Annotated in this window: 99 protein-coding genes, 4 tRNA genes, 3 rRNA genes and 2 riboswitches (2 of these 108 cut by a window edge); of the genes, 40 read left to right on the forward strand and 66 right to left on the reverse strand. The window is 56.5% G+C overall.

What is annotated here, in order from left to right; genetic code table 11:
* Positions 1-504 carry the 3' end of an inorganic phosphate transporter PitA gene (gene pitA, locus PO881_RS18110; RefSeq protein ID WP_137386695.1) on the forward strand. The gene continues 996 nt to the left of window position 1, outside the view, so 504 of the gene's 1,500 nt are visible here — the last part of the coding sequence; its start codon lies beyond the left edge, outside the window; its stop codon occupies positions 502-504.
* 69 nt (positions 505-573) lie between these two features.
* On the opposite strand, the gene uspB is transcribed toward pitA, so the two are convergent.
* Entirely contained in the window at positions 574-909 is a 336-nt protein-coding gene (gene uspB / locus PO881_RS18115) for a universal stress protein UspB (RefSeq protein WP_008108136.1), read from the reverse strand.
* Between the two features lie 418 nt (positions 910-1,327).
* Here uspB and uspA point away from each other — a divergent pair, with 418 nt between their 5' ends.
* Entirely contained in the window at positions 1,328-1,765 is a 438-nt protein-coding gene (gene uspA / locus PO881_RS18120; RefSeq protein WP_007889892.1) for a universal stress protein UspA, read from the forward strand.
* 66 nt (positions 1,766-1,831) lie between these two features.
* Here the strand turns inward: uspA and rsmJ are convergent, their stop codons facing one another.
* From rsmJ to PO881_RS18135, 3 genes are all read right to left on the reverse strand, one after another.
* The gene (gene rsmJ / locus PO881_RS18125) at positions 1,832-2,581 is read right to left on the reverse strand and encodes a 16S rRNA (guanine(1516)-N(2))-methyltransferase RsmJ (protein ID WP_280172175.1); all 750 of its coding nucleotides are present in this window, start codon (positions 2,579-2,581) and stop codon (positions 1,832-1,834) included.
* Between the two features lie 8 nt (positions 2,582-2,589).
* Positions 2,590-4,632, reverse strand: a complete 2,043-nt coding sequence (gene prlC / locus PO881_RS18130; protein WP_271461174.1) for an oligopeptidase A — start codon at positions 4,630-4,632, stop codon at positions 2,590-2,592.
* Positions 4,633-4,950: 318 nt separating this feature from the next.
* A complete protein-coding gene (locus tag PO881_RS18135) occupies positions 4,951-5,400 on the reverse strand; it encodes a hypothetical protein (RefSeq protein ID WP_233501792.1) in 450 nt (149 codons plus the stop codon).
* 329 nt (positions 5,401-5,729) lie between these two features.
* On the opposite strand from PO881_RS18135, the gene PO881_RS18140 reads away from it, so the two are divergent.
* Positions 5,730-6,572, forward strand: coding sequence for a 23S rRNA (adenine(2030)-N(6))-methyltransferase RlmJ (locus PO881_RS18140; RefSeq protein ID WP_007889903.1), 843 nt, complete (start codon positions 5,730-5,732; stop codon positions 6,570-6,572).
* Between the two features lie 40 nt (positions 6,573-6,612).
* A complete protein-coding gene (locus PO881_RS18145; protein WP_277974200.1) occupies positions 6,613-7,425 on the forward strand; it encodes a CPBP family intramembrane glutamic endopeptidase in 813 nt (270 codons plus the stop codon).
* On the opposite strand, the gene rnz is transcribed toward PO881_RS18145, so the two are convergent.
* Entirely contained in the window at positions 7,422-8,333 is a 912-nt protein-coding gene (rnz, locus tag PO881_RS18150; RefSeq protein ID WP_110867666.1) for a ribonuclease Z, read from the reverse strand. The genes PO881_RS18145 and rnz overlap by 4 nt on opposite strands.
* Positions 8,334-8,459: 126 nt before the next feature.
* Here rnz and gorA point away from each other — a divergent pair, with 126 nt between their 5' ends.
* From gorA to PO881_RS18170, 4 genes are all read left to right on the forward strand, one after another.
* A complete protein-coding gene (gene gorA, locus PO881_RS18155; RefSeq protein WP_192414760.1) occupies positions 8,460-9,812 on the forward strand; it encodes a glutathione-disulfide reductase in 1,353 nt (450 codons plus the stop codon).
* Positions 9,813-10,033: 221 nt separating this feature from the next.
* Positions 10,034-10,966, forward strand: a complete 933-nt coding sequence (locus PO881_RS18160; RefSeq protein ID WP_101762731.1) for a nucleoside recognition domain-containing protein — start codon at positions 10,034-10,036, stop codon at positions 10,964-10,966.
* A gap of 163 nt (positions 10,967-11,129) precedes the next feature.
* Positions 11,130-11,405 (forward strand): hypothetical protein, encoded by a 276-nt coding sequence (locus tag PO881_RS18165; protein ID WP_101762732.1) that lies wholly within the window; start codon positions 11,130-11,132, stop codon positions 11,403-11,405.
* A gap of 87 nt (positions 11,406-11,492) precedes the next feature.
* Complete coding sequence (locus tag PO881_RS18170; protein WP_280172176.1) at positions 11,493-11,861, forward strand: helix-turn-helix transcriptional regulator; 369 nt, start codon at positions 11,493-11,495, stop codon at positions 11,859-11,861.
* A 75-nt stretch (positions 11,862-11,936) separates the two neighbouring features.
* Here PO881_RS18170 and PO881_RS18175 read toward each other — a convergent pair whose 3' ends face one another.
* Positions 11,937-12,758 (reverse strand): SDR family oxidoreductase, encoded by an 822-nt coding sequence (locus PO881_RS18175; RefSeq protein ID WP_277974204.1) that lies wholly within the window; start codon positions 12,756-12,758, stop codon positions 11,937-11,939.
* A 95-nt stretch (positions 12,759-12,853) separates the two neighbouring features.
* On the opposite strand from PO881_RS18175, the gene PO881_RS18180 reads away from it, so the two are divergent.
* Positions 12,854-13,756, forward strand: a complete 903-nt coding sequence (locus PO881_RS18180; RefSeq protein WP_280172177.1) for a LysR family transcriptional regulator — start codon at positions 12,854-12,856, stop codon at positions 13,754-13,756.
* A gap of 108 nt (positions 13,757-13,864) precedes the next feature.
* Entirely contained in the window at positions 13,865-14,782 is a 918-nt protein-coding gene (locus tag PO881_RS18185) for a bestrophin family ion channel (protein ID WP_192414752.1), read from the forward strand.
* Here the strand turns inward: PO881_RS18185 and PO881_RS18190 are convergent, their stop codons facing one another.
* The 4 genes from PO881_RS18190 to PO881_RS18205 all read right to left on the reverse strand — a co-directional run bounded on the left by PO881_RS18190 (position 14,783) and on the right by PO881_RS18205 (position 18,936).
* A complete protein-coding gene (locus tag PO881_RS18190) occupies positions 14,783-15,679 on the reverse strand; it encodes an alpha/beta hydrolase (RefSeq protein WP_192414750.1) in 897 nt (298 codons plus the stop codon).
* Between the two features lie 274 nt (positions 15,680-15,953).
* Positions 15,954-16,301, reverse strand: a complete 348-nt coding sequence (locus tag PO881_RS18195; RefSeq protein ID WP_280172178.1) for a hypothetical protein — start codon at positions 16,299-16,301, stop codon at positions 15,954-15,956.
* Between the two features lie 26 nt (positions 16,302-16,327).
* On the reverse strand, positions 16,328-17,677 hold the full coding sequence (locus tag PO881_RS18200; protein ID WP_192236938.1) for a sodium:proton antiporter: 1,350 nt from the start codon (positions 17,675-17,677) through the stop codon (positions 16,328-16,330).
* A gap of 53 nt (positions 17,678-17,730) precedes the next feature.
* Positions 17,731-18,936 (reverse strand): MFS transporter, encoded by a 1,206-nt coding sequence (locus tag PO881_RS18205; RefSeq protein ID WP_101762738.1) that lies wholly within the window; start codon positions 18,934-18,936, stop codon positions 17,731-17,733.
* A gap of 92 nt (positions 18,937-19,028) precedes the next feature.
* Here PO881_RS18205 and PO881_RS18210 point away from each other — a divergent pair, with 92 nt between their 5' ends.
* Complete coding sequence (locus tag PO881_RS18210) at positions 19,029-19,961, forward strand: LysR family transcriptional regulator (RefSeq protein ID WP_192414746.1); 933 nt, start codon at positions 19,029-19,031, stop codon at positions 19,959-19,961.
* 149 nt (positions 19,962-20,110) lie between these two features.
* Here PO881_RS18210 and PO881_RS18215 read toward each other — a convergent pair whose 3' ends face one another.
* The 10 genes from PO881_RS18215 to PO881_RS18260 form a co-directional block, all read right to left on the reverse strand.
* A complete protein-coding gene (locus tag PO881_RS18215) occupies positions 20,111-20,620 on the reverse strand; it encodes a TIGR00645 family protein (protein WP_101762740.1) in 510 nt (169 codons plus the stop codon).
* Between the two features lie 54 nt (positions 20,621-20,674).
* Positions 20,675-23,347 carry a two-component system sensor histidine kinase KdpD gene (gene kdpD, locus PO881_RS18220; protein WP_280172179.1) on the reverse strand — a complete coding sequence of 891 codons (2,673 nt, stop codon included), beginning with the start codon at positions 23,345-23,347 and terminating at the stop codon, positions 20,675-20,677.
* 89 nt (positions 23,348-23,436) lie between these two features.
* A complete protein-coding gene (kdpC, locus tag PO881_RS18225; RefSeq protein WP_137386707.1) occupies positions 23,437-24,009 on the reverse strand; it encodes a potassium-transporting ATPase subunit KdpC in 573 nt (190 codons plus the stop codon).
* An 11-nt stretch (positions 24,010-24,020) separates the two neighbouring features.
* The gene (gene kdpB / locus PO881_RS18230; protein ID WP_137386708.1) at positions 24,021-26,069 is read right to left on the reverse strand and encodes a potassium-transporting ATPase subunit KdpB; all 2,049 of its coding nucleotides are present in this window, start codon (positions 26,067-26,069) and stop codon (positions 24,021-24,023) included.
* Between the two features lie 7 nt (positions 26,070-26,076).
* Positions 26,077-27,756, reverse strand: a complete 1,680-nt coding sequence (gene kdpA, locus PO881_RS18235) for a potassium-transporting ATPase subunit KdpA (RefSeq protein WP_280172180.1) — start codon at positions 27,754-27,756, stop codon at positions 26,077-26,079.
* Positions 27,756-27,845, reverse strand: coding sequence for a K(+)-transporting ATPase subunit F (gene kdpF, locus PO881_RS18240; protein WP_081113208.1), 90 nt, complete (start codon positions 27,843-27,845; stop codon positions 27,756-27,758). The genes kdpA and kdpF overlap by 1 nt, the downstream gene beginning before the upstream one ends.
* Before the next feature lie 109 nt (positions 27,846-27,954).
* Positions 27,955-29,118: an HD-GYP domain-containing protein gene (locus PO881_RS18245; protein WP_280172181.1), complete on the reverse strand. Its 1,164-nt coding sequence runs from the start codon at positions 29,116-29,118 to the stop codon at positions 27,955-27,957.
* A gap of 156 nt (positions 29,119-29,274) precedes the next feature.
* Positions 29,275-29,607 carry a HigA family addiction module antitoxin gene (locus PO881_RS18250; protein ID WP_101762746.1) on the reverse strand — a complete coding sequence of 111 codons (333 nt, stop codon included), beginning with the start codon at positions 29,605-29,607 and terminating at the stop codon, positions 29,275-29,277.
* 43 nt (positions 29,608-29,650) lie between these two features.
* Positions 29,651-29,959 carry a type II toxin-antitoxin system RelE/ParE family toxin gene (locus tag PO881_RS18255; protein WP_101762747.1) on the reverse strand — a complete coding sequence of 103 codons (309 nt, stop codon included), beginning with the start codon at positions 29,957-29,959 and terminating at the stop codon, positions 29,651-29,653.
* A gap of 123 nt (positions 29,960-30,082) precedes the next feature.
* The gene (locus tag PO881_RS18260; protein ID WP_280172182.1) at positions 30,083-31,474 is read right to left on the reverse strand and encodes an MFS transporter; all 1,392 of its coding nucleotides are present in this window, start codon (positions 31,472-31,474) and stop codon (positions 30,083-30,085) included.
* 411 nt (positions 31,475-31,885) lie between these two features.
* Between PO881_RS18260 and PO881_RS18265 the strand changes: the two genes are divergently transcribed.
* Positions 31,886-32,800, forward strand: a complete 915-nt coding sequence (locus tag PO881_RS18265) for a sugar ABC transporter substrate-binding protein (protein ID WP_192415485.1) — start codon at positions 31,886-31,888, stop codon at positions 32,798-32,800.
* 82 nt (positions 32,801-32,882) lie between these two features.
* Here the strand turns inward: PO881_RS18265 and PO881_RS18270 are convergent, their stop codons facing one another.
* Positions 32,883-33,377, reverse strand: a complete 495-nt coding sequence (locus tag PO881_RS18270) for a GNAT family N-acetyltransferase (protein ID WP_280172183.1) — start codon at positions 33,375-33,377, stop codon at positions 32,883-32,885.
* Between the two features lie 64 nt (positions 33,378-33,441).
* On the opposite strand from PO881_RS18270, the gene PO881_RS18275 reads away from it, so the two are divergent.
* Positions 33,442-35,274 (forward strand): ABC transporter ATP-binding protein, encoded by a 1,833-nt coding sequence (locus tag PO881_RS18275; protein ID WP_280172184.1) that lies wholly within the window; start codon positions 33,442-33,444, stop codon positions 35,272-35,274.
* On the opposite strand, the gene PO881_RS18280 is transcribed toward PO881_RS18275, so the two are convergent.
* The gene (locus PO881_RS18280; RefSeq protein ID WP_280172185.1) at positions 35,271-36,395 is read right to left on the reverse strand and encodes a GNAT family N-acetyltransferase; all 1,125 of its coding nucleotides are present in this window, start codon (positions 36,393-36,395) and stop codon (positions 35,271-35,273) included. The two genes, PO881_RS18275 and PO881_RS18280, sit on opposite strands and share 4 nt — an antisense overlap.
* A gap of 195 nt (positions 36,396-36,590) precedes the next feature.
* Here PO881_RS18280 and PO881_RS18285 point away from each other — a divergent pair, with 195 nt between their 5' ends.
* From PO881_RS18285 to PO881_RS18295, 3 genes are all read left to right on the forward strand, one after another.
* Positions 36,591-37,490, forward strand: coding sequence for a LysR family transcriptional regulator (locus PO881_RS18285; RefSeq protein WP_110867690.1), 900 nt, complete (start codon positions 36,591-36,593; stop codon positions 37,488-37,490).
* Between the two features lie 99 nt (positions 37,491-37,589).
* Entirely contained in the window at positions 37,590-38,531 is a 942-nt protein-coding gene (locus PO881_RS18290; protein ID WP_192415473.1) for a glutathione S-transferase family protein, read from the forward strand.
* An 11-nt stretch (positions 38,532-38,542) separates the two neighbouring features.
* Positions 38,543-39,148, forward strand: a complete 606-nt coding sequence (locus PO881_RS18295) for a prolyl oligopeptidase family serine peptidase (RefSeq protein WP_110867691.1) — start codon at positions 38,543-38,545, stop codon at positions 39,146-39,148.
* Here the strand turns inward: PO881_RS18295 and PO881_RS18300 are convergent.
* The 3 genes from PO881_RS18300 to PO881_RS18310 form a co-directional block, all read right to left on the reverse strand.
* Complete coding sequence (locus tag PO881_RS18300) at positions 39,145-39,942, reverse strand: sugar phosphate isomerase/epimerase family protein (RefSeq protein ID WP_217549840.1); 798 nt, start codon at positions 39,940-39,942, stop codon at positions 39,145-39,147. The genes PO881_RS18295 and PO881_RS18300 overlap by 4 nt on opposite strands.
* Before the next feature lie 106 nt (positions 39,943-40,048).
* Positions 40,049-40,426: a fluoride efflux transporter CrcB gene (gene crcB, locus PO881_RS18305; protein ID WP_101762757.1), complete on the reverse strand. Its 378-nt coding sequence runs from the start codon at positions 40,424-40,426 to the stop codon at positions 40,049-40,051.
* A 90-nt stretch (positions 40,427-40,516) separates the two neighbouring features.
* A riboswitch (Fluoride riboswitch) is annotated at positions 40,517-40,592 on the reverse strand.
* A 145-nt stretch (positions 40,593-40,737) separates the two neighbouring features.
* Positions 40,738-41,766 carry a zinc-binding alcohol dehydrogenase family protein gene (locus tag PO881_RS18310; RefSeq protein WP_280172186.1) on the reverse strand — a complete coding sequence of 343 codons (1,029 nt, stop codon included), beginning with the start codon at positions 41,764-41,766 and terminating at the stop codon, positions 40,738-40,740.
* Between the two features lie 135 nt (positions 41,767-41,901).
* Here PO881_RS18310 and PO881_RS18315 point away from each other — a divergent pair, with 135 nt between their 5' ends.
* The gene (locus PO881_RS18315) at positions 41,902-42,804 is read left to right on the forward strand and encodes a GntR family transcriptional regulator (protein WP_192236923.1); all 903 of its coding nucleotides are present in this window, start codon (positions 41,902-41,904) and stop codon (positions 42,802-42,804) included.
* 174 nt (positions 42,805-42,978) lie between these two features.
* Complete coding sequence (locus PO881_RS18320) at positions 42,979-44,331, forward strand: MFS transporter (RefSeq protein WP_101762760.1); 1,353 nt, start codon at positions 42,979-42,981, stop codon at positions 44,329-44,331.
* Positions 44,332-44,740: 409 nt separating this feature from the next.
* Here PO881_RS18320 and PO881_RS18325 read toward each other — a convergent pair whose 3' ends face one another.
* Together PO881_RS18325 and PO881_RS18330 are read right to left on the reverse strand one after the other, a co-directional pair.
* Positions 44,741-45,655 (reverse strand): LysR family transcriptional regulator, encoded by a 915-nt coding sequence (locus PO881_RS18325; protein ID WP_110867695.1) that lies wholly within the window; start codon positions 45,653-45,655, stop codon positions 44,741-44,743.
* Between the two features lie 2 nt (positions 45,656-45,657).
* Positions 45,658-46,713: a dipeptidase gene (locus PO881_RS18330; protein ID WP_280172187.1), complete on the reverse strand. Its 1,056-nt coding sequence runs from the start codon at positions 46,711-46,713 to the stop codon at positions 45,658-45,660.
* Between the two features lie 198 nt (positions 46,714-46,911).
* On the opposite strand from PO881_RS18330, the gene PO881_RS18335 reads away from it, so the two are divergent.
* The 6 genes from PO881_RS18335 to PO881_RS18360 are packed head-to-tail and all read left to right on the forward strand — an operon-like array spanning position 46,912 to position 53,508.
* The gene (locus PO881_RS18335; RefSeq protein WP_280172188.1) at positions 46,912-48,507 is read left to right on the forward strand and encodes an ABC transporter substrate-binding protein; all 1,596 of its coding nucleotides are present in this window, start codon (positions 46,912-46,914) and stop codon (positions 48,505-48,507) included.
* Positions 48,507-49,517, forward strand: coding sequence for an ABC transporter permease (locus PO881_RS18340; protein WP_008106687.1), 1,011 nt, complete (start codon positions 48,507-48,509; stop codon positions 49,515-49,517). Before PO881_RS18335 ends, PO881_RS18340 begins: the two co-directional genes overlap by 1 nt.
* The gene (locus tag PO881_RS18345; RefSeq protein WP_061719814.1) at positions 49,514-50,413 is read left to right on the forward strand and encodes an ABC transporter permease; all 900 of its coding nucleotides are present in this window, start codon (positions 49,514-49,516) and stop codon (positions 50,411-50,413) included. The genes PO881_RS18340 and PO881_RS18345 overlap by 4 nt, the downstream gene beginning before the upstream one ends.
* The gene (locus tag PO881_RS18350) at positions 50,414-51,241 is read left to right on the forward strand and encodes an ABC transporter ATP-binding protein (protein ID WP_280172189.1); all 828 of its coding nucleotides are present in this window, start codon (positions 50,414-50,416) and stop codon (positions 51,239-51,241) included.
* A 3-nt stretch (positions 51,242-51,244) separates the two neighbouring features.
* Positions 51,245-51,985, forward strand: coding sequence for an ABC transporter ATP-binding protein (locus PO881_RS18355; RefSeq protein ID WP_061719816.1), 741 nt, complete (start codon positions 51,245-51,247; stop codon positions 51,983-51,985).
* Positions 51,982-53,508, forward strand: coding sequence for a serine hydrolase domain-containing protein (locus PO881_RS18360; RefSeq protein ID WP_280172190.1), 1,527 nt, complete (start codon positions 51,982-51,984; stop codon positions 53,506-53,508). The genes PO881_RS18355 and PO881_RS18360 overlap by 4 nt, the downstream gene beginning before the upstream one ends.
* A gap of 111 nt (positions 53,509-53,619) precedes the next feature.
* Here PO881_RS18360 and PO881_RS18365 read toward each other — a convergent pair whose 3' ends face one another.
* From PO881_RS18365 to mntP, 10 genes are all read right to left on the reverse strand, one after another.
* Positions 53,620-54,456 (reverse strand): fumarylacetoacetate hydrolase family protein, encoded by an 837-nt coding sequence (locus PO881_RS18365; RefSeq protein WP_280172191.1) that lies wholly within the window; start codon positions 54,454-54,456, stop codon positions 53,620-53,622.
* A 77-nt stretch (positions 54,457-54,533) separates the two neighbouring features.
* Entirely contained in the window at positions 54,534-55,355 is an 822-nt protein-coding gene (locus PO881_RS18370) for a M55 family metallopeptidase (RefSeq protein WP_280172192.1), read from the reverse strand.
* Complete coding sequence (locus PO881_RS18375; RefSeq protein ID WP_280172193.1) at positions 55,355-56,395, reverse strand: P1 family peptidase; 1,041 nt, start codon at positions 56,393-56,395, stop codon at positions 55,355-55,357. The genes PO881_RS18370 and PO881_RS18375 overlap by 1 nt, the downstream gene beginning before the upstream one ends.
* Positions 56,396-56,397: 2 nt before the next feature.
* Positions 56,398-57,282, reverse strand: coding sequence for an ABC transporter permease subunit (locus PO881_RS18380; protein WP_280172194.1), 885 nt, complete (start codon positions 57,280-57,282; stop codon positions 56,398-56,400).
* Positions 57,282-58,211, reverse strand: a complete 930-nt coding sequence (locus PO881_RS18385; protein ID WP_008106670.1) for an ABC transporter permease subunit — start codon at positions 58,209-58,211, stop codon at positions 57,282-57,284. Before PO881_RS18385 ends, PO881_RS18380 begins: the two co-directional genes overlap by 1 nt.
* 254 nt (positions 58,212-58,465) lie before the next feature.
* Entirely contained in the window at positions 58,466-60,007 is a 1,542-nt protein-coding gene (locus tag PO881_RS18390) for a glutathione ABC transporter substrate-binding protein (RefSeq protein ID WP_101762769.1), read from the reverse strand.
* Between the two features lie 21 nt (positions 60,008-60,028).
* Positions 60,029-61,891: an ABC transporter ATP-binding protein gene (locus tag PO881_RS18395; RefSeq protein ID WP_277974227.1), complete on the reverse strand. Its 1,863-nt coding sequence runs from the start codon at positions 61,889-61,891 to the stop codon at positions 60,029-60,031.
* Positions 61,892-61,909: 18 nt separating this feature from the next.
* Positions 61,910-62,875 carry an N-acetyl-D-Glu racemase DgcA gene (dgcA, locus tag PO881_RS18400; RefSeq protein WP_192236913.1) on the reverse strand — a complete coding sequence of 322 codons (966 nt, stop codon included), beginning with the start codon at positions 62,873-62,875 and terminating at the stop codon, positions 61,910-61,912.
* A gap of 1 nt (position 62,876) precedes the next feature.
* Positions 62,877-63,884: an N-acetyltransferase DgcN gene (gene dgcN, locus PO881_RS18405; protein WP_192236912.1), complete on the reverse strand. Its 1,008-nt coding sequence runs from the start codon at positions 63,882-63,884 to the stop codon at positions 62,877-62,879.
* Between the two features lie 479 nt (positions 63,885-64,363).
* Positions 64,364-64,936, reverse strand: a complete 573-nt coding sequence (mntP, locus tag PO881_RS18410) for a manganese efflux pump MntP (RefSeq protein ID WP_101762773.1) — start codon at positions 64,934-64,936, stop codon at positions 64,364-64,366.
* Between the two features lie 284 nt (positions 64,937-65,220).
* Here mntP and PO881_RS18415 point away from each other — a divergent pair, with 284 nt between their 5' ends.
* The 4 genes from PO881_RS18415 to PO881_RS18430 all read left to right on the forward strand — a co-directional run bounded on the left by PO881_RS18415 (position 65,221) and on the right by PO881_RS18430 (position 68,404).
* Positions 65,221-65,460, forward strand: a complete 240-nt coding sequence (locus tag PO881_RS18415; protein ID WP_007891898.1) for a DUF1158 domain-containing protein — start codon at positions 65,221-65,223, stop codon at positions 65,458-65,460.
* A 535-nt stretch (positions 65,461-65,995) separates the two neighbouring features.
* Positions 65,996-67,606, forward strand: coding sequence for a malate dehydrogenase (quinone) (gene mqo, locus PO881_RS18420; RefSeq protein WP_280172195.1), 1,611 nt, complete (start codon positions 65,996-65,998; stop codon positions 67,604-67,606).
* Between the two features lie 130 nt (positions 67,607-67,736).
* Positions 67,737-68,039 (forward strand): type II toxin-antitoxin system HigB family toxin, encoded by a 303-nt coding sequence (locus PO881_RS18425; protein ID WP_036621935.1) that lies wholly within the window; start codon positions 67,737-67,739, stop codon positions 68,037-68,039.
* Positions 68,039-68,404: a helix-turn-helix domain-containing protein gene (locus tag PO881_RS18430; protein WP_280172196.1), complete on the forward strand. Its 366-nt coding sequence runs from the start codon at positions 68,039-68,041 to the stop codon at positions 68,402-68,404. Before PO881_RS18425 ends, PO881_RS18430 begins: the two co-directional genes overlap by 1 nt.
* A gap of 67 nt (positions 68,405-68,471) precedes the next feature.
* On the opposite strand, the gene PO881_RS18435 is transcribed toward PO881_RS18430, so the two are convergent.
* A complete protein-coding gene (locus PO881_RS18435; protein ID WP_176972553.1) occupies positions 68,472-69,059 on the reverse strand; it encodes a LysE family translocator in 588 nt (195 codons plus the stop codon).
* A 136-nt stretch (positions 69,060-69,195) separates the two neighbouring features.
* On the opposite strand from PO881_RS18435, the gene PO881_RS18440 reads away from it, so the two are divergent.
* Positions 69,196-70,686: a PLP-dependent aminotransferase family protein gene (locus PO881_RS18440; protein ID WP_280172197.1), complete on the forward strand. Its 1,491-nt coding sequence runs from the start codon at positions 69,196-69,198 to the stop codon at positions 70,684-70,686.
* Here the strand turns inward: PO881_RS18440 and PO881_RS18445 are convergent.
* Positions 70,653-71,276 carry a glutathione S-transferase gene (locus tag PO881_RS18445; protein WP_101762777.1) on the reverse strand — a complete coding sequence of 208 codons (624 nt, stop codon included), beginning with the start codon at positions 71,274-71,276 and terminating at the stop codon, positions 70,653-70,655. The two genes, PO881_RS18440 and PO881_RS18445, sit on opposite strands and share 34 nt — an antisense overlap.
* Positions 71,277-71,389: 113 nt before the next feature.
* Here PO881_RS18445 and PO881_RS18450 point away from each other — a divergent pair, with 113 nt between their 5' ends.
* Positions 71,390-72,238, forward strand: a complete 849-nt coding sequence (locus PO881_RS18450) for a PhzF family phenazine biosynthesis protein (RefSeq protein WP_101762778.1) — start codon at positions 71,390-71,392, stop codon at positions 72,236-72,238.
* A gap of 82 nt (positions 72,239-72,320) precedes the next feature.
* Here the strand turns inward: PO881_RS18450 and PO881_RS18455 are convergent, their stop codons facing one another.
* Positions 72,321-73,079: an SDR family oxidoreductase gene (locus tag PO881_RS18455; RefSeq protein WP_280172198.1), complete on the reverse strand. Its 759-nt coding sequence runs from the start codon at positions 73,077-73,079 to the stop codon at positions 72,321-72,323.
* A 115-nt stretch (positions 73,080-73,194) separates the two neighbouring features.
* On the opposite strand from PO881_RS18455, the gene PO881_RS18460 reads away from it, so the two are divergent.
* The 3 genes from PO881_RS18460 to PO881_RS18470 all read left to right on the forward strand — a co-directional run bounded on the left by PO881_RS18460 (position 73,195) and on the right by PO881_RS18470 (position 76,771).
* Positions 73,195-74,094 carry a LysR family transcriptional regulator gene (locus PO881_RS18460; RefSeq protein ID WP_101762793.1) on the forward strand — a complete coding sequence of 300 codons (900 nt, stop codon included), beginning with the start codon at positions 73,195-73,197 and terminating at the stop codon, positions 74,092-74,094.
* 45 nt (positions 74,095-74,139) lie between these two features.
* Positions 74,140-75,147: an inner membrane protein YhjD gene (yhjD, locus tag PO881_RS18465; protein ID WP_110867713.1), complete on the forward strand. Its 1,008-nt coding sequence runs from the start codon at positions 74,140-74,142 to the stop codon at positions 75,145-75,147.
* Between the two features lie 289 nt (positions 75,148-75,436).
* On the forward strand, positions 75,437-76,771 hold the full coding sequence (locus tag PO881_RS18470; protein ID WP_101762781.1) for an MFS transporter: 1,335 nt from the start codon (positions 75,437-75,439) through the stop codon (positions 76,769-76,771).
* 252 nt (positions 76,772-77,023) lie between these two features.
* On the opposite strand, the gene ilvC is transcribed toward PO881_RS18470, so the two are convergent.
* Positions 77,024-78,499, reverse strand: coding sequence for a ketol-acid reductoisomerase (gene ilvC / locus PO881_RS18475; protein WP_192415448.1), 1,476 nt, complete (start codon positions 78,497-78,499; stop codon positions 77,024-77,026).
* A gap of 161 nt (positions 78,500-78,660) precedes the next feature.
* Here ilvC and ilvY point away from each other — a divergent pair, with 161 nt between their 5' ends.
* Positions 78,661-79,542, forward strand: coding sequence for an HTH-type transcriptional activator IlvY (ilvY, locus tag PO881_RS18480; RefSeq protein ID WP_008106630.1), 882 nt, complete (start codon positions 78,661-78,663; stop codon positions 79,540-79,542).
* Here the strand turns inward: ilvY and ilvA are convergent, their stop codons facing one another.
* From ilvA to ilvL, 6 genes are all read right to left on the reverse strand, one after another.
* Complete coding sequence (ilvA, locus tag PO881_RS18485) at positions 79,543-81,090, reverse strand: threonine ammonia-lyase, biosynthetic (RefSeq protein WP_192415445.1); 1,548 nt, start codon at positions 81,088-81,090, stop codon at positions 79,543-79,545. It lies immediately after the preceding gene.
* Between the two features lie 3 nt (positions 81,091-81,093).
* Positions 81,094-82,944, reverse strand: coding sequence for a dihydroxy-acid dehydratase (gene ilvD, locus PO881_RS18490; RefSeq protein WP_280172199.1), 1,851 nt, complete (start codon positions 82,942-82,944; stop codon positions 81,094-81,096).
* Positions 82,945-83,006: 62 nt separating this feature from the next.
* Complete coding sequence (locus PO881_RS18495; RefSeq protein WP_007888821.1) at positions 83,007-83,936, reverse strand: branched-chain amino acid transaminase; 930 nt, start codon at positions 83,934-83,936, stop codon at positions 83,007-83,009.
* A gap of 18 nt (positions 83,937-83,954) precedes the next feature.
* Positions 83,955-84,212, reverse strand: a complete 258-nt coding sequence (gene ilvM, locus PO881_RS18500) for an acetolactate synthase 2 small subunit (RefSeq protein ID WP_101762784.1) — start codon at positions 84,210-84,212, stop codon at positions 83,955-83,957.
* Positions 84,209-85,855 (reverse strand): acetolactate synthase 2 catalytic subunit, encoded by a 1,647-nt coding sequence (gene ilvG / locus PO881_RS18505; protein WP_271461144.1) that lies wholly within the window; start codon positions 85,853-85,855, stop codon positions 84,209-84,211. The genes ilvM and ilvG overlap by 4 nt, the downstream gene beginning before the upstream one ends.
* 149 nt (positions 85,856-86,004) lie before the next feature.
* Entirely contained in the window at positions 86,005-86,103 is a 99-nt protein-coding gene (gene ilvL / locus PO881_RS18510) for an ilv operon leader peptide (RefSeq protein WP_071531048.1), read from the reverse strand.
* Between the two features lie 328 nt (positions 86,104-86,431).
* Between ilvL and PO881_RS18515 the strand changes: the two genes are divergently transcribed.
* Positions 86,432-87,952, forward strand: coding sequence for a YifB family Mg chelatase-like AAA ATPase (locus PO881_RS18515; RefSeq protein ID WP_280172200.1), 1,521 nt, complete (start codon positions 86,432-86,434; stop codon positions 87,950-87,952).
* Between the two features lie 30 nt (positions 87,953-87,982).
* Here PO881_RS18515 and PO881_RS18520 read toward each other — a convergent pair whose 3' ends face one another.
* A complete protein-coding gene (locus PO881_RS18520; RefSeq protein WP_008106616.1) occupies positions 87,983-88,321 on the reverse strand; it encodes a DUF413 domain-containing protein in 339 nt (112 codons plus the stop codon).
* Between the two features lie 121 nt (positions 88,322-88,442).
* Here PO881_RS18520 and hdfR point away from each other — a divergent pair, with 121 nt between their 5' ends.
* Positions 88,443-89,264, forward strand: coding sequence for an HTH-type transcriptional regulator HdfR (hdfR, locus tag PO881_RS18525; RefSeq protein ID WP_280172201.1), 822 nt, complete (start codon positions 88,443-88,445; stop codon positions 89,262-89,264).
* 105 nt (positions 89,265-89,369) lie between these two features.
* Here the strand turns inward: hdfR and PO881_RS18530 are convergent.
* From PO881_RS18530 to btuB, 9 genes are all read right to left on the reverse strand, one after another.
* A tRNA-Trp gene (locus PO881_RS18530) sits at positions 89,370-89,445 on the reverse strand.
* A gap of 8 nt (positions 89,446-89,453) precedes the next feature.
* Positions 89,454-89,530: transfer RNA gene (locus PO881_RS18535), tRNA-Asp, on the reverse strand.
* A gap of 102 nt (positions 89,531-89,632) precedes the next feature.
* A 5S ribosomal RNA gene (gene rrf / locus PO881_RS18540) occupies positions 89,633-89,748 on the reverse strand.
* Between the two features lie 104 nt (positions 89,749-89,852).
* A 23S ribosomal RNA gene (locus tag PO881_RS18545) occupies positions 89,853-92,757 on the reverse strand.
* Positions 92,758-92,959: 202 nt separating this feature from the next.
* A tRNA-Ala gene (locus tag PO881_RS18550) sits at positions 92,960-93,035 on the reverse strand.
* A 143-nt stretch (positions 93,036-93,178) separates the two neighbouring features.
* A tRNA-Ile gene (locus PO881_RS18555) sits at positions 93,179-93,255 on the reverse strand.
* Between the two features lie 73 nt (positions 93,256-93,328).
* Positions 93,329-94,868 (reverse strand): 16S ribosomal RNA (locus PO881_RS18560).
* The 16S, 23S and 5S rRNA genes sit together here with 4 tRNA genes alongside, the layout of an rRNA operon.
* 396 nt (positions 94,869-95,264) lie before the next feature.
* Positions 95,265-96,116 (reverse strand): glutamate racemase, encoded by an 852-nt coding sequence (murI, locus tag PO881_RS18565; protein WP_008109644.1) that lies wholly within the window; start codon positions 96,114-96,116, stop codon positions 95,265-95,267.
* Entirely contained in the window at positions 96,061-97,947 is a 1,887-nt protein-coding gene (gene btuB, locus PO881_RS18570; protein ID WP_280172202.1) for a TonB-dependent vitamin B12 receptor BtuB, read from the reverse strand. The genes murI and btuB overlap by 56 nt, the downstream gene beginning before the upstream one ends.
* 68 nt (positions 97,948-98,015) lie before the next feature.
* Positions 98,016-98,197: riboswitch (cobalamin riboswitch) on the reverse strand.
* Between the two features lie 112 nt (positions 98,198-98,309).
* Between btuB and trmA the strand changes: the two genes are divergently transcribed.
* Positions 98,310-99,413: a tRNA (uridine(54)-C5)-methyltransferase TrmA gene (gene trmA / locus PO881_RS18575; protein ID WP_280172203.1), complete on the forward strand. Its 1,104-nt coding sequence runs from the start codon at positions 98,310-98,312 to the stop codon at positions 99,411-99,413.
* Between the two features lie 32 nt (positions 99,414-99,445).
* Here trmA and PO881_RS18580 read toward each other — a convergent pair whose 3' ends face one another.
* Positions 99,446-99,802, reverse strand: a complete 357-nt coding sequence (locus PO881_RS18580) for a YijD family membrane protein (RefSeq protein ID WP_061720276.1) — start codon at positions 99,800-99,802, stop codon at positions 99,446-99,448.
* Positions 99,803-99,820: 18 nt separating this feature from the next.
* Entirely contained in the window at positions 99,821-100,465 is a 645-nt protein-coding gene (fabR, locus tag PO881_RS18585; protein WP_008109648.1) for an HTH-type transcriptional repressor FabR, read from the reverse strand.
* A 194-nt stretch (positions 100,466-100,659) separates the two neighbouring features.
* Here fabR and sthA point away from each other — a divergent pair, with 194 nt between their 5' ends.
* Positions 100,660-102,060, forward strand: a complete 1,401-nt coding sequence (gene sthA / locus PO881_RS18590) for a Si-specific NAD(P)(+) transhydrogenase (protein ID WP_101760632.1) — start codon at positions 100,660-100,662, stop codon at positions 102,058-102,060.
* Here sthA and oxyR read toward each other — a convergent pair.
* From oxyR to argC, 5 genes are all read right to left on the reverse strand, one after another.
* Positions 102,043-102,960 (reverse strand): DNA-binding transcriptional regulator OxyR, encoded by a 918-nt coding sequence (oxyR, locus tag PO881_RS18595; RefSeq protein ID WP_008109652.1) that lies wholly within the window; start codon positions 102,958-102,960, stop codon positions 102,043-102,045. The two genes, sthA and oxyR, sit on opposite strands and share 18 nt — an antisense overlap.
* A gap of 341 nt (positions 102,961-103,301) precedes the next feature.
* Positions 103,302-104,675 carry an argininosuccinate lyase gene (argH, locus tag PO881_RS18600; protein WP_101760728.1) on the reverse strand — a complete coding sequence of 458 codons (1,374 nt, stop codon included), beginning with the start codon at positions 104,673-104,675 and terminating at the stop codon, positions 103,302-103,304.
* A 75-nt stretch (positions 104,676-104,750) separates the two neighbouring features.
* A complete protein-coding gene (locus PO881_RS18605; RefSeq protein WP_101760634.1) occupies positions 104,751-105,968 on the reverse strand; it encodes an argininosuccinate synthase in 1,218 nt (405 codons plus the stop codon).
* 14 nt (positions 105,969-105,982) lie between these two features.
* Positions 105,983-106,756, reverse strand: a complete 774-nt coding sequence (argB, locus tag PO881_RS18610; protein ID WP_192415338.1) for an acetylglutamate kinase — start codon at positions 106,754-106,756, stop codon at positions 105,983-105,985.
* Positions 106,757-106,771: 15 nt separating this feature from the next.
* The gene (argC, locus tag PO881_RS18615) at positions 106,772-107,776 is read right to left on the reverse strand and encodes an N-acetyl-gamma-glutamyl-phosphate reductase (RefSeq protein ID WP_280172204.1); all 1,005 of its coding nucleotides are present in this window, start codon (positions 107,774-107,776) and stop codon (positions 106,772-106,774) included.
* Between the two features lie 169 nt (positions 107,777-107,945).
* Between argC and argE the strand changes: the two genes are divergently transcribed.
* A complete protein-coding gene (argE, locus tag PO881_RS18620; protein ID WP_101760637.1) occupies positions 107,946-109,094 on the forward strand; it encodes an acetylornithine deacetylase in 1,149 nt (382 codons plus the stop codon).
* Positions 109,095-109,341: 247 nt separating this feature from the next.
* Entirely contained in the window at positions 109,342-111,993 is a 2,652-nt protein-coding gene (gene ppc, locus PO881_RS18625; protein ID WP_280172205.1) for a phosphoenolpyruvate carboxylase, read from the forward strand.
* Positions 111,994-112,118: 125 nt separating this feature from the next.
* On the opposite strand, the gene metF is transcribed toward ppc, so the two are convergent.
* Positions 112,119-113,015, reverse strand: coding sequence for a methylenetetrahydrofolate reductase (gene metF / locus PO881_RS18630; RefSeq protein WP_110868177.1), 897 nt, complete (start codon positions 113,013-113,015; stop codon positions 112,119-112,121).
* 218 nt (positions 113,016-113,233) lie between these two features.
* Positions 113,234-115,343, reverse strand: the 3' portion of a protein-coding gene (locus PO881_RS18635; protein WP_176972238.1) for a bifunctional aspartate kinase/homoserine dehydrogenase II. The gene runs 323 nt beyond the window's last position; only the last 2,110 of its 2,433 coding nucleotides appear in the window; its start codon lies beyond the right edge, outside the window; the stop codon is at positions 113,234-113,236.

Below are 115,343 nucleotides of genomic sequence, written 5' to 3' on the forward strand. Positions count from 1 at the left end.
ACGGTTGATCAACGCAGCCAGATGCGTCGCCTGCTGCTGTGCGTTTCCGATACCGTAGATAAAGTGGCCAAGCTGCCGGAAACCAGCGCGGACGATAAGCGCTTCCTCAACAAGCTGAAAAGCGATTTGCTGGGCACCGTTGAGTACGCACCGATCTGGATTATTGTGGCTGTGGCGCTGGCGCTCGGCATCGGCACCATGATTGGCTGGCGTCGTGTTGCCACCACCATTGGTGAGAAAATCGGTAAGAAAGGCATGACGTATGCGCAAGGGATGTCGGCGCAGGTGACGGCCGCGGTATCGATTGGCGTGGCCAGTTACACCGGTATGCCCGTTTCTACCACGCACATTCTGTCGTCGTCGGTGGCCGGTACTATGCTGGTCGATGGCGGAGGATTGCAGAGTCGCACCATCAAAAATATCGCTATGGCGTGGGTGTTCACCTTGCCGGTGTGTATTTTGCTGTCGGGTTCGCTCTACTGGATTGCACTGAAACTGATCTAAGCAAAGCGCAGAAATATTCGAGGGCGACGCGATGTCGCCCTTTTTTATTGCCCTTTTTTATTGCCCTTTTTATTGCCAGATAGCCATCGCAATCAAACTCACCACCACCAAAAAGCATAGCCCGCTGGTCAGCACAAACTGTCCGCGCACGCGCTCACAGCGGCGAATGAACTCGTCGTCATGATGATCGTGATAGCGCTTCTCCCAGATATAGCGCACCAGCCGCACCTGCTTACTCGGCTGCCCGTGCGACGTGAAGAAACCCGCGCCATCCACGTATTGATATAACAGCGGATCGCAACCGCGCAAAACGGCTAAAAGTGAGCGCAAAGAAGAGAAATAGCGCGCCATATTCACCAGACAAACCACACACAGAGCCCAAAAAAGCGCGATAGTGCTGATCATGTTCCCCTCCCGGCTGGAGCCGCAACGACGTCGAACGCAGCGGGGAATTGCTGTAGACGCCGCACGGGAAATAAACCAGCCATTGAATGATGTCGATTGCATTGTTGTTATGCGAACCTGAGTGCGCAACGCATACGGCAGTGGCACTTATTTTCAGTGTAGGAGATCTGTTGAATTTTTTTCCAGCGATGATTTTCGTTCAGGGCGAGTGAAAAAGCCGATAACGCTTGATCTTCCTCACAAGCGAACTTGCGCTTGCAGCATTTGTTAACAACTCTGGCTATACTCAGGACATAACAAAAACCGCCTGCAAGGCTGAAATAGTTGGTTGGTGGCGCTTCATCGCCGTCTCGCGCAAAGGAATCGCCGACCGTGAAAGCAGGAAGATTGCCCCGAATCTTGAGAAAGGAGTTTTATCATGGCTTATAAACACATCCTGATTGCAGTAGACCTTTCCCCGGAAAGCCAGTTGCTGGTTGATAAAGCCGTTTCGCTGGCCCGTCCTTATGATGCAAAAATCTCGCTGATCCACGTTGATGTGAACTATTCAGACCTCTACACCGGGCTGATTGATGTCAATCTGGGCGACATGCAGAAGCGTATTTCTGAAGAGACGCACACCGCGCTGAAAGAGCTGTCGATTAACGCCGGTTATCCGATCAGTGAAACCCTGAGCGGCAGCGGCGATCTTGGCCAGGTGCTGGTGGATGCTATTAAGAAATATGATGTGGATTTGGTGGTGTGTGGTCACCATCAGGACTTCTGGAGCAAGCTGATGTCATCGGCGCGCCAGTTGATTAACACCGTGCATATCGACATGTTGATTGTGCCGTTGCGCGACGAAGACGAAGAATAAAAATCAGGCCGGGTTACCGGCCTGATTTTTTGTAGCGGCGCAATTTATTGCGCATTGTTTGCGTTATTATCCCAGCGGCGGATAAATATCAAAACGATGGCTTTTGGTCACCACCGCATCCTGCGTCACCACGCCCGCTAACGGCGGCGCGTAATCCGGACGCTTCACCACAATGCGCTTCTTCGCCAGACGGCGCGCCGGTTCCAGCAACGCATCAGCATCATCATCCGCACCGACCAGCGACTGAAACACACGCATCTCTTTCTTCACCATCGCGCTTTTCTGGCGATGCGGATACATCGGATCGAGATAGACCACATCCGGCGCGAGCGTGATATCGCTCAGCGCTTGCTGGCTAGCAGCGTGCAGCAACGTCAGCCGATCGCGCAGCCAGCCGCCAATCTCCGCATCCTGATAACCGCGACGCAAACCATCGTCCAGCAAGGCCGCCACCACCGGATGGCGCTCCAGCATGCGCACGCGACAGCCCAGCGCCGCCAATACAAACGCATCGCGCCCCAAACCGGCCGTTGCATCAACCACGTCTGGCAGATAACCGCTTTTGATGCCGACCGCTTTTGCCACCGCTTCGCCACGACCGCCGCCAAACTTACGCCGATGCGCCATCGCGCCCGAGACGAAATCCACGAAGATGCCGCCGAGTTTCGGCTCATCCAGTTTACGCAGCTCAAGATGCTCAGCGGTTAACACCAGCGCCATCGTCGCCTGTTCGTCCTGCTGCAAACCCCAGCGCTCGGCTAAATGTAATAAGGCGCCGTCTCCGGCGCCCGTTTCATCGATTAAACCAATTTTCACAAGCCGGCTTATCCCTGGATTCCGTAGTGTTCCAGCATCGCATCGAGCTGCGGTTCACGACCACGGAAGCGTTTGAACAGCTCCATGGGCTCTTCGGAACCGCCACGCGTCAGGATGTTGTCGAGGAACGACTGACCAGTCTGACGGTTGAAAATGCCCTCTTCTTCGAAGCGCGAATAGGCATCGGCAGCCAACACGTCGGCCCACAGATAGCTGTAGTAACCAGCCGCATATCCGCCAGCAAAGACGTGGCTGAAGGCGTGCGGGAAACGGCCCCATTCCGGGCTTGGCACCACGGCAACCTGCTTCTTCACTTCACGCAGGGTTTCGAGGATGCGCGCACCTTGGGCGGGATCGAACTCGGTATGCAGACGGAAATCGAACAGGCCGAACTCCAGCTGACGCAGAATAAATAGCGCCGCCTGATAATTTTTCGCCGCCAGCATTTTATCCAGCAGTTCCTTCGGCAGCGGTTCACCGGTTTCGTAGTGGCCGGAGATAAACGCCAGCGCTTCCGGCTCCCAGCACCAGTTTTCCATAAACTGGCTCGGCAGCTCGACGGCATCCCACGGCACACCGCTGATGCCAGACACGCCCGGCGTTTCGATGCGCGTCAGCATATGATGCAGACCGTGACCGAATTCATGGAACAGCGTGATCACTTCATCGTGCGTGAACAGCGCCGGTTTGCCCTGCAGCGGACGGTTAAAGTTACAGGTGAGATAGGCCACCGGCTTCTGCAGGCTGCCGTCGGCTTTACGCATCTGGCCGACGCAATCGTCCATCCACGCACCGCCACGCTTGTTTTCACGTGCGTAGAGATCGAGGTAGAAGCTGCCGCGCAGTTCACCGCTTTCGTCGAACAGGTCGAAGAAGCGCACGTCTGGATGGTAAACATCGACGTCTTTACGCTCTTTAGCGGTGATGCCGTAAATGCGTTTAACCACTTCGAACAAACCACTCACCGCGCGCGCTTCCGGGAAGTACGGACGCAGCTGCTCGTCGCTGATGGTGTAGAGATGCTGTTTCTGTTTCTCGCCGTAATACGTCAGATCCCACGGATTCATCTCGTCGACGCCGTACTCTTTCTTCGCGAAGGCGCGCAGCTGAGCCAGCTCTTTTTCACCCTGCGGACGGGCGCGTTTCGCCAGATCGGTCAGGAAGTCGATGACCTGCGCCGGATTTTCCGCCATTTTGGTTGCCAGCGATTTGTCGGCGTAAGAGTCGAAGCCCAGCAGCTGAGCCAGTTCATGACGCAGCGCCAGCTCTTCCGCCATCACCGGACCGTTGTCCCATTTGCCGGCATTCGGGCCCTGTTCGGAAGCACGCGTTGAATACGCGCGGTACAGCTCTTCACGCAGCGCAGCGTTGTCGCAGTAAGTCATGACCGGCAGATAGCTTGGGATATCCAGCGTCAGCAGCCAGCCTTGTTGCTCTTTGGCTTCGGCCTGCGCTTTGGCGGCGGCCAGCGCGCTTTCCGGCATACCCGCCAGCTCCGCTTCATCGGTCACCAGCTTGCTCCAGCCCATGGTGGCGTCGAGCACGTTGTTGCTGTAGGTCGAACCCAGTTCAGAAAGACGTGCCGCGATTTCGCCGTAGCGCTTTTGCTTCTCTTTATCGAGGCCGATACCGGACAGCTCGAAATCACGCAGGCTGTTATCCACCGCTTTCTTCTGCGCGGTATCCAGCGCCGCATAGCTATCGCCCTCTTTCAGGTTGCGATAGGCCTGATACAAACCTTCATTCTGGCCGACCCAGGTGCTGTATTCGGACAGCAGCGGCAGCGTTTGCTCGTAAGCTTCGCGCAGTTCCGGGCTGTTTTTCACCGAGTTCAGATGGCTGACCGGCGAGAACAGGCGACCTAAGCGATCGTCAACTTCAGCCAGCGGCTGCACCAGATTTTCCCAGGTGTAAGGCGCGCCTTGCGCCACAACGCGCTCCACCGCTGCGCGGCAGTCGTTCAGCGCTTCGGTAACCGCAGGAACCACATGTTCAGGTTTGATAGCAGAAAACGGGGGCAGCGAAAAAGGCGTGAGTAACGGATTGGTCATAAGCGCAGTCCTTTCATGATGAAGTAGTGGCGCGAATGCTCGCGCGACGCATTTTACTAACATGCGGCTTGATGACAGGAAAATCAATGCCACTGAGCCCGGACCCACGAAGAAAAGGCTGCGCTAAGACTCAGGCGGAGAGTAAAAACACGGTAATAATCCAGCATCACGGCCGATGACGTTGTCTCATCACATTTTCCTGTCACGGCTTAAAAGGCAACAAAGGCTTCAGCGCTATTGGTTTAATAGTGCTGAAGCTCATGCAAAGCGGGAATTATCGTACGGCAGCTTAATGCTCAGGGGGTTAAATACAGATGTTTAACCGGCCTGACGAATAATCAGCTGTGACAGACGTGTCTTAATACGGAAGCACAATTCACGAATCTGGAATTGATAACGCGGCATCACTAAGTCGTTAATATCCGCGCCAATCGAATCTTTAATTTGCAGATATTTATTGGTCTGGGCACCGATTTTCTGGAATTCGGCCTGATAGCTGTCAAATGACGCCTGGCTATACAGACGCATCGCGTCGAGCTCTTTACGGCACTGCTGAATGTTGCTGGAACGGTCGTCACTGAGTGAAGCCGTCGCGGGTTGCGCCGGCGCTGAAGCCACAAATGGCGTACCTTGCTGCTCTGGCGCGGTTTGCGCGGCGGATTGTTCGTCCGCAGTCGGCGGCGTTACTAAACTATGAACGGGTTGTTGTTTCGCGCAGCCAGTCAGTACCAACAGGCTTGCCACCGCGACACCAGTCATTTTTTTCATTATTGTCACCAGGAGTTGTTTGAGATGCTTTAAGCAAAAAATTATACGGTCTTCACCGGAAAGTTTCCTGCCAGAACCACCTGGCATTTCGCTCATGACCGCTTCGTTATCGGAAACTAACTTACTTAATCCGCGATGAAATTTCGAGCATCACGTCATTTCGTAGCAAATTACCGACAAGAAGTCTGATCGCAACCGGCTATAGCGGCGCATTGGCGCAAAACTTAAGCGGCAGCCAAAACGTCAGCAATTTTTATGCAGCGCGGCTATAATCGCGCCACACACGATGTTTTCACTCCCTTTGATGCAACCGCGGACCCCCTTTTTTTATGCTGAGTTATCGCCACAGTTTTCATGCCGGCAACCATGCCGACGTGCTGAAACACACCGTTGAAAGCCTGATCCTCACCGCCCTGATGGAGAAGGAAAAACCTTTCCTCTATCTGGATACCCACGCCGGTGCCGGACGTTACCTGCTGAGCGGAGAGCACGCCGAGCGTACCGGTGAATATCTGGAAGGCATTGGCCGCATCTGGCAGCAGCCGGATGTGCCGGAGTTGCTCAAGCCGTATCTCTCGGCGGTGCGTAATCTCAATCCGCACGGCACCTTAAAGTACTATCCTGGTTCGCCGTTGATTGCCCGCTTCCTGCTGCGTGAAGAGGACAAAATGGAGCTGACCGAGCTGCACTCCAGCGATTACCCGCTGCTGCGCACCGAGTTCAGCAAAGATTCCCGTGCGCGCGTGGCGCGTGGTGATGGCTACCAGCAGCTGAAAGCCAAGCTGCCGCCGCTGAGCCGTCGCGGCCTGATTCTGATCGATCCGCCGTATGAGATGAAAAGCGATTATCAGGATGTGGTGAAAGGCATTCAGGAAGGTCACAAGCGTTTCGCCACCGGCGTGTTTGCGCTGTGGTATCCGGTGGTGATGCGTCAGCAGATCAAACACATGGTTAAAGATCTGCAGGCCACCAATATCCGCAACATTCTGCAGATTGAACTGGCGGTGCGTCCGGACAGCGATCAGCGCGGCATGACGGCTTCCGGCATGATCGTGATTAACCCGCCGTGGAAGCTGAAAGCACAGATGGAAGAGCTGCTGCCGTGGCTGCATCAGAAGCTGGTGCCAGCCGGAACCGGTCACTTCAGCGTCACGCAGATCGTGCCAGAGTAAGTTCGCCTTACCGCGTCGCCAGCCTATTAGGACTATTATCATGTGGATCATTCTGGCTGGCGCGCTTGCTATGCTGTCGCCCGCCAAACGTTTTTCGGTACTGCTGCTCACGCTCGCCACCATTCTTGGGCTGTTCGAGGATGTGCTGGATTGGCCAGCGATGCTGCTGCTCGGCGCCATTGCCGTCATCGCCTGGATTCGCGTGGAAAATAACGCGCGCTGGATTCAGTGGGTGAGTGAAGCCGCGCTGGTTGCCATTGCCATCGGCCTGTTTGTACACTTTTTCCCGGGCTTCAAAAATCCGCGCCAGGTGGAAGATGTGCAGGCCGGGCCGCTCAGCCTGCCCTTTAGTTTCTCGTACAACTTCGATAAAGCGCTGATTCCGTTTGTGCTGCTCATCTGCTTGCCGCAGCTGTTCCGCACCCAATCCGCGCCGCCGCGACTTAAAATTTTGTGGCTGGCGCTGCTGGCGGCGATTCCGCTGCTGTTGTATGTCGCGGTGCAGTTGGGTGGCCTGGCCGTTGAACCCCACTGGCCGGAATGGTTGGGCCGTTTTATGCTGGCGAACCTGTTCTTCGTGTCACTTGCAGAAGAAGCGTTCTTTCGTGGCTATCTGCAACAGCGTCTGCGCCAGCACATTGGTGCCGTGGCGGCATTGCTGTTGACGTCGCTGCTGTTTGGTCTGGCGCATTTCCCTGGCGGACCGCTGCTGATGATCTTCGCCACGCTCGCCGGATTGATTTACGGCCTGGCGTGGCAGTGGAGCGGACGCCTGTGGGTCGCCACCGGCATCCATTTCCTGTTCAACATGACGCATCTGCTGTTCTTCACCTATCCGGCGCTACAGCACTAAACCTCGAACACCGCGAAATCATGTGCCAGCTCGGTCGCCGCAAACACCGACTGGCACTCCGCCAACAGTTTTTCCCGATCCTTCGATAAATAGCGCGAGCTGAAATGCGTGGCGATCATGCGCTTCGCCCCCGACTGTTTCGCTACTTCCGCAGCCTGAATGGTGGTTGAGTGGCCGCGTCCATTGGCTTTCTCCTGCAGCGCCGCCTCCAGCGTGGTTTCATGCACCATCACATCGGCATTCGCCGCCAGCTGGAGCGCCACGTCGGTGGGCGCGGTATCACCAAATATCGCCAGCACTTTGCCTTTGGTTGCCGGGCCAAGATAATCCGCGCCGTTGATCTCGCGACCATCTTCCAGCTGGATGCGCTTACCCGCTTTCAAATCCTGATACCACGGCCCGCGCGGTACGCCTTCGGCTTTCAGGCGCGGCGCATCAAGGAAGCCCGGTTTATCGTGCTGCTCAATGCGATAGCCATAACACTCAATCACATGATTCATCGGCCAGGCCGTCACGCGCACTTCGCCGTCATCCAGCACCAAACCGGCTTCGATCTCGATAATCTCCAGCGGATAAGAAGTGTACGAGCCACTCAAACTGAGCGCCGTCTCGATAAACTGGCGAATACCTTTCGGCCCGTAAATGGTCATCGGTTCGGGGATGCCGGCCATGGAGCGGCTGGTGAGCAAGCCCGGCAGCCCAAAGATGTGGTCGCCGTGCAGATGGGTGATAAAGATTTTCTCCAGCTTGCCCGGCTTCAGCGCAGAGCGCATGTATTGATGCTGCGTCGCCTCGCCGCAGTCAAACAGCCAGGTGTCGCCACGTTTCGATAGCGTCAGCGCTATCGCCGTGACGTTACGTTGCAGGCTGGGCGCACCGCCGCCGGTGCCGAGGAATGTCAGTTGCATGCTATGCTTCCCTGTAATCGGACATAAAAATCAATGCTATTACAATCATAGGTGCAATCTTTGCGTCAATAATCGTCATAGCGTTAAACTCTATGCCAATTTTCTTCCAACAGACGGACATAACGGATGACCAGACATTTTGACTACCTCGCCATCGGCGGCGGCAGCGGCGGTATCGCCTCGATTAACCGTGCCGCGATGCACGGCCAGAAGTGCGCGCTGATTGAAGCCAAAGAGCTGGGCGGCACCTGTGTCAACGTCGGCTGCGTACCGAAAAAGGTTATGTGGCATGCGGCGCAAATCGCTGAAGCTATTCATCTTTATGGGCCAGATTATGGCTTTGATACCACGGTAAACCGGTTTGACTGGTCAATTCTGGTGAAAAACCGCAGCGCCTACATCGACCGCATTCACAGCTCGTACGACAACGTGCTGGGTAAAAACAAGGTTGAGGTGATCAAAGGTTTCGCGCGCTTTATTGATGCCAACACCGTGGAAGTGAATGGTGAAACACTCACTGCCGATCATATTCTGATCGCCACCGGCGGGCGTCCAAGCCATCCAAAGGTGCCGGGCGCGGAATACGGTATCGATTCTGACGGTTTCTTCGAACTCGATGCGCTGCCAAAACGCGTGGCGGTCGTGGGCGCGGGTTACATCGCGGTGGAGCTGGCGGGCGTGGTCAATGCGCTGGGTGCGGAAACCCATCTCTTCGTGCGTAAGCATGCGCCTCTGCGCAGCTTCGATCCGCTAATCGTCGATACGCTGGTAGAAGTGATGCAGGCCGAAGGCCCAACGCTGCACACCGAGTCGATTCCAAAAGCCGTGATTAAAAACGCCGACGGCAGCCTGACGCTGCAGCTGGAAAGCGGCCACGAGCAAACCGTGGATTGCCTGGTGTGGGCGATTGGCCGTGAGCCGGCGACCGACAACCTCAACCTGGCAGCAACCGGCGTGGCGCTGAACGACAAAGGTTACATCAAGGTCGATAAGTTCCAGAACACCAGCGTGAAAGGCATCTACGCGGTAGGCGACAACACCGGCGCGGTGGAGCTGACGCCGGTGGCCGTGGCGGCAGGTCGTCGTCTCTCCGAGCGCCTGTTCAACAACAAACCGGACGAGCATCTGGATTACAGCAACGTGCCGACCGTGGTGTTCAGCCATCCGCCGATTGGCACCGTGGGCCTGACCGAACCGCAGGCGCGCGAACAGTACGGCGACGATCAGGTGAAAGTGTATAAATCTTCTTTCACCGCGATGTATACCGCCGTTACCCAGCATCGCCAGCCGTGCCGTATGAAGCTGGTGTGCGTTGGCCCGGAAGAGAAGATTGTCGGCATTCACGGTATCGGCAACGGTATGGATGAGATGCTGCAAGGCTTCGCGGTGGCGCTGAAAATGGGCGCAACCAAGCAAGACTTCGATAATACCGTAGCCATTCACCCCACGGCGGCGGAAGAGTTTGTGACGATGCGTTAATATTTCCCGCCGGAATTGAAAAACCAGCCATTTATTCATGGCTGGTTTTTTTATGGCTGCAATTTATATACCTTTTTCTCCACTACTCAATAATCCACGCACAGGATAAGATTTATTTCTTTGCTGCAGGGTGCGCATTAATGCGCACCGCAAACTTCATGGCATTGCCAGCTTATTTATTTTTACGGGGAGAACGGTGTGAACAAAGGTCGGAATCGGGCATGAATATTATTGATATCATTATGTCCGCAGGCAAAGCCTCGGTAGACGTGGCGCTCTACACGTTGATTCCGATTATGGTGGTGATGTTATTCATCATGAAATATCTGGAGGTCAAAGGCGTACTGGATTTTGTTGTACGTCATGCCACACCGTTATTAAAACCCTTCGGTATTACCGGGCTGGCATTTTTTGCCATGATTCAACTTAATTTCGTCAGCTTCGCGGCCCCGCTGGCGGCGCTGGCCATCATGGAAAAGCGCGGTACGTCCGATCGTCATATGGCGGCCACGCTGGCGATGCTGTTTGCGATGGGCCAGGCCAGCACCTTTTATCCCCTGATTCCGGCGGGATTACACTGGAGCACAGCGCTAATTATTTCGATCTGCGGCGGTGTATTAGCGGCGGCGGCAACCTATCACCTGTTTGGCCGCAAACTTTCCGATGCGGCGCTATTAAATGAAGATGAGGCTGTTACCAACAGCGAAAATAAAATGGGGCTGATTGGCATCATTAATAGCGCCGGATCCGATGCGATTCGTCTGGCGCTGGGTTCGCTGCCGATGCTGATTATTTCATTATCGGTGGTTGGCATGTTGAAAGAAGCGGGCGGGATTGAAATGCTGACGCGTCTGGTGTCGCCACTGCTGGATAAGCTGAATATTTCCGAAGTCTATATTCTTCCGGCGCTGACCAAATGTCTGGCGGGCGGCACCGCCTATTACGGCGTGGTGGCGGGATTGGTGGAGAAAGGATTATACAGCGCGCACAACATCAACGCCTCGGCGGGACTACTGATTCAGACCTTTGACCTGCCCGGCATCGGGATTTACCTTGGCCTGTCGAGCCGATTCCCGCGCCTGTTCCGCTTTGCCGTGCCTGGCATTCTGCTCGGTATTGCGCTGCGTGCGACGGTGCACGCCATTCTATTCTGAAGATGGCTCAAAAGCGTTGATGATGGATAGCCGCCAAACCCTCTGCTTTGTGATTATATAGAACTAAAACACAGTAAAAATCTATATACATTGCAGATATAGAAAAGAATATCTATAATATCTAAATCCAGTGAGGAGTGTTTGTAACAAGTGAGGTAAGGGAATGCCAGAGCTACATTGGCGCAAAGCTGCTCTGAAGCAGATGCGAGCCATTGCAGACGCTAACGAAAGGAAGAAGCTGAATGAGCAAGTGAATGAGTTAAAAAAGTTTCCGCTTGTTCCGCCCAATCTGGATGTTAAGTCTTTGAAAAATGGTCAGGCTGACTATCGGCTTAGATGGGGAAATTATCGTGTTTTGTTCGACTACAACAAAGGCGAGGAACCGAAAATCATCGCTATTCAGCAGGTAATGAGACGTACCAGCGGAACATATAAATAATCAAGGTAGAGATTTGCTGCCTTAATTCACAGATTCTCAACTCGTTTTCAAAAAACTGATAACGCTGAATACTGGAACATACATCCTATGATCGAATTCATCACTGACAGTGCTGGCAACCGCAAAGCGGCAATTGTTCCCATCGAGCTGTTCGAAAAAATGACTCAACATGCTGATTTCGCTGAACTATGGCAATCAATCCCTTACGAATCCGGTATTAATGATGACGCCTTGATTCCAGGTGACGTCGTAGACATCGCCATTAATAAGGGTGTCACCCTTCATGCCGCATGGCGTATTTATCGTAAGCTGACTCAAAAGCAGGTTGCTGAAGCGCTTGGCATCACGCAAGCGTCTGTCTCCGCCATGGAAAAAAGCGAAAAACCGCGTGATTTTAATCTCGCCAAGCTCGCTGAGCTTTACGAGTGCATGCCAGAACAACTTACCGATGATTAAACAAAAAGCCGGTCTTCCCGGCTTTTTTGTGCCACGCGTTCTGCATGGCACTCGCGTGATTTTTAAATTATACGATTACACATCCGCGCCGAATGCCACATCGCGTTGCCCGCGCAGCTCCGCCAACCGCCCTTCCAGCGCCGCTTCGATGTTCTGATACGCCGTACTGCCAAGCGCTAAACGCAGCGGCATGCTGGCCTGATCCAGCGTGGCGATCATCGCCGTGACGCATTTCCCGGCATCGCCAGCAATGGTGAAATCGCCTGAAAGAATTGCCTGCCGCAGCTGGCCAGCAGCGTTTTCACGATAAACTTCTAGCGCATCTGCCACGTCCAGCCCGGCGCCAAAATGGGTTGCGGTGGGGCCCGGCTCGACCAGCAGGAAATCGATACCGAAACTGGCGACTTCCTGGCGCACCGCCTCGACAAATCCTTCAATCCCCCATTTCGTGGCGTGATACAGGCTGAAATTGGGATAAGCGACCTGGCCGCCTTCCGAGGAAACCTGTGCGATGCGCCCGCCGCCTTGCTGGCGCAGGAACGGGATCACCGCACGAATCAGCTGGATTGAGCCGGTAAGATTGGTGGCGATCTGCCGATCAATCTGCGCATCGCTCAACTCTTCAGCTGCGCCGAACAGGCCGTAAGCGGCATTGCTCACCACCACATCAATGCGATCGATGGCGGCAAAGGCGCGTTCAATGGTGGGCGCGATGCTGGCGGTGTGCGCCAGATCGAGCGTAATAACCTGCAGCCGTTCACCATAGGTTTGCTGCAGATCGGCCATCACCTGTTCACGCCGCACCGTCGCTACTACGCGATCGCCACGCGCCAGTAAACGTTCACTCATCAATCGGCCCAGCCCGCTGCTGGCGCCGGTAATCAACCAGGTTTTCATCTTGTGCTCCTCATATTGAAAACCTGATGGTAGATCGCTTTACTGGTGGAGATAATCCACCTAATCGCGCATGACCCGGTGAGGAAAAGCCACCAATGAGACGTCCTTCCTGGCACGAACTGCAGGCCATCAAAACGCTGGGCGAGCAGCGCAGCTTTCGTCGTGCCGCTGAAATGATCGGCCTCAAGCGCTCGTCACTCAGCCATCTGGTGAAAACGCTGGAGCACAATCTGGGCGTACAGCTGTTTCAACGCACCACACGTAGCGTGTCGCTCACCGATGCCGGGCAGCAACTGCTGGATCGACTCTCGCCGCTGCTGAACCAGATGGATGATGTGCTGCACGACATCTCCGCCAGCCGCCATCAGCATTACGGCACGCTGCGCATCAGCGCCAGCGATGCCGCGATCGCTTTGCTGCTGGAGCACATGGTGGCGGACTTTAGCGCGCGCTATCCCGATATCCAACTCGATTTCGCCGCACAAGGTGCGTTGGTGGATATCACCGCCGCCGGTTTTGATGCCGGCATTCGGCTGATTGAGGATGTGCCGCAGGATATGGTGGCCGTTCCGCTTGGCGGCCCGCTGACGTTTGTCACCGTCGCCGCGCCCGCTTATCTGGCCAGAAACGCGGCGGTTAATCATCCGCGCGATCTGCTACAGCAACAGTGCATTCGCCAGCGCTTACCGAGCGGAAAACGTTATCAGTGGGAATATGCGCAGGCGGAAGAAAAGCAGGAGATTGACGTGCCAGGCACGCTGAGTTTGGACAGCAACGCGCTGATGGCGCAGGCCGCTCTCGCCGGTTTAGGCATTGCTTATGTGCCGTCGCTGTATGTCGAGAAAGAGATGCGCAGCGGCCAGTTGGTGGAGCTGCTGGCCGATTGGCGGGTGCAATCGGCGGGGATTGCGCTGTGGTTCCCACCCAACCGGCATCAATCCATGGCGCTGCGGCTGTTTATCGATGCGCTGAAAATCAGCCTGCCGCGTCATGCGTGAGGCGAGCAGCACGGCTTTTGTCTTAAAACCTGTAGCAATGGCGTTGATCACCTCATGCCCGGCGGCGTAACCTGTCGCCACAAAACCTAAAAAATACACCATCGCAAAATGATCGTACGTCCTCACCAACACTGGTTTCTCCGGCTATTTGACTGGCATGGATCGGTGCTCAGCAACATCGTGTTCCGCCTGTCGCTTAACCTGCTGATGTCGCTGATCGCCATCTTTGGCTATCCGTGGTACTCCACTTTCGGCATTCACCTCACCACCGCGCCTTTTAGCCTGGTTGGGGTGTCGATCGCCATCTTCCTCGGCTTTCGCAATAACGCCAGCTATGCGCGCTTTCTTGAAGCCCGCACCTTGTGGGGCAGCCTGCATATCACCCAGCGCTCGCTGCTGCGGCAGATCAAAAGCATGCGTGGCGTGAGCGAAGAACAGGTGCGGGAATTTACCGGCTTGCTGCTGGCGTTCTGCTGGTGTCTGAAACATCGCCTGCGTAAAACCGATGTGCAGGCCGATTTAAAGCGTTTGCTGCCGGCTAACTGGCGCAGCGCGGTGTTGCATCATCCGATGCCGACGTCGCAGATTTTAGTGTGTTTGAGTGAATGGCTGGCGCTACGCCGCGATGAAGGGTTGGTGTCGGATATTGTCTGGCAAAGCATTGATGAGAATCTGAATCAGCTATCGGCGATTCTGGGCGGTTGCGATCGCATTGCCAGCACACCGATTCCGTTCGCCTACAGCCTAATTCTGCATCGCACCGTTTATCTGTTCTGCACGCTGCTGCCGTTTGCGCTGGTAGCGGATTTGCACCTGATGACGCCGCTGGTGTCGATGTTTATCTCCTACACCTTTTTATCGCTGGAAGCGCTGGCGGAGGAGCTGGAACATCCGTTTGGCACCGCACCGAATCATCTGCCGCTCGATGCGCTGTGCGTCACTATCGAACGCAATTTGAAAGCGATGAATGGCGATATGCCACTACCGGAACCGCTGCAGCCGGATGCGCATTTCAATTTGACGTAATTAACTCTGATTATCCAACCAACGCACATACGCCTGATCCCACAACGCGGCAGGCGTGCCCGCTTTGCCGAGACCAAAACCGTGACCGCCGCTGCTGAGCTCAATCAGCTCAACCGGCACGCGCATGCGGCGGCAGGTATCGCGCATCAGTTCAGTATTATGAGGATTGGAGGTGCGATCGTCCTCGGCCTGCGCGAGGAACGTGGGTGGATATTGGCGTGTGACGTAATTTTGCACTGACCAGTTGGCTTCCTGGGTTGGCGTGGCGTTTTTCCCCACCATCATCAGATGCGTGTTGGTGTGCTGATACGGCGCTTCAAGGGTGATCACCGGATAAATCAGGCCAACGCTATCCACCTTCGGCCTGATTTGGTCAAGCGGATCCTGCGCCGGATAGGATTCGAAATCCGGACGCGCCGCCGCCATACCAAGCAGATGGCCACCGGCAGAAAAGCCCAGCACATGCACTTTGCGCTCCATCGAACGCACCAGACGAATGGCGCGCTGCGCATCCTGCAGCGGTGCCAGATTGCCCGCCTGCCACTTCTCACCCGGCAAACGGTAGCTGAGCACATACACGGTATAACCGTTGGCATTAAGCCAGCGCGCTACCGGCCAGGCTTCGCGGCCCATGCCGATAAAACGATAGCCGCCGCCCGCCGCCACAATCACCGCTTCGCCGTTGGGATTTTCCGGGCGGAAACGCTGAATCGCGGGTGAAACGATATTGGTCCAGGAGCCGTGCGAATTCACTTTAAGCAAGCCGGAAGGACCGCCGCCGCCCGGCGGATCGTCGGGCCACAACGGAATGACGTCATCGCGGGCAAACAGCTTGCCCGCGGTCATCGAGAGAACGGTTGCTCCAGTAGCCAACAAAAAGTGACGACGTGTAATCATCTTGCCCAGTGCCAGTATGCAAAAAATGCCAGCTTCAACAGCTGAATCTCATTATGTGACGCGTGTCTGATTTCGACGTTGGCGATTATGTACGTAAATCGTACAAAAAAGCCATAAAAAACGCGCCTAAAAAGGCGCGAGCTTTTTCGAATACCCTAAATAATTCGAGCTGCAGGAAGGCGGCAAGGGTGTGAATCCCCAGGAGCTTACAAAAGTAAGTGACTGGGGTGAACACACGCAGCCAACGCACCTGCAGCTTGAAGTATGACGGGTATTAGTCCTGTTGCTGGAACTGGGTCATTACCGTTTGTTCGCACTGCTGCTGATCTTTACGCAGTTTGCCGCGCTCATCTTCGCCCAACTCCAGCCATGCGCTAATCACTTCCTGCGCGATTTCTTCATTGAATTCAGGCTGCTGCATGGCCGATGAAGACTGGCTGGCCGCGAGTTGCGACTTCAGCTTCTCAGTGTAGCCATCCAAATCGCTGGTCTTCTTTTCACTGCTCACCAGATGACACAGCTGGCTGGCATAAACATTCTCTTCCTGATTATTGTCACCGTCGGCAGCCAACGCGCCGGCCGACAGCGACAGCCCAAAGAGGGCGAGTAATAACGCTTTCATAATAGGCTCCAATAATTTCCAATAAATCATTTTTCGTTCTGTTCGGCGCGGGCGGCCTGACGGGCAGCACGCCAGTTTAACAATGGCGTGACCGTGATGCCGTGCAACACAATGCTGCACACCACTAACGTCAGCGCCATGTCCACCATCTGCTCCGCCTGCGGTCCACGCATGCCGTGCACCCATGCATAGGCAATATAATTGATACTGCCGATGCCGCGAATACCCAACCAGCCAATTAGCAAGCGTCGCATCAGCGGAATATCGCAGCGCCATGTGGTGATCCACACCGCCAGCGGGCGCACCACCACAAACAGCAGCAGCGCCAGGCCAATGCCGGTGAGATTCCAGTGCTGCGCCAGCGTAATACCGAGCACCACCATCATGCCCGCCGCCAGCAAACGCTCGATAGTATCACCGAAGGAGAGCGCATCGCCTATCACCAAACCCACCGATTTCACCATGCCGCTGCTGCCCTGCGCCATCCGCTGACCGGTATTCACGCGCGCTTCAGCCGGTAAGAAACGCTCCTCTTCAGACATCTCATCTTGCGGATAGTGCTTCACCACGCGCAATTCCGCACGACGTAAACCGACGCCAGCCGCAAAGGTGGCGAGGAAGCCCGACGCATCCACCGACTGCGCGGCGGCATAGCTGAGCGCAATCAGCGCCAGCGCGAACAGATCGTTGGGTGCCAGATCCTGATTGGCGGTACGTAAATGCGTCGCCAGCTGACCGATCAGCCAGCCCAGCGCAAAGCCGATTCCCAGCCCGCCGCCAATCGCCCACAGCGCATCTTTGGCGAACCATTCACCGAGCGCAGCGGTGCTGAGTTCGCCCGGCTGCAACAGCAAAATCGCCAGCATCAGCAGCGGCAGCGCCGAGCCGTCGTTCATGCCCGCTTCGCTGGAGAGCGCCACGCGCAGGGCATCGTCGTCACGCGCATCGTTCACTGAAATCAGGCTGGCGAGCACCGGATCGGTTGGCGCGACAATGGCACCAAACGCCAGCGACATCGCCCAGTCAAAGCCGGTGATCCAGTGCACCAGCACCGTCATGCCGCCGACGGTGAGCAGCATCGCCGGAAACGCCAGCCTGACGCCAAGCCGCCACGCATGCGCGTTGAGCGGCAAGCGCAGTTTCAGCCCGGTGATAAACAGCGAGGCTGCCATCGCGATTTCAGTAAGATGCGCGGCGAGATTGGCGTGACCGATGATGTCGACTTGCAGCAGATTGAGCATCCACGGGCCACACAGAATGCCCGCGAACAGGTAGAGACCAAATGAGGTCACTGGCCCGCGGTGTATCCAACCGGAAGCCAGTGACATAAGAAGTAAAAGACCGCCGGTGGCGGCGGTCCAGGCCAGGAAATTCATAACGCTCCGTTTTTAAATAACATTCTCCTTTAAGCCTGGCACATGTTAGGCGATCAGTTTTTCAGATGACGGCTTGCGAGGCGAATCATCAGGGCAAGCGCAGCGGCCAATGTTGCGAGTGCAACCACGCCGGTCCAGCCCCAATGTGCCAGCGCCAGGCTACCCAGCGCCGCGCCGGTCGCCATGCCGATGAAAACAACGGTAAACATCAAGGCGTTAAGGCGGCTGCGTGCTTCTGGCGCCAGGCTGTAAACCAGCGTCTGATGCGCCACCAGCGTGGCCTGCACCCCCAAATCAAAACCGATGGTGCTGATGATAATCAGACCAAGCTGAGCCGGCATCGGCAGCAGCGGCAGCAGGAACATCAGCGCGAACGACACCATTACCAGCGTGGCACCGTACTGCGTAACACGCGCCGGACCGATGCGATCCGCCACACTGCCCGCTAACGGCGCGGCTAAAGCGCCCGCGGCTCCGGCGAGGCCGAATGCGCCAGCGACCGCGCTATCCAGATGGAAGTTTTGACTTAGCATTAACGCCAGCGTTGACCAGAAGGCGCTAAAGCCCACCGACAACAAACCTTGTGCCAGCGCGGCGCGGCGCAGCGTTTGATGGTGCTGCCACAGATGCGCCAGCGACAGCAGCAAACGCGGATAGCTCACCGAAGTGCCCGGCGTAAAGCGCGGCAGCACGCGCCACAGCGCCACGCTAATCAGCAACACCGCCGCCGCCGCAATCATGTACATGGTGCGCCAGCCGAAATACTCCGCCACCACGCCGCTTACCACGCGTGATAGCAAAATCCCCACCAGCAATCCCGTCATTACCGTGCCGACGATTTTGCCGCGGCTGCGCTCCGGCGCTAACGCCGCTGAAGCGGGCACGATGTCCTGCGCCACGGTGGCGGTTAAACCGGTGACGAAGCTGGCAATCAGCAAGGCGTTCAATCCGCCCGAGAAGCCACACAGCAGCAGCGCGGCAACCAGCAGCAAACCTTTAATCAGAATAATGGTGCGACGATCGTGGCGGTCGCCAAGCGGAGCCAGCAGCAGAATCCCCAGCGCGTAACCGGCTTGCGTAAGCATTGGCACCATGCCGACGCTGCCAATCCCAACGTTGAATTGTTTGCTGATGATATCCAGCATCGGCTGGCTGTAGTAAATCGATGCGACGCTGAGTCCGGCACCGGCCGCGAGCGTGAAGACCAGCGGCGCGGGCAGTTTTTCAGCTGGCATGGCTGACGTTGATATAGCTGACATAGTGGATTCCCCCGTGAAAGTGCGCTTATTAAAGCGCGTTGCCGCCATACGCGGTAGACTGCTCAAACACAGAACTGTTATGCGCGGTGCGTATGAATAACCCATCCAGCCTTGATCGTATCGAACTGATGCAGACCTTTATCCGCATCGTCGAGAGCGGCTCGCTCTCCGCCGCCGCCGCCCAGCTCGGCACCACGCAGCCCACTATCAGCCGACGGCTGCAGGCGCTTGAGCAGCGGCTTGGTCTCAAACTGATTATGCGCACCACGCATGCGCTGAAACTCACCGACGATGGCGAGCGCTGTTATGCGCAGGCGCGTCAGCTGGTCGCGACCTGGCACGCGCTGGAGGATGACCTCACCGGTGCCAGCGACGACCCGATTGGCACCCTGCGCGTGCGGGCACCGCATGCGTTTGGTCAGGATCAGCTGATTGAACCGCTGATTGATTATCTGCATCGCTATCCGCGCTTAAACGTGGAGTGGACGCTGAATGACCGCACGCCAGACTTCATCAGCGAAAACATCGACTGCGCCATTCAGGTCGGTGCGCCCAGCGATGCGTCCATCGTGGCGGTGCTGCTGGCGGAAGTGCCGCGCTTTGTGGTGGCGGCACCGTCGCTGCTGGCCGCGCACCCGCCAGTTGAGGACGTCTCGCAGCTCACCAACCTGCCGTGGCTGGCGCTGACCAGTTTTTATCGCAACGAAATCGCCCTGCAGCGTATTAACGATGGTCAGCCTGTGAACCTGGCGATTGCCCCGCGCCTCGCCAGCGACAGTTTATACGCGGTGCGCAAAGCCGCCGTTGCCGGGATGGGCGCGGCGGTGGTGTCATCGTGGGTGGTGCAGGAGGATTTAGCGAAAGGGGATTTGATTCAGCTGTTGCCGGAGTGGCAAGCGCCGCCGCTGCCGGTGTGGCTAACTTATCCGTGGGCCAGCTACTATCCGGCGCGGTTACAGAAGTTTTTCGCCATGATTCGGGACGTGATGCCGAAGTTAGCCGGGACGCAGCCAGCGACGCGGTAGCGGTTGTCCCTCACCCTAACCCTCTCCCAACGGGAGAGGGAACCGATGGTAGCGCGGTCGGCCCCTCGCCCGCTTGTGCCGATGGTAGCACCCTCAGCCCCCTCGCCCGCTTGCGGGAGAGGGCTGGGGTGAGGGACAGCGCGCACAAACTACATCTTCACTGCTTTCTTATCCCCCTTCGACATATTGTCCAGCCAGCCCATCACAAAGGCCGACAGCACAAACGTCAGGTGGATAATCACGTACCACATCAGCTTATCGTTTTCGATGTTGCGCGCGTCCATAAAGATACGCAGCAGGTGAATCGACGAAATCGCCACAATCGAGGCCGCGACTTTGTTTTTCAACGAGCCGGAGTCCATTTTACCGAGCCAGCTCAGCTTCTCTCTGTGCTCATCAATATCCAGCTTGGAGACAAAGTTCTCGTAACCCGAGAGCATCACCATCACCAGCAAACCGCCGACCAGCGTCATATCCACCAGCGACAGCAGCAGCAGAATCAAATCGTTCTCCGCAATGCTGAAGACGTGCGGCAACAGGTGAAAAATTTCCTGGAAGAATTTGATGGTCAGCGCCAGCAGGCCCAACGAAAGTCCCATGTAAACCGGAGCCAGCAGCCAGCGCGATGAATACATCAGGTTTTCGATAAAACGTTCCATAAGTTCCCATTAATCAACAGACAAGTGGGCGAGTATAACCGAACTTATGTGAAGTTATTTCAGCCCTTCTTCAGAAATTTCAGGCGCGGCGGGCAGCGGCAATGACAAACGGAACACCGCGCCGCCTTCCGGCCGATTCTCCGCCCAGATGCGCCCGCGATGGGATTCGATAATGGTTTTACCGATCGCCAAACCCAAGCCGACGCCCGGCACCGCCGACTCTTTATCACCGCGCGCAAATTTGTCAAAAATACGCGTGAGGTTCTCCGCCGCGATGCCGGGACCGCTGTCCCACACCGCAATCTCCAGCCGATCGCGATCGCGCCACGCCCGAATACCGTGCTGCGCCGCGTTGCCCGCGTATTTCAGGCTGTTTTCGATCAGATTGGTAAACACCCGCTCCAGCATGGCGCTGTCGCCTTTGATCAGCACCATCTCGGGTAAATCGAGGATAAATTCATGGCCCTTCAGCGACGGGCCCATGCTGCTCAGCGCGCCGCCAATCACCTCATCCAGCGCCACCCACTCTTCGCGCAGATTGAGTCCACCGGATTGAATGCGCGCCATATCCAGCATGTTACTCACCAGCCGGATAGTACTCAGCGTCTGTTCACGAATCTGATTGGCTTGGCCGACATACTTCGACTCTTCGCTGGCGAGATCGAGCATCAGCATCTCCGCCTGACCAAACAGCACCGTCAGCGGCGTGCGCAGATCGTGCGACAGCGCTGACAGCAGCGCATTGCGCAGCTGCTCGCGCTCGGCGGCCAGCCGCGACGCCGCCTCACTGTGCGACAGCGCCATGCGTTCCAGCGCGTTAGCAATCAACACGGTGAAGGTTTCCAGTAAACGCTGCTGTTCGGGGATCATCAGCTGACGCAGGTTTTCCGGTTCCACCACCAGCAAGCCGCGACAGTGATTACCACTTTTCAGCGGCAGAATCTGGTACGGCACCGCGGGCAAGGTATCGGTGCCCGCGCCCGCCGGTTGGCCTTTGCTGTAACTCCATTTGGCGATGGCCAGATCCGGCGGCGTACCGATCGCCGTATCGCCCACGGTTTGCAGCTCGCCCTGCTCATCCGGCAGCAGCAGCAAACTGCGCGCCTGCAGGGTGACATCGATGATGCGCTGGCTGGTGGTGGCGATATCCTGCGGCGTCAAATCGCTGCCGAGCGCTTTCGCCATCTCATACAGATGCCGCGCGCGCTGTTCACGGTAGCGCGCCACTTTGGCCTGATAGCGCACGCCCGCCGTCAGATTCCCAACAATCACGCCCACCGCCAGCATCACCGCGAAGGTCACCAGATACTGCAAATCCGACACCGCAACGGTGCCGGTGGGCGCGACAAAGAACAGGTCGAAAGCGATGATGTTGATCACCGTAGCGAACACCGACGGCCAGCGGCCATAGCGCAGCGCCACCAGCACCACCGCCAGCAGATAAATCATCACGCTGTTGGCGGGATCAAACGCCACCAGCAGCCAGCGGCCGACGCCGGTGACCAAAATACACAGCAGCAGCGCCATCACACAGCCGCGCAGATAGAGCCGCCATTTTTCGTTGCTGGCGCGCTGGCCGCTGAGCGGATGCGGCGCATCGCGCACCGGTTCATCCAGCGCCACCACCAGCAAATCGAGATCCGGGCCGAGTTCGCCGAGGCGCTGGGCAAAGCTGTCGCGCCGCCAGCGCCGTTGTGGCTGACGGCCGGTCACGATTTTGCCGAGGTTGTGCTCGCGCGCGTAACGCAGCACCGCGCGCGCTTCATCGGGATCGGAGAGCGTGGCGGTTTCAGCGCCAAGTTCCTGCGCCAGCTGCAGCGTGCGTAAAATGGCGCGACGGCGCGCTTCCGGCAGCCGATTGAGGCGCGGCGTTTCCACATACACCGCGTGCCATTCGCTGCCGAGCCGTGCCGCTAAACGCGCGGCGGTGCGCACCAGTTTTTCGCTGCCGGTATCATCGCCGATACATAGCAGAATGGCGTCACGCGTGTGCCACACTTTGTCGCGGCCTTGCCGATCGCGCCAGGCACGCATCTGGTCATCCACGCGATCGGCGGTACGACGCAGCGCCAGCTCGCGCAGCGCGAACAGATTACCTTTACGGAAGAAGTTTTCGATGGCGCGTTCGGCGCGGTCGCCGACGTAGACTTTGCCCTCTTTCAGCCGCTGACGCAGATCGTCCGGCGGCAGATCCACCAGCACCACTTCGTCGGCGCTATCAAAGAAGGGATCGGGCACGGTTTCACGCACCTGAATGCCGGTGACGCCGCCGACCACATCATTCAGGCTTTCCAGATGCTGGACGTTAACGGTGGTGATGACGTCAATGCCCGCTTCGAGCAGCTCTTCAATGTCCTGCCAGCGCTTGGGATGACGCGAACCCTGCACGTTGGTGTGCGCCAGTTCATCCATCAGGATCACCGCCGGATGGCGCGCCAGCGCGGCATCGAGATCGAATTCGGCATGGCGCGAACGGCCGGTGGTACGCCGTGGCAACAGCGCCAGCCCGTTGAGCAGCGCGGCGGTCTCTGCACGATCGTGGGTCTCTACCACGCCGGCTAACACGTCGAGACCTTGCGCCCGCAGGCGCTGCGCCTCCTGCAGCATGGCGAACGTTTTGCCCACGCCCGCACAGGCGCCAAAGTAGATTTTCAGCTTACCGCGATGGCTGTCGCTGTGGTTCAGCAGCAGCGCATCGGGATCGGGGCGGGCAATATCGTCGTTCATCGATCGTCCATCGTAAAAACAGCGTGATGAATCGCGCCGCTACGATTGCGTGCATATACCGTAGCGGCGCAATGCATTGCGCGAGGTGTTTATCCTTGTAAATCATCCAGCGCCAGATTCAGGCGCAGCACGTTTACCGTCTCTTCGCCAACAAACGGCAGCAGCGGGCGCTCGGTGTGGCGCACAATCAGCGCCTCGACATCTTTCAGCGCCATCTTGCGCGCGGCGGCGATGCGCGGTGCCTGCCACAACGCAGCTTCTGGCGAAATATCCGGATCTAATCCGCTCGCCGATGCGGTGACCAACTCCACCGGTACCGCTTTGGGCGCTTGCGGATTCGCCGCACGCAGCGCGGCGACGCGTTCCGCTACCGCTTTATCCAGCGCCGGATTGCTGCCTGCCAGATTGCTGCCGCTGGAGGCCAACGCATTATAAGGCGCATCGCCGGTAGCGGAAGGTCGGCCCCAAAAGTGGCCCGGCTGATTAAACATTTGCCCAATCTGCTCGGAACCGCGTACCGCGCCATCCTGCTCAATCAGCGAACCGTTGGCCTGCGATGGGAACCACCATTGCGCCAGACCGGTGGTCAGCAGCGGATAGACCGCGCCGGTGAGCAGCGTAAGCACCAGTAACAATACAATAGCCGGACGTAACTGACTCATTTCTCTTCTCCTTAAGCCAGACCAAGCAGCGTTAGCAGCAGGTCGATGGCTTTAATACCTATAAACGGCACCACTAATCCACCCGCACCGTAAATCCACAGGTTGCGACGCAGCAGCGCCGCCGCGCTCAGCGGACGATAACTCACGCCTTTCAGCGCCAGCGGGATCAGGAACACAATCACCAGCGCGTTAAAAATTACCGCCGACAGAATCGCCGAGTTCGGCGAATGCAGCCCCATCACGTTGAGCATGTTGAGCTGCGGATAGGTGGCGGCAAACGCGGCCGGAATAATGGCGAAATACTTCGCCACGTCGTTGGCGATACTGAAGGTGGTGAGCGAGCCGCGCGTCATCAGCATCTGTTTACCGATGTGCACCACTTCCAGCAGTTTGGTCGGATTCGAGTCGAGATCGACCATGTTGCCGGCCTCTTTCGCCGCCTGGGTTCCCGAGTTCATCGCCACCGCCACGTCGGCCTGCGCCAGCGCCGGTGCGTCATTGGTGCCGTCGCCGGTCATCGCCACTAAGCGCCCTTCGGCCTGATACTGACGAATCAGTGCCAGCTTGGCTTCCGGCGTCGCTTCAGACAGGAAGTCATCGACACCCGCTTCCGCCGCAATCGCCGCCGCGGTTAATGGGTTATCGCCAGTGATCATCACCGTTTTGATGCCCATCTTGCGCAGCTCGGCAAAGCGCTCTTTGATACCGCCTTTGACGATATCTTTCAGCGCCACCACGCCCAGCACCTGCGCGCCTTCGGCCACCACCAGCGGCGTGCCGCCAGCGCGCGCCACTTCTTCGACGGCGGCATTCACTTCTAACGGGAAGCGGCCATGATTGGCTTCAATGTGGCGACGAACCGCATCGACCGCGCCTTTGCGGATCAGACGATCCTGCACGTTTACGCCGCTCATGCGCGTTTGCGCCGAGAAGGGAATGAAGCTCGCCCCCATGCTGCTCAAGTCACGCTCACGCAGGTTAAATTTCTGCTTCGCCAACACCACGATGCTGCGCCCTTCCGGCGTTTCATCGGCCAGCGATGCCAGCTGCGCCGCATCGGCCAGCTGCTGTTCGCTGACACCCGGCGCGGGCAGAAACTGCGTCGCCTGACGGTTGCCAAGCGTGATGGTGCCGGTTTTATCCAGCATCAGCACATCTACGTCGCCCGCCGCTTCCACCGCACGGCCGCTGGTGGCGATAACGTTCGCGCCCAGCATGCGGCTCATGCCCGCCACACCGATGGCCGACAGCAGGCCGCCGATGGTGGTCGGGATCAAACACACCAGCAGCGCCACCAGCACCGTGATGCTGACCGGCGTGCCGCCATACGCTGAGAACGGCCACAGCGTGGCGGTCGCCAGCAGGAACACAATTGTCAGCGACACCAGCAGAATGGTCAGCGCCACTTCGTTCGGCGTTTTACGGCGTTTCGCGCCTTCCACCATCGCAATCATGCGGTCAAGGAAGGTTTCGCCCGGATTGACGCTGCACTGAATCACCAGCCAGTCGGAAAGAATGCGCGTACCGCCGGTCACCGAGGAGAAATCCCCGCCCGATTCACGGATCACCGGCGCGGATTCACCGGTGATGGCGCTCTCATCCACCGATGCGCCGCCCTCCAGCACCTCGCCGTCGCACGGAATGATGTCACCGGCTTCCACCAGCACCACATCGCCTTTGCGCAGCGTATCGGCCGCCACGTTGTGCCAGGCTGCGCCGTAGCGCGCTTCGGCCAGTTTTTTCGCATCGCTGGTTTTACTGATGCCTTTCAGGCTGTTGGCCTGCGCCTTGCTGCGCCCTTCCGCCAGCGCTTCGGCGAAGTTGGCGAAAAGCACGGTGAACCACAGCCAGATGGCGACGCCGGCGGTAAAGCCCGCGTTACCGCTGAGCGCGCCGCTGGCCATGCCCACCGCCAATACCGAGGTCAGCACGCTGCCGATCCACACCAAAAACATCACCGGGTTGCGGAACTGCACGCGTGGATCGAGTTTTTTCAGCGCATCCAGCATGGCAACGCGGGTTAGCGCCGCATCAAACAGCGCCAGTTGTTGACGACTCATGATTCCGTTATCCCTGAATTGATTGCAGATGTTCCGCGACCGGGCCCAATGCCAGCGCGGGGATGAACGTCAATGCGCCCACCAGCAAGACGGTGCCAATCAGCAGCGCGATAAACAGCGGGCCGTGCGTTGGCAGCGTGCCGTTGCCGACTGGCTGAATTTTCTTCGCCGCCAGCGAACCGGCAATCGCCAGCACCGGAATGATGATGCCGAAGCGGCCCACCAACATGCAGAAGCCCAGCAGCAGGTTCCAGAACGGCGTGTTAGCGCTCAGTCCGGCGAAGGCGCTGCCGTTGTTATTGGATGCAGAGGAAACCGCGTACAGCACTTCGCTGAAGCCATGAATACCAGGATTGGCCATACCGGCGCGACCGGCGTCGGTCATCATCGCCAGCGCGGTGCCGAGCAGCACCAGCGTTGGCGTCACCAGAATCGCCAGCGCGGTCATCTTCATCTCCCACACGTCGATTTTTTTGCCCATGTACTCTGGCGTGCGACCGATCATCAACCCGGCGATAAACACGCCAAGCAGCACGAACAGCAGCATGCCGTACAGGCCAGCACCGACGCCGCCGAACACCACTTCACCCAGCTGCATCAACCACATCGGCACCATGCCGCCGAGCGCGGTGAAGGAGTCATGCATGGCGTTAACCGCACCGCACGACGCCGCCGTGGTGATCACCGCAAACAAGCTGGAGTTGAGAATGCCGAAGCGCGTCTCCTTGCCTTCCATGTTGATGGCGCTGTCTGAGCCGAGCGCGAGGAAGTGCGGATTACCACGCAGTTCGGCCCACATCACGGCGATCACCGCCAGCACAAACATGATGGTCATCGCCCACAGCAGCATGTGGCCCTGACGACGATCGCCCAGATGCTGACCAAAGGTGAAACAGAGCGCCGCCGGGATCAGGAAGATGCTCAGCATCTGCACGAAGTTGGTCAGCGCCGTCGGGTTTTCGAACGGATGCGCCGAGTTAACGTTGAAGAAACCGCCGCCGTTGGTGCCGAGCATTTTGATCGCTTCCTGCGACGCCACCGGCCCGAGCGGCAGCGTCTGCTGCGCGCCTTCCAGCGTGGTGAGCGCATGGTAAGGCTCGAAGGTTTGAATACTGCCCTGGCTGACGAAGAACAACGCGATAACCAAGCTGATCGGCAGCAGCACGTAAAGGGTAATGCGCGTCAGGTCACGCCATGCGTTGCCGAGCGTATCCAGCGAACGGTTGGCAAAACCACGAATCAGCGCAAACGCCACGGCGATACCGGTCGCCGCCGACAGAAAGTTCTGCACCGTGAGGCCCGCCATCTGACTGAAATAGCTCAGCGTGCTTTCCCCAGCGTAGGATTGCCAGTTGGTGTTGGTAACGAAGCTGATGGCGGTATTGAGCGCCAGATCCCAGCTGAGATTAGGCAGATGCTGCGGGTTCAGCGGCAGCGCAGCCTGCGTCATCAACATCAGCAGCAGCAAGGCAAAACCCAGCGCGTTAAACAGCAGAATCGCCAGCAGATAGTGCGGCCAGCGCATGGCATCGCCGTCGGCACCGGCCAGTCGCCACAGCGCGCCTTCGGTGCGCGGCAGCAGCGGCTTGTCAGCGACAAACAGGGCGAGATAACGTCCCAGCGGTTGTGCCAGCACCATCAGTACCAGCAGAAACACCGCAATTAGCATGAATGCATTCGCCGCCATCAGAATGCCTCCGCATTAAGCAGGGCATAAATCAGGTAGCCCAGAAGAACAAACACCAGCACGATGCCGGCTATCACGCCCACGCTCACAGCAACCTCCAGAGGATTTTGGTAATGCTGCAAGCATGCGCGGCGCGGCATAAAGAAGAGGTAAAAAGGCGGGAAGCGGGCGTAAATAAAGTATAAAAATGGTGAAGAATTAAGCGCTTTCTAACGCCCAGATGCGGTTCAGATCGATGTTGTGCCATAAGCCGCTGTCTTCTGCGCCGGTGATGCTGTCGGTGCAGAAGCTGTCGCCGAGATCGAGCGCTTCCGGTTTCACTTCGCGCTGCGCGTGCAGCGACCAGAACACATGTACTTTGGGCTTGAGCAGCGATTTTTCGCCCGCCTGTACCACCAGCGCCACGCGCCCGGAAGCCAGTCGCACCAGCGATCCCACCGGATAAATGCCGATGGTGCGTACGAAGGCGTGCAACAGCGTGTTATCGAAGTGGCCACGCCAGCTCAACATGTTGTGCATCGCTTCGGCAGGCGTCCAGCCTTGGCGATAAGGACGATTCGAGGTGACGGCATCATAGACGTCGCACACCGATGCCATGCGCGCATACAGTGAGATTTCGTCGCCTTTCAGTCCGTGCGGATAACCGTTGCCGTCATACTTTTCATGGTGATGCAGCGCGATATCCAGCAGATCTTCACCGGCATTGGCGTCCATTAACATCTGCGCGCCCACGATCGGATGCTGACGCATCACGGTGAACTCTTCATCGCTGAGCTTGCCGGGTTTGTTGAGAATCTCCAGCGGCACTGCGGCTTTACCCACATCATGCAGCAAACCGCCCATAGCAACGCGCCGCAGCTGATGCTCATCGAGGCCCATTTTTTTGCCGAGTGAGATCATCAAACCGCACACCGCCATTGAGTGCAGATAGGTGTAATCGTCGTGATTTTTCAGCCGCGCCACGCTCAGCAGCGCCGTGGGTTCGCGGGTGATCGAACCGGCAATTTGATCAACCAGATCAAGGGTGTAATCGAGGTCGAGGCCTTGCCCCATGCGCGCCTCGTTAAACATCGCCAGCACCTGCGGTTTCCCCTGATTGAAGATGCTTTGCGCCTGATCCATCTCCTGGAAAAACGGGGTTTGAGGAATCTCTTTTTTCGGCGCAGGCGTGACGGGTGCCTGTACCGATTTGTCGAGATCGATCCATAACTGCAGGATCCCCTCATTGCGGATCATCGCGATCTGGCGTTTATCAGTGATCAGCATTTGGTTGCGAATGCGCTTATCTTTGACCCACCAAACCTCCAGTTTGTGGATAAACATTCCCTGCCGCAGTTCGTCAACATTAATCAGCTTTATCACGATATCGCTCCTTAATATCAGTGGGTGGTAAGGAGGTATCGGCAGCTGAGCAAAAAATCTTCAGAGTGGATTTGTGCGATCGGTGAGGTTTGCGCGCGAGGTACGTATAAATGCGAATTTTACGACGTTGGATCGCCATTTATGGCGACCATGATTTTAGGCTACAACCGCTGAACGCTGCGCCAGAAAGGCACTTAACGGCGTTACCCTGCTCAACTCTTCCTGTGTTCTGGCATCGTTTTCCACTTCCCATAGATCCAAATGGCGCTGCAGATTCAGCCAGAAATCGACTGAAGTATCGAAAACAGCTGCCAGCCTATAGGCCATTTCGGTGGTCAGTTTACGGTTGTTATTCACCAATGCACTGACTGTATTGCGGTGCACGTTCAACATCTCTGCCAGGTCATTCACTTTGAGGTTAAGCGGCTCGAGGAACTCGTACTGCAGAACATCGCCAACGCTGGTCGGTTTACGCATCGCCTGTTTCATTGTTGCTTCTCTTTAACGGTTAGCAGTTGGCCACAAGTGGCTGCTAGCGGTGTTTACGATAAGTGTGTGGATCGAGATAGAGATCTCTTGCCGTGCCATTAACCCATTGAAAAATTAGTCGATACTGCTCATTTATCCGTATTGAATAATATCCCAATAGCGGAGGTCTTAAGGCCTCAAAGCGATTACCCGGTGGTGAACGCAAATCATGATGCGATGTTGCGGCATGGATGATGTCGAGCTTGCGCGCCAATGCGGACTCAATCATGGCCGGGATATGCTTATGCGGCGTTGCATAAACAAAAAATAATCGCAGCCAATCATCCCTGAAACTGTGAATTGAACCCTTCATCTGCCGCCACACCTAATGTAAACATGGCAGGCAATTTATTGCACTCACGCACTGTGCTCAAGTGCAATATTTAACATCATAACGAATTTCAGATCGGGATTCCAAAAAAATATGATCCAAGTATTAAACCGCTTTAATGCCTTGCTCCTTCTCCTGCTTTTCATAAGAGGCTGCGGAATTTTGCTCCTCACCAACACGTTCAATCGGTCCCATCACCAGCAGGAACAGCAGTGCGGCGACCACGCAATGCGCGCCGACAAATACCAGCCCGATGCTGTAGCTGCCGGTCAAGCCGACGATGATGCCAAACAGCAGCGGCGTGATAAAACCCGCAATATTGCCGATGCCGTTAAAAATCGCGCCCGCCAGGCCAACCGCTTCTTTCGGTGCGGTATCGCTGACAATCGTCCAGGTTCCGGCGCCCGCCGCCACGCCTTTGCCAAAGAAGGCGAACGACATCATGGCGATAATGCCGACATTGCTGGGGGTCACCGCCGCCAGAACCAGCGATGCCGCCATCAGCATGCCGACGATATACGGCGTTTTACGCGCCCAGGATAAACTCCAGCCGTTCGCCAGCAACTTATCAGAGATATAGCCGCCGCTGATGCCGCCGAGGAAACCAAATACCGCCGGTGCGATGGTGGCAAAACCGGCATCAAGAATATTCATGCCGCGCGCCTGCACCAGATAAATGGGGAACCAGGTGATAAAGAAGTAGCTGAGCGCGATGATGCAGTATTGGCCGATATAGGCGCACCATAGCATGCGGTTGCTGAGCAGCTTCCTGAACATTGCTTTGCTCAACGGCGGACGCGCTTTTAGTGTTTGCGCCGAATCAATATCTACCAGCGCACCGCCCTGCTCGATGTAGCGCAATTCATTTTCCGAGACCTGCGGGTGATGGCGCGGGCTGCGCATAAAGCCCATCCAGACAAACACCGCCAGCACGCCAATGCCGCCCAGCACAAAGAACGGCCATTCCCAGCCGAAGCGCGACACCAGCCAGCCGGAAAGCGGCGAAAAGATGGCGACGGCAAAATATTGCGCCGAGGCAAAGAGTGAAGAAGCACGGCCGCGTTCAGCGCTGGGGAACCACATGATCACCGCGCGCGCATTGGCGGGAAAACTTGGTGCTTCAATCAGGCCCAGCGCGAAACGCAGCGCAAACATCAGCGTCAGCGCCATGGTCATGCCGCTAGAGAACTCGCCGACAAAACCCATCAGCAGCGTGGAGATCGACCACAGCGCCAGCGTCACGCCATACACTTTTTTAGTGCCGAAACGATCGAGAAACAGGCCGCCGGGGATCTGGCCGATCACATAGGCCCAGCTAAATGCCGAGAGGATCAGGCCAAGCTGGATCGCCGAAAGTCCAAACTCATCTTTGATCGCCGATCCTGAGATCGACAGGATCGAGCGGTCGGCATACGCCACTACGGAAAGAAACAGGATCAGGCAAAGGATCCCAATACGTACGTGGCTGTTCTGTGGACGATGATTGGCTTTTTGCATGGGCTGAATTCCTCAAATGAAACATGCCGGAATACCGCTTTATTTCCCTGTTGAGCAACTATAGAAAGCAGTTTCACCCACGGTCATTGTGCGAATGGCGGAATCGACGGCGCAAAATAGCGCCAGATTTAGCCGCTGGCACAAGGTGAGGTGCGGTGCTGCACAGAACCTCAAAAATCAGCAGGCTGTTGCACCGCAATGTGCGCCAACTCTAAGAAAATCCTTCGCAGTGCAACTATGAGCGCGCAAAGTAAGACGCACCCGAGAGCAAAGTGTGCGCTTAGCTGCAAAATCCAACCTTGCTGATTGTCAGCCGGGTGGCGGGCTCGTAGGCTGAAAATGATTTCATTGAGCCATTTTTAATATCGATGAAACATTCATTCTAATAACAAGCTTACTCTGGAGTCTGCGATGAAAATCCTCAAGGCGATGATGTTGCTCGGCCTGCTATCGACGTCACTATCGGCGCTGGCGGAAAAAATTGGCGTGTCGATGGCCTACTTCGATCAAAACTTCCTCACCATTATTCGCCAGTCGATTGATAAAGAAGCCAAAGCGCGTGGGCTTGATATTCAGTTTGAAGATGCACGCGGCGATGTGGGACGTCAGACCGATCAGGTGCAGAGTTTTATCGGTGCGGGCGTGGATGCCATCATCGTCGATCCGGTCGATTCTGCCAGCACGCCGCAGCTGACCAGGCTGGCGCAGCAGGCAAAAATTCCGCTGGTGTACGTCAACCGCACGCCAGGCGATAAATCGCTGCCGGCCGGCGTGGTGTTTGTCGGCTCCGACGAGCGTGAATCCGGCACCTTGCAGATGGAAGCGCTGGCGAAAATGGCTAACTACAAGGGCAATGTGGCGATCATGATCGGTAACCTGACCGACGCCGGTGCGCTGCAACGCACCAAAGACGTTGAGCAAGTGGTGGCGAAATATCCCGGCATGAAAGTAGTACAGAAACAGCCCGCTAACTACGCGCGCAATGAAGGCATGGATTTGATGAATAGCTGGCTGGGCAACGATGAAGCAATTGATATCGTTGCGGCTAATAATGATGAGATGGCGATTGGCGCGGCCATGGCGCTGGCCAAAAGCAATAAAAAGGTGCTGATTGGCGGTATCGATGCTACGCCAGACGGCCTGAAAGCGCTGTCGCAGGACAAAATTCAGGTCACGGTTTTCCAGGATGCGGTCGGCCAGGGCAAAACGTCGGTGGATGTCGCACAGAAGCTGATCAAAGGCGAGAAAGTGGATTCACACGTGTGGATCCCGTTCGAGCTGGTGACCAAAGAGAATATGCAGAAGTACGTTGAGAAGAGTCAGTAAAAGGTCAAATTCGCGCGATGAATCGCGTCGCTACGAATGCGTGCACAAACCCGTAGCGGCGCAATTTATTGCGCAAAACCCATCAGTTTTTTAGTTTAGCCATCTGCACGATATCGTGATATTCGCCGTCGCGCAGGCAGGCTTTGCGCTTCACGCCCTCGCGCTCGAAGCCCAGCTTTTGATACAGGCGCAGCGCGCGTTCGTTATCGTGGAACACTTCCAGCTCAATACGCATGATGCCGAGCCAGTTGAAGGCGTAATCCATCGCGTTGCGGATCAGCTTTTCACCAATGCCGCGCCCGCCAAACGCCGGATCGACGCTGATACCAAAACTAATGCTGTGACGCGTACGCGGACGCTGTTCGACAAACAGCGTGAGCTCACCGACCATCGCACCCTCAATCTCCGCAACAAAGCCGATGTATCCCAGCTCATCCATCTTTTCGAATTTTTTCTGCCAGGTCGCTATGCTCGGACACGGCAACTGCGTGGTCCAGCGATAAACGTCAGGATGGCTGTAAAGGCGTTGGTAGGCGGCGGCATCGCCCGGCTCACGACCGCGAATGTGTAAATCCATGTCGGTAATCCCTTTTCACTTGCACTAAGCTGTTAACTCTCACCATTTCGGGAAGAGTGATTCTATGTTGTATCGCCGTTTTGAACGTTTTATCAATATTTTCCAGGATGCGCCAACCGATTCCCCACCCGCCAGCGTCTGGCCGTTCTACTTCTACTATCTGCGTCAGGTGTGGCCGAGTTTTGTCGCGCTGCTGATTGTCGGGCTGGCGCAAGCACTGATCGAAGTGGCGCTGTTCAGCTATCTCAGCCGCATCATTGACCTGGTTAATCACTCGACGCCCGCCTCGCTGTTCAGCGATAACTGGCAAATATTGCTGTGGATGGGTTTTGTCGCGCTGATTCTGCGGCCGGTGGTGATTGCTGCGCACGATATGCTGGTGCATCAAAGTATTAACCCGAGCATGACCAGCATGATCCGCTGGCAGCATCACAACTACGTGCTGCGTCAAAGCCTGAATTTCTTCCAGAACGATTTTGCCGGGCGCATTGCCCAGCGCATCATGCAAACCGGTAACTCGCTGCGTGATTCGGCGGTACAGCTGGTGGACGCCATCTGGCACGTGGTGATTTACGCGGTGACCTCGCTGGTGCTGTTCGCCGAAGCCGACTGGCGCTTGATGATTCCGTTGGTGATCTGGATTGTGGCTTACAGCGTGTCGCTGGGCTTCTTTGTGCCGCGCGTTAAACAGCGTTCGGTGGTGTCATCGGAAGCGCGCTCGAAATTGATGGGCACCATTGTCGACGGCTACACCAACATCGCCACCATCAAACTGTTTTCGCATAACGATCTGGAGAAGCGTTACGCGCGCGAGGCGATTCAGGAGCAAACCGACAAAACCCAGCACGCCAGTCGCATGGTCACCACCATGGATATCACGCTCTCGACGCTGAATGGCTTGCTGATTGTCAGCACCTCCGGCCTGGCGCTGTGGTTATGGAGCCAGTCGCTGATCAGCGTCGGCGCGATTGCGCTGGCGACCGGTTTGGTGATCCGTCTGGTGAACATGTCCGGCTGGATCATGTGGGTGGTGAACGGCATCTTCGAGAACATCGGCATGGTGCAGGACGGCCTGAATACCATCGCGCAGCCGCTGAGCGTGCAGGATGAACCGAATGCGAAAAACATGCAGGTGACGCGCGGCCAGATTCGTTTTGAGGATGTGCGCTTTGATTATGGCGGCAGTCGTCAGGTGATCAATCGCCTCAACCTCAACATCAAGCCGGGCGAGAAGATCGGTTTGATTGGCCCGTCCGGGGCCGGTAAATCCACCCTGGTGAATCTGCTGCTGCGGCTGTATGACATCAACAGCGGCCGCATTGTGATTGACGATCAGAACATCGCTGAAGTGACGCAGGAAAGCCTGCGCGGACAAATCGGCATGATCACGCAGGACACGTCGCTGCTGCACCGCTCAATTCGCGAAAACCTGCTGTATGGTCGTCCGGATGCGACGGCAGAGGAGTTGCAGGCGGCGATTATCCGCGCGCGCGCCGACGAGTTCATTCCGCTGCTTTCTGATCCGCAAGGCCGCACCGGGCTGGATGCGCACGTGGGCGAGCGCGGCGTGAAGCTGTCGGGCGGTCAACGTCAGCGTATCGCCATCGCGCGCGTGCTGCTGAAAGATGCGCCGATTCTGATCATGGACGAAGCCACCTCGGCGCTGGATTCCGAGGTGGAAGCGGCGATTCAGGAGAGCCTGGAAACGCTGATGCAGGGCAAAACGGTGATTGCTATCGCGCACCGTCTTTCCACTATCGCCAAAATGGATCGTCTGGTGGTGCTGGAGCAGGGTGAGATTGTCGAGATGGGCAACCACCGCGAACTGCTGGCGCACGGCGGACTTTACGCGCGCCTGTGGCAACATCAGACCGGCGGTTTTGTCGGCGCGGATTAATCACCACGCCGATACGGTAAGGCGTCGCGCGCTTCAATTGCCCAGCCGCGCACGCCTTCCCGTTCCTGCAGCAGAAAATCCGCCACCGCATCGCGCAAGCCGGGATGACACAAATAGTGCCACGAATGGGTGATGTGCGGCTCAAAGCCGCGCACCAGCTTATGCTCGCCCTGCGCGCCCGCATCAAAACGCTGCACACCTTCCGCGATGGCGAAATCCATGCCCTGATAGAAGCAGGTTTCAAAATGCAGCCGATCAAACTCCGCCAGACAGCCCCAATAGCGGCCGTACAGCGTGCTGCCGTCCATTAAGCAGAATGCCATCGCTGCCGGTTGCCCTTGTAGCGAGGAAATCACCACGCGAATCGAATGCGGCATGCGCTCCGCCAGCAGGCTAAAGAAGTGGCGCGTCAGATAGGGCCGCTGGCCGCGCACCGCGTATGTGTTGGCATAACAGGTGTAAACAAAATCCCACTGATCTTCGCGCAACTCATCGCCGCGATACCAGCTGAATTCAAAGCCGCTGCTCATCACCTGCTCACGCTCTTTGCGCAGCTGTTTGCGCTTGCGTGACATCAGCGTGTCGAGGAAATCCTGAAAATCGCGGTAGCCTTTGTTGTGCCAGTGATACTGCAGGCCGAGGCGTTCCAGCCAGTCTGGCTGCTGCTGCATAATGTGGTTGGCGAACGGCGTGGTGAAGTTGATGTGCGCGCCGCTCAGACCGTGTTGATAAAGGTTATCCGGCAGCACGCTGAGCAGTTTCAGCACCGCTTCTTCATCGCCCAGCAGGCGTGCGCCAGTCACCGGACTGAACGGAATCGCGCCCAGCCATTTCGGATAGTAAGGAATACCGGCGCGCTGACAGGCATCCGCCCACGCATGGTCGAACACATATTCACCGCGCGAATGGCGTTTGCGATAGCCCGGAATCGCGGCACGCAGCGTGCCGTTTTCGCGCCACAGCAGGTGATCCGTCTGCCAGCCGTTTTCGGGCCGCACGCTGCCGCTCTCTTCAAGTGACAAGAGAAATGCGTGGCGTAAAAACGGTTGATCGTCAGGTAACAGCGCATCCCATTCGACGGCGGCAATCTCCGCCAGCGATGACAGATGTAGCAAAGACATTCACGGCTCCCGGCCTGATGAAAGCAGGCGCCTAGTTCAACAGGTTTTCCCGCGTGGGAAAAGGTGCAGCGCACTGAATGTGTATACCTTGCCTTGTGCCCGCAACCGACCTGTGGATAGTTCCGTAGCGGCGCCATTTATCGCGCGCCCTTTAGGCATGTGTATACTCAGGCTTTTTAGCCGTCAGGAAACGCCATGGATCGCCTCGATTGTGACCGCATGTTTGTCGCCGTGCTGGAAGTGGGCAGCTTTGCCGGTGCGGCTGAACGCCTCGGCACCAGCAGCGGCCAGGCGTCGAAGCTGGTCTCCCGGCTGGAGCAGGAACTCGGGGTGCAGCTGTTTAAACGCAGCACGCGCGCGCTCTCGCCCACCGAAATCGGTCGCGCCTATTACGAGCGGGTAAAAACCCTGCTGGAAGCCTTTGATACGCTGGATGCCACGGTGCGCGACAGCGCCACTACGCCGAGCGGCCGCCTGAAAATCAGCGCGCCCGGTACCTTTGGTACTGCGGTGTTGGCCAGCGTGCTGGTGGAGTTCGCGCGTCATTATCCGCAGATCGAACTCGACGTGAACTTCTCCGATCGTGCAGTTAACATTGTCGATGAAGGCTTTGATATGGCGATTCGCATCGGCAAGCTTGACGACAGCAGCCTGATTGCTCGCCGCCTCGGCGATGTGCCGATTCGCGTGGCCGCGTCTTCCGGTTATCTGCTGCAACACGGCACGCCGCAGCACTGGCGCGATTTGGCGGCACATCAGTGCATCAGCGATACCAACTTCCGCGATCCCTGGCACTGGCCGTTTGTCACGCCGTGCGGCGACAGCGTCAGCATGCCGATTCGCGGTCGTCTCTGTTTCTCCAATACCGAAGCCTGTTTGCAGGCGGCGATCGCCGGATTGGGCATTGCGCGGCTACCAGGTTTTATTGCCGCACCCGCACTGCAGCGCGGTGAAATCGTCTCGCTATTAGAGGAATTCGCCACGCCGCCCATGGGCCTGTTCGCGCTCTATCCGCCGGCGCGTCATCTGGCGCAGAAAACCCGGCTGTTGATCGATTTCCTCGCCGCCCATTTCCAGCACCATCCGCCCGGCTAATTCCTTCCATTTTGGAAGCAATGAAAGCCATTTTGCCCGGATTATCGCCTAACCAGCAGCGCTGTATGCTCACTTCATCAACACTGAGGAGAGAAGACGATGCTGGTAAACGGTAAGTGGAGTGCAGAGTGGCATCCGGTGCAAGCCACCGATCAACAAGGCGGATTTGTGCGCCAGACCTCCAGTTTTCGTCACTGGATTAGTGCAGATGGTTCCAGCGCATTCGCTGCCGAGCCGGATCGTTATCACCTCTATGTGGCGCTGATTTGTCCGTGGGCCTCGCGCACGCTGCTGGCGCGCAGTCTGAAAGGGCTGGATAAGGTCATCAGCGTGTCGGTGGTTGAGCCGCAGCTCGGCGCGCAAGGCTGGCGCTTCGGTGATTATCCTGGCGCGGATCGCGACTGGCTGAATAAAGCCGAATACCTTCACGAACTCTACACCCGTGCCGATGCCGATTTCACCGGCCGCGCCACCGTGCCGGTGCTGTGGGACAAAAAGACGCAAACCATCGTCAATAATGAGTCAGCCGATATCCTGCGCATGCTGAACAGCGGCTTTGGCGCGCTGGCGGACGATCGCATCGATCTTTATCCCGAAGATCTGCGCGCAGAGATCGACGCGCTGAACGAATCGATCTATCCACGCCTGAATAACGGCGTCTATCGCGCCGGTTTTGCTACCACACAGGTGAGTTATCAGCAGGCGTTCAACGATGTGTTCAGCCAGTTAGATGAGCTGGAGCTGCGCTTGCAGGATGGCCGTACTTTCCTGCTCGGCGAGCGCTTAACCGAAGCGGATATCCGCCTGTTCGTCACGCTGGTGCGCTTTGACGCCGCCTATCACGGCCTGTTTAAATGCAACCTGCGCCGCCTGCGCGACTATCCGCTGCTCGATCGTTATCTAAAGAGTATGCTTTCGGTCTCTGGCGTGCGTCAGACGGTGAATATCGATCACATCAAGCAGGGCTATTATTCAATTAAAGCGTTGAATCCCAACGGCATTGTGCCGGTTGGCCCGGATATGGCGGCCTACGATTTATAAGGAACAGGGCGATGGCAAAAGCGTTAGTGATTTTTTTACATGGCGTCGGTAGCAACGGCGATGATCTCGCGGTGCTCGGCGAACATTGGGCGCGCCTGCTGCCGGATGTGGCGTTTGCCTCGCCGAATGCGCCCTATCCTTTTGAACACGCGATGGGATATCAGTGGTTTAGCCTGACCGGCATCACGCCCGAAAACCGCCCGGCGCGCGTGCGTGAAGCGCGCGCGGCCTTTGATAACACGCTGCAGCAGCTGATGGCGCAGCACGGCATGGCGGATGCGTGGGACAAAGTGATTCTGGTGGGCTTTTCGCAGGGTTCGATCATGGCGTTAGATGCGCTGGCGTCGGGCCGTTATCCGCTGGCTGGCGTGGTGGCCTTTTCCGGCCGTCTGGCATTTGATGGCGCATTAACGCCGCAGCCGTATACGCCTGCGCTGCTGATTCACGGCAAAGCCGATGAGGTGATTCCGTTTAGCGAAAGCGTATCGGCGGAGCAACGTTTACAGCAGGCTGGCGTGACGGTGGAAGCGCGTTATGAAGCGGCAACCGGCCACACCATTTCATCGCAGGGTGCGATGGATGCCGCCGGTTTCATTGCGCAATGTTTACAGGATTAAGGCCAGTAACGATTTAACGCCTGCCACGCTTTTTGCGCAGCCACGTCTGCTGGCTGCGCCTTCAACTTATCGTTGAACACTTCAATGCCGACCGGCCCGCTGTAACCGGCACTTTTCAGCTTATCGACAAAGCGTTCCACTTCGATGATGCCATCGCCCGGCAACAGGCGCTGGTGACGCGCGTACTCGCTGAGCGGCTGCTTATCCTGCGGTGGCATGTCGGCCATATCGCACAGCTGCACTTCGTAGATACGGTCGGCGGGAATGCCATCCAGCTGCGACGCATCGCCGCCTAACGCGCAGATGTGGAACAGATCGACCACCAAACCGATATTCGGCTGGTCCAGCCGTTGCAGCCGTTCCCACGCCAGCGGCAGTGTGTTATCTACGCTGCACCACGCCATCGGCTCATACATGATGCGCATGTTGTAGCGCGCGGCTTCCGATGCCATCCAACGTAAATCTTCATCAATACGCGCCGCCACACAATCGTCACGCGTGCTGGCCGGTGCCTGGATGGTGTCGCAGCCGATGGTTTGGGCAATCTGAATGAACTGACGCAGCTCTTCGCGTTTTTGCTGGCGGTCGCGATCCGGTGCACCGGTGAAATCGCGCAGCACCTGCACATTGGTGAAGCCAAGCTGCAACTGCTTCGCTAACTGTGGCGTACTGGCTTGCACATCGTCGCGCCAGATCTCAACCTGATCAAAACCGGCGGCGCGTGCGGCACGCAGCTTCTCCTCAGGTTCACCGTTTAACAACACCAGGTTAAGGAATTTAGGGTTACAACGCATGACACAGCTCCTTAATCGTCCGGATAATCGGTGACAAATTCTGTGCGTCACGCGCACAGAATGGCGATCAGTATCTACCTCTGAGGAGTTATTTCAAGCGCGATGGTTATCCCAGCAGATTGACCGCGGCAAAACCGGCGAAAGTCATCAGCAGCGAACCAATAACATGCACCATCACGCTCGACATCGCCCAGAGGTATTTGCCTGATTGTAGCAACCCAACAATTTCTGCTGAAAAGGTAGAAAAGGTGGTTAAGCCGCCACACAAGCCAGTGACAATTAACAGTTTCCAAAAGGGATCGATATGCGGGTTACGCACAAAGAAAGCCAGCGCCGCACCGATGATAAAACCGCCCACCAGATTCACCATCAGGGTGCCGGGCGGCAAATTGGGAAACAGTGCGTTAAAACGTAATGAGATCAACCAACGCAGCGTACAGCCCACCGCACCGCCCAGCACCACCGCCAGTAACGACTTCAACATAGTTTGGAGCTCCTGATATGAATGACGCGCAGGGCCGCGGCAGGACAGAATAACACCTGACACACCGCCGTCTCCCGCGCAGGGATACGAGTGTTGTCAGGCGTCATCAGCCGTCTGTGACCAGAACGGCGGTTGGGGAAGGTGGCACGCCATCACCTTAGGCGGGAGATAATACGCTGGCTTGGCAATGCAGACAATATGGTGAAGGAGGCACAATGTTGTCGCGGCGCGATCTATCGCGCGCATCAGTGAAGGCACCGTGCCAACCCCTCTTTGCGTAATAAATTGCGCCGCTACGGTTGGTGCCAATATCAACGTTCGAAGTGAATCACGCCCTTAATCAGTTCCCGGTTGTTAATCACATCCGCTTCAAAGCGCTCTGCCAGCGTAGAAAAATCATAATGGCGATTGAGCATCATGTCGGCACGAAGCTGCCCGTTCGCCATCAGTTCGCCTACTTTCGCGAAATCTTCCAGCGTGGCGTTGCGGCTGCCCAGCAGCGTGGTTTCCTTTTTGTGGAACTCGATATCCGGGATCACCAGATCGCCTTTATGCAGGCCGACAAACACGATGGTGCCGCCGTGACGAATCAGTTTCACCGCGCCGTTCATCGCCGCTGGGCTGCCGGTGGCATCGATCACTTTGGCCGGCAAACGCCCACCAAATTCCGCCCGCAACTGCGCCTCAAAATCGGCATCTAATGGATTCACCGTCGCCAAACCCAGCTTCTGCGCTACGTGTGCACGGCGTTGCTCGCTGGTGTCGGCCACCACCACATTCGCCCCCGCCGCCGCCGCAATCGCGGCCACGCCAAGGCCTATCGGACCTGCGCCCACCACCAAAACCTGCTCATCCGCCGTAACGGCCGCACGGCGCACCGCATGCGCGCTGATGGCGAAGGGTTCAATCAGCGCGGCGGCTTCGGGATCAACCTCATCCACCGCCAGCAAATTGCTGGTCGGCACGCTAAGGTATTCGCAGAAACCGCCATCCTGATGCACCCCAATCACCGAGATTTTTTCGCAGCAGTTGGTTTTGCCACTTAAACAGGCATCGCACTGCTGGCAGGCAACGTAAGGAATCAGCACCACGCGCTGGCCCAGCCTGAAGCCGCTGGCCTGGCTGCCGAGTTCCACCACTTCACCACACAGCTCATGCCCCAACACGCGTGGATAGCTGAAAAACGGCTGATTTCCGGCCCAGGCGTGGATATCGGTGCCACAAATGCCGGCGGCGATGGGTTTGATCAGAACTTCATGGGCGGCGGGCGTCGGCTTCGCGCGCTGCTGCCATACCATCTGGCGCGGCTCGGCGACCACCAGCGTTTTCATCGTTGTCATTGGCTTCTCCTGTGCTGTTGTCGCAGTTATGGCGAAAATCGCCGATGGCAGCGTTTTGCGTTGGGTGAAGTGTGAAGCCAACCGCTTTTTTTGGGCTTTGTATGGTTTTTAATAGATAAAAAACCGGAGACGCGTATGAGCCGCAGCCAGAATCTACGTCAGAACGTGATTAATCAGATGCTGGAAGGCATTGCTAAACGGCATATCCGTTCGCCGTTGCCACCGCAGGCGGCGCTGGCCGAGATGTTCAACATCAGCCGCACTACGGTGCGCCACACTTTGCAGCATCTGCATGAGCGCGGCGTGCTGGAAAAGGTGGATGAAACCTACGTTATCGTGCGCGATCCCAGCGAAGAAGATGGTTTTAACGCCCTGACGCCGCCGATCGATCAGCAGGCGCTGCAGTTTGAGCAGACCTTTTTCAACCTGATTAATCAGCGTCAGCTGATGCCGGGCGATACCTTTAGCGAGCTGCAGTTAGCCCAGCAGGTGAAGGTCAGTCCGGTTGTGGTACGTGAATTCCTGCTGCGCTTTATGCGTTATGACCTGCTGGAACCGGTGAAGCGCGGACAATGGCGCATGAAGAAGTTCGATCAGAAGTATGCCGAGAACCTGTTTGAGCTGCGTGAAATGCTGGAAACCCACGCGCTGACCCGTTTTCTCAACCTGCCTTCGCAGGATGAGCGCTGGATGCAGGCGCGCGACCTGCTGGATCGCCATCGTTCGATGCGTGACACCATTGCCAGCAATTACCGCCACTTCGCCGCGCTGGATAAAGAGATGCACACGCTGATTCTCTCCGCCGCCAACAATCCGTTTTTTAATCAGTCGCTGGAGATTATTTCCGTGATTTTTCATTCGCATTATCAATGGGATGAAACCGATCTTAAGCAGAGAAATATCGTGGCGCTGGAGGAACATATGGCGATCCTGACAGCGCTAATTAGCCGTCAGGATGTCGAAGCCTTGTGCGCCCTGCACACTCATCTCGGCACCGCCAAGACATCGATGATCCGTTCGATCCGCCAGTACAATTAAAAACCGATTAAAAACCACAAAGCATTAGCTCCCGCACGAATCTGAAACATCTCCGCAACATCCCGCTCTGAATGCTTCTAGTCTCGAAGTCAATCCGTTGGGGCAGCACCGTTTTGCTGCCGCAGGATCCCATACAAACGCATAACGATAAGTACCCAGATCCGGGAGGTCGCAATGGAAAATACTTCGGCTCGTGGCCGCGAAAACGCGCCACAACCGGCTGCAGACGGGCAAGATTTTATCCCGGCACGCAGTGACGTGGTGCGCTCGCCGCGCATCAGAAAGATCCAGATTACCGCCATGCTGCTGCTGCTGTTCGCCGCCATGATCAACTATCTCGACCGCAGTTCGCTGTCGGTGGCCAATATGACCATCCGGGGAGAACTGGGTTTATCCGCGACTGAAATTGGCGTGCTGCTGTCGGCCTTCTCGCTGGCGTATGGCTTAGCGCAGCTGCCGTGCGGTGCGCTGCTCGATCGCAAAGGGCCGCGCATCATGCTGGCGATTGGTATGTTCTTCTGGTCGCTGTTCCAGGCGGCCGCCGGTTTGGTGCATAACTTCACCCAGTTTATTTTGGTGCGTATCGGGTTAGGTATTGGCGAAGCACCGATGAACCCGTGCGGCGTGAAGGTGATCAACGACTGGTTCAACATCAAAGATCGCGGCATGCCGATGGGCATGTTTAACGCCGCTTCGATGATTGGCTTGTCGATTGCGCCACCGATTCTGGCCGCGATGATGATGGTGATGGGTTGGCGCGGCATGTTTATCACTATCGGCGTGCTCGGCATGTTTCTCGCCATCGGCTGGTATCTGATGTACCGCGATCGCGATAACAACACGCTGAGCGGCGAAGAGATTCACTATCTGCAGGCGGGCAGCGTGGCATCGCGCAAAGAGCCGCTGAGTTTTGCCGAGTGGCGCGGCCTGTTTAAGCAGCGCACCATGTGGGGCATGATGATTGGCTTCAGCGGCATCAACTACACCGCGTGGCTGTACATCGCGTGGCTGCCGGGCTATCTGCAATCCACTTATCACCTCGATCTGAAAAGCACCGGTTTACTGGCTGCGATTCCATTCCTGTTCGGCGCGGCGGGCATGCTGCTGAACGGTTATGTGGTCGATGCGCTGGTGCGTCGCGGCCATGATGCGGTGAAGGTGCGTAAGATCTCAATCGTCACCGGCATGCTGCTGTCCGCCGCGTTTACCGCTTTCGTAACGCGTGCCACCGACACCACCAGCGCGGTCACCATGATTGGTATGGCGCTGTTCTGCATCCACTTTGCCGGTACATCGTGCTGGGGTTTGATTCACGCCAACGTCACGGCGCGCATGACCGCCTCGGTCGGCAGCATCCAGAACTTCGCCAGCTTCGTGTTCGCCTCGTTCGCCCCGGTGATCACCGGTTGGGTGCTGGATACCACCAAGTCGTTTAGCCTGGCGTTGATGATTTGCGCCGGTGTGACGGTGGTGGGTGCGCTGGCCTATTTGCTGCTGGTGCGTAAGCCGATTACCGATGGGGTTTGAATGGTCGCCAGGAATGGCGTAATACATGTCAGTTAAGCGCAGTGCGACTTTCGTTCGCCTCGTACTGAGGCAGTTGCAGCACCTTCGTGCGGCGACCGAGCAGAGGGCGTCTGGCCACGCCCTCTGCACTCCCAGGCCTTGCGCCAGCCCAACCCGCCGCTTCGCGGTACCTTCACTCATTCACGATTCCTGACGGACCGGTGTCGATTTGCTCCTGCTCAACGCCACCTCTCGCCGCATCCATGCGGCTCGTCCTGGAATCCCTCAATCGTTCAGCGGATTGGGATGTCGCCTCAACACCCTCGCTGCAGCAGCAATGCGTTTTCTTAATTCACAATCGCTATAAGCTCCGTAAAGTCGCCATGCATGGCGACCGGATGCCTATGAATATGCGCACCGGCAATTGGCGTTATGCCGGGTGGGTGAAAAACTGCGATTCACACTGGCGCGCGATCTCCCACAGCTTGTTGCGAATCACCTGTTTCAGCTGCAGCGTTGATTGCGACTGCGGCTGATCGCGGCGACTGATTAACATCACTTCAAACGGTAGCGGCTGCGCGACCGGTAACAACTTGAGCTGGTCGGCATAACGGCACGCGGTAAACAGATCGACAATCCCGACGCCGCCGCCCGCCAGCACCATATCAGCAATCACCGAATAGGTTTTAATCGACAGCGATACCGCCGGATTGAGCCCTTTATCGCGCAGCGCGCGGTGCAGCACCCGACCAAGCGGATCCTGATTCTGCATCATCAACAGGTTGTTGGCGCACAGCCACTCCAGCGTCACCGGCTCATGGTGGGTGTGATCGCGCGGCAGCAACGCCACCATCGACGACTGAAACAGCGGTTCCGCCAGTAAATCGGCATCCACCTGCTGACCAAACACCAGCGCGAAATCGAGCTGATTATCCATCAGCATGCGGCACAAGGTGCTGAAGTGCTCGGTGACCAGTTCCACGCTGACCGACGCCGCCTGTTGCCGCCAGTTCACCAGCGCGGGTGCTAATACCATCTGACCAAACGCATGCGCAGCACCGACGCGCACCGTTTGCCCTTCGCCGCGCCGTAGCTGCTCGGTCAGTTGGGTAATCGCCTGTAAACGCTGATAGATATCTTCCACTTCCGGCAGCAAGCGCCGCCCTTCTGCGGTCACCACCATGCCCTGCGCGCGCCGTTCAAACAGCGCAAAACCAAGCTGCTGCTCGGCGTGATTAAGCACGCGGCTGACATTCGGCTGCGACACATTCAGCAAACGCGCCGCCGCACTGATGCTGCCGGTCTGCACAATCGCCTGAAACACCTCAATATGCCGCAGCCGCATGATTATTCGCCCCAGGTGGCTTCAAGCACGCGCAGCCAGTTGCCGTGGCAAATCTTCTCCAGCAGCGCACGCGAATAGCCGCGTGCCGCCAGTGCCTGCACCAGCAGTGGGAATCCGGCCACGTCTTTCAGATCGCCCGGCATGGTGGCGCCATCGAGATCCGAACCAAAACCGACGCCATCTTCCCCGACTTTTTCCAGCAGATACTCAACGTGACGCACAATGGCATCAACGCCGGTCGGCGCATGGCGATCGCCATCTTCACGCAGGAACGGCACGGCAAAATTGACACCGACAAAGCCGTTGGTTTCAGCAATCGCCGCCAGCTGGCGATCGGTGAGATTACGCGACTGCGCGCTGATCACATGCGCGTTGGAGTGGCTCGCCACCAGCGGCGCATCGCTGATCTCTGCGGTGTGCCAGAAGCCTTTCTCATCCATATGCGACAAATCAACCATGATGCGGCGGCGATTACAGTCGCGTACCAGCTGCTTGCCCGCTGCCGTCAGGCCGTTGCCGATATCCGGCGACGAAGGATAGAGGAACGGCACGCCGTCGCCGAACTGATTCGGGCGGCTCCACAGCGGCCCCAGCGTGCGCAAGCCGCTGGCGTACAGCATGTCGAGCAGCTCGCCGTGGGTATCCAGCGCTTCCGCACCTTCGACGTGCATCACCACCGCTAACACCTTGTTCGCCATGCAGTGACGAATCTCGCGCACGCTGCGGCAAATCTTCACCTGGCCATTCGAGGCCTGCTCAATGCGCAGCAGCAGCGCCAGCATGGAAAAGGTCGCGTCGCGCGCTGAGTTGATAATTTCCTGAGGAAAATCTGCGAGGTCTGGCGCACTTCTTGCAATCAGAGGGTGGGACGGCACCCAGGTGGCGAAAATGCCACCTGCCATATTTCCCTGACGGATACGCGGCAAGTCCATTTGGCCCGTTTTGGTGCCAGTAAAAAAGGCATTAACCGCGTCCGGCTGATGGTGCTGCCACAGCTTATTCAGCACATCGTTGTGGCCGTCAAAGACCGGAATATCGAGGGTAATCGAGTCAGACATGTTGTTCAGTTCCATGTTCGGGGGAAAGCGCAGCACTGCCAGCTGGCGGAGCAAATTGCACCATAAAAGGGCAAAACCACACGCGTGAAACAAAGGACGTAGAACCGGTATTAATCCTCCGGGGGGTGCCTAAAGTCAAGACAAAAAACAATCAAACGGCAATTTTTTATTTTAATTATCAATAAGTTGGGAGTTTACATGGTTACCAGAAGACGTTTTCTTGCAGGATGCACTGCCGTACCTGTTGTTTCCTACCTCAGCCTGAATTCTTCCTTTGCCGCGACGCCGCCGACCATGCTGGTGATCGCGATGCAGCTCGATAACATCACCAGCCTCGATCCACACGAAAGCTTCGAAGCCACCGGCGGCCAGATCTGCGGCAACCTCTATCAACGTCTAGTCACGCCCGATCCCAAGCAAGCCGATAAAGTGATTGGTCAACTGGCGCAAAGCTGGGACGTCAGCAGCGATAACGGCACTTACACGTTCCATCTCGATCCAGCGGCCAAATTCGCCGATGGTTCGCCGCTTACCGCAGAAGACGTGGCGTTCTCGATTGAGCGTATCGTCAAGCTGGATAAGAGCCCGGCCTTTATTATCAACCAGTTCGGCTTTACCAAAGACAACGTTACGCAGCGGGTCACCGCGAAAGATGCGCACACCGTGGAGATGAAACTCGGCGCGCCGGCGGCCGAAACCTTCCTGCTCTACTGCTTGTCCGCCACCGTCGGCAGCATCGTGTCGAAGAAAGCCTGTCTGGCGAACCAGCAGAACAATGACTTCGGTAACGGCTGGCTGAAACAGCACAGCGCCGGTTCCGGTGCCTTTACCCTGCGCACCTGGAATGCCAGCGAAACGGTGATTCTGGAGATTAGCCCGCAATATGCTGGCGCCAGCAAAACCAAACGCGTGATCCTCAAGCACATCGCCGACCCGGCCGCGCAGGCGCTGATGCTGAAAAAAGGCGATGTTGATGCCGCATATGACCTCACCACCGAACAGCTGCTGCAGGTGAAAAACGACAGCAGCGTGACGCTGGTGAATCAGTCGCTGTCGGCCATCATGCTGATGTCGTGCAACACCAATAATCCGTACCTGAAAAAACCGCAGGTGTGGCAGGCGCTGAAGTGGGCGCTGGATTACGACAGCATTCAGAAAAACATTCTGTCGATGAGTTTTGTTACCCATCAAAGCTTCCTGCCGAGCGGCTTCCCGGCGGCGCTGGACGATACGCCATTCCACAAAGATGTGGCGAAAGCCAAAGCGCTGCTGGCCGAAGCGGGATATCCGGACGGTTTCGAAATCACCCTCGATCACTACTCCATGCAACCCTATCCGGACATCGCGCAGGCAATTCAGACGCAATTGGGCGCGATTGGCATCAAAGTGTCACTGATCGCCGCCGAAAACCGCCAGGTTCTGACCAAGATGCGTGCGCGTCAGCATCAGCTGGCATTGACGGTTTGGGGCGCCGATTACTTTGATCCCAACTCCAACACCGAAGCCTTCTGCGTTAACACCGACAACAGCGATAACGCGCGTGCGCGAACGCTGGCGTGGCGCTGCAGCTGGTCAGACGATGAATTTAACAAACTCACCGAGCAGGCGCTGCATGAGCCGGATCCGACGAAGCGCATCGCGCTCTATCAGCAGATTCAGCAGTTAGGCCGCGAGAAGAGCCCGTTTATTTTCATGATGCAGAAGACCAAAAACGTGGCCACCAGCAAAGCGCTGAGTGATGTCCACATGACCGTGCTGGAGCAGTGGCCGTATGCGCAGGTGAAAAAAGCCTGATGCCGTTACTGAAGAGAATCGTCAGCACCCTGGGAAGCCTGGTGCTGACGCTGTTTGGTCTGTCGGTGTTGACCTTTTTCATTGGCCGCGTCATGCCCACCGATCCGGTGCTGGCGGCGGTCGGTGATAACGCACCGCAATCGGTGGTTGAGCGCGTGCGTGCAGAAATGGGGCTGGATCAGCCCCTTTACGTGCAGTTTGGTCACTACCTCAATCAACTGCTGCATGGCGATCTCGGTAAATCGATTCTCACCTCGAATCCGGTGATTACCGATATCGCCCGCTTCTTCCCCGCCACCATGGAGCTGGCAACGGCGGCCATCATCATCGCGGCGCTGATCGGCATTCCGCTTGGCGTGTGGGCGGCGGTGCGTCAACGTTCGTGGGTCGATCAAACCATTCGCGTGATCTGTCTCGCCGGCCATTCGCTGCCGGTATTTGTGCTGGCGCTGCTGAGCCTGCTGGTGTTCTACGCGGTGCTCGGCATCGCGCCCGGCCCCGGACGGCAGGACATCATCTGGCAGGATATGGTGCCGCAGGTCACCGGCTTCCTCACCATTGATTCGCTGCTGGCCGGAGAAACGGACGCCTTCTGGGATGCGCTGGCCCACATGGCGCAGCCGGTGCTGATTCTGGCCTACTTCAGCATGGCCTACATCACGCGTATGACGCGCACCTTTATGCTTAACGCGCTGAGCGGCGAGTTCGTGATCACCGCGCGCGCCAAAGGTTTGTCGTCACGGCGGGTGATTTGGCGGCATGCGTTTCCCACCGTGGCGGTTCAGCTGGTAACGGTGCTGGCGCTGACCTACGCCGGATTGCTGGAGGGCGCGGTGGTGACGGAAAACGTCTTCGCCTGGCCTGGCATCGGCCAATATCTCACTACATCGCTGATGAACGCCGACATGAACCCGGTGATCGGCGCCACTTTGCTGGTCGGCACCGTGTATGTGCTGCTCAATCAGCTGGCTGATCTTCTCTATCGACTTTGGGACCCGCGCGTAAAATGATCTTCTTCTCACGAGAATGGCTGCTCGATGACACGCCAGCCAATCGCCGCCAGGCGGTGTGGGGCCGGCGTTATCGCCTGTGGCTCAGCCTGCGCAGTAATCCGCTGGCGATGGCCGGATTGCTGGTGGTGGCGGTGATGCTGCTGCTGGCGCTGTTTGCGCCCTGGCTGACGCCGTTCGAACCCGGTATGCAGCATCTGGAAAACCGTCTGGCGGCCCCTTCCGCCGCGCACTGGCTCGGCACCGATGAGCTGGGGCGCGATGTCTGGACGCGCATTATCTACGGCGGCCGCACCACGCTCGGCATGGTGATCGCCGTGGTGCTGCTCACCGCGCCGCTCGGCCTGCTGATTGGCTGCATTGCCGGCTATGCCGGCGGTTTCATCGATAAAGCGCTGATGCGTTTGACCGACATCTTCCTCGCCTTCCCGCGTCTGATTCTGGCGCTGGCGTTTGTCGCCGCGCTGAAACCCGGCGTGGAGAGCGCGATTCTGGCGATTGCCCTGACGTCGTGGCCGCCGTATGCGCGTCTGGCGCGGGCCGAAACCCTGCAGTTCCGCCACAGCGACTTTATCGCCGCCAGCCGTCTGACCGGCGCTTCGCCGCTGCGCATTATCCTGCGCCACATCATGCCGCTGTGCGTGCCGAGCCTGATTGTGCGCGTCACGCTGGACATGAGCTCCATCATCATCACCGCTGCCAGCCTCGGTTTTCTCGGCATGGGCGCGCAGCCGCCGTCACCGGAATGGGGCACGATGATCGCCACCGCGCGTCGTTTCCTGTTCAGCGAATGGTGGGTGCCATTGATGCCATGTATCGCGATTTTCCTGACGTCTCTAGCGTTCAACTTTCTCGGCGACGGTCTGCGTGACGTGCTGGATCCTAAGGAGCGCTAAATGTTGGTGGAAATTGAGAACCTGCGCGTTGCCTTCCGCTCGCGCAGCGAAACCGTTGAAGCAGTGCGCGGCGTCAGTTTTAGCGTTGGCCACGAGAAGTTTGCCATTGTCGGCGAAAGCGGCTCCGGCAAGTCACTGACCGCGCGCAGCCTGATGCAGCTACTGCCGGGCAACGCGGAAGTGAGCGCCGATGTGCTGCGCTTTGACGGCATCGATCTGCGCGGAGCCAGCGAGAAAGTGCTGCGCAAAATTCGCGGCAAGCGCGTCGGTTTTATCCTGCAGGACCCGAAATACTCGCTTAATCCGGTGATGACCATTGGCCAGCAGATTGCCGAAGCCTGGCGCGAGCACAAAGGCGGCAGCCACAAAGCGGCGATGCAGGCGGCGATTGAGCTGCTGGAGCAGGTGAAGATTCGCGAGCCTGACGCCGTGGCGCAACGCTATCCGCATGAAGTCTCGGGCGGCATGGGCCAGCGCGTGATGATTGCCATGATGCTGGCGCCCGATCCGGAGCTGTTAATTGCCGATGAACCCACCAGCGCGCTGGATGCCACGGTGCAGGCGGAGATTCTCAAGCTGATTGACGAGCTGGTATCGGCGCGCGGCATGGGGCTGATTCTGATTAGCCACGATTTGCCGCTGGTGTCGCACTTCTGCGATCGCGTGGCGGTGATGTACGCCGGCCGCATCGTTGAGCTGCTCGATGCCGGGCAGCTGCAGCAGGCGCAGCATCCCTATACGCGCGGTTTGCTGGCGTGTTTGCCGTCGTTGCGCCATCCGCGCGAGCGTTTACCCGTATTGCAGCGCGATGCCGCGTGGCGAGAATAATTTATGATTCAAATCGATAACCTGCGCATCAACTTCGGTGCGCACACGGCGGTAAAAGACGTCAGTTTCTCGGTCGGTAACGGCGAAAGCTTTGGCCTGGTCGGTGAAAGCGGCTCGGGCAAATCCACCATCCTGCGCGCGCTCGCCGGACTGAATGCCGACTGGCAAGGCAGCATGCTGTTTGGTGGCATGCAGCTCAGCGCCAAACGCAGCCGCGCCTTCTATCGTCAGGTGCAGATGGTATTTCAGGATCCGTTTGGTTCGCTGCACCCGCGCCAGACCATCGATCGCATCCTGCACGAACCGCTGCTGGTGCATCAGCTTGATCGCGCCGAACAGCGCATCAGCCAGGCGTTAGGCGAAGTGGGCTTGCCCGCGTCGGTGCGTTTCCGCTATCCGCATCAGCTGTCGGGCGGCCAGCGTCAGCGCGTGGCGATTGCGCGCGCGCTGATCGCCGAACCGGAAGTGCTGCTGCTGGATGAGCCGACCTCGGCGCTGGATGTGTCGGTGCAGGCCGAAATCCTCAATTTACTCAGCGATCTCCGCAGCGAGCGCAAACTCACCTACATTATGGTGACGCATAATCTCGCGGTGGTCACGCACCTGTGTCAGCGCATTGGCGTGATGCAGAATGGCGAAATGGTGGAACAGCTGAGCGCCGACGATCTGCGCGCGCGGCGCATCCAGCATCCGCATACCGCCCAACTTTTCGATCTCAGCATGACGCTGGAGGAACCGGCATGACCGCTTACTGGCAACGCGCCGCGGATGTCGCACAACAGATCACTGAAAGCTGGCAACAGCCCGACGCGCCGGGCGGTGCGATGATCCTGTTTGATGCGCAGCAGATTCACTCAACGCACTGCGCCGGATTGGCCGATTTGGCACAGCAAACGCCGTTCAGCGCCGACAGCGTGGTGCGTTTCGCCTCCATCACCAAACATCTGTTTGCGGCGCTAGTGACCGGGCCGGGCCGCCGCTATCTCAAGCTCGACGATCCGCTGGTGCAGCATCTGCCGCAGCTGCGCGGCGCCAACGGCCAGATCACCGTCGGCCAGGCGCTGGATATGAGCAGTGGTTTGCCGGACGTGCGCGAAACCTTATCGCTGCTGGGATTGTCGGTGTACAACGCCACCCGCGCCGACGACCTGCTGGATTTTGTCGCGCGCGAAGGCGATCTCAACTACGCGCCCGGCAGCGAAATCTCCTACACCAACACCGGCTATCGGCTGGTTGAAGAGGCGCTGAAAGCCAAAGGCGTGTTATTTAATGATCTGCTGCAGCAGTACATCTGTGATCCGCTGGACATCAACCTGATTGCGCCGGAAAGCTGGTTCGATATTGTGCCCGGTTTAGTGCCCGGCTACTGGCAAAACGGCGCGCAGTGGCAGCTCTCCAGCGCCGGTTTGCATCTCTCGGCATCGGGTAGCGTCACTGGCAGCCTGAATCATCTGACGCGCTGGCTGCAAAGCCTGCTGGCCGATAGCGGACCAGGCGCGGGCGTGCTGCAGCGCCTGAGCGCGCCGCGTCATCTCAACGATGGTCGCACCAGCGGATACGGTTTGGGCATCACCAGCTCGACGCTTGGCAGCCAGACGCTGTTCGGTCACGGCGGTTCGCATGCCGGTTATAAGAGCTATTTCCTGCTGCATCCGGAGCTGAAAATCGGCGTGGCGCTGGTCGCCAACCGCGAAGATGTCACCACCTCAGAAAGCGTGCTGCGCGTGATGGCGGCGCTGCTCAATCGTGCGTTACCGGAGAAAGGACACGATTTAACGCCCGGACTTTACGTGGCGGAAGACGCCGCCGACTGGCTGGAAATCAAAGGCGCGACCGCCACCTGGCTCGGCGCAGGCGAAACCTTGTGGCGTGACGATATGCACGGCACGGCGGTGTCGCTCTCCAGCACTTTCCCGATGCAACTACGCCATGCTGGCGCGGCGATTGTGGGAGAGATTGGTCATGCCGCCCGACGTTTTGTGCCGGTGCAGGCCGATCAGGCCAGCCTCGATCATCTGCAGGGCTGCTGGTTCGCACCGCAGTGGCGCAGCGAGTTGGTAATTGAGGGCGACAGCTTAATCATGGGCATCGGCCCGGCGGCAATTCGTGCGCGTTTGCAGTCGCTGGGCAACGATCGCCTATTAGCCACCGCGCAGGATGGGCCGTGGGAAAAGCGCTTCGCGATTGCGCGCGAAGGCGACACGCTGCGGCTGCTGTTGAATCGTAGCCGCGTGGTGCGCTTTTTACAGACAGCACGCCCTAAATAATTCGAGTTGCAGCAAGGCGGCAAGTGAGTGAATCCCCAGGAGCTTACATCAGTAAGTGACTGGGGTGAGCACACGTAGCCAACGCAGCGGCGGCTCGAAGTATGACGGGCACTAAGCCACGTAATGATGTAAACGACCGATTTTCTCGATTTCGACTTCAATCTTATCGCCGGGGAACATAAACAGCGGTGGCGTGCGTTTTTTACCGACGCCGCCCGGTGAACCGGTGATGATCACATCGCCTGGCGACAACGGGCTGAACGCGGAGATGTACTCAATGATCTTCGCCACCGGATGCACCATGCTGGCGGTGGTGTCGTTCTGCACTTCGCGCTGATTGAGCCAGGTTTTGATCGCCAGCTGCTGCGGATCGGGGATCTCGTCAGCGGTGGTCATCCACGGTCCGAAACCGCCGGTTTGCTGCCAGTTTTTCCCGGCGGTGAACCAGGTAAACTGCATGTCGCGCACCGTGGCGTCCATAAAGCAGCTGTAGCCCGCAACGTGCTGCAGCGCATCGGCGGCTTTCACCTGATAGGCCGCTTGACCGATGATCACCGCCAGCTCACCTTCGTAATCAAATTCCTGCGTGGTGATGGGTTTCAGCAGCGGCTGCTGGTGCGCCGCCAGCGAATCCGCGAAACGCACAAACAGCGTTGGCGCTTCAATCGTCTCGGCAAACTCTTTGCGTTTGTCGGCGTAGTTCATGCCAACGCAGAACACTTTGCCAGGATTTTCCACCACCGGCAGGAAGCGAATGGCGCTAAACGGGTGATCAATCGGCTGTGACACATAGGCGTCGAGATCGCTTAACGCGCCGCGTTGCAGCAAGGTTTTCAGGTCCGGGCAGTCAGCGCCAAGACGCAAGCCGATATCAATCACGCCCTCTTGCTGCACAATACCGTAACTTTTTCTTTGCTGGTCAATAAGATAAAAACTGCAGAGCTGCATGACTGCCTCGTTGTTATATATAAATTGCGCGCAGGTTAGCAAAATTCAGCAGGAAATGCGGACCGACCTGATGAAAATCACGACTGCGTGGTCGCCAGATAGGAGAAGGCGCTCAGCAGGCTAATCAACGTGTTCATGTCATCCGCGCGATAGCCTACGGTGACCGCGTCAATGCGCGTCACGCCGGGGATCAGGCTGAACAGATCCGCCAGCACAGGTTTGCTGGCTTGCAGCTGCATCTCATAGGGCGCGCTCAGGCGCGTGGTGCTGACCTGGCGTTTGCGTTGCACGGCGGCCGTCGCTGCAGCGCGAATGGCATTTTGCGCTGCCTGCGGGCTAATGGATTCGGCGCAGGTGTGCGAGATGGCGCGTTTCACGCAGATGTAATCCACCGAGGGATAATGCTCGGCAATCCAGCCTTTAAGCTGATCGTCACCGCTCACCAACCACAGCGGCGTGCCCTGTTCAGCCGCAGCTGCGGCGTAGATGTCGCTTTCGCCCATCACCTTGCCGTTGATGTGAATGCGCCAGAACGCACGGCCGTTAATGGTGTGCGCCAGCACGCCCGGTTCGCCCGCCGCGCTGTGATAGCCGATAAAGAACAGGCCATCAAACGGCTGCTGCTCAATGCCTTCTACCATCGATAAGCCGCGCGGTTTGCCCTGCACCATGCGCGCGCGGGGATCGATATTTTCCGCACGCAGGTTGGTCATCTGCGCGTGGCTGTCGGCCACCACCACTTCCGTTGCGCCGCCAGCAAAGGCGCCATCGATTGCGGCATTAACTTCCTGTTCCATCAGTCCGCGTGCCAGTTGGTATTCGGCGTGGCCGGGTGAACACTGTTCCGGCCGCATCACACCGGCGATGCCTTCGATATCGGCTGAGATAAAGATTTTCATCACATTAATTTATCCAATACTTCCGTTAACGACGGCCGATGATGGCCACGAAAACCGGTGACAGATTCGGCGCTGAGTAAGGCATCCAGCACCGCGTGTTCGGTGGCATCGGCGGCGGCGGCGAGCAGCGGTTCCAGCGTGGACTCTTCTGGCGGTTGCGGCTGCGGCTGGGTGGAAAACGCCAGCGCGATATCGCCCGAACCGTGGCCCCAATAACTGCCCAGTCGTCCCAAACCGGCACCGGCGCGTTTGGCGACGCGCTTCAGCTGACGTGCATCGAGCGGCGCATCGGTCGCCATAATAATGATGATGGAACCGGCATCGCGCTGCGGCGTCAGTTCCGGCAGCAGCGGCGCGATCATCTCACCCAGGCGTACGCCATCCAGCGTCAGCGCGGTTAACGCGCCAAAGTTCGCCAGCACCAGCACGCCCAGCGTGGCGTTGAGCGACGGAATACTGCGCGATGCCGTGCCAATGCCGCCTTTCAAACTGAAACAGCTCATGCCGCGCCCGGCACCGACGCTGCCGCGATCGAAATCTGCCGTGGCGTTATAGAGTGCTTGCTGCGCCATCGCTTCGGTGATCGCCAGCGCCTGAATATCGTTAAGCCAGCCGTCGTTGCACTCCAGCGCCAGCGGATTGACCGTGGGCAAGCTGCGGCCCAACTCAGGGTTACGGCTGATGGCATCGCGCACCAGCGTGGTAAACAGCGTGCCAATCGCCAGCGTGTTGCTCAGCAGAATCGGCGTTTGCAGCACGCCTAACTCTTCAACCTGCACCAGGCCAACCGGCTTGGCGAAACCGTTAAACACCGCCGCCGCACAAGGCAGCGGCTGGATAAACAGATTGTCGCCCGGCGGCACAATCGCGGTAACGCCGGTTTGTCGCTCGCCGTCGGCTAGCGTGTAGTGACCGACGCGCACGCCGGGCACATCGCTGATGCGATTGGTTGGCCCGCTGGCGCTGCGCGGTTGTCCCAGCTGACGCTCGTTGCGCCAGCGTTGCAGCAGCAGGTCGCGCTGCAGTTGTTGAAAGTCCATGCTTAGCTCTTCAGTTTGGGATCGAGCGTGTCGCGCAGCGCATCACCTAGCAGGTTAAACGCCAGCACGGTAATAAATATCGCCAGACCCGGAAACACGCTGACGTGCCACAAGCCCGCCATCATCATGCTGCGGCTCATCGCCAGAATATTGCCCCACTCCGGCACATCGGGCTCCGGGCCGAGGCCGATAAAACTCAGCCCGGCGGCGGTCAGAATACTGGTGCCGATACGCATAGTGAAATAGACAATCACGTTTGACAGCGTGCCCGGCAGAATATGGCGCAGCAGAATCACGCGATCCGGCGCACCGGCGCAGCGCACCGCTTCCACGTACGCTGCCTGTTTCAGCGACAGCGTAGAAGCACGCACGATACGGGCAAATACCGGCACGCTGAAGATGGCGACCGCAATGATCACGTTGTTGAGTCCCGGACCGAGAATCGCTACCACTGCAATCGCCAGCAGCATGCCGGGAAAGGCGAACAGCACGTCGGAGCCACGCATAATCAGCATATCGATCCAGCGTCCGTAATAGCCCGCCAGCAGGCCCAGCAGCACGCCGACCACCATGCCGAGCGTCACCGACAGCACGCCAACGTACAGTGAGATACGCGCGCCGAAAATGATGCGGCTGAACAGATCGCGGCCGAGTTCGTCGGTGCCCATCCAGTGCGTGCTGGACGGCGGCGATGACAGCGCCATCCAGTCCGGCGCCATCGGATCCCATGGCGCCAGCCAGGGTGCGAAAATAGCCACCAGCACCAGCAGCAGCACAAAGCCACCGGAGACCAGCGCCAGCGGATTACGCACCAGCGCGTGCAGGAAATCACGCCACGGCGAACGGATCGCCTCCTGCGCTTGGGCAGGCAGAGATTGCAGACTCATCAGGGCTCCTGTCGCAGGCGAATTGCTGGGTTGACCACGGCATACAGCAGATCGACCAGCAGGTTAATGACGATAAATTCAAACACGAACAGCATGACTAATGCCTGGATCACCGGTTGATCCTGCGCCTTGATCGACTCGATCAACAGCCAGCCCAGTCCCGGCCAGTTGAACACGCTTTCGACCACAATCGATCCGCCGAGTAAGAAACCGAACTGCAAACCGAGCATGGTGATCACCGGGATCAACGCATTGCGCATCACGTGTTTCCACGTTACCAGCCGATTGCGCAGCCCTTTGGCTTTGGCGGTACGCACGTAATCTTCCTGCGCCACTTCAAGAAACGCCGAACGGGTGAAGCGCGCCATCACCGCTGCCACCGAGGAACCGAGTGTGATCGCCGGTAATACGATGTCGCTGGGCTGGTTAAAGCCGCTGACAGAGAACAGGCCAAACGGCATGGCGACGAACTGGATCAGCAGCAGACCGAGCCAGAAAGTGGGCATGGAGATGCCGCCGACGGCGACGCTCATTAAGGTCCAGTCCTGCCATTTACCGCGTTTCAGTGCGGCAAATACGCCGAGGAATAACCCCAGAATCACCGACCAGGCAAACCCGGCCAGCGCCAGCCACAGCGTCGGCATAAAGCCCTGTTTGATCACGTCCAGCACCGGCTGTTGGGTGCGATAAGTGACGCCCAGATCGCCACGCAGCAGGCCGCCGATCCAGTTGATATATTGCTGCGGCAGCGGATCGTTAAGTCCGAGATGCTGACGCGCTGCTTCCACCGCGGCCAAAGGCGCATCCGGCCCGGCGTAGATACGCGCCGGATCGCCAGGCAGCAGTTTGATGAAGCCGAAGACCAGCAGCGAGACCACCAGCAATACGGGGATCATCTCCAGCAGTCGGCGAATGATGTATGCGAACATGCGGTTCCTTTATTTTTTTGGGATGGTGCTGGTTGCTCCCAGATGGTGCTGGCTGTCTCCAGATCGTGCTGGCTGTCCCCAGACCGTGCTGGCTGTCCCCCATCCCGGCCTTCCCCCGCTTGCGGGGGAAGGAGATGCTGCCACATGCCAGTGATGAAGCTGCATGTGGCAGCATCTTCCTCCCCCATTTATGGGGGAGGACCGAGGAGGGGGACAGCGAGCACATTCGCAGGATGAAAGCGAGCACCCAACCTTTACTTAAACGTCGCCTGATTAAACAGGAAGTTACCATCCGGCAGCATCGACACACCGCTCAGCGTGCTGCGTTTGCCGACCAGATTGTCTGGCGTGCCGAGGAACGCTACCGGTGCCTCTTTCCACAACACTTTCTGCGCTTCGGCGTAGGCTTCACCACGCTTGGCCGGATCGGCGGTGGCTAAGCCACCGGCAATCGCTTTGTCGGCTTCGGCGTTGCTGAAGTACGAAACGTTATACGAGGTCGGCACCCAGGATTCGGTGGCGTAGAGTGGACGCAAGGCCCAATCGGCATCACCGGTTGAGGTCGACCAGCCGCCGTAGTAGAGATCAAATTCCGCCTGTTTCGGATCCTTCACGCCCCACAGTTTGGCGTTGCGTGTGCCGGAATCCATCGGCGTGACCGTGGCGCGAATGCCCACCGTTGCCAGCTGCGCTTTTAACACCTGCGCGGCACGCACGCTGGCGGTGGCGTTGGTGACCCACAGTTTGAGATCGAGGCCATTCGGATAACCGGCGGCCTTCAGCAGCGCTTTGGCTTCATCTGGCGCATAGCGATAGTTAGGCGCGCTCTGCTTCTGGTAGAACTGCACGCCTTCCGGAATCGCCGAACTGGCCGGTTTACCCATGCCGGCAAACGCCACTTTCAGCCACAGATCGCGGTCAATGGCGTAGTTGATCGCCTGCCGCACGCGCACATCATTCAGCGGTTTGTGCTGAGTGTTGATCGCCATGTAATAGAGATAAATGCTCGGATCGCGCTGCACCGCCAGTTTGCTGTCGCTTTGCACGGTGGCGATTAGATCGGATGGCAGCGGCCAGATCGCATCCACCTGGCCCGACTTCAGCGCCGCAACGCGCGTGGCATCTTCCGGGCTGGGCGAGAAGATCACGTTATCCACTTTCGGCCAGCCTTTTTGCCAGTAGCCGTCGTATTTCGCCAGCGTCACCGCTTTGCCCGGCTGCCACGTTACAAACTTGAACGGGCCGGTGCCGACCGGATGCAGACGCAGCTGCGCTTCTTCCGGATACTGCTTGAGAATCGCCGGGCTCCACATCACCGCCGACGGATGCGCCAGCGTGTTAATGAAGGCACCAAACGATTGGTTCAGATCGATTTTCACCTGATCCGGCGCCAGCACCGTTACCTTAGCAATCATCTTGTAAAGGCTGTTGCGCTTGAGGCCTTTGCTCTGATCGGCAAGGCGATCGAGGTTGGCTTTCACCGCTTCAGCATCGAACGGCGTGCCGTCCTGGAAGGTCACGTCTTTACGCAGCGTCAGGGTAAATTCGGTGGCGCTATCGTTGCTGGTGTAACTCGTCGCCAGCCACGGCTGCAGCTTCATCTTTGCATCGAACTGGAACAGACGCTCGAAGATGCCGCTCTGCACCGAGTAGCTGACGTTATCGGAGGTATCGTGCGGATCGAGGCCGGTGATATCGGCATACATCGAAATACGCAGATCCTGCGCCTGAGCGGCGGCGGCCAGCGAGAGGGTCAATCCCAGCGCAAGCGCAGTACGGCGAAAAATCGGATTCATGAAATCTCCTGGTATTGAGGGTTAGCGCGAAACAAAGTCAGCGACCCAGTGTTGCGGAGCAACCTGGCGATAACGCGGTTTAATGACCGTTTCTCCCACCTTGCGCAGCGGCGAAGGAATTTCGCCCTCTTCGAAAGTGCGGGGTTGCCGGTTCTGGGGATCGGCCACCGGCACCGAGGCCAGCAGACGTTGGGTATAAGGATGTTGTGGCTGGTTGAACACCGATTGGCGCGGGCCCAGCTCAACAATCTGGCCGAGATACATCACCGCCACGCGGTTAGCGATACGTTCCACCACCGCCATGTCGTGCGAGATAAAAATCCACGCCACGCCGGTTTGCTGTTGCAGATCCATCATCAGGTTCACCACCTGCGCCTGAATTGAGACGTCCAGCGCCGAGACGGCTTCGTCGGCGATGATCACTTTGGGTTTCAACGCCATGGCGCGCGCAATCGCAATACGCTGGCGCTGGCCGCCGGAAAATTCGTGCGGATAGCGCCGCGCATGTTCCGGCAATAAGCCCACGCTTTTCAGCAACGCATCAACCTGCGGCGACGCTTCTTCCAGCGATTTCACCCTGCCGTGCAGCAGCAGCGGTTCGGCAATGGTGAAGCCGACAGTGAGACGTGGATTGAGCGAGGCGTAAGGATCCTGAAACACCATCTGGATTTCACGGCGCAGCGGCTGGAACTGCGCTTCTTTCAGGTTGGCGATTTCATTGCCCTGGAAATGGATGCTGTCGGCGTCGCTGTTAATCAGCCGCATCAGCGCCCGGCCGGTGGTGGATTTGCCGCAGCCGCTTTCGCCGACAATCGCCAGGGTTTCGCCCGGCCACAGGCTGAAGTCGATCTGCTCCACCGCGTGCACCTGATGGGTGAGCGCCGAGAAAATCCCGCTGCGAATCGGGTAGTACACTTTCAGGCCACGCACATCCAGCAGCGGCGTTTCGTCATAGCGCGCGGTGCGCTGCTCGCTGTTATCGCTAGCATTGCTGCCCAACAGCGGAAAACGCTGCGGCCATGCGTGTTCGCGCATATCGCCGAGCTTCGGCACCGCCGCCAGTAACGCTTTGGTGTAAGGATGCTGCGGCGCATTGAAGATTTCAGTTACCGTGCCCTGTTCAACCACTTCGCCGCGCAGCATCACCACCACGCGATCGGCGATTTCTGCCACCACGCCCATGTCGTGAGTAATGAACAGCACCGCCATCTGCTTCTCGCGTTGCAGGTCGCGCAGGATGTGCAGAATGCGCGCCTGCACCGTGACATCCAGCGCGGTGGTCGGCTCATCGGCGATCAGCAGTTGCGGATCGCAGGCCAGCGCCTGCGCAATCATCACGCGCTGGCGCATGCCGCCCGACAGCGAATGCGGATAGCTTTTCATTACGCGGTCCACATCGGCGATGCGCACCTGGCGCAGTAATTCACGTGCGCGCGAGTCGGCCTGACTTTTATCGCAAATCTGATGGTCACGCAGCGCTTCAGTCAGCTGATCGCCGACGCGCAGCACCGGATTGAGCGAGGTCATCGGCTCCTGAAATATCATCGCCATTTCGCGACCACGCAAAGCACGGCGCTGGGTTTCATTCAGCGTGGCAAGCTGATGCACGTGGCCCTGACGATCGCGGAACTGCATGCTGCCGCGATCGATACGCCCGGATGCGGCTAGCAAGCCCATCACCGCCAGCGAGGTGACCGATTTACCCGAGCCACTTTCGCCCACCACGGCGACAATTTCGCCCTGATGAATGTTAAAACTGATGCCCTTCAACGCCTGATTTTCGCCGCTGCGGCCGCGAAAACTGACGCTGAGATCCTGAATCGCGAGCACCGGTTCTGAACCGGCAACGCTGGCGGCGTTGGATGTGAGTAAAGTGTCCGTCATCGTTGCTCCGCGTGCGGGTTACAGCCAGATTTGGCCTTGAGCGTAAGAAAGGAAGGGCGAGCTATCGGCGGCCAGCCAAATGGGGCCATCGAGATCGACATGTTCAGCGGCAATCGCCACCGGCAGCGCCGCTTCCATCGCCAGTGAAGAACCGAGCATGCAGCCGACCATCAACCGCATATCGTGCTTCTGCGCCTCTTCCACCATCGCCAGCGCTTCGGTCAAACCGCCGCACTTATCCAGCTTGATGTTGATCATCTCGTAGCGATTGCGCAGCGGCGCGATGTCCTCGCGGGTGTGGCAGCTCTCGTCGGCACACACCGGAATCGGGTGCGTGAAGCGCTGCAACGCCTGATCCTGACCCGCCGGCAGCGGCTGCTCGACCATCGCGATGTTAAAACTCGCCAGCGCGTTGAACAGGCTGGGCAAATCCACGCCCGACCAGGCTTCGTTGGCATCAATGATTAAGGTGGCGCGCGGCGCGGCCTGACGAATCGCGGCGACTTTCTCCAGAATGTCGTCGCGATTAAGTTTGATTTTCAGCAGGATGGCGCCGCGTGATACCGCATCGGCAGCGGCGGCGGCCATGTTTTCGATGGAGTCGAGGCTGAGAGTTTCGGCGGTGATCACCGATGGCGGCTGACGACGCTCGCACTGTTGCCACAGCGTGTGCTTCGCCAGCGCGGCATCGAGACGCCACAGCGCACAGTCCAGCGCATTACGCGCTGAACCCGCTGATAAACGGCTTTGCAGATCGAGGCGGCTCAGGCCCGCTTCCATGGCAGCGCGCAGCGCTTCCAGTTCGGCGTTGACGCTTTCTGGCGTTTCATCGTAGCGCGGCGTTGGCGTACATTCGCCGCGGCCAATAAAGCCGTTCTGCTCCAGCGTCACGCGAATCACCGTGACTGCGGTGCGCGTACCGCGTGAGATGGCGAACGGACGCGCCAGCGGCAGCTCCAGCACTTCAATCTGCATGCGCCGCATGTTAGCCACGCTCCTGCAGCAGCGCGGCGATATCCGCAATGCCAAAACGCACCGGATCGGTAGCAGGCACGCCGAATTCGGCGCTGATCTCTGCACAATAGGCGCGCGCTTCGTCTTCGCTGTAGTTCGAGGTGTTGATGGCGAAACCGGCCAGCTGAACCGCGTCGCTGGTGACGTGCGCTGCGCGCAGGTTGGCTTCAACGCAATCTTTCAGGCTGACCATTGGCTGATGCGGCAGATGACGCATATGCGGACGCCCCATTTCATGGCACATCACCAGCCAGTGCGGCTGCGCACCGTGGATCAGGCCCATGCTGACGCCAGCATAGGAAGGATGGAACAGCGAACCCTGACCTTCAACGATATCCCAGTGATCGGCGTCATTGGCTGGCGACAGCGCTTCGACCGCGCCGGCGATGAAGTCGGCAATCACTGCATCAATCGCGATACCTTCGCCCGCGACCAAAATACCGGTCTGGCCGGTGGCGCGGAAATCGGCTTGCATGCCGCGTTCACGCATCGCGGCTTCCAGCGCCAGCGAGGTGTACATCTTGCCTACCGAGCAATCGGTGCCGACAGTAAGTACACGCTTACCTGTGCGCTTTTTACCGCTGCCGACCTCCAGTTTTGGGCGCATGTGGCGCAGGTCGAACAGTTCAACGCCGAACTCTTTGGCCAACGCCACCAGCTCCGGCTCATCCACCAGACGATGGTGCAAACCGCTGGCCACGTTCATCCCGGCAGAGAGGGCGCTTTTTACCGTGTCGAGCCAATGCGTGGGCAAGTAACCGCCGGCATTGGCGGTGCCGAGCACCAGCGTTTTGGCACCGCGCGCTTTGGCAGCGGCGATGTCGAGGACGTCGAGGCCAAGCGTGACGGTGCAGCCCGGCAGTTTGATTTCGCCAACGCACTGCTCTGGACGCCAGACGTGAATGCCGCGTGCGGTTTTAGCGGCCAGTGGATCGGTAACGTCGCCGAGGAAGAGTAAATAAGGTTGTGGGATCAGCATGATGTTTCTCGTTTCAGACGGTTTATAGGGCCTGAATTGACTATTTCACGCAGAAGATAGGGTGACGAATGCTTGTTTAGTGGCGGGGTATAACGTGCGGCTATAGCCAGATCGAAATCTAATGGCTGAGAAGTTTTATCAGCGAGTTAGGGGAAAAATGGAGAGATTAGCGGCTGGAGAGATAAGAAAATCGTTGATAACCACAGGTCGATCCCTGACCGCGATTATCGAGGGTATTTGACGGAATGCTTAGTTTAAAGCACCCGGCGGTACGTGTTTGAAAGTCTCGACATAAGAACGGAACACGTAGCGGAAAAAGCGTTTCATAAAGCACCTGGTTCAAAAATTGTTGAAGAAATACGCAAAAAGTATAGCCGCTGAGCGTTTTTACCGCAATTATTTTTGAAGTAGATCACAGAATTGGGGATTAGTGCGGATGTGAAGAAGAGGTCGCCATGAATGGCATAACGACAACGTGGTTAGTTAAACCAGCCTAAATGCTCGCTTAAAATGGTGCAGCCAATGCTGATCAGCACTACGCCGCCCAACACTTCCGCCCATTTGCCCATCACCGGGCCGATAAAGCGTCCAACCAATACGCCGGTGGTTGCCATGATAGTGGTCGCCGCGCCGATGGTGACGGCGGTCATGATGATATTCACCTGCAGGAACGCCAGGCCAACACCGACGGCCAGCGCATCAAGACTGGTGGCGACGGCGGTTAACGCCAGCACCATAAAACCATGACGCTGCGGCGCTTCGCACGGCTCGTCAGCGGTTTGACGAAAACCTTCCATCATCATACGGCCGCCCAGCACGGTTAACAGCACGAATGCCACCCAATGATCCCACGCCATGATGTAGCGGCTGGCCGCGAGGCCAATTGCCCAGCCAATCAGCGGCGTCAACATTTCGATAACGCCGAAAATCAGGCCGGTTCGCAGTGCCTCTTTGAAACCTGGGCGATGCAGCGACGCGCCTTTGCCCAGTGCTGCGGCGAAAGCGTCCATCGACATGCCAAAGGCCAAAATCAGGGTTGCGATAAATGTCATGGGTTTTCAATCAATGCCGCGGAACCGGCGCTAAAGCCGCTACTTGTCCGCATTTATTGTTCAGTAATGAAAAAGTGCGCGCAGTCTAACACGCAAAAACGCCAAAAAAAAGACAGTAAAATCAGGGATTTAAGTATAGCAAAGGCTATAACTCTTAACTTCCGCTATTTTTGACGCTAAGTGAATGGAATAGAAGAAATTTCTGAGCGCGAGCCGGCGCGGGGATTGCACCGTAGCGCGGTTTTATGCGCTAATGCCCGCGCTAACTGATTTGGACAATGACCATGAATAACCCATTCGAAACGCTGATCATCCCAGGCGGCATTCTGCTGCTAGGCTTTCTTTCCGCCCTGCTGCTGCCCGCGCCTTCATTTGGTATTGAGCTGGCAAAACAATTGCAGGAAAGCCTGCATTTGATGGATGTTAATCAGCTGTATACCATCGTCTTTAGTTTGTGGTTTTTGCTGCTGGGCGCGATCGAGTTTTTCGTGATTCGCTTCCTGTGGCGCCGCCGATCGCGCTGATCATTTTTCCGGCAAGGTGATGCATTTTTCTTCTGGCAGCTTTACGCGGCCATACCTCAATTCATCACCACAAAAATGTAACATTACTTTTACACGACATGGCGAAATATCGCGCAACATAAAATCCGCATAAATAATCAATTTAGTTAAAACATATATTTTTCAACACATTAAAATGTGATGCATATCACCCGCCGTTTTCACCCCCGTCAAAACCCCTCACAATAGCGTAACAACTGCATTACTCTAACCGTCTGATTAAGAGATAAAAATCCCTTATGACCGCGAGGTTGAGCTGATTAATTCTTATGCTGAATCATTTCCGCCTTTAAAAAATAAACAAACGTTTAATTCCGATACGAGAATGTTATATTCGGATGCATATGCATAACGTGCAGTTAACCGTTATCGTCCCCGTGACTTATACCTGAGTCTTAACCTTTGAGAGATAGCGCCACGCGCTCGAAAGAAGCGCGGCTATTTCGCCTGCGAACCTGTTGAGCTTCAGGTCAACAGAGAGAGGAGATGTCGCCTCATGAGTACTACTGCGGTAAATCTGGCGCTCGCCGCCGCTTCAATGGAAAGTGCAAACCTTCAGGAACGAAAAGACGTCGACGTACTGCTGATTGGCGCAGGCGTGATGAGTGCGACTTTGGGCGCATGGCTGCAAGATCTCGAGCCTGACTGGTCAGTTGAGATGGTTGAACGTCTTGATGATGTGGCCGTTGAATCCTCTAATGGCTGGAACAACGCCGGAACCGGTCACGCCGCGCTGGCGGAGCTCAACTATACGCCGCAGAAGGCGGATGGCAGCATCGACATCGCCAAAGCGGTCGCGATTAATGAATCGTTCCAGATTTCGCGTCAGTTCTGGGCGTATCACGTGCAGAAAGGCAACCTGCGCAATCCCAAAAGCTTTATCCACAGTACGCCGCACATGAGTTTCGTCTGGGGCGACGATAACGTTGAATTCCTGCGTAAGCGTTTCAATGCGCTGCAGAAAAGCACGCTGTTCCGCGGCATGAATTACTCTGAAGATCGCGATCAAATCACGGAGTGGATTCCGCTGGTGATGAACGGCCGCGACAGCAAACAGAAAGTGGCGGCGACCTGGACCGAAATGGGTACCGACGTGAACTTCGGTGAAGTAACGCGTCAGCTGATTGCCTCTTTAGAGAAGAAAGCCAATTTCCGCCTGCGTCTGCGCCAGGAAGTGCGTGATATCAAACGCCTGAGCGACGGTCGCTGGCAGGTCACGCTGCATAATCTGGCCAGCGGTGAAAATCGTGTGCTGACCACGCGCCAGCTGTTTATCGGTGCCGGCGGTGCGGCGTTGCCGCTGCTGCAGAAATCCGGCATTCCGGAAGTGAAAGGCTACGCCGGTTTCCCGGTGGGCGGTTCATTCCTGGTGACGGAAAATCCTGACGTGGTGAAACAGCATATGGCGAAGGTGTATGGCAAAGCCAGCGTCGGCGCACCGCCGATGTCGGTGCCGCACGTCGATACCCGCGTGCTGGATGGCAAACAGGTGCTGCTTTTTGGGCCGTTTGCTACCTTCTCAACCAAATTCCTCAAAGAGGGTTCGCTGCTGGATATGTTCGGCGCGATGAACACCAGCAACCTCAAGCCGATGGTGCAGGTTGGCCTGAAGAGCTTCGACCTGGTGAAATATCTGGTTGATCAGGTGTTGCAAAGCGACAGCGATCGTATGGAAGCGTTGCGCGCTTACGTGCCGCAGGCGAAGCATGAAGATTGGCGTTTAGTCACTGCCGGCCAGCGCGTGCAAATCATCAAGAATGATGCCGTTGAAGGTGGCGTGCTGCGTCTTGGTACTGAAGTGGTGACTTCGGAAGATGGCACCATTTCCGCCCTGCTGGGTGCCTCGCCGGGCGCCTCCACCGCCGCACCGATTATGCTTGAGCTGATGGCGAAAGCCTTCCCGGAACAGATGCGTTCACCGGAGTGGCAGACCAAAATCCGCATGGTGATCCCATCGTGGGGCCGCAAGCTGAACGGCGACGTCGCACTGACCGAGAAAGTGCTGGCCGATACCAGTCGCGTGCTGCAACTCGACTACGAACCGGTGATTACACCCGATGCCGCCAACGATGAAGCGCGCGAAACCGCGCACGTGGTGGGTAAGTAACAAGGTAGTATCGGATGTTGGCAAGATGAGAGGCCGCGAAAGCGGCCTCTTTTTTATGCCTAACGCAAGAAATGTCCCAAATTGGGATTCAGGTTTGTTATAGTCCCAAAACGGGATTAAGATGCGCTGCATGAGAATCATATCGGTAAGGTCATTAAGGGAGTTTATGACGGCGAACCCCGACTCTTCGCAGCCGTTGAGAGCCTGGATTGATGAAGCACAGAAGGCCGACTGGTCAAGCCCGGCAGATATTAAGGAACAATACCGCCACGCCAGCATCCTTAAAGGCAGCCGAGTGGTATTCAACATCAAAGGAAACGATTATCGACTGATAGCGGCCATTGCGTATCCACAGAAGCTGATATTTATAAAGTTTATCGGCACACATCGGGAATATGACGCGATTGACGCTAATACGGTGGAGCAACGCTAATGACATTAACCATTAAACCTATTCATTCCGAACAGGATTACGAAGCGGCTCTTGAAGCTATTTCGCCGCTCTTTAAACATGTGCCCGAACTCGGCACACCAGAGAGCGATTATATGATTGTGATGAGCATGCTAATTGAGGCATGGGAAAAAAAGCATTATCCCATTGAGGCTGCCGATCCGATTGAAGCCATCAAGTTCAGGATGGAACAACAAGGGCTTACTGCCAAGGATTTGGAGCCCGCAATTGGCCGCCGCAATCGCGTTTATGAAGTGCTCAATGGCAAACGTTCATTGTCACTGGAAATGATCCGTAATCTGCATAAGCAGTTTGGAATTCCATTAGAGAGCCTGGTCGGATTGTAAGGCGAACGGGTTGCCATTAATGGCAACCCGGAAAGTGCAAAGTGCGCATTTTTGCGCACCGAAGTATCTAGCTCAGAAGCACCGCGTCGTACAACATCCACACTGTTGTCGCCACCAGCGAAAGCGCCATCAAACTGTTAAACGCCTGACGTTTCCACGCGACCTGCAGATGGCTGCGAAGGCGATCGCCCAGCGCTGCCCAAATCAAAATGCACGGCAGATTCAGTGCGGCGAATCCCAACAGCACCGTCAGCACGCCGTTACTGTTGGCGTACATCAGCGCCACGTTGGTGACCATCAACCAGGCCTTGGGATTAACCGCCTGGAAACAGATGCCGCCAATTAGCGTCATGGGACGCGGGCGTTCACGCAGTTGCGGCGCGCCAGCGCGGAAAATCTTCCACGAAAGCCACAGCAGATAGCTACAGCCGACTACCGTCAACGGCAGGCGAATCGCGCCCATCCAGTGCAGCAGCGCATCCAGCGCCACGCTCGCCAGTAGCATCTGTATTGCGCAGCCTAGCAGGATGCCAAACAGCATCGGCAGCGTGCGTTTAAAGCCAAAGTTAACACCCGACGTTGCCAGCAGCAGGTTATTTGGACCCGGCGTGATCGACATCACGGTGACGTAGCTGAAGAATGATGGATCGAGCATGATGCGCTTCCTGAAGAATCAATGATGCCTTCATGCTAATGCGTATGTTGCAATGGAAACAGAGACACAAAACCACTATTGTAATGGGTACAGTTGTTTCAAAAATGAATTGTACCCATCGCGCGCGGAGGCTTTTGTGTCCCTTCCACTCTCATCCGGTCAAACGCTGTATCAGCAGTTGGTCGATAGCTTTGCCGAGTCGATACATCAGGGCACGCTGAAGCCGGGTAAACGGCTGCCGGCGATACGCCGCGTGGCACAATCGCATCAGGTGAGTATCAATACCGTGCTCAATGCATGGCAAATCCTCGAAGATCGCGGCCTGATTGAATCGCGGCCGCAGTCGGGTTATTACGTGCGTGGCGTGCTGCCCGCCGTGACGCGTTCAGTAAAACCGCTACCGGCAAAAATCAACGATCCCAGCGCGCAGAAGCTGGAGCTGATTGAGCAAGTGTTCGCGGCGCAAAATAATCCCGATTACACCAATATCTCATTAGCCTGTCCGCAGGATGGCACCTTCTATCCGGCGGCGCGGATCGGGCGAATTACTGCGTCGATTTTGCGCCAGAATCCCGACATTATCGGACGCTATGCGCTTCCACCCGGTAGTGAGCGCTTACGGGAGGAGATTGCGCGTCGTGCCCTGCACAACGGCATCAACTTGCCGCCGCAGGCGATCACACTGACGCACGGCTGCATGGAAGCACTCCAGCTGGCGCTGCGCGCGGTGACTAAACCCGGCGATTGCATTGGTTTGGAGTCGCCGACCTATTTCTTCCTGTTCCCGCTGCTGGCGTCGCTGGGGCTGAAAGCGCTGGAAATTCCTACCGATCCGCAGCAGGGATTGTCGCTGGATGCGCTGGAGATGCTGCTGCAGGAGAAGCGGGTTCAGGCGGTGATCGCCATGCCCGGCGCGCAGAACCCGCTGGGATATGTGATGCCGCTGGAGAATAAAAAGCGGCTGGCGAAGTTAGTGAACACTTACTACGTTCCACTGCTGGAAGATGGTTTGTACGACGAATTGCAGTTTGAGTGGCCGCTGTCGCCGCCGGTAAAGGCGTTTGATAGCGAGGGTTGGGTGATTTACTGCACCAGCTTTACCAAAACCGTGGCGCCTGATTTCCGCGTCGGCTGGACTGCTGCCGGGCGTTTTCATGACGCTATCGCTCACCTCAAAGCGGTGTCTTCGATGGCGGAATCACGCTTGTTAAGTGAAACCCTGGCCGAATTTCTTGCCAGCGGCGGCTACGATCATCATCTGCGCACGCTGCGTCGGCGCTATGCAGCCAATCTGGATGCGGCGCGCGGGATTCTGGCACGCCACTTTCCGCAGGGCACGCGCGCGACCCTGCCGCGCGGCGGGTTTGTTTTTTGGGTCGAACTGCCGGGGAATATTGATACCGTAGAGATGTTTCATCGTCTGCTGCAGGAGCAAATCTGTGTGACGCCGGGCGCGCTCTACTCCCTGAGCGATCGTTACAAACATGCGTTGCGCCTCTCCTGCTGCTACCCGTTTGATGAACGTTATACGTGGGCGCTGCAGCGCACCGGCGCGCTGGCCTGTGAAATGACAGGCCTCGCGCCGGGACAGGATCAGGGTTTGCCGTTGCGGCCCCAGGTGGTGTAAGGCTCGCGCTCGGTCAGGCGTTCGTAATAAGTCTGCACCGCCGGGAAGTCAGGGTGTTCCAGCGGGGTTTCAAACCAGCGGTTCACCGCCAGCCCAACCGGAATATCGGCCAGCGAGAAATTGCGGCCTGCGACATAGCGCCCGGTTTTCTCCAGATGCTGGTTGAGTATGTTCATGGTGTGCGTCCAGCCTTTCACCGCCGCTGCCAGCAAGCGGGGATCCTGATGCGCCGGCGAGTTGCGCACCAGCGACATAAATGCGTAACGCCAGGACGTGTTAAGTTCGGTGGCTTGCCAATCCATCCACTGATCAACTGGCGCGCGCGCGCGGGGATTGTCGGGATAGAGCCATTCGCCGCCATTGCTGTTGGCGAGATAGCGCAGAATAGCGTTGGATTCCCACAGCACGAAGTCGTCCTCGATTATTACCGGGACCATGGCGTTGGGATTGAGCGCCATAAACTCTTTCGAGTGCAGCGATTGTGGATCATCGCCCCAGGGTTCTAATTCGTACGCAATATCGAGTTCTGCGCACAGCCACAGAACTTTTCGCACGTTTATTGATGAAGTACGGCCAAGAACTTTTAACATTGCGGACTCCGATTCCAGAATTCTTAATCTATTCATAGCCCTGTTGCTGGCCTTTCGCAATCAGCAGGATGTAAATCCCGATTTCAGACAACCTCAACGAGGAAGGAGTGACAATGAAGGTCGCATTTAAACAGGTGGACGTGTTTACCTCATCGGCGTTTAAAGGTAATCCGCTGGCGGTGATCATGGATGCACAGGGATTGAGTGACGCGCAGCTGACGGCGATTGCGCGCTGGACCAATCTGTCGGAAACCACCTTTGTGCTGCCGCCACAGGATGCGTCGGCGGATTACCGCGTGCGCATTTTTACCGTCGAAGGTGAACTGCCTTTTGCCGGGCATCCGACGTTAGGTACCGCGCATGCGCTGCTGGAAGCCGGTTGGCCGCTGAAAACGCCGGGAAAAATCGTGCAGGAGTGCGGCGTTGGTCTGGTTGAGGTGAAAATCAGCGATGACGGAGCGCTGGCGTTTGCCGCGCCTGCCGCCACATTAACGCCGTTCAGTGATGCGCTGATGAGCAGCGCGCTGAACAGTGAATCATTCGATCTCAGCCAAATGCCGACCATCGTTGATATGGGTATTCGCTGGCTGCTGATTCCTATGAGTAGCGCGCAAGCGGTGCTGGATGTGGTGCCGTCCGCAGCCGATTTACACCGTTTACATCAGCATGCTGAGGTTAACGGTACGGCAATTTTTGGTGCGTTACCGTCGGGCGAAAACGAGCAGTATGAAGTGCGCGCATTGCTGGTTGAGAACGGCAGCTTGACTGAGGATCCGGTGACCGGCAGCGCCAACGCCTGTCTGGCGCGCTATTTCGAGGCTAACAAGCAAACGCGGGATTATCGGGCACGTCAGGGCAGCGCGATTCAGCGGGAAGGTCGCATTCAGGTGAGTTTTAGCGATAAAGCGATCTGGATTGGTGGCCAAACCGTGACGGTGATTGACGGGACGATTGAGCTGTAATTGTAATCTGCACCATCCGTAGCGGCGCAATTTATTGCGCAATAAATTGCGCCGCTACGAATATGTGCATCAGTTTATATTTTTACAGACCTTGGCCGCCTGAGGCTTCAATGCGCTGTGCGGTGATCCAGCCGGTTTCATCGCTGAGAATCGCGCTGATGGCATCGCCGATATCACCCGGCAAGCCGACGCGGCCCAGCGCGGTGACTGAAGCGATATGATCGTTGAGATCTTTGGTATCACGCACGCGACCGCCGCCGAAGTCGGTTTCAATCGCGCCTGGCGCCAGAATGTTGACGCGGATATGACGCTCGCCTAACTCTTTGGCCTGATAGCGCGTTAACACTTCCATCGCGCCTTTAATTGAGGCATACGTGCCTGAACCTGGCAGCGTTAAACGGGTTAAACCGCTGGAGATATTCAGGATGCGTCCACCATCAACGATCAGCGGCAGCAGTTTTTGCGTCAGGAAGAACGGCCCTTTGAAGTGCACATTCACCAGCGCATCAAACTCATCTTCGCTGGTCTCTGCGAACAGCTTGTAGTGACCGTGACCGGCGTTGTTCACTAAATAATCAAAGCTGTCACGCTGCCAGGTTTTCTGCAGCGCTTCTCTCACCTGCGCCACGAAGCCGTCAAACGTGCCTGTGTCGCCTACATCCAGCTGCAACGCCACCGCACGCGCGCCCAGCGCTTCAATCTCCTGCACAACCGCCTGCGCTTCTTCCGCGTGACCGCGATAGGTAAACAGGATATCAGTGCCTTTGGCAGCCAGTTTCAACGCCCCATTCTTGCCTAAACCGCGATTTCCGCCGGTAATCAATGCAATTTTATGACTCATGTTTCGCTCCAGTTGGAAAATTGAACACGTGTTAAGGATATTCGTGAATAATTGATCTATAAACGCAGAGGAATACGCAGCACTGTTTCACTAACAACAACAATCGGTGAACAACATGGATAAAATTCACGCTATGCAGGTTTTTGTGCGGGTGGCAGAAATGGGCAGTTTTACCCGTGCGGCAGAAAGCTTAGGTTTACCGAAAGGCAGCGTATCCCGCCAGCTGCAGGCGCTGGAGAATCAAATGGGGACGCGCCTGCTGCATCGCACCACGCGACGTGTGCACCTGACGCAGGACGGCCTGGTTTATTACGATCGCTGCCTCGATTTACTGTCGATGCTCGACGACATGGACAGCCTGTTCCAGCACGATCCCGGCACCTTAAGCGGCAAATTGCGCGTGGACATGTCGGTGGCGATGGCGACCGGCTTTGTGCTGCCACGATTGCCGGAGTTTTTGCAGCACTATCCCGGTCTGGAAATTGAGTTGAGCAGCAGCGATCGTCAGGTTGATGTGATTCGCGAAGGATTTGACTGCGTAGTGCGCGTTGGCGAGCTGAAAGATTCCGGGCTGATTGCGCGGAAAATCGGCTCGCACGCCTTGATCAACTGCGCCAGCCCCGGCTACCTTTCCCGCTTCGGCATGCCGGTGCGGCTGGAAGATCTGTCGCAACACGCGATGGTGCATTACACCCAGCAGCTGGGACAACCTTCATTGGGCTTTGAATATTTTGATGGCAAACAGTGTCATTACGTTCAAACCGGCGGCGTAGTGACGGTAAACAGCACCGAAACCTATCGCGCCGCCTGCATGGCCGGGCTCGGCATTATTCAGGTGCCGGCGATTGGCGTGCAGCCGCTGCTGGAATCGGGGCAACTGGTTGAAGTGCTGCATCACTTCCCGGCGAAACCGATGCCGATCTCGCTGCTTTATCCGCATCGCCGCAACGTGGCGCGCCGCGTGCGAGTGTTTATGGAATGGCTCAGCCAAGTCCTGCAGGAATATGTAACTTAGCAGACTATAATTGTATTTTCGCAGTGAACAGGATGACTATCGTCTATGACGGACAAAACCCCTAAACAGACTGCGGCCGAGGCAGAAGCCAAGCCGCTGATTGATATTAAAACCGGCAATAAAACCGTGGATGGCTCGATTCAGAATGTGTCGCGCTTCGCTGCCTGGTTCCAGGCGATTCCGGCGGTGGCGCACTTTATGCGCGCGCTGGAACGCTTCAACGATCGTCTCGGTAGCCAGTTTGGCGCGGCGATCACTTACTTTTCCTTTCTCTCTCTGATACCGATTTTGATGGTCTCCTTTGCGGCGGTCGGTTTTGTGCTGGCGTCGAATCAGGATTTGCTCACCGAGTTGATCAACAAAATCGTTAACAGCATCAGCGATCCGACGCTGGCCACCACGCTGAAAAATACGGTGAATACCGCGATTCAGCAGCGTGCCACAGTGGGATTAACCGGTTTGCTGCTGGCGCTCTACTCCGGCATTAACTGGATGGGCAACCTGCGTGAAGCGGTGCGCGCGCAGTCACGCGACGTGTGGGAACGCACGCCGGACGATCAGGAGAAATTCTGGAAGAAGTACGCGCGCGATCTGATTTCGCTGTTGGGTTTGATGTTTGCGCTGGTGATTACGCTGTCGCTGACCTCGATTGCCGGCGCGGCGCAGGCAGCGATCGTTAACGCGCTGGGGCTGGAAGACATTGAGTGGCTGCGCCCAGCGATGACGGTGATTGCGTTATCTATCTCTATCCTGGCTAACTATCTGCTGTTCCTGTGGATCTTCTGGATTTTACCGCGCCACAAGCCGCGTAAAAAAGCGCTGTTCCGCGGCACGCTGCTGGCGGCGATTGGCTTTGAGGTGATCAAGTTTGTAATGACGCTGACGCTGCCGAAGCTGGCAAGCTCGCCGTCGGGCGCGGCCTTTGGTTCAGTACTCGGCTTAATGGCGTTCTTCTACTTCTTTGCGCGTTTGACGCTGTTCTGCGCCGCGTGGATCGCCACCGCCAAATACAAAGATGATAAAGAGATGCCGCAGCCGCATCAGGCTAAATAAGCCAACGAGGTTGTTACAATTGCCGTACTAGCTAAAAATGTCTCCTGCAGGCTGCTTTTTCAGCAAAAACCAGCAGGAAACGCTAAAGGGTCACTTTAATTTGGCCCTTTTGCAGAGATTCCCGCCAAAAAAGTGACACTTCCCGTTCCCATCCGCCACTGATCGCAGCAACTCAGAAATTATCCACTTATTCGCCGAAAAAGCCCGGTCTGACGCGGTTTTTCGCCATTGAATGCCGCAAACCAGGTGCGTAAGATTCTCTGTCTACATTTACAATTAAGAAACACTTATGCAAGCCTCCATCACAGAAACACTCGACAAAAAACACGACGACACGCCGGTCAATTCACGTGGCAAAGTGGTTGTGGCATCGCTTGTCGGCACCGCCATTGAGTTCTTCGATTTCTATATCTATGCCACCGCTGCGGTGATTATTTTCCCGCACATCTTCTTCCCGCAGGGCGATCCGACCGTGGCCACGTTGCAGTCGCTGGCGACCTTCGCGATCGCCTTCGTGGCGCGTCCTATCGGTTCTGCCGTGTTTGGACACTTTGGCGACCGCGTTGGCCGTAAAGCCACCTTGGTGGCATCGCTGCTGACCATGGGCGTCTCGACGGTGCTGATTGGTTTACTGCCAGGTTATGAAACCATTGGCGTGGCAGCGCCGCTGCTGCTGGCGCTGGCGCGTTTTGGTCAGGGTCTTGGCCTTGGTGGCGAATGGGGCGGCGCGGCGCTGCTGGCGACCGAAAATGCTCCGGCGAAGAAACGTGCGCTTTATGGTTCGTTCCCACAGCTCGGCGCGCCGATTGGCTTCTTCTTCGCTAACGGCACGTTCCTGCTGCTTTCATGGTTACTGACCGACGAGCAGTTCATGAACTGGGGCTGGCGCGTGCCGTTTATTCTCTCTGCGGTGCTGGTGTTAATTGGCCTGTATGTGCGCGTTTCGCTGCATGAAAGCCCGGTATTCGCCAAAGTGCAGAAAGAGAACAAACAGGTGAAAATGCCGATCGGCACGCTGCTGAGTAAGCATCTGACCGCCACCATTCTCGGCACCTTCATCATGCTCGCCACTTACACGCTGTTCTACATCATGACCGTGTATTCGATGAGTTACGGCACCGCACCCGCACCGGCTGGCCTTGGCTATTCGCGTAACAGCTTCCTGTGGATGCTGATGGTGGCGGTGATTGGTTTTGGTGTGATGGTGCCGATTGCCGGTCTGCTGGCCGATCGCTTTGGTCGTCGTAAAACCATGATCACCATTACGTTGATGATTATCGCCTTTGCATTGATGTTCCCAATGCTGCTGGGTTCCGGTTCTCAGGTGCTGGTAATGGGCTTCCTGATCCTTGGTCTGAGCATTATGGGCCTGACGTTTGGTCCGATGGGCGCGCTGCTGCCAGAGCTGTTCCCAACGGAAGTGCGTTATACCGGCGCATCGTTCTCTTACAACCTATCGTCGATTCTTGGTGCCTCGGTAGCGCCTTATATCGCTACCTGGCTGAACGCCCATTACGGTTTGCAGGCGGTGGGTTTCTATCTGGCTTCGATGGCGGTGTTGACGTTGATCGCGCTGATTGCCTGTAAAGAGACGCGAAATCAGACGCTGTATGAAGCGGTGTGATTGAGCTGGCTGTACTCTGGGTCGTGGGTGCTTGCTGTCCCTTAGGTATGTGCTCGCTGTCCCCCTCCTCGGTCCTCCCCCATAAATGGGGGAGGAAGATGCTGCCATATGTGAGTTCTGAAGCTGCATGTGGCAGCGTCTCCTTCCCCCGCAAGCGGGGGAAGGACGGGATGGGGGACAGCGAGCACCAATAACAAAAAACCCCGGCAAGCCGGGGTTTTTTATTGTGCTGAAAACTGTGTCGCGCGTGGCTTAGCCAGCGACAGCGATACGTTTCATATCGGTCATGTAGCCACGCAGTTTGCGGCCTACAGATTCGATTGGGTGCTGACGAACGGCTTCGTTGACGTCACGCAGCTGCGCGTTATCCACCTGCGTACCTTCAACTGCTTTGCCCAGATCGCCCGGCTGCAGCGTGGTCATGAACTCTTTCAGCAGTGGAACTGCCGCAAAGGAGAACAGGTAGTTACCGTATTCTGCGGTATCCGAGATCACCACGTTCATTTCATACAGACGCTTACGTGCGATGGTGTTAGCAATCAGCGGCAGCTCGTGCAGTGATTCGTAGTAAGCCGACTCTTCGATGATGCCCGCGTCAACCATGGTTTCGAATGCCAGCTCAACGCCTGCTTTGACCATCGCAACCATCACGACGCCTTTGTCGTAATATTCCTGCTCTTCGATTTTGCCATCAAACTGCGGTGCGTTTTCGAATGCCGTTGCGCCGGTCTCTTCACGCCAGGTCAGCAGGTTTTTGTCGTCGTTAGCCCAGTCAGCCATCATGCCTGAAGAGAATTCGCCAGAGATGATGTCATCCATGTGCTTCTGGAACAGCGGAGCCATGATGGTTTTCAGCTGCTCAGACAACGCATAAGCGCGGATTTTTGCCGGATTAGACAAGCGATCCATCATCAGCGTGATGCCGCCAAACTTCAGTGATTCGGTGATGGTTTCCCAGCCGAACTGAATCAGTTTTTCGGTGTAAGCCGCGTCATGACCTTCAGCCACCAGCTTGTCGAAGCACAACAGAGAACCGGCCTGCAGCATACCGCACAGGATGGTCTGCTCGCCCATCAGGTCAGATTTCACTTCCGCAACGAAGGAAGATTCCAGCACGCCTGCACGGTCGCCGCCGGTCGCTGCTGCCCAGGCTTTAGCAATCGCCATGCCTTCGCCTTTCGGATCGTTTTCCGGGTGAACGGCGATCAGCGTAGGTACACCGAAACCACGCTTGTACTCTTCACGTACTTCCGTACCCGGGCACTTCGGCGCCACCATCACGACGGTGATGTCTTTACGGATGGTTTCGCCTACTTCAACGATGTTGAAACCGTGTGAGTAACCCAGCGCAGCGCCATCTTTCATCAGCGGCTGAACAGCCTGAACGACCGCAGAGTGCTGCTTGTCTGGCGTCAGGTTAACCACCAGATCGGCCTGTGGGATCAGCTCTTCGTAAGTACCGACTTTGAAGCCGTTGTCGGTCGCTTTGCGGAAAGAGGCACGCTTATCAGCAATCGCTTCAGCACGCAGGGCATACGCCACGTCCAGACCAGAATCACGCATGTTCAGACCCTGGTTCAGACCCTGAGCACCACAGCCAACGATGACCACTTTCTTGCCTTTCAGGAAGCTAGCGCCATCAGCGAATTCGTCGCGTGACATGAAACGACATTTGCCCAGCTGCGCTAATTGGTTGCGCAGATTCAATGTGTTGAAGTAATTAGCCATGGGTACTCCGGTTAGATGTTGTGTTTGTTTTTGTTCAGTAACGACGTTATCTCTTACGCCGCGAATGACCCCATCATATGACAGGAAATCCGTTGCTTAAATTGATATATTAGCAAGGTCACATTGCATAATTTGCAACATAACCTTGAGGCGATACGCGCATGGATTTACGAGACCTGAAACTCTTCCTTCATCTGGCTGAAAGCTGCCACTTTGGCCGCACCGCGCGTGCCATGCACGTCAGCCCTTCAACTCTTTCGCGCCAGATTCAGCGCCTGGAAGAGGATGTCGGTCACGCGCTGTTCCTGCGTGATAACCGCACCGTCACGCTAACCGAAGCCGGTGAGCGCCTGCGCCAGTTTGCGCAGCAGACGTTGCTGCAGTATCAGCAGTTACGCCATGTGATGGATCTTAACGGCCCGTCACTGAGCGGTGAACTGCGCCTGTTCTGCTCGGTGACCGCCGCTTACAGCCATCTGCCGCCGATTCTTGACCGCTTTCGTGCTGAACATCCGCAGGTAGAGATCAAACTTACTACCGGTGATGCCGCCGATGCGATTGAGATGGTGCAGTCCGGCGACGCCGATCTCGCCATTGCCGGTCGCCCAGAATCGCTGCCGGCCAGCATAGATTTTACGCCACTGGGCCTGATTCCGCTGGTGCTGATCGCTCCGGCGCTGCCTTGCCCGGTGCGCAATCAGGCGACGCAGGAGCAACCCGATTGGGCGCAAATTCCGTTTATCCTCCCGGAACAAGGACCTGCACGCCGCGGCATCGATTTATGGTTCCGCCGCCAGCGCATTCCCAATCCGCAGATTTATGCCACGGTTTCCGGTCATGAGGCGATTGTGTCAATGGTGGCGCTGGGATGTGGTATTGCGCTGCTGCCGGATGTGGTGCTGGAGAACAGCCCGGAACCGGTGCGCAATCGCGTGTTAACGCTGGAGAATGTGGAGTCTGTCGCACCGCTGGAACTCGGCGTTTGCGTACAAAAAAAGCGGCTCGGAGAGCCGCTTATCAATGCGTTCTGGCACCAGCTGTAATCACTGCCCGGCGAGGAAGAAACGGAACGCCGGGTTGCTCGCTTCGTCATGCCATTCGTAACCCAACGCGGTGAGATGGGTTTCGAAATCCGGTTCCTGATCGTTGGCTTCAAATGCCGCCAGCACGCGGCCATAATCGGTGCCGTGGCTGCGATAATGGAACAGCGAGATATTCCAGTGCGCACCCAACGTCTGCAGGAACTTCAGCAGCGCGCCCGGTGCTTCCGGGAATTCAAAGCTAAACAGGCGTTCGCGCAGCGGCTTCGATGGACGTCCGCCGACCATGTAGCGCACGTGCAGCTTGGCCATTTCGTCATCCGACAGATCCACCACGTGATAACCGGCTTCGCTCAGTTGGCTGATGATCTCACCGCGCTCCTCCAGCCCGCGCGTTAAGCGCACGCCGACGAAAATGCAGGCGTTATCCGCATCGGCGTAACGATAGTTGAACTCGGTGATGGAGCGCCCGCCGATGGTCTGACAGAACTTGAGGAAACTGCCCTGCTGTTCTGGAATGGTGACCGCCAGCAGCGCTTCACGCTGTTCGCCCAGTTCGCAACGCTCGGAGACATAGCGCAAGCCGTGGAAGTTGACGTTGGCACCCGACAACACGTGCGCCAGGCGCTCACCTTTGATGTCGTGCAGCTGGATGTACTTCTTCATACCCGCCAGCGCCAGCGCGCCGGAAGGTTCCGCCACGGCGCGCACATCTTCGAACAGATCTTTCACCGCTGCGCAAATTGCATCGCTATCCACCGTGATGATGTCATCGAGATACTCCTGACACAGACGGAAGGTTTCGCTGCCGATGCGTTTGACCGCTACGCCTTCCGCAAACAAGCCCACGCGCGCCAAATCTACCGGTTCACCCGCTTCCAGCGCGGCCTTCAGGCAGGCTGAATCTTCCGATTCCACGGCAATCACTTTGATCTGCGGCATCAGCTGCTTGATCAGCACCGCGACACCCGCCGCCAGACCACCGCCGCCGACCGGCACGAAGACGCGATCGAGATGCGCATCCTGCTGCAGCAACTCCATCGCCAGCGTGCCCTGCCCGGCGATCACCGCCGGATGGTCAAACGGAGGAACGAAGGTGTAACCCTGCTGCTCTGCCAGCTCAATCGCTTTGGCTTTCGCCTCGTCGAAGTTGGCACCAAACAGATAAGCCTCACCGCCAAATGCGCGTACTGCATCAACCTTGATGTCTGCCGTGGCCAGCGGCATCACAATCAGTGATTTGATGCCCAACGTGCTGGCCGAAAGCGCCACGCCCTGCGCATGGTTACCGGCCGAAGCCGTGACCACGCCGCGAGCTTTTTGCTCTTCGTTCAGCCCGGCAATCATCGCGTAAGCCCCGCGCAGCTTGAAGCTATGCACCGGCTGACGATCTTCACGCTTCACCAAAATGGTGTTGCCAAGACGCGATGAAATTTTTTCCATTTTTTGCAGCGGCGTCACCTGGGCAATTTCATACACCGGTGAACGCAGCACTGCGCGCAAATACTCCGCGCCGTTTGGCGTCGCGGAGAGCGGTTGAGACTCAGCCATCGGTTAGCCTCCCAGCTTGGACTTATCGCGTACCGCGCCTTTGTCTGCGCTGGTCGCCAGTGATGCATAGGCGCGCAGGGCAAACGAGACTTCACGTACGCGGCCGTGCGGGGTATAAGCCGCATCGCCGCGCGCTTGCTCTTCTTCACGACGGGCGTGCAGTTCGTTATCCGGTACCGCCAGCTTGATACCACGGTTGGGGATATCGATCTCAATCATGTCGCCATCTTTCACCAGCGCGATGGTGCCGCCGCTCGCCGCTTCCGGAGAGGCGTGACCAATCGATAAGCCTGACGTGCCGCCAGAGAAGCGACCGTCGGTGATCAGTGCGCAGCTTTTGCCAAGGCCCATGGATTTCAGATAAGTGGTCGGATAGAGCATTTCCTGCATGCCCGGTCCGCCTTTCGGTCCTTCGTAGCGGATCACCACGACGTCGCCGGCTACCACTTTGCCGCCAAGGATCGCTTCAACTGCATCATCCTGGCTTTCGTACACTTTCGCCGGGCCTTTGAAGGTGAGGATCTCTTTGTCTACGCCCGCAGTTTTAACGATGCAGCCATCTTCGGCAATGTTGCCGTAAAGCACGGCTAAGCCGCCATCCTGCGAATAAGCGTGTTCGCGCGTACGAATACAACCCTCGGTACGGTCATCATCCAGCGTGTCCCAACGGCAGTTCTGCGAGAACGCCTTAGTGGTACGAATACCAGCAGGACCAGCGCGGAACATATCCTTCACCGCCTGATCTTTGGTCAGCATGATGTCGTACTGATCCAGGGTTTCACGCATGCTCTGCTGCAAGATGTTGCGCACGCTGGTGTCGATTAAACCGGCGCGATCTAACTCACCGAGAATGGCGATAACGCCACCCGCACGGTGCACATCTTCCATGTGATATTTCGGCGTACTTGGCGCCACTTTACACAGCTGCGGCACTTTACGAGACAAGCGATCGATATCGGAGATGTTGAAGTCGATTTCGCCTTCCAGCGCCGCTGCCAGCAGGTGCAGAACGGTGTTGGTGGAACCGCCCATAGCGATATCCAGCGTCATCGCATTCTCGAACGCCGCTTTGGTGGCGATGTTACGCGGCAGCATGTTGACGTCATCCTGCTCGTAGTAGCGTTTGGTCAGGCTAACGATGCGCTTACCGGCATTAATGAACAGCTCTTTACGATCGGCGTGTGTGGCCAGCAGTGAACCGTTACCCGGCTGCGACAAGCCCAGCGCTTCGGTCAGACAGTTCATCGAGTTGGCGGTGAACATACCGGAACAGGAACCGCAGGTTGGACAAGCAGAACGTTCGATCTGATCGCTGTCGGCATCGCTGACGTTCGGGTTGGCGCCCTGAATCATCGCATCAACCAGATCCAGCTTGATGATTTGATCAGACAGTTTGGTTTTACCGGCTTCCATCGGGCCGCCAGACACAAAGATCACCGGAATGTTGAGGCGCAGTGACGCCATCAGCATGCCAGGAGTGATTTTGTCACAGTTGGAGATACATACCATGGCATCGGCGCAGTGCGCGTTGACCATGTACTCCACTGAATCGGCAATCAGCTCACGTGAAGGCAGTGAATACAGCATGCCGCCATGACCCATGGCGATACCGTCATCCACCGCAATGGTGTTGAACTCTTTGGCCACGCCGCCAGCTGCTTCGATTTCCTCAGCAACCAGTTTGCCAAGATCGCGCAGGTGCACGTGGCCCGGTACGAATTGGGTGAATGAGTTGACCACGGCGATAATCGGCTTACCGAAATCGTCGTCGGTCATTCCTGTCGCGCGCCACAAGGCACGGGCACCGGCCATGTTACGTCCATGGGTGGTGGTGGCGGAACGGTACTTAGGCATGCTCTATTTACTCCAGTAATAATAAGGTTGCGGGCGCCATCTGACGCCCGCAAAAAATCTCGTTATGCGTTAACCGGATCCAACCAGCCCCACTTGTCTTCCGTCTCGCCAGTGAACAGGCCAAAGAATGCCTTCTGGATACGACCGGTGACCGGACCACGTTTACCTTCGCCGACTTGAATGCCGTCGACGCTGCGCACCGGAGTGATCTCCGCTGCAGTACCTGACATGAAGACTTCGTCGGCCAGATACAGGGATTCGCGCGACAGAACCTGCTCACGCACTTCAATACCCATGTCTTGCGCCAGCTTGATGATGGCGTCACGGGTGATGCCCGGCAGCGCTGAAGAGGTGAACGGCGGCGTGAACAGAATGCCATCTTTCACTTCGAACAAGTTTTCGCCAGCACCTTCTGAAATATAGCCGTTGGTGTCGAGCGCGATACCTTCCTGATAGCCGTGGCGGCGCGCTTCGCTGCCTACCAGCAGAGAGGAGAGATAGTTACCACCCGCTTTCGCGGCGGTTGGCAAGGTGTTTGGTGCAACGCGGTTCCACGAAGAAACCATGGCATCGATACCGTTTTCCAGCGCTTCAGCGCCCAGGTAAGCACCCCAGGGGAAGGCAGCGATGATTACATCGGTGGTGTAGCCATCTGGCGGGTTCACACCCAGACCCACGTCACCCACGAAGGCCAGCGGACGGATATAAGCGCTTTTCAGTTTGTTCACGCGGATCACTTCGCGGCACGCTTCCATCAACTCATCAACGCTGGCTTTAATCGGGAAACGGTAAATTTTGGCGGATTCATGCAGACGCTTCATATGCTCACGGTGGCGGAACACCACTGGACCTTTGTGTGAGTCGTAGCAACGCACGCCTTCAAACACAGAAGTACCGTAGTGCAGGGCGTGAGACATAACGCTGACCTTGGCGTCTTCCCACTTAACCATCTCACCATTGAACCAAATAAAGTCTGCTTTCTTCGTACTCATTGCTTTTTCCTTTGGCGACTATGCGCGGATTTGTTGTGTTGTCTGTTGTTGGATTTCGACGCAAGCGACATCCATAAGTTTGCTTAACTGCGAAGACAGTAAATCGACTGAGCGTTGGCTGGCAACGGTCATTTCGATATTAATGTTCTCCGCATTGACCGCGGTGGCCATATTCATCGCACACACCTGGAAACCACGGTGACGCACGACACGCAAAATGCGCTCCAATATTTCAGGACGAAAGCGGGCTTCGATAGACAATTGATGCTGATTCATGCGGTTTTCTCCATCATGTTTGCGTTGCTGGCACCCGGCGGTACCAATGGCCAGACGTTTTCATGCTCATCTATCGAAACATGCAGGAAGTAAGGACCTTCACTGTTCAGCAGAGCATCGAGGGCGGCGTCGACCTGATCTTTACGGCTAATGTGCTGGCCTGGGATATCAAACGCGCTGGCCAGCGTGAGGAAATCGGGGTTGTCGGTCAGAATGGTTTCGCTGTAGCGACCATCAAAGAACAGTTGCTGCCACTGGCGCACCATGCCGAGACGCTGGTTATCCAGCAGCAGAATTTTCACCGGCAGCTTGCCGCGCTTGATGGTGCCCAGCTCCTGAATGTTCATCATGATAGAACCATCGCCAGACACGCAGATCACTGTGTCCTCCGGACGTGCTACCTGCGCCCCAATCGCCGCCGGCAGGCCAAAGCCCATAGTGCCGAGACCGCTCGAGGTGATGAAGTTTTCTGGCGCGGTGAAACTCATGTGCTGAGCGGCCCACATCTGGTGTTGACCTACATCGGTGGTGACCACGGCGCTGTCCGCTTTGCGGTCAGACAACTGCTTCAGCAACAACGGCGCATAAATCGCTTCGCCTGGATGATCGTAGCGCCAGTCGAACTCGCTTTTCATCGCGCTAACTTCCTTGCGCCAGCCATCAATGTGCATTGGCATGCTCAGTGCCGGCAGCACCTGATTCATATCGCCTTGTAGTGAAACGTGAGCACGGCGCAGTTTGTTCAGCTCGGCAGGATCAATATCGATATGGATGACGCTGGCGTGCGGCGCGAAGGTGTCCAGCTTGCCAGTAACGCGGTCGTCAAAACGCGCACCAACCGCAATCAGCAAATCACAGGATTGTACCGCGAGGTTAGCGGCTTTGGTGCCGTGCATGCCCAGCATCCCGAGATAGAGATCGCTGCTGGCATCCGCGCTGCCAAGACCTTTCAGCGTAGAAACCATCGGAATACCGGTTTCCTGCGCCATGGCACGTAAGGCTGGAACCGCCTGCGCCATACCCACGCCGCCACCGATATACAGCATCGGCTTATGCGATTGCGCCATCAATGTGCGCGCCTCTGCAATGTGCTGCGCGGAGTGGCCGATTTCTTCCTCAACTGGCAGCAGATGAGGCGTCAGTTCGCCATTGGCGATCTGAATGTCTTTCGGGATATCGACCAGTACCGGGCCGGGACGACCCGATTGCGCGATGGCAAAAGCTTCTGCCATCACTGAGGGTAAATCATCAAGCGATTCAACGAGGAAACTGTGTTTGGTGCAGGCTAACGATAAACCAAGAACGTCTATTTCCTGGAAGGCGTCGGTGCCGATGAAGGCCGATGATACCTGGCCGGTGATCGCCACAACCGGGATCGAATCCATCATCGCATCCGCCAAACCGGTGATCAGGTTGGTGGCGCCGGGCCCCGAAGTGGCGATACATACGCCAGTCTTGCCGGTTGCGCGGGCATAACCGATAGCAGCCATCACCGCACCTTGCTCATGACGACACAGTAGGTGTTCCACGCCGCCATCGTAGAGCGCATCGTACACTGGCATGATTGCGCCGCCAGGATAGCCAAACACTGTATCGACACCCTGCGCGCGTAAAGCCTGAACTACCCACTGTGCACCTGTCATGGTTATTCTCCTGTATTCCTAGGGGAACAACAGAATTTTATGCTACTGCTCATAATCTGTTCCTCGCTAATTTGCTGATATTTAGCCTGGTCAAAAAAAAACCCCCGGACCTTTCGGTGCGGGGGTTTTTGGAATTCCAGACTTGATTTTTAAGCCTTTCTTTCTCCAAGCGATGCCCCGCACGGTGGGATAATAATCACCACCACGCTAATCACGACTAGGCTAATCACTTGTAGAAGGGCTTTCATGTGTTGTTTGTTTTTTCGATTGTTCGAAGTAATACCTACAGAGTTACCATAGTTAGCGTGTCGTTGACAATAATTTTCATTGGAAAATTTTATGATGCCGCTGGCGGCCCGCCGTTATCACATTGTAAATAAAAGGTTATTTACATTTGTGATAAAAATTCATAACGCCCGCGTCGTAATCTTCATTTGGAGTTTACGATCAAGCTCTGATTTTCAGTGAAAGAGCGGCAATTATCAGGGAATGTAAGGAATCTGGCTCTGAAGTTGAGCAGTAAGCCATTGTTCATCTGTCTGGCTGCTTTGATGATAAGGACAACAAGGAGCGGTTATGTCTTTATCGAAGGTATTAACACGAGCTGCGCTGGGTGTTCAGGCTCCGCTGGTGACGGTGGAAGTGCACATCAGCAACGGCTTGCCGGCCCTGACGCTGGTTGGACTGCCTGAAACCACGGTAAAAGAAGCGCGGGAACGGGTGCGAAGCGCGATTATTAATAGCGGGTTCACCTTCCCGGCGAAACGCGTCACCATCAATCTGGCGCCTGCCGATCTGCCAAAAGAGGGCGGACGCTATGACCTCCCCATCGCTATCGCCATTCTGGCGGCCTCTGAGCAGCTGCCAGACGCAAAACTGGGGCAATTTGAATTCCTGGGGGAGTTAGCACTTAACGGCGCGCTCTGTGGCGTTCAGGCCGCTATTCCAGCTGCGATGGCGGCACTGCAAGCAGGCAGACAAATGGTGTTAGCTGAACAGAATCAACAGGATGTAGGGTTGATTCAACAAGGCGAGACGCTGTTTGGCAAACATCTGGTAGAAATCTGTGCGTTTCTCCATAACAAAACCACTCTCACTGTCGCGCATTATCAGCCCGAAACGCTTGAACAGGAAAAGCAGGACCTCAGCGATATCATTGGCCAGGATCAGGGCCGACGTGCACTGGAGATCACCGCAGCTGGCGGGCATAACCTATTACTGATTGGGCCGCCTGGCACCGGCAAAACCATGTTAGCGACGCGTCTGCCCGGTATCATGCCACCGTTAGACGACCAGGAAGCGCTGGAGTGCGCCGCTATCGCCAGTCTGGTAAGCAGTGGCAATCTCCATCATCAGTGGCGCAAACGGCCGTTCAGAGCGCCTCATCACAGTTCATCACTCTATGCGCTGGTTGGGGGCGGCTCCTTGCCGCGGCCGGGAGAAATCTCCTTGGCACACAATGGCGTGTTATTCCTCGATGAGCTGCCAGAATTCGAGCGCAGAACGCTTGATGCTTTGCGCGAACCGATTGAATCCGGGGAAATCGCCATTTCACGCACGCGCGCTAAAGTGACGTATCCCGCGCGCTTTCAATTGATCGGCGCGATGAATCCCAGCCCGACCGGGCATTATCAGGGCAACCATAATCGCTCATCACCTCAGCAGGTGTTGCGCTATCTCAATCGGTTATCAGGACCTTTTCTCGATCGCTTTGATTTATCGTTAGAGGTCCCACTTCTGCCCAGTGGATCGCTAAGTAAGAAACAACAAGTCAGCGAAAGCAGCGCTGAAGTTTTAACTCGCGTCCTCGCCGCACGAAAGATTCAAACAGCACGCAGCGGAAAAGTGAATGCTCATCTCTCTAACCCAGAGATTTTACGCTGGTGTCCATTGAAGCAACAGGATGCTGAATGGCTGGAAGAAGTGTTGAATTCGTTGGGGCTTTCAGTACGCGCCTGGCAGCGGATTTTAAAGGTGGCCAGGACAATCGCTGATTTAGCAGGTGAAGAGCAGATTACTCGTAGTCATTTGCAGGAAGCGGTGGGATATCGCAGCATCGACCGCTTAATGATCTATCTGCACAAGACTCTGGAATAAAAAACGGGGCTTATATAAGCCCCGCTATTCTTAATCATCGCTATCGCTAAAATCTTCCACCGTATCCATCTGCGGCTTGCCGCCAGATAGCGTATGGAAACGCTTAGGTCGCTTGATACGTGCGGTGTATTTCGACCATACACGTTCAGCTTCCGTTTGTGGCTCACGAAGACCACGACATACTTCTAAAAATGAACGCTCTTCTTCTGTAATGGGTTCACGCTTAGCGAGATCCAGTTCATTAAAGGCGTAACCGTGGCGCTCCAGAAGCTGAGCTTCTTTAATGGTGAAATCACCATGACGCGAAAAACCACGTGGGTAATGTTTGTTATCAAAGAAACGATTCGTTGTTGCGAAGCTATCCGCCATTTTACACGCTCCTGACTCTCATATGGCCGTGCTATTTATGGCGCGGAGTATTAGATAGGCTTGACAGAGTGTAAAACAAAACATTTAAATCAGTACGACAAACAATTTTTGGGAGAATGCAGTGGATACGGAATTACTGAAAACTTTCCTCGAAGTGAGCAGAACACGCCATTTCGGGCGTGCTGCTGAAGCGCTTTACCTCACGCAATCTGCCGTTAGTTTTCGCATTCGTCAGCTGGAAAATCAGCTGGGCGTAAACCTTTTTACTCGTCACCGTAATAACATCCGGCTGACTTCAGCAGGCGAGCGTTTATTACCCTATGCCGAAAGCCTGATGAGCACCTGGCTGATGGCCAAAAAGGAAGTTTCGCATACACAACAGCATCATGAGCTTTCAATAGGAGGTAGCGCATCCCTTTGGGAAGCGTATTTAACTCCCTGGTTGCAAACACTTTATGAGAATCGCGAAAGCCTTCATCTCGAGGCACGTATCGCCCAGCGACATTTACTGGTTAAGCAATTGCATGAACGTCAGTTGGACCTGTTGATCACAACTGAAGCGCCAAAAATGGATGAGTTAACCAGCCAGCAAATAGGGCATATTTCGCTCGCATTATTCCGGGCGCGTAAAACCGAGAAGCGTGAAAAATATGACTATATCAAGCTGGAATGGGGCGCAGATTTTCATCAGCATGAAAGTTATCTGTCCAGTGATGATGTTCCCGTATTAACCACCACATCCGCACATTTAACACGCGAATTACTGCATACCACCGGTGCTTGTGCCTTTTTACCTGATTTTTGGCACAGCATTTATAGTGATTTGATGGTTATTCCAGATACACCCGTCGCCGTGCGACCGTTATATGCGGTGTGGCTGCAGAATAGCGATCAGCAAAGTCACATTCGTCAGCTGCTTAAATATCCGGTTTTGACACAATAAGATAATAAATGAGGGAGTTTGAGTGGATCACAGTGAAACTCAAACTCATTTCACTGCCGAATTTTGGACAAAAAAAATCCTTTGCCGAAGCAAAGGATTATTTTCTGGCAGGGGCGGAGGGACTCGAACCCCCAACACCCGGTTTTGGAGACCGGTGCTCTACCAATTGAACTACGCCCCTAATTAGGGTGGCGGAACGGACGGGGCTCGAACCCGCGACCCCCTGCGTGACAGGCAGGTATTCTAACCAACTGAACTACCGCTCCACCGATTCTGTACTGATATCAGACAATCGTTCTGATTTCAGGTGTTTCGCCCTTCCCGCGTCACAGGGAAGGTCACGACCCGGTAACGGGTCTTAAATTGATGCCTGGCAGTTCCCTACTCTCGCATGGGGAGGCCCCACACTACCATCGGCGCTACGGCGTTTCACTTCTGAGTTCGGCATGGGGTCAGGTGGGACCACCGCGCTAAAGCCGCCAGGCAAATTCTTTGTGCAAAAACGAATAACATTCGCCTCCGCTGATTCTTTAATCCGTAAACAAGCTGAAAATCCGGTCTCTCAGACCAAAACGCCTCTGGCGTTGTAAGGTTAAGCCTCACGGGTCATTAGTACCGGTTAGCTCAACGCATCGCTGCGCTTACACATCCGGCCTATCAACGTCGTAGTCTTCAACGTCCCTTCAGGACCCTCAAGGGGTCAGGGAGAACTCATCTCGGGGCAAGTTTCGTGCTTAGATGCTTTCAGCACTTATCTTTTCCGCACTTAGCTACCGGGCAGTGCCATTGGCATGACAACCCGAACACCAGTGGTGCGTTCACTCCGGTCCTCTCGTACTAGGAGCAACCCCCCTCAATTCTCCAGCGCCCACGGCAGATAGGGACCGAACTGTCTCACGACGTTCTAAACCCAGCTCGCGTACCACTTTAAACGGCGAACAGCCGTACCCTTGGGACCTACTTCAGCCCCAGGATGTGATGAGCCGACATCGAGGTGCCAAACACCGCCGTCGATATGAACTCTTGGGCGGTATCAGCCTGTTATCCCCGGAGTACCTTTTATCCGTTGAGCGATGGCCCTTCCATTCAGAACCACCGGATCACTATGACCTGCTTTCGCACCTGCTCGAGCCGTCACTCTCGCAGTCAAGCTGGCTTATGCCATTGCACTAACCTCCTGATGTCCGACCAGGATTAGCCAACCTTCGTGCTCCTCCGTTACTCTTTGGGAGGAGACCGCCCCAGTCAAACTACCCACCAGACACTGTCCGCAGCCCGGATTACGGGCCTACGTTAGAACATCAAACATTAAAGGGTGGTATTTCAAGGTTGGCTCCACGCAGACTGGCGTCCACGCTTCAAAGCCTCCCACCTATCCTACACATCAAGGCTCAATGTTCAGTGTCAAGCTATAGTAAAGGTTCACGGGGTCTTTCCGTCTTGCCGCGGGTACACTGCATCTTCACAGCGATTTCAATTTCACTGAGTCTCGGGTGGAGACAGCCTGGCCATCATTACGCCATTCGTGCAGGTCGGAACTTACCCGACAAGGAATTTCGCTACCTTAGGACCGTTATAGTTACGGCCGCCGTTTACCGGGGCTTCGATCAAGAGCTTCTCCTTGCGGATAACCCCATCAATTAACCTTCCGGCACCGGGCAGGCGTCACACCGTATACGTCCACTTTCGTGTTTGCACAGTGCTGTGTTTTTAATAAACAGTTGCAGCCAGCTGGTATCTTCGACTGCCTTCAGCTCCATCCGCGAGGGACTTCACCTGATGACAGCGTGCCTTCTCCCGAAGTTACGGCACCATTTTGCCTAGTTCCTTCACCCGAGTTCTCTCAAGCGCCTTGGTATTCTCTACCTGACCACCTGTGTCGGTTTGGGGTACGATTTCGTGTTACCTGGAGCTTAGAGGCTTTTCCTGGAAGCAGGGCATCAGTTACTTCACCACCGTGGTGGCTCGTCGTCACGCCTCAGCCTTAAGATACCCCGGATTTACCAAAGGTATCAGCCTACACGCTTAAACCGGGACAACCGTCGCCCGGATAACCTAGCCTTCTCCGTCCCCCCTTCGCAGTAACACCAAGTGCAGGAATATTAACCTGCTTCCCATCGACTACGCTTTTCAGCCTCGCCTTAGGGGTCGACTCACCCTGCTCCGATTAACGTTGAACAGGAACCCTTGGTCTTCCGGCGAGCGGGCTTTTCACCCGCTTTATCGTTACTTATGTCAGCATTCGCACTTCTGATACCTCCAGCATGCCTCACAGCACACCTTCAACGGCTTACAGAACGCTCCCCTACCCAACAACACATAGTGTCGCTGCCGCAGCTTCGGTGCATGGTTTAGCCCCGTTACATCTTCCGCGCAGGCCGACTCGACCAGTGAGCTATTACGCTTTCTTTAAATGATGGCTGCTTCTAAGCCAACATCCTGGCTGTCTGTGCCTTCCCACATCGTTTCCCACTTAACCATGACTTTGGGACCTTAGCTGGCGGTCTGGGTTGTTTCCCTCTTCACGACGGACGTTAGCACCCGCCGTGTGTCTCCCGTGATAACATTCTCCGGTATTCGCAGTTTGCATCGGGTTGGTAAGCCGGGATGGCCCCCTAGCCGAAACAGTGCTCTACCCCCGGAGATGAGTTCACGAGGCGCTACCTAAATAGCTTTCGGGGAGAACCAGCTATCTCCCGGTTTGATTGGCCTTTCACCCCCAGCCACAAGTCATCCGCTAATTTTTCAACATTAGTCGGTTCGGTCCTCCAGTTAGTGTTACCCAACCTTCAACCTGCCCATGGCTAGATCACCGGGTTTCGGGTCTATACCCTGCAACTTAACGCCCAGTTAAGACTCGGTTTCCCTGCGGCTCCCCTATACGGTTAACCTTGCTACAGAATATAAGTCGCTGACCCATTATACAAAAGGTACGCAGTCACCCCATTAAAGAGGCTCCCACTGCTTGTACGTACACGGTTTCAGGTTCTGTTTCACTCCCCTCGCCGGGGTTCTTTTCGCCTTTCCCTCACGGTACTGGTTCACTATCGGTCAGTCAGGAGTATTTAGCCTTGGAGGATGGTCCCCCCATATTCAGACAGGATACCACGTGTCCCGCCCTACTCTTCGAACTCACAGAATGTGCACTTTCGTGTACGGGACTATCACCCGGTATCGTGCGACTTTCCAGACGCTTCCACTAACGCACAAACTGATTCAGGTTCTGGGCTGTTCCCCGTTCGCTCGCCGCTACTGGGGGAATCTCGGTTGATTTCTTTTCCTCCGGGTACTTAGATGTTTCAGTTCCCCGGGTTCGCCTCGCAACACTATGTATTCATGTTGCGATGATGCACTGGGTGCACCGGGTTTCCCCATTCGGACATCGTCGGCTGTAGCGGTTCATATCACCTTACCGACGCTTTACGCAGATTAGCACGTCCTTCATCGCCTCTGACTGCCAGGGCATCCACCGTGTACGCTTAGTCGCTTAACCTCACAACCCACAGGCGTTTTGCAACGCGCGCAGACTGCAAGCATTTGAGAGACTCGAACATATCGCCGCTTCATTCTTATTACGGAGAATGAAGACGATACGTCGTTTCAATTTTCAGCTTGTTCCGGATTGTTAAAGAGCATAATACTTCGCAGCACACCGTTTCCGGTTTGCTCTGAAGTATTGTTTTGAGTCACTGTAATGGTGGAGCTAAGCGGGATCGAACCGCTGACCTCCTGCGTGCAAGGCAGGCGCTCTCCCAGCTGAGCTATAGCCCCATACAGTTACTGCAGAGACCACTACTACCACTCACCAGGAGTTCCGTTTTTGACAAACGGTAATTTCTTTTCAGGCAAGGCAAAGTGGCGCGACGTATAGTTCACTATACGAGCGGCGCTTTAACGCAGCATGAGAAGAAATTTGGTAGGCCTGAGTGGACTTGAACCACCGACCTCACCCTTATCAGGGGTGCGCTCTAACCACCTGAGCTACAAGCCTGTAGAGGTTTTTTCTGCTCGTTACTTTCTATCAGACAATCTGTGTGAGCACTTCGCGGGAAGGTATCTTCAGGTAAGGAGGTGATCCAACCGCAGGTTCCCCTACGGTTACCTTGTTACGACTTCACCCCAGTCATGAATCACAAAGTGGTAAGCGCCCTCCCGAAGGTTAAGCTACCTACTTCTTTTGCAACCCACTCCCATGGTGTGACGGGCGGTGTGTACAAGGCCCGGGAACGTATTCACCGTAGCATTCTGATCTACGATTACTAGCGATTCCGACTTCACGGAGTCGAGTTGCAGACTCCGATCCGGACTACGACGCACTTTATGAGGTCCGCTTGCTCTCGCGAGGTCGCTTCTCTTTGTATGCGCCATTGTAGCACGTGTGTAGCCCTACTCGTAAGGGCCATGATGACTTGACGTCATCCCCACCTTCCTCCAGTTTATCACTGGCAGTCTCCTTTGAGTTCCCGGCCGAACCGCTGGCAACAAAGGATAAGGGTTGCGCTCGTTGCGGGACTTAACCCAACATTTCACAACACGAGCTGACGACAGCCATGCAGCACCTGTCTCAGAGTTCCCGAAGGCACCAAAGCATCTCTGCTAAGTTCTCTGGATGTCAAGAGTAGGTAAGGTTCTTCGCGTTGCATCGAATTAAACCACATGCTCCACCGCTTGTGCGGGCCCCCGTCAATTCATTTGAGTTTTAACCTTGCGGCCGTACTCCCCAGGCGGTCGACTTAACGCGTTAGCTCCGGAAGCCACTCCTCAAGGGAACAACCTCCAAGTCGACATCGTTTACGGCGTGGACTACCAGGGTATCTAATCCTGTTTGCTCCCCACGCTTTCGCACCTGAGCGTCAGTCTTTGTCCAGGGGGCCGCCTTCGCCACCGGTATTCCTCCAGATCTCTACGCATTTCACCGCTACACCTGGAATTCTACCCCCCTCTACAAGACTCCAGCCTGCCAGTTTCGAATGCAGTTCCCAGGTTAAGCCCGGGGATTTCACATCCGACTTGACAGACCGCCTGCGTGCGCTTTACGCCCAGTAATTCCGATTAACGCTTGCACCCTCCGTATTACCGCGGCTGCTGGCACGGAGTTAGCCGGTGCTTCTTCTGCGGGTAACGTCAATCGGTGAAGCTATTAACTTCACCGCCTTCCTCCCCGCTGAAAGTACTTTACAACCCGAAGGCCTTCTTCATACACGCGGCATGGCTGCATCAGGCTTGCGCCCATTGTGCAATATTCCCCACTGCTGCCTCCCGTAGGAGTCTGGACCGTGTCTCAGTTCCAGTGTGGCTGGTCATCCTCTCAGACCAGCTAGGGATCGTCGCCTAGGTGAGCCATTACCCCACCTACTAGCTAATCCCATCTGGGCACATCCGATGGTGTGAGGCCCGAAGGTCCCCCACTTTGGTCTTGCGACGTTATGCGGTATTAGCTACCGTTTCCAGTAGTTATCCCCCTCCATCGGGCAGTTTCCCAGACGTTACTCACCCGTCCGCCACTCGTCACCCGAGAGCAAGCTCTCTGTGCTACCGTTCGACTTGCATGTGTTAGGCCTGCCGCCAGCGTTCAATCTGAGCCATGATCAAACTCTTCAATTTAAGTTTGATTTGCTGAAACCAGTTCAGCGGTGCTCATCTGTAAAACGTCATAATGAATTTCATTATGTGTTCACTCGTGAGGCTTTGATATTTTTTTGCGTCCGGAGACGCGGATATCAATCCTGCGAGTGCCCACACAGATTGTCTGATAAATTGTTAAAGAGCATGCCGCGATTTCTCTAGCGGCGCGGGATGCGTATATTACGCTTTCCGCATTCTCAGTCAAGCATTTATTTTTGCTTTTCTGAAGGTTGCCTTGAAGACCACCTCCTGAACACTTCGCTTCGTAAGCCATTGTTCCGTGTCAGTGGAGGCGCAGTATAGGGATTTCTTCGGAGCTGACAAGCGCTAATTTCAAATTAATTTCCGAGTGCTGATTTTTTCGGCGAAACACCACTAAACTGCTAATTTTTCCAGCAACGGGAAGCCATAACGCTGCAAAATCGGTGACAATTTCGTCACTTCATCATCCATACGCGTACAGAACGCTAAATTCTGACCGGATGAAACCGCCTGCGGTGCTTCATGCTCTAATAACCAAACGGTACGACGCGCAATAGCAGCGCCTGAATCCACCAACCTTGTCCCTTCCGGCAGCACCAGTTGCAGCTCATCACGCAGTAAAGGGAAATGGGTGCATCCGAGAACCACGGTATCAGGTGGCTCTTTCATCCTTAGCCAGGGTTGCACAGCACGGCGTACATCAGCGAGCTCAACATCTTCGCCATGCAGCTTGGCTTCCGCCAGCTCCACCAGCTCAGCAGAGCCGAGCATTTCGATTTTGCAGTCGCGGGCAAATTGCGCCACTAACTCATGGGTATAAGGACGTTTCACCGTGCCGCGCGTGGCCAGCAATCCCACTACGCCGTTACGCGTCAGACGCGCAGCAGGTTTTATCGCAGGCACCACACCCACAACCGGGAATTCGAAACGTTCACGCAGCGCCGGCAAAGAGATGGTGCTGGCCGAGTTACAAGCAATGATCACCAACGCAAGCGGGAAACGCTGAGTGATAGCCGTCACCACCGCCACCACACGCTCGACAATAAAGTCTTCGGATTTTTCGCCGTACGGGAAACCTTCATTATCAAAGGCGTAGAGATAGTGGAGATCCGGCAGTAAATGCCGGACCTCATCATAAACGGAGAGCCCACCCACGCCGGAGTCAAACACCAGCACGGTGGGACGCAGATCAGAAGCTGTAGCTGGCGCTGAGGTAATACTCCGTTCCTGGAGTTGGATAGCCATACGCTGTCTCATAATCTTTATCGAACAGGTTGGCAATTCTACCACGAACGGTGAGCTGTGATGTGACCGGATACGAGACCGCGAGATCTACCGTGCTGTAACTCGATAAACGACGCTGCTCGCTGGCATATTCGCTGGTGTTGTTATCGTAGCGCTTACCGAAGTACTGGTAGATGACATCAATATCAAAGTCATACACCGTCATACCCAGCTGATATTTGGCCTGCTCACGCGCACGACGCGCCAGCGTTTCACCATCTGAATTACGACGCGCATCCAGATAACCCAAGGTGATCTGGTGATGAAGGAAGCGGGTATCAAAATCAGCGGTGGCTTCAATACCTTTTAGCGTAACGGCTTTTTCATTGTAATAGCCGCCCTCAAAAGTCACAGGATCAGAAGCATAGGTAATGAGATTGCTGACTTTATTGTGATACGCAGCAACACGCCAATTAACCGGACCGGTTAAACCTTCCAGCGCGGCTTCCCACTGTTTTGATTTCTCAGGATTGAGATCGGGATTAGAGCTGATACCAAAACGCTTCAGACCATATAGCTGGCCTAACGTCGGCGCCTGGAAACCCGTGCCGTAAGAGAGTGATGCCTTGTAACCCGGCACAAACTCCCAACCCGCAGCCGTTTGCCAGGTGCCATGACGGCCAAAGTCCTGGTTATCATCGCCACGCGCCGAACCTTCAAGTGTAACATTGCCAAACTGCTGCTGAGCCGTCAGGTAAGCACCGGTGTTGTCTTGCTTGTAACCATCTTCATCACGCGGTGCGCCAGAATAGAGTTGTCCAATCGAACTCAGTTTCTGCTGCTGCCAATCCAGACCGGCGCTGACCATGCCATGCCCCACCGCAAAGGTGTTGCCCCATTGCAGGTTGCGCTGCTCCATGTCATCCAGACTATTGGAATCTGCATAGCGGCCGTCAGACCCAACGTAGTTATAGATTTTGTACTTTTGATAACTGGCGGTCAGCTGCGAGGAGTATTCCTCTTTATTAAAGCGCAGACCGGTATCAAACGAGTGATTATAGATCTGTTGCTCATCCTGACCACCGACATAACCCGCATCGTAATCTGAGTTCGCGGCGTAGCCGTAACCCCGGAAGAAGCCAGAAAATGCATCGTTAAACTTGTGGTCAACGCCAGCCCAGAACGCCTTATTGCGCCAGCCATCACGATCGCGATCGGTCGGAGACGTTGAGCCCGGCTGAACGTTGTAGCCGTTGGTGGCCTGATAAGAGCCCGCCACCGTTACGCGCGTCTGGTCCGTGACATTTTGATTGATGCCGCCGCTGTATTCCTGATAGCCCTTTGAACCAAAGCCAGCCGTCAGCGAGTTTTGATTATTCGGGTTTTGCGTGATGACATTCACCACGCCGCCAATCGCATCTGCGCCGTAAACGGCAGACCGCGGGCCACGAATGAACTCAACGCGCTGGATAATAGAAACAGGAATCTGGTTGAAGTCAGCAATGCCGGTAATGCCAGGCTTAGAGAACGGCACACCGTCAACCAGAATCAGCGTATGACGCGCTTCCGAACCCCGCACATACATAGAAGCGCTTTGCCCAATGCCGCCGCTTTGCGCGATATCCACGCCCGGCAAGCGACGCAACACTTCCAGCAGGTTCTTGGATTGCCACTGATCGATCTCGTCACGGGTGACGACAGAAGTCGAAGCCAGCACCGACGAGACCGGCTGCGCGAAGCGGTTAGCGGTAACGATTTGCGTATCATCATTCTGCTGAGCGTAGCCAAATTGCGCCCAGAGAGACAACGCCGTTGCACTGAAGGCAAACAGCGAAGCATGTGTTTTTTTCATTGTTATAGCATCCAAAAGACGAAGCAGGATGCCGCACGACTACGACCAATAGCTCGCGATGGTCGTATGTATTGCGACGTCACACCGGCAGGTCTTCGGGCTGAGAATCATAAATGGTGAAAAACTTCCCATCCGGCAGGACAGTGTTTGTAATTGCCATCACCACGACATTCTTTACCGCTGCGCGTCAGCTCCAGATTCGCACTGGATTCCCTTTTAACTCAAGGAGGCCGGCAGGCGCAGTCTACGGCCAGGAAGGCCGGAAATCCAGACTTCCAGCCATCTTGTTTTCCGCAGGGCTGGACATCAGCAGTTGAATGCCTACAATCGCCCGGCAAGTCAGCTTATTACCAGGATTAAAGATGACACCCGAACAGCTCCCGATTGAACAATACGACGCGCAACTGGCGGAAAAAGTCAGCCGCTTACAGGCGATGATGATGCCCTTTGCCGCGCCCGACGTGGAGGTGTTCCGTTCGCCGGTCAGCCACTATCGGATGCGTGCCGAATTCCGCATCTGGCACGACGGAGACGATCTCTACCACATCATCTTTGATCAACAGACCAAGCAACGTATCCGCGTCGATCAATTCCCGGCGGCCAGTGAATTGATCAACCAGCTGATGCCAAAACTGATCGCGGCAATCCGCGACAACCGCGCGCTGCGTTTCAAACTGTTCCAGATCGATTACCTGTCGACGATGAGCAACCAAATCGTCATCTCGCTGCTCTATCACCGCAAGCTGGAAGAAGAGTGGACCGCCGCCGCCAGCGCCCTACGCGACAGCCTGCGTGGCGAAGGCTTTGACGTGCAGCTGATTGGCCGCGCCACCAAAACCAAAATCTGCCTCGATCGCGATTACGTGGATGAGCGCCTGCCGGTCGCGGGGAAAGAGATGATTTATCGTCAGGTGGAGAACAGCTTCACCCAGCCAAACGCGGCGATGAATATTCAGATGCTGGAGTGGGCGCTGGACGTCACGCAGGATTCGCGTGGCGATCTGCTGGAACTCTATTGCGGTAACGGCAACTTCTCGCTGGCGCTGGCGCGTAACTTCCGCAGCGTGTTGGCCACGGAAATTGCCAAGCCGTCGGTCGCGTCCGCGCAATACAATATTGCCGCTAACCATATTGATAACGTGCAGATTATTCGTATGGCCGCTGAAGAGTTTACCCAGGCGATGACGGGCGTTCGCAGCTTCAATCGTTTAGAAGGCATCGACCTGAAGAGTTATCAGTGTGAAACCATTTTCGTTGATCCGCCACGCAGCGGGCTGGATGAGGAAACAGTGAAGATGGTGCAGGCCTATCCGCGCATCCTTTATATCTCCTGCAACCCGCAAACGCTGTGCGACAACCTCGCGGTGCTGGGAGAAACGCATGACGTCACGCGTCTGGCGCTGTTCGATCAGTTCCCGTATACCCATCATATGGAATGCGGCGTGCTGCTGACGCGCAAGGCCTAAACAACAACGGGAACCCCAAGGTTCCCGTTTTTTCACTGCTTGCTCTTCGCGCGGCGAAAACGCATACCAATCCAGAACACCAGCGCCACCATCAGAATGGTCGGGATGAAGTTAGAGCCGATATCCGGATATTCAGCCCGCACCAGCGCGCTATAAACCAAAATACCCAGCAGGAAGAACGCCGCCGCCAGTGAAGGCATGCCGTCTGGCATATTGCGGTTGAGATAACGCTGATGCAAACACCAGGCCGCGAGGCCAAGCGCAATCAGCGGGAATATCGAAAAGGGAACAAACGTGCTGAACAGCACCGAAAAGGAGCCGTTGATCGCTAAACCGGTGATAAAAGCCAATAAAAGCGTTCCTTTATCGCGTGGGTTTTGCTCAATCATTTCATTATCCTTATCACATTACTCTTCGGGTTTTTCCAGGGTAACCGCCAGACGCTCTTGCTCCCGGCGATACCAGTAATAAGCGCCTTTGGCGATCATGCGCAGCTGCAGCACTAATCGATCCTCAAGCTTACGGCGCTGCTCAATATCAACGTCCAGCGCTTCGGCACCCGCGCTAAACACAATCGTCACCATGGCTTCGGCCTGCGCTTCGGTGAAGCTGCGCGGCATGCGATTTTCTAATTCAAGATAATCGGCCAGTTCGGCGATGAAGTGCTGAATCTCACGCGCGACTGCGGCACGAAAGGCCGCCGAGGTTCCGGAGCGCTCGCGTAGTAAGAGCCGAAAAGCGTTGGGATTGTTCCCGATGAACTCCATAAAAGTTGCCACCGAGGTTTTAATAATGCTGCCACCCTTGGCAATACGCTGGCGCGCCTGACGCATTAACTGGCGCAGCATCAAGCCGCTTTCGTCCACCATGGTCAGCCCCAGCTCATCGACATCGCGGAAGTGACGATAAAATGAGGTCGGCGCAATCCCCGCTTCGCGTGCAACTTCGCGCAAACTCAGGCTGGCAAAACTCCTTTCTGCACTTAACTGACTGAAGGCAGCTTCAATCAGTGAACGTCGTGTACGTTCTTTTTGTAGCGCTCTGACGCCCATTTTCCCGGCCTTTTAGGTGATTTGGTAGGCACTATAACAAACTTTTCAGCGTACAGCGGTGCAAACTTTGTGAACGCCTGTGAACCTCACGCTTTGTCAAACTTCAGCAATTTACGCTGTTAGAATTCAGATGTGCGCGGCGAGATGTTAGAATCTCGTTGTAAAAATGTGATAAAAAAATAGGACGTACTGGTATGCAAAAGTCTTACGATTACGATGCCATTGTGATTGGCTCCGGTCCGGGCGGCGAAGGTGCGGCGATGGGGCTGGTGAAGCAGGGAGCGCGTATTGCAGTGATCGAACGCTACCACAACATCGGCGGCGGTTGTACACACTGGGGAACCATCCCTTCCAAAGCCCTGCGTCACGCTGTTAGCCGTATCATCGAGTTCAATCAAAACCCACTTTACAGCGATCACACTCGCCTCCTGCGCTCCTCATTCGCCGACATTCTCAACCACACCGAGAATGTGATCAGTCAGCAAACCGCGATGCGTCAGGGCTTCTACGAGCGTAACCGCTGTGAACTTTATCAGGGCGATGCCCGATTTGTTGATGCCAACACCATCGAAGTGGAACAACCCGACGGCACCCGCGAGCGATTAACAGCGGCGAAATTCGTGATCGCCTGCGGTTCTCGCCCGTATCATCCCGCGGATGTCGATTTCACCCATCCGCGCGTTTACGATTCCGACTCCATCCTCAACCTGCATCATGAACCTGGTCACGTCATCATTTATGGTGCCGGCGTAATTGGCTGTGAATATGCCTCGATTTTCCGCGGCCTGAACGTCAAGGTTGACCTGATCAACACCCGCGACCGTCTGCTGGCATTCCTCGATCAGGAGATGTCAGATTCCCTCTCCTATCACTTCTGGAACAGCGGCGTGGTGATTCGTCACAACGAAGAGTTTGAGAAGATTGAAGGCGTTGATGACGGGGTGATAATTCACCTTAAATCGGGCAAAAAAGTGAAAGCCGATTGCCTGCTGTACGCAAACGGTCGAACCGGTAACACCGATTCACTGGCGCTGGAAAACGTCGGACTGGAAGCGGATGGTCGTGGCCTGCTGAAGGTGAACAGCATGTATCAAACTGCGCTGCCGCATATTTACGCGGTTGGCGACGTGATTGGTTATCCAAGCCTGGCTTCTGCTGCTTACGATCAGGGCCGCATTGCCGCGCAGGCGATCATCAAAGGTGAAGCTACCGCGCACCTGATCGAAGATATTCCAACCGGGATTTACACCATTCCGGAGATCAGCTCAGTGGGTAAAACCGAACAGCAGCTGACGGCGATGAAAGTGCCGTATGAAGTGGGTCGTGCGCAGTTTAAACATCTGGCGCGTGCGCAGATTGTTGGCATGCACGTCGGCAGCCTGAAGATTCTGTTCCACCGCGAAACCAAAGAGATTTTAGGGATTCACTGCTTTGGCGAGCGTGCTGCGGAGATCATTCACATCGGCCAGGCCATCATGGAACAGAAGAACGGCGGCAACACGATTGAGTACTTCGTGAATACCACCTTCAACTATCCCACCATGGCCGAAGCCTATCGCGTGGCAGCGTTAAACGGCTTAAACCGCCTGTTTTAACGAGGTATCCAGATAACCCTTCATGTGGGTTTTGATTGCTTCTGCCAACTGCTCATAGCGGCTGCGCAGAGGCGATCCTGGACGATAGACCAACGCGATGGTGCGCTGCGGCACCGGCTTGTAGCACGGTAAATAGCAGACGCCATCACGTTCGCGTTCATTCGGCACGGACAGCGCAGGTAACAAGGTAATGCCGCTACCGGCGGCAACCATGTTGCGCAGCGTTTCCAGACTGGTGGCGCGGAAATGCGTATCTTCATCGGCACCGGCTTCGAAGCAGAAGCCCATCGCCTGATCGCGCAGGCAGTGCCCATCTTCCAGCATCAGTAATTTCTCACCGGCCAGATCCGACATCGGCACGCGATCGCGATCGCGCCACGGATGATCGGCATACACCGCCAGCGTCATTGGCTCATCAAACAGCGGCACCTCGATAAAGGCTTCACTCTCTTTCACCAACGCCACGATGGCGCAATCCAGCTTGCCGCTGTCGAGCTGTGCCAGCAGTTGCTGCGTCTGCGCTTCATGAAGGTACATTTCGAGTTTGGGGAAGGTTTTGTGCAGCATCGGAATGATGTGCGGCAGCAGATACGGCCCGGTGGTTGGAATCAAACCAATGTGCAGCGGTCCAGACATCGCTTCGCCTTGCTGGCTCGCCATCTCCTTCAGCACTTTCACTTCGCGCAGCACGGTTCGCGCTTGATCCACCAGCAACAGTCCAGCCTGAGTAAACAACACCTTACGGCTGGTACGCTCCAGCAGCATTACGCCAAGTTCATCTTCCAGCTTACGAATCTGTCCACTTAAGGTAGGTTGGCTGACATGACATGCGTCAGCTGCACGCCGGAAATGGCGATGCTCCGCAAGTGAAACCAGGTATTCGAGATCACGAATATTCATTGAAATCCTCCAAACCACGATAGCCCGTGGCGATAGATAGAATAGCAATGAACGATTGGCCCTATCAAGGCGTGAGCGGGAATAATGCGCGCATCAAATGATCTGGAGCAGAACCTGCAAACTGCTTAAAACCAATCACTGTGCTGGCCGGGAGTGGCCTGCCCTTGATGATGTGCCTATAACAAAATGTAATTCCGAAGCTAGAGGTTGGCGGGCTACCGAAGAGGTGCCCGCTTTTTTTTGCTTGTCGCTCGCCTGCTGGATATCAACAGAGCGCGATAAATCGCGCCGCTACGCATTCCTGCATATACCGCAGCGGCGCAATCTAATGCGCATAGCTTTTAACCCAAGCGCTTCTGCGCTTCGCTGATGGCGAAGGCGACCTGTTGAGGAGCGACACCACCTTGCGCATTACGCTTATCCAGGCAGGATTGCAGCGATAGAATTGGATACACGTCATCCTCAATCACCGCGCTGAACTGCTTCAACTGCGCCAGAGTGAGCGCTTCCAGCGCCACGCCTTGCTTGATCGCTTCCACCACGGTTTCACCCACAATGTGGTGGGCTTCGCGGAACGGAACGCCTTTTGCCACCAGATAATCGGCCAGCTCGGTCGAGTTGGCGTAGCCCTGCTCAGCGGCTTCCTGGCAACGCGGACGTTTTACCTGAATGCCGTCCAGCACCAGCACCGACATATGCAGGCAATCGAGCCAGGTATCCAGCGCATCGAACAGCCCTTCTTTGTCTTCCTGCATATCTTTGTTGTACGCCAGCGGCAGGCCTTTCAGCGTCATCATCATGCCGGTCAGCGCACCTTGCACACGGCCGCATTTACCACGGATCAGCTCCAGCGCATCCGGGTTTTTCTTCTGCGGCATCAGCGACGATCCGGAAGTGACTTTATCCGACAGCTCAAGGAAGCCCGCTTCACCGGTGTTGAAGAAGATCAGGTCTTCAGCAAAGCGCGACAGATGCACCATGCCAATCGAGGCGTCTGACAACAGCTCCAGCACGTGATCGCGATCGGAAACGGTATCGAGGCTGTTACGCGTGGCAGAGGCAAAACCTAACCAGCCGGCCAGCTGCTGACGATCGATCTCGTAGGCGGTACCCGCCAGCGCGCCGCAACCCAGCGGACTGACATCCATACGCTTCAGTGCATCCTGCAGACGGCTCTCGTCACGCGCCAGCATCTCAACGTACGCCAGGCACCAATGCGCGAACGTCACCGGCTGCGCACGCTGCAGGTGCGTGTAACCCGGCATCACCGCGTCCTGATTGGCTTGTGCCGTGGCGACCAGCGCCGATTGCAGCTCACGCGTCGCCTCCAACAGCACGGCAACCTGCTCTTTGCACCACAGTTTCAGATCGGTCGCGACCTGATCGTTACGGCTACGGCCGGTGTGCAATTTCTTGCCCAGCGCGCCGACTTTGTCGATCAGCTTGCCTTCCACCCAGCTGTGAATATCTTCCGCATCGCTTTGCAGAATCTGCTCAGGATTGGCGCGTACCTCAGCCAGCAGTTCATTCAACGCGCTTTCCAGCTGTTGCTGCTCTTCATTGGTCAGCACGTTGACCGTCACCAGCGCTTTTGACCAGGCAATCGAGCCGGTAATGTCCTGCTCGGCCAGGCGATAGTCAAAACGCAGCGAGTCGTTGAACTGTTTGAACCGTTGGTCTGCTGCCTGCGAAAAACGTCCGCCCCAAAGTGCCATCTGCATTACTCCTGAATCTGTTATAGAAAAGGCGGCCCGAAGCCGCCCTTGCAAAATATGTCGATTGCCGCGGTATTACTTCTTCTGCTCGTTCAGCGCGCGAATGCGTGAAGAGAGTGAGAACAAGCGGATAAAGCCGCCCGCGTGACGGTGATCGTAAACTTCATCTTCGCCAAAGGTGGCGAACTCTTCTGAGTACAGGCTGTTAGCAGAGGTTTTCTGAATCGCCGTGGCCTGGCCTTTATACAGCTGCAGTACCACTTCGCCATTCACCTCTTCTGCCAGGGATTCAGCAGCGGCCTGGATAGATTTACGCAGCGGCGCGAACCAGCGACCATCGTAAACCACGTAAGACATTTCATGGCCCAGCTGCTCACGCCATTTGAAGCTATCGCGATCCAGCACCAGTTGTTCAACCGCACGCAACGCGTTAACCATGATGGTGCCGCCTGGAGTTTCGTAGCAGCCGCGGGACTTGATGCCTACCAGACGGTTTTCCACGATGTCGATACGGCCGACGCCGTGTTTGGCGCCCAGCACGTTGAGTTTTTCCAGGCACTGGAACGGGCTCAGCGTCTCGCCATTCACCGCCACCACGCGACCTTTCTCCACGGTGACCGTGACATTTTCTGGCTGATCGGGCGCTTCCAGCGGATCAACGGTCCACACCCAGCAATCTTTGTTCGGTGCATTGGCTGGGCTTTCCAGCACGCCGCCTTCGGTAGAGATGTGCCATGCGTTCTCGTCACGGCTGTAGATTTTTTCCAGCGACGCGGTGGTCGGGATATTGCGCTCTTTCAGGTAATCCAGCAGCGCTTCACGTGAACGCAGGTCCCACTCACGCCATGGCGCAACCACTTTCAGCTGTGGCGCCAGCGCGGTGTAGGTGGTTTCGAAACGCACCTGATCGTTACCTTTACCGGTTGCGCCGTGGCACAGCGCATCTGCGCCCACTTTCAGCGCCAGCTCAACCTGGGCTTTAGCGATAATCGGACGCGCCATAGACGTACCCAGCAGGTAAGTGCCTTCGTACAGGGCGCCAGTCTGCAGAACCGGATACACGTATTCGCTGATGAACGCTTCACGCAGGTCAACCACGTGGCACTCAGACGCACCTGACTGCAGCGCTTTCTTCTCAACGCCTTCCAGATCGGCTGGATCCTGGCCAATGTTCGCCACGAACGCCACCACTTCACAGCCGCCATAGTTCTCTTTCAACCATGGAATGATGGCTGAAGTATCCAGACCGCCGGAGTAGGCCAGAACGATTTTTTTGATGTTTTGCGTGCTCATGTCTTAATCCTTGATTATGCGAGAATCCGGGTGCCAATCGACACGCCGTTGAAAAGGGTTGGCAGTTGTTCAGCATGACGCCAGCTGGCGATATCGACCGGGCGACCGAGCGTGCGGGCGGCATCAAGCGCCGCGTTCACTTTCACGATCATGCCATCGGTGATGATGCCCTGCGCAATCAGCTGCTCCGCTTTCGCGGCGGTCATCTCTTCGATGCGCTGACCTTTGCCGTCGAGAATACCGCTGACATCAGACAACAGCACCAAATCGGCACCGATGGTCGCAGCCAGTGCGGTGGCGGCCTGGTCGGCGTTGACGTTCATCAACTCGCCGCCGTCGGTGATGCCAATCGAGCTGATCACCGGCATGTAGCCCGCCGCCAGCAGCGTGTTCACCAGCGCCGGATTGCCCGGCGTCGCGTTGCCAACGTGTCCCAGCTCTTCATCGAACTGCGCCACGTTGACCAGACTGGCATCGCCGAGGCACAAACCCACCGCGCCGATGCCATATTTCTTCGCCCACGCCAGCAGCGTTTTATTGGCGGTACCGGCTAACGCACCGGTAATAATGTCAATCTGATCGGCTGGCGTCACGCGCAAACCGTTCTTCTTTTTCACCGGCAGCGCGAGCTTCTTCATCAGCTCGTCCACCACGCAACCGCCGCCGTGCACAATGATCAGCGGACGCTGATGTTCATTGCGGTACGCCAGCAGGGCATCAAACAGACGGGCCAGCGCTTCTTCGCTATCCAGCAGCACGCCACCCAGTTTAATGATTAATGGATTCATTGCGTTATCCGTTCGTTAAATCAGAGACAGCGTTTCGGGGAAGCCGAAACGAATGTTCAAACACTGAACCGCCTGCGATGAGGCGCCTTTCAGCAGGTTATCTTCGGCAGCCACCACAATCAGGTGCTCGCCTTGCATGGCGAAGCCGATGTCGCAGAACGGCAAACCGACCACCGCTTTCAGCGCCGGTACGCCTTTGTCATAGACGCGCACCAGCGGTTTGTCGTGGTAAGCGTTATGGAAGGCATCCGCCACATCCTGCTGCGTCACGCCCGCTTTCAGGCGGCAAGTGGTGGTCGATAAAATCCCGCGTGGGAAGCTGCCCAGATGTGGCGTGAAGATCACCGGCGTACCGAGATGCGCCACAATTTCCGGGTGATGACGATGATTAAACAGGCCGTACGGCTGCAAGCTCACTTCACAGAAGCTGGTGCCAACGTTGGCTTTGCGCCCTGCGCCGCTCACGCCGCTGGTGGCGTTAATCACCGGCCACTGTGTATCGTTAAGCAGGCCCGCTGCGATCAGCGGTTTCAGCGAAAGTTGGGCTGCGGTTGGGTAGCAACCCGGCACCGCAACCAGCTCCGCATCTTTAATTTTGTCGTGCTGCCATTCGGCCAGGCCGTAAACCGCCTTGTCCAGCCAATCCTGATGCTGATGGCTGAAGCCGTAATATTGCGTATAGAACGCGTCGTCGTTTACGCGGAACGCGCCGGAGAGATCGAACACCACGCAACCAGCTTTGAGGAATTCAGGTGCCAGATCGTGGCTGACTTCATGGGCGGTGGCGAGGAACACCACATCCACTTTGTCGGCCCATTCAGCGGCATCGCTCAGCGGCTGCAGCGGCAAATCGACAATGCCTTTGAGCTGCGGATGCAAATCCGACAATAACTTTCCAGCATCCGGGCTTTGCGCTGAAACCGCCAAAGCGGTTATGTTCATATGCGGATGGCGATTCAGGTAGGTGGCAAGCTCTACGCCAGCGTAACCACTGGCACCAACGATCAGCGTATTCAACATCAGGCTGTATACCTTATTACAGTCACACGTATCGGGTCGCGGCCTTGCCCCGTTGCCCAGAATGCCGTTTGCAGAAGATTTGATGCTTCACATGCAAGCGACGTTATTGTATTTTTATTCACTATTAATGCATGAATATTGATACATCCTAACCCAAGGACCGTCAACAGTGAAGACAAAATTACCACCTTTTATCGAACTCTACCGCCAGTTGATTGCCACGCCATCAATCAGCGCAACCGATAGCGCACTGGATCAGAGTAATGAAACTTTAATCAATTTGCTGGCCGGCTGGTTCCGCGATATTGGCTTCAGTGTCGAAGTGCAGCCGGTGCCTGGCACGCGGCATAAATTCAACATGCTGGCGCGCAGCGGATTGGGCGCAGGCGGCTTGTTATTGGCGGGTCATACCGACACCGTGCCTTACGATGATGGCCGCTGGACGCGCGATCCTTTCACGCTGACCGAACACGACAACAAGCTGTACGGCCTCGGCACCGCCGATATGAAAGGTTTCTTCGCCTTTATTCTGGATGCGCTGCGTGACGTTGACGTGACCAAACTCAGCAAGCCGCTTTACGTCCTCGCCACCGCCGACGAAGAGACCACCATGGCGGGCGCGAAGTATTTCTCTGAATCCACCCAGTTGCGTCCGGATTGCGCCATCATCGGCGAGCCCACCTCGCTTAAGCCGGTGCGCGCGCATAAAGGTCATCTGTCGAATGTGATTCGTATTCAGGGGCAATCGGGCCACTCCAGCGATCCGTCGCGCGGCGTCAACGCCATTGAACTGATGCATGAATCCATTACCCAGCTGATGCAGCTGCGTAACACGCTGAAAGAGCGATACAACCACGATGGTTTTGCCATTCCTTATCCAACCATGAACTTTGGTCATATTCATGGTGGCGACGCGGCCAACCGCATCTGCGCCTGCTGTGAATTGCACATGGATATTCGTCCGCTGCCGGGCTTAACCCTGAGCGATTTGGATGGTCTGCTGAATGACGCGCTGGCGCCGGTAAGTGCGCGCTGGCCGGGACGTCTCACCGTAGGCGAGCTGCATCCGCCGATTCCAGGCTACGAATGTCCGGCCGATCATGAGCTGGTGCAAGTGGTGGAGAAGCTGCTGGGCGTGCCAACCGAAGTGGTGAACTATTGCACTGAAGCGCCTTTTATCCAGCAGTTGTGCCCAACGCTGGTATTAGGCCCGGGATCGATCAATCAAGCCCATCAACCTGATGAGTTTATTGATACCGCATTTATCAAGCCGACTCATGCGCTTATCACCCAAGTCGTACAGCATTTTTGTCATTGATGAACAACAAATGGGGCATTTCACTGTTAAATCAGCAAATTGCCCCGTCATTGTTCGGGATTTGATAATAAGAATAACTTATCTCGCTTCGCTGCAAGCAAATTCTTTGAATTTCCGCCATTTAGCAGCACATTTACGTAGATTTAAGGCAATTGACGCGCAGGAAGATACGTGGCTAGATAAAAGACGATGTTATGCCCGTTGGGCGTAAGAGTATTAAAAAAGACGATAAGGGTGTCAGGGTCCAATGAACGAACAATATTCCGCAATGCGAAGTAATGTCAGTATGCTCGGCAAACTGCTCGGGGATACGATTAAGGATGCACTAGGAGAGAACATCCTCGACCAGGTGGAGACCATCCGTAAACTCTCTAAGTCATCCCGCGCGGGAAATGACACTCATCGTCAGGAACTGCTGACCACGCTGCAAAATCTGTCGAACGACGAGCTGCTGCCGGTGGCGCGCGCGTTTAGCCAGTTCCTTAATCTCACCAACGTCGCTGAACAGTATCAAACCATTTCGCGTAGCGGCGATGGCGCGAACCATCCTGAACTGCTGAAAAAGACTTTCGCACGTCTGAAACAGCAAGGCGATATCAGCGAAGCGGCGATCCGCCAGTCGATTGAAGAGCTGTCGCTGGAGCTGGTGCTGACTGCGCACCCCACCGAAATTACCCGCCGCACGCTGATCCATATGCTGGGCGAAGTGAACAGCTGTTTGCAGCAACTCGATCATAGCGATATCTCTGACTACGAACGTACCCAGGTGATGCGCCGTCTGCGCCAGCTGGTGGCACAAGCGTGGCATACCGACGAAATCCGCAAATATCGTCCAACGCCGATCGATGAAGCCAAATGGGGCTTTGCCGTGGTGGAAAACAGCCTGTGGCAAGGCGTGCCAGCCTTCCTGCGTGAGCTGAATGAGCAAGTGGAAGAGACTTTTGGCATTAAGCTGCCGGTCGATTTCGTGCCGATTAAATTTACCTCGTGGATGGGCGGCGACCGTGACGGCAACCCGAACGTCACCGCACCGATTACCCGCCACGCGATGCAGCTGAGCCGCTGGAAGGCCGCGGACCTGTTCCTGCGCGATATCGGCGTGCTGATTTCCGAGCTGTCGATGTCCGAATGCAGCGACGAAGTGCGCGAGCTGTGCGGCGATGCGGAAGCGCTGGAGCCGTACCGCATGGTGCTGAAGCGCCTTCGCGGCCAGCTGATGACCACGCAGGCTTATCTTGGCCGTCGTCTGAAAGGCGAGCGCCTGCCGCGTCCGGCCGATTTGCTGGTCTCTAACGATCAGCTGTGGGATCCGCTGTTCGCTATCTATCAATCTCTGCAGCAGTGCGGCATGGGCATCATCGCCAATGGTCAGCTGCTGGACACGCTGCGCCGCGTGAAGTGTTTCGGCGTGCCGCTGGTGCGCATCGATATCCGTCAGGAGAGCACCCGCCATACCCAGGCGATTGCCGAAGTAACGCGCTATCTCGGCCTCGGTGATTACGAAAGCTGGTCAGAAGCGGATAAACAAGCCTTCCTGATTCGCGAACTGAATTCCAAGCGTCCGCTGTTGCCGCATCAGTGGGAACCGGGCGATGAGACGCGCGAAGTGCTGGATACCTGCAAAGTGGTGGCCGAAGCGCCGCAGGGTTCAATTGCTTCCTACGTGATCTCCATGGCGAAAACGCCGTCGGACGTGCTGGCCGTGCATCTGCTGCTGAAAGAAGCCGGTATTCCTTACGCCATGCCGGTTGCGCCGCTGTTTGAAACCCTTGATGACCTGAACAACGCTAACGACGTGATGACGCAGTTGCTGAACATCGACTGGTATCGCGGCTTTATCAATGGCAAACAGATGGTGATGATTGGCTATTCCGACTCAGCGAAAGATGCCGGCGTGATGGCCGCCAGCTGGGCGCAATATCAGGCGCAGGACGCACTGATCAAAACCTGTGAAAGCGCGGGCATCACGCTGACGCTGTTCCACGGACGCGGCGGCTCAATCGGTCGTGGCGGCGCGCCAGCCCATGCGGCGCTGTTGTCACAACCGCCGGGCAGCCTGAAAGGTGGCCTGCGCGTGACCGAACAGGGCGAGATGATTCGCTTCAAATACGGTTTGCCCGAAGTCACTATCGCCAGCCTGTCGCTGTATACCGGTGCGATTCTGGAAGCCAACCTGCTGCCACCGCCGGAACCCAAGCGCGAATGGCAGGAGATCATGAATGGTCTGTCGGCGCACTCCTGCGCGATGTATCGCGGCTATGTGCGTGAGAATCCGGACTTCGTGCCCTATTTCCGCTCAGCCACGCCCGAGCAGGAGCTGGGCAAATTGCCGCTGGGTTCACGTCCGGCTAAACGTCGCCCAACCGGCGGTGTGGAATCGCTGCGTGCCATTCCGTGGATCTTCGCCTGGACGCAGAACCGCCTGATGCTGCCAGCCTGGCTGGGCGCGGGTGCCGCGTTGCAGACAGCGATGGATGAAGGTCATCAGGATGAGCTGGAGAACATGTGCCGCGAGTGGCCATTCTTCGCCACACGCCTTGGCATGCTAGAGATGGTGTTCTCGAAAGCCGATTTGTGGCTGGCGGAGTACTACGATCAGCGTCTGGTGGATAAATCACTGTGGTCGCTCGGCAAGCAGCTGCGCGATCAGCTGGATGCGGATATCAAAGCGGTGCTGACCATCGCTAACGATGCCCATCTGATGGCTGACCAACCGTGGATTGCTGAGTCCATCGCGCTGCGTAACGTTTATACCGATCCACTGAACGTGTTGCAGGCTGAACTGCTGCATCGTTCACGTGCGCAGGAAGAGCGCGGTGATGAGCCAGATGCGCGTGTAGAACAAGCGCTGATGGTGACGATCGCGGGTGTTGCAGCGGGTATGCGTAATACCGGTTAATTTTTCCCCTCACCCTAACCCTCTCCCGCTGGCGGGAGAGGGAACCAATCAAGCACAGGTGTTTCAACATTGCTCCACCTAACCCTTCCCTCGCCCGCTGGCGGGAGAGGGACAGGGTGAGGGCATTAACCTCCCATCGCCGGACGCACACCCAGCGTGTGGCAAATGGCGTAACTCAACTCGGCGCGGTTCAGCGTATAGAAATGAAAATCCTTCACCCCTTCCCGCGACAGGATTTTCACCATGTCCATGGCGACGCTGGCACCGACCATTTTGCGCGTCTCCGGATCGTTATCCAGACCTTCAAACATTGCACTCATCCATCCCGGCACCCGCACATTGGTCATGGTGGCGAAGCGTTGTAGCTGTTTAAAGTTAGAGACCGGCAAAATACCCGGCACGATCTCCACGTCGATACCGGTTGCGACACAGCGATCGCGGAAGCGCAGGTAGCTTTCCACATCGAAGAAGAACTGCGTGATGGCGCGGTTAGCACCGGCATCAATTTTGCGTTTCAGGTTAATCAAATCGGCCTGCGCGCTTTTCGCTTCGGGATGCACTTCCGGATAGGCCGCCACCGAGATGTCAAAATCGCCAACGTCTTTCAGCAGCGCCACCAAATCCGAACCGTACATCTCCGGCTTGCCGCTGCCTGGCGGTAAATCACCGCGCAGTGCCACGATATGACGAATGCCGCTATCCCAGTAATCACGCGCGATACCGCGCAACTCATCACGCGTGGCATCGATACAGGTTAGATGCGGTGCGGCTTCCAGACCGGTACGATCTTTGATGCCTTTGATGATGCTGTGCGTACGATCGCGCTCGCCCGAGTTGGCACCGTAGGTGACGGAGACGAATTTTGGCTTCAGGCTGCTCAGTCGATCGATTGAGCTCCACAGGGTTTCTTCCATTTCGCTGGTACGTGGCGGGAAAAATTCGAAAGAGACATTAATTTGCCCGTTCAGCTCAGCCAGGCTCTGGTTCAACGCTTCGCGTTGATTGGCGTGAAAGAAACTCATCCTAATACCTCGTCATCACATATCGATTATTTTGCGGCCTTCGAACATCCATACGTTTAGACGTCCAGATGCACAAAATGAACGATTCGCACGCTAGCGTCAACTGAAAATTAATGAACAGGCGTGACAAATTTTCACTCAAGGTGAAAGCGTTTCATGATGCGCGAGGGGAAGGTGAAGAATGCAGACGGACGATGCCGTCTGCAAAGTGAGGCAGTTTACAGCAGCTGTGCGAGGCGGTTGATATCCGATTGCAACGCGCCGGCCGTAACATCGCGGCCTGCGCCCGGTCCGCGAATCACCAGCGGATTATCACGATACCAACGGCTTTCGATGGCAAACACGTTATCGCACGGCAGTAACGCAGCCAGCGGATGCTCGGGACGTACCGCTTCCACGCCGACGCGCGCTTTGCCATTGGCATCGAAACGCGCCACGTAACGCAGCACTAAGCCCATCTCTTGCGCCGCTTCCAGACGCTGCAGCATCTGATCATTCAGCTCGTCGGCGTTTTCGAAGAAGTGATCAATCGACTCACCGTCGCAAATTGCCGGCACCAGCGACTCGACACGCACCTGATCCGGCTCGATGTCGTAGCCCGCTTCACGCGCCAGAATCACCAGCTTGCGCATTACGTCCTGCCCGGACAAATCCACGCGCGGGTCTGGTTCGGTCAGGCCTTGCTGCCACGCCTGATCAACCAGCTCGCTAAACGGCACCGTGCCATCAAATTGCAGGAACAGCCACGACAGCGTGCCGGAGAAGATGCCGCTGATCGCCAGAATGCTATCGCCGCTTTCGCGTAAATCGCGCACCGTGTGATTGACCGGCAAACCGGCACCGACGGTGGCGTTATACAGCCAGTGACGACCGGTTTTGGCGAATGCATCGCGCACCTGACGCCAGCTCTGACCGCTCGACGCACCGGCAACCTTGTTGGCGCTGATAACGTGGAAGCCGTGACTGGCGAAATCATGATACTGCTGCGCCAGCTGCTCGCTGGCGGTGACGTCCAGCACCACTAAATCATCGAACGGGTGCGCACGCATCCACAGGAACAGCGACTCTTCATCGCGCTCGACCGCTTCATCATCAAAGAACGCCAATGCGCGGCTGGCTTCCAGACCGTCGTAGCTCAGCAAACTGCGGCTGCTGTCTGCCACGCCCGCCAGCACATATTCAAATCCTGTACGTGCCGACAGCGTTTCCTGCTCGCGGGCAAACAGCTCCAGCCAGCGTGAACCGATGTTGCCTTTGCCGAACAAGATCAGGCCGATGCGTTTTTCTGCGCGGAACAGCGACTGATGCAGTCCCTGAATCAGGTGCTGCGTCGGGCCGACGCGCAGTACCGCCACGATGCTGATGTGATCTTCCGATTGCCAGACAAACTCCACCGGCTGATCTTTGATCTGCTGCCAGAAGCGGTGGCTGTGCAGCGGATTACGCGTCACGCCCGCGCCCACCAGCGCCACCAGCGCCAAGCCGTCGCGCAGCTGCAGATGGCCCGGCAGTGCGGCGTCCTGCAACAGGTTGAAGGCGCTATTCACCACTTCCGAGGTGTAACACAGCTGCAGCAGGCGGCGATCGGGATGCACGCCGATCGCCAGCGGACGCAGCTGCGCGCGCTTCAGCAGCAGATCGATCTCTTTCTGCTGGGTTTTGAAATCGTGATTGTCCGGAATTTGAATCTCCACCAGACACACATCATCGTGGCTGGTGACGATACGCGCGCCGGTGCCGGAGGCCAGCACGCGCTCAATGCGCGTCGAGCCCTGCTCCGGTTGATAGCTGCAACGCAGCTGCAAGTCGATGTCGCTGTTGGAAACCGGCTGCAAGGTGCGGGTGTGCAGCACCGGCGCCGCCAGACGCGCCAGCTCGCTGGCTTCATCAAGACGCAGCAGCGGCAGCAGGCACGCATCAGAGACTTTACGCGGATCGGCGCTGTAAACGCCCGCCACATCGCTCCAGATGGTCACGCGCCCCACGCCCGCCAGCGCACCAATCTGCGTTGCCGAGTAGTCCGAGCCGTTACGCCCAAGCAGCACGGTTTCACCCGCTTCGCTGCGGCTGATAAATCCGGTCACCACCAAACGCTTATGCGGATGCTGTGTTAACAGCTCCTGCAGCAGCGGCCAGGATTTGCCTTCATCAACCTGCGGCTGCGCGGCACGTTCAGCACGCAAGAAGTCACGCGCATCCAGCCAGGCGGCTTCGATCTCGCGCTGGCTCAGCACCGCGGCCATCAAGCGCGCCGACCAGATTTCGCCATGCCCCACCACTTCGGCATACACCGCATCGGTGATGGTGCCATCGAGCAGCGCCGCCAGT

The organism is Pantoea sp. SS70 (assembly GCF_029866845.1).
Taxonomy (GTDB): Bacteria; Pseudomonadota; Gammaproteobacteria; order Enterobacterales; family Enterobacteriaceae; genus Pantoea; species Pantoea leporis.

Excerpts from the sequence above, each read along its gene's own strand:
- PO881_RS18325 (WP_110867695.1), bottom strand. The coding sequence starts at position 45,655 with ATGCGGCTGCGGCATATTGAGGTGTTTCAGGCGATTGTGCAGACCGGC.
- PO881_RS18215 (WP_101762740.1), bottom strand. The coding sequence starts at position 20,620 with ATGGAACGTTTTATCGAAAACCTGATGTATTCATCGCGCTGGCTGCTG.
- PO881_RS18345 (WP_061719814.1), top strand. The coding sequence starts at position 49,514 with ATGATCTTCTTCTCACGAGAATGGCTGCTCGATGACACGCCAGCCAAT.
- PO881_RS18495 (WP_007888821.1), bottom strand. The coding sequence starts at position 83,936 with ATGAGTACGAAGAAAGCAGACTTTATTTGGTTCAATGGTGAGATGGTT.
- PO881_RS18335 (WP_280172188.1), top strand. The coding sequence starts at position 46,912 with ATGGTTACCAGAAGACGTTTTCTTGCAGGATGCACTGCCGTACCTGTT.
- PO881_RS18520 (WP_008106616.1), bottom strand. The coding sequence starts at position 88,321 with ATGGCGGATAGCTTCGCAACAACGAATCGTTTCTTTGATAACAAACAT.
- btuB (WP_280172202.1), bottom strand. The coding sequence starts at position 97,947 with ATGAAAAAAACACATGCTTCGCTGTTTGCCTTCAGTGCAACGGCGTTG.
- PO881_RS18190 (WP_192414750.1), bottom strand. The coding sequence starts at position 15,679 with ATGATTACACGTCGTCACTTTTTGTTGGCTACTGGAGCAACCGTTCTC.
- fabR (WP_008109648.1), bottom strand. The coding sequence starts at position 100,465 with ATGGGCGTCAGAGCGCTACAAAAAGAACGTACACGACGTTCACTGATT.
- PO881_RS18195 (WP_280172178.1), bottom strand. The coding sequence starts at position 16,301 with ATGAAAGCGTTATTACTCGCCCTCTTTGGGCTGTCGCTGTCGGCCGGC.
- ilvY (WP_008106630.1), top strand. The coding sequence starts at position 78,661 with ATGGATTTACGAGACCTGAAACTCTTCCTTCATCTGGCTGAAAGCTGC.
- PO881_RS18260 (WP_280172182.1), bottom strand. The coding sequence starts at position 31,474 with ATGCAAAAAGCCAATCATCGTCCACAGAACAGCCACGTACGTATTGGG.
- kdpD (WP_280172179.1), bottom strand. The coding sequence starts at position 23,347 with ATGAACGACGATATTGCCCGCCCCGATCCCGATGCGCTGCTGCTGAAC.
- PO881_RS18355 (WP_061719816.1), top strand. The coding sequence starts at position 51,245 with ATGATTCAAATCGATAACCTGCGCATCAACTTCGGTGCGCACACGGCG.
- PO881_RS18255 (WP_101762747.1), bottom strand. The coding sequence starts at position 29,959 with ATGAAGGGTTCAATTCACAGTTTCAGGGATGATTGGCTGCGATTATTT.
- ilvL (WP_071531048.1), bottom strand. The coding sequence starts at position 86,103 with ATGAAAGCCCTTCTACAAGTGATTAGCCTAGTCGTGATTAGCGTGGTG.
- PO881_RS18445 (WP_101762777.1), bottom strand. The coding sequence starts at position 71,276 with ATGTTAAAAGTTCTTGGCCGTACTTCATCAATAAACGTGCGAAAAGTT.
- uspA (WP_007889892.1), top strand. The coding sequence starts at position 1,328 with ATGGCTTATAAACACATCCTGATTGCAGTAGACCTTTCCCCGGAAAGC.
- ppc (WP_280172205.1), top strand. The coding sequence starts at position 109,342 with ATGAACGAACAATATTCCGCAATGCGAAGTAATGTCAGTATGCTCGGC.
- PO881_RS18450 (WP_101762778.1), top strand. The coding sequence starts at position 71,390 with ATGAAGGTCGCATTTAAACAGGTGGACGTGTTTACCTCATCGGCGTTT.
- PO881_RS18360 (WP_280172190.1), top strand. The coding sequence starts at position 51,982 with ATGACCGCTTACTGGCAACGCGCCGCGGATGTCGCACAACAGATCACT.
- PO881_RS18140 (WP_007889903.1), top strand. The coding sequence starts at position 5,730 with ATGCTGAGTTATCGCCACAGTTTTCATGCCGGCAACCATGCCGACGTG.
- ilvM (WP_101762784.1), bottom strand. The coding sequence starts at position 84,212 with ATGAATCAGCATCAATTGTCTATCGAAGCCCGCTTTCGTCCTGAAATA.
- argC (WP_280172204.1), bottom strand. The coding sequence starts at position 107,776 with ATGTTGAATACGCTGATCGTTGGTGCCAGTGGTTACGCTGGCGTAGAG.
- PO881_RS18425 (WP_036621935.1), top strand. The coding sequence starts at position 67,737 with ATGAGAATCATATCGGTAAGGTCATTAAGGGAGTTTATGACGGCGAAC.
- PO881_RS18175 (WP_277974204.1), bottom strand. The coding sequence starts at position 12,758 with ATGAAAACCTGGTTGATTACCGGCGCCAGCAGCGGGCTGGGCCGATTG.
- PO881_RS18390 (WP_101762769.1), bottom strand. The coding sequence starts at position 60,007 with ATGAATCCGATTTTTCGCCGTACTGCGCTTGCGCTGGGATTGACCCTC.
- oxyR (WP_008109652.1), bottom strand. The coding sequence starts at position 102,960 with ATGAATATTCGTGATCTCGAATACCTGGTTTCACTTGCGGAGCATCGC.
- PO881_RS18605 (WP_101760634.1), bottom strand. The coding sequence starts at position 105,968 with ATGAGCACGCAAAACATCAAAAAAATCGTTCTGGCCTACTCCGGCGGT.
- PO881_RS18350 (WP_280172189.1), top strand. The coding sequence starts at position 50,414 with ATGTTGGTGGAAATTGAGAACCTGCGCGTTGCCTTCCGCTCGCGCAGC.
- PO881_RS18340 (WP_008106687.1), top strand. The coding sequence starts at position 48,507 with ATGCCGTTACTGAAGAGAATCGTCAGCACCCTGGGAAGCCTGGTGCTG.
- PO881_RS18185 (WP_192414752.1), top strand. The coding sequence starts at position 13,865 with ATGATCGTACGTCCTCACCAACACTGGTTTCTCCGGCTATTTGACTGG.
- PO881_RS18470 (WP_101762781.1), top strand. The coding sequence starts at position 75,437 with ATGCAAGCCTCCATCACAGAAACACTCGACAAAAAACACGACGACACG.
- PO881_RS18145 (WP_277974200.1), top strand. The coding sequence starts at position 6,613 with ATGTGGATCATTCTGGCTGGCGCGCTTGCTATGCTGTCGCCCGCCAAA.
- trmA (WP_280172203.1), top strand. The coding sequence starts at position 98,310 with ATGACACCCGAACAGCTCCCGATTGAACAATACGACGCGCAACTGGCG.
- PO881_RS18165 (WP_101762732.1), top strand. The coding sequence starts at position 11,130 with ATGCCAGAGCTACATTGGCGCAAAGCTGCTCTGAAGCAGATGCGAGCC.
- PO881_RS18455 (WP_280172198.1), bottom strand. The coding sequence starts at position 73,079 with ATGAGTCATAAAATTGCATTGATTACCGGCGGAAATCGCGGTTTAGGC.
- yhjD (WP_110867713.1), top strand. The coding sequence starts at position 74,140 with ATGACGGACAAAACCCCTAAACAGACTGCGGCCGAGGCAGAAGCCAAG.
- PO881_RS18290 (WP_192415473.1), top strand. The coding sequence starts at position 37,590 with ATGCTGGTAAACGGTAAGTGGAGTGCAGAGTGGCATCCGGTGCAAGCC.
- ilvA (WP_192415445.1), bottom strand. The coding sequence starts at position 81,090 with ATGGCTGAGTCTCAACCGCTCTCCGCGACGCCAAACGGCGCGGAGTAT.
- PO881_RS18395 (WP_277974227.1), bottom strand. The coding sequence starts at position 61,891 with ATGACGGACACTTTACTCACATCCAACGCCGCCAGCGTTGCCGGTTCA.
- PO881_RS18460 (WP_101762793.1), top strand. The coding sequence starts at position 73,195 with ATGGATAAAATTCACGCTATGCAGGTTTTTGTGCGGGTGGCAGAAATG.
- PO881_RS18580 (WP_061720276.1), bottom strand. The coding sequence starts at position 99,802 with ATGATTGAGCAAAACCCACGCGATAAAGGAACGCTTTTATTGGCTTTT.
- PO881_RS18285 (WP_110867690.1), top strand. The coding sequence starts at position 36,591 with ATGGATCGCCTCGATTGTGACCGCATGTTTGTCGCCGTGCTGGAAGTG.
- PO881_RS18205 (WP_101762738.1), bottom strand. The coding sequence starts at position 18,936 with ATGTCAGCTATATCAACGTCAGCCATGCCAGCTGAAAAACTGCCCGCG.
- ilvD (WP_280172199.1), bottom strand. The coding sequence starts at position 82,944 with ATGCCTAAGTACCGTTCCGCCACCACCACCCATGGACGTAACATGGCC.
- PO881_RS18200 (WP_192236938.1), bottom strand. The coding sequence starts at position 17,677 with ATGAATTTCCTGGCCTGGACCGCCGCCACCGGCGGTCTTTTACTTCTT.
- kdpC (WP_137386707.1), bottom strand. The coding sequence starts at position 24,009 with ATGAGTCAGTTACGTCCGGCTATTGTATTGTTACTGGTGCTTACGCTG.
- dgcN (WP_192236912.1), bottom strand. The coding sequence starts at position 63,884 with ATGCTGATCCCACAACCTTATTTACTCTTCCTCGGCGACGTTACCGAT.
- PO881_RS18370 (WP_280172192.1), bottom strand. The coding sequence starts at position 55,355 with ATGAAAATCTTTATCTCAGCCGATATCGAAGGCATCGCCGGTGTGATG.
- PO881_RS18300 (WP_217549840.1), bottom strand. The coding sequence starts at position 39,942 with ATGCGTTGTAACCCTAAATTCCTTAACCTGGTGTTGTTAAACGGTGAA.
- gorA (WP_192414760.1), top strand. The coding sequence starts at position 8,460 with ATGACCAGACATTTTGACTACCTCGCCATCGGCGGCGGCAGCGGCGGT.
- dgcA (WP_192236913.1), bottom strand. The coding sequence starts at position 62,875 with ATGCGGCGCATGCAGATTGAAGTGCTGGAGCTGCCGCTGGCGCGTCCG.
- PO881_RS18430 (WP_280172196.1), top strand. The coding sequence starts at position 68,039 with ATGACATTAACCATTAAACCTATTCATTCCGAACAGGATTACGAAGCG.
- kdpA (WP_280172180.1), bottom strand. The coding sequence starts at position 27,756 with ATGGCGGCGAATGCATTCATGCTAATTGCGGTGTTTCTGCTGGTACTG.
- PO881_RS18310 (WP_280172186.1), bottom strand. The coding sequence starts at position 41,766 with ATGACAACGATGAAAACGCTGGTGGTCGCCGAGCCGCGCCAGATGGTA.
- PO881_RS18160 (WP_101762731.1), top strand. The coding sequence starts at position 10,034 with ATGAATATTATTGATATCATTATGTCCGCAGGCAAAGCCTCGGTAGAC.
- mntP (WP_101762773.1), bottom strand. The coding sequence starts at position 64,936 with ATGACATTTATCGCAACCCTGATTTTGGCCTTTGGCATGTCGATGGAC.
- ilvG (WP_271461144.1), bottom strand. The coding sequence starts at position 85,855 with ATGACAGGTGCACAGTGGGTAGTTCAGGCTTTACGCGCGCAGGGTGTC.
- PO881_RS18135 (WP_233501792.1), bottom strand. The coding sequence starts at position 5,400 with ATGAAAAAAATGACTGGTGTCGCGGTGGCAAGCCTGTTGGTACTGACT.
- PO881_RS18210 (WP_192414746.1), top strand. The coding sequence starts at position 19,029 with ATGAATAACCCATCCAGCCTTGATCGTATCGAACTGATGCAGACCTTT.
- mqo (WP_280172195.1), top strand. The coding sequence starts at position 65,996 with ATGAGTACTACTGCGGTAAATCTGGCGCTCGCCGCCGCTTCAATGGAA.
- rnz (WP_110867666.1), bottom strand. The coding sequence starts at position 8,333 with ATGCAACTGACATTCCTCGGCACCGGCGGCGGTGCGCCCAGCCTGCAA.
- PO881_RS18365 (WP_280172191.1), bottom strand. The coding sequence starts at position 54,456 with ATGCAGCTCTGCAGTTTTTATCTTATTGACCAGCAAAGAAAAAGTTAC.
- uspB (WP_008108136.1), bottom strand. The coding sequence starts at position 909 with ATGATCAGCACTATCGCGCTTTTTTGGGCTCTGTGTGTGGTTTGTCTG.
- PO881_RS18280 (WP_280172185.1), bottom strand. The coding sequence starts at position 36,395 with ATGTCTTTGCTACATCTGTCATCGCTGGCGGAGATTGCCGCCGTCGAA.
- murI (WP_008109644.1), bottom strand. The coding sequence starts at position 96,116 with ATGGCTATCCAACTCCAGGAACGGAGTATTACCTCAGCGCCAGCTACA.
- PO881_RS18315 (WP_192236923.1), top strand. The coding sequence starts at position 41,902 with ATGAGCCGCAGCCAGAATCTACGTCAGAACGTGATTAATCAGATGCTG.
- argH (WP_101760728.1), bottom strand. The coding sequence starts at position 104,675 with ATGGCACTTTGGGGCGGACGTTTTTCGCAGGCAGCAGACCAACGGTTC.
- PO881_RS18180 (WP_280172177.1), top strand. The coding sequence starts at position 12,854 with ATGAGACGTCCTTCCTGGCACGAACTGCAGGCCATCAAAACGCTGGGC.
- kdpB (WP_137386708.1), bottom strand. The coding sequence starts at position 26,069 with ATGAGTCGTCAACAACTGGCGCTGTTTGATGCGGCGCTAACCCGCGTT.
- prlC (WP_271461174.1), bottom strand. The coding sequence starts at position 4,632 with ATGACCAATCCGTTACTCACGCCTTTTTCGCTGCCCCCGTTTTCTGCT.
- argB (WP_192415338.1), bottom strand. The coding sequence starts at position 106,756 with ATGAATCCATTAATCATTAAACTGGGTGGCGTGCTGCTGGATAGCGAA.
- PO881_RS18170 (WP_280172176.1), top strand. The coding sequence starts at position 11,493 with ATGATCGAATTCATCACTGACAGTGCTGGCAACCGCAAAGCGGCAATT.
- crcB (WP_101762757.1), bottom strand. The coding sequence starts at position 40,426 with ATGTTGAAGTCGTTACTGGCGGTGGTGCTGGGCGGTGCGGTGGGCTGT.
- sthA (WP_101760632.1), top strand. The coding sequence starts at position 100,660 with ATGCAAAAGTCTTACGATTACGATGCCATTGTGATTGGCTCCGGTCCG.
- PO881_RS18295 (WP_110867691.1), top strand. The coding sequence starts at position 38,543 with ATGGCAAAAGCGTTAGTGATTTTTTTACATGGCGTCGGTAGCAACGGC.
- PO881_RS18380 (WP_280172194.1), bottom strand. The coding sequence starts at position 57,282 with ATGAGTCTGCAATCTCTGCCTGCCCAAGCGCAGGAGGCGATCCGTTCG.
- PO881_RS18275 (WP_280172184.1), top strand. The coding sequence starts at position 33,442 with ATGTTGTATCGCCGTTTTGAACGTTTTATCAATATTTTCCAGGATGCG.
- PO881_RS18320 (WP_101762760.1), top strand. The coding sequence starts at position 42,979 with ATGGAAAATACTTCGGCTCGTGGCCGCGAAAACGCGCCACAACCGGCT.
- PO881_RS18330 (WP_280172187.1), bottom strand. The coding sequence starts at position 46,713 with ATGTCTGACTCGATTACCCTCGATATTCCGGTCTTTGACGGCCACAAC.
- PO881_RS18265 (WP_192415485.1), top strand. The coding sequence starts at position 31,886 with ATGAAAATCCTCAAGGCGATGATGTTGCTCGGCCTGCTATCGACGTCA.
- PO881_RS18250 (WP_101762746.1), bottom strand. The coding sequence starts at position 29,607 with ATGAAACAGGCGATGCGTAAACCGACCAGCGTTGGCGATGTTCTGCAG.
- metF (WP_110868177.1), bottom strand. The coding sequence starts at position 113,015 with ATGAGTTTCTTTCACGCCAATCAACGCGAAGCGTTGAACCAGAGCCTG.
- ilvC (WP_192415448.1), bottom strand. The coding sequence starts at position 78,499 with ATGGCTAATTACTTCAACACATTGAATCTGCGCAACCAATTAGCGCAG.
- PO881_RS18435 (WP_176972553.1), bottom strand. The coding sequence starts at position 69,059 with ATGCTCGATCCATCATTCTTCAGCTACGTCACCGTGATGTCGATCACG.
- PO881_RS18375 (WP_280172193.1), bottom strand. The coding sequence starts at position 56,395 with ATGGACTTTCAACAACTGCAGCGCGACCTGCTGCTGCAACGCTGGCGC.
- PO881_RS18270 (WP_280172183.1), bottom strand. The coding sequence starts at position 33,377 with ATGGATTTACACATTCGCGGTCGTGAGCCGGGCGATGCCGCCGCCTAC.
- PO881_RS18415 (WP_007891898.1), top strand. The coding sequence starts at position 65,221 with ATGAATAACCCATTCGAAACGCTGATCATCCCAGGCGGCATTCTGCTG.
- PO881_RS18385 (WP_008106670.1), bottom strand. The coding sequence starts at position 58,211 with ATGTTCGCATACATCATTCGCCGACTGCTGGAGATGATCCCCGTATTG.
- PO881_RS18515 (WP_280172200.1), top strand. The coding sequence starts at position 86,432 with ATGTCTTTATCGAAGGTATTAACACGAGCTGCGCTGGGTGTTCAGGCT.